Source organism: Amycolatopsis sp. NPDC051716 (assembly GCF_040681595.1).
In the GTDB taxonomy this organism is placed as follows: domain Bacteria; phylum Actinomycetota; class Actinomycetes; order Mycobacteriales; family Pseudonocardiaceae; genus Amycolatopsis.
This window is the reverse complement of sequence record NZ_JBFAZA010000012.1, coordinates 1-114,107: the sequence shown is the minus strand read 5'-3', so window position 1 is coordinate 114,107 and position 114,107 is coordinate 1. Positions and strand designations below refer to the sequence as shown.

Below are 114,107 nucleotides of genomic sequence, written 5' to 3'. Positions count from 1 at the left end.
GGGTCGAGGTCGGGAAGCCGGTGACTCAGTAGGGGTCGTACGGGCTGTCGTGCCCGAGCACCCTCGCCAGCGGCCGCAACCGCAGCCGCAGCAGCACCTTGATCCCGACGTTGCGCGCGAACCACGGCAGCTGCGCCAGCACGCGCAGCCGGTCCGCCGTGGACGGCGGCGCCAGCCGGAACCGCGCCAGCGACGTGGCCCGGTCCAGATAGGTGTACCGCCGTCCGAAGAGGACCTTCGCGATCGTGCCGAGCGTGACGCCGATGGAGGAAAAACAGTCGTGGACCAGGATTTCCGCGCCCGGCGGCAGGTGCGCCGACCAGCGCAGGTCGTCGGTGTAGGTCCAGTAGTCGTGCTTGCCGTCGATGTAAAGCAGCTGTATGGCCCGATCCCAGTCAGGGCGCAGTTTCGTGCTGTAACCGGCGACGAGCTCCACGACGTCGTCCAGCCCGGCCCGCCGGATGTTGCGCTCGAACAGCTGCCGCGTCGGCGATCCGCCGAACAACCGGCCGTCCACGAAGGGGTCGACGGCGATCACCGTGGCCCCGGCCGTGCGGGCGGCGGCGGCCAGGACGATCGTGGATCGGCCCTGGTGGCTGCCGATTTCCAGGATGACGTCACCCTTTTCGAGGCGGCACGCGGCCTGCCACAGCGCTTCGCCTTGCGCGCGCGTCATCCAGCCCTTGACCGGCTCGGCCAGTGCCCACGCGTCGGCGAAGCCGTTCGTGCTCAGTTCGGTAGTGATGGCGCACCTGCCCAGGGAAGTCGGGGGCCGGGGAAAATCGTCGGCACATGGTAGCCAGGTTTCGGCTTAGTATCTACCGGATGGTAACCAGCACCCGCGAACGGACCCGGGACGAGGTCCCGCCCGCGGAGCGCGGCCGGAAGTTCTCGCCCGGCGCGCTCCTCCGCCGCCCGAGCACCTGGATCGTGCTGGCCCTGACCACGTTGTCGTTCCTGCAGATGCCGGGGAAGACGACGTTCGACACGAAGCTGGACCTCGCCGTCGACCCGCTCGCCTTCCTCGGGCGCGCGCTGCACCTGTGGAACCCCCAGGCCACCGCGGGCGAGCTGCAGAACCAGGCGTACGGCTACCTGTTCCCGATGGGCCCGTTCTTCGCGCTGTGCCAGGCCGCCGGCGTGCCCGCGTGGATCGCGCAACGGCTGTGGGGCGCGGTGCTGCTGTCGGCCGCGTTCGGCGGCGCCCTGCTGCTGGCGCGGGCGATGAAGATCGGCACCGAGCGCACGCGGCTGATCGGCGCGCTCGGGTACGCGCTCGCGCCGCGCATGCTGACCGAAATCGGCGGTCTGTCCGCGGAAATGCTGCCCGCGGTGCTGCTGCCGTGGGTGCTGGTGCCGCTGGTGCGGGCCGGGGCGATCGGCTCGCCGCGGCGGGCCGCCGGGCTGTCCGCGCTGGCCGTGCTGTGCATGGGCGGCGTCAACGGCGCGATGGTCGTGATGGCGCTCGTCCTGCCGGGACTGTGGCTGCTGACCCGCCGCTGGACGCGGGCGCACGTCGAGCTGGTGCTGTGGTGGTTCGTGTTCGTCGTCGGCGCGACGCTGTGGTGGATCCTGCCGCTGCTGCTGCTCGGCGAATACAGCCTGCCGTTCCTGGACTACATCGAGTCCGCGACGAACACGACCGCGCCGATGTCGCTGTTCGAGGTGCTGCGCGGGACCAACCAGTGGGTCGCCTACGTCGTGCAGGGCACGCCGTGGTGGCCGGGCGGCTGGTCGCTGATCGACAACCCGGTGCTGATGCTCGCGACCGGGCTCGTCGCCGGCGTCGGCCTGTTCGGGCTGACCCGGCGCGGCCTGCCGGAGCGCCGGTTCCTGGTGCTCGGCGTGGTGACCGGGCTGACGCTGCTGACCATCGGCTACGTCGGCACGCTCGACAGCCCGCTGGCCGAACAGGTCCGGCACCTGCTCGACGGGCCGCTCGCGCCGCTGCGCAACGTGCACAAGTTCGAGCCGGTGCTGCGGCTGCCGCTGATGCTGGCGTTCGCGCACGGCATCGCGAGCCCGGCCCGGGTGACGTCCGCGCGCCGGTTTCTGCGCCCGGCGCTGGGCCTGCTGCTGGTGCTCGTGATGGCGGCGCCGGCGTGGCTGCTGAACCTGCGGTCGGGCCCGGGCTGGGACGCGGTGCCCGGCTACTGGTACGACGCCTTCGCCTACGTCGGCAAGGCCGATCCGAACGCGCGGACGCTGCTGCTGCCGGCCACCGGTTTCGGCGAGTACGACTGGGGCCGCACGGTCGACGAGCCCGCGCAGGCGATCGCGCGAAGTCCGTGGGCGGTCCGCAACCAGGTGCCGCTGGGGTCCGAAGGGAACACGCGGCTGATGGACTCCGTGGACGCGGCGCTCGCCGACGGCCGCGGCGACCCCGGGCTGGCCGCGCTGCTCGCGCGTTCGGGATACCGGTTCTTGCTGCTGCGCAACGACATCGACCGGGAACGGAACACCGCGCCGCCCATCGCTACCCTGCGCGCCGGGCTCGCCGGGTCGCCGGGCATCGCCAAGGCCGCGGAGTTCGGGCCCCTCGAGGTCTACGAAGTGCGGAAGCCGGTACCGCTGGCCACCGCGACGTCCACAACGGACGTCCCCACGGTGAGCGGCGGTCCGGAAAACCTGCTGCCCCTGATCGATTCGGGCCAGCTCGACCCGGCGACGCCCACCGTGCTCACCGGCGACGGCGGGTCGCCCGGCGGCCCTCGGCTGGTGACCGACGGCCTGCGCCGGGCCGAGCGGAACGTCGGCGGCGTCCGCGACAACCTCAGCCAGACCCTGACCGCCGGCGAGGCCTACCGCCAGCAGCGCGCGGCGGGCGACCTGCTGCCGTTCCCGGGCCAGGAGCACCAGACCGTGGCCGCCTACCGGGGGATCCGCTCGGTGACGGCGTCGACGGCGGCGTCGTTCGCCGACGCCTTCGGCGGGTCCGATCCTTCGCACCAGCCGTTCGCCGCGATCGACGGCGATCCGCGCACTGCGTGGCACTCGTCGTCGTTCACCGGGCCGATCGGCCAGTGGCTCGAGGTGGAGCTGGACACCCCGCGGCTGGTGAACTCCGTCGAGCTGCAGATGATCGACGACCTGCGGGTGGGCTGGCCGGCCACCCGGATCCGGATCACCACCGACAACGGCTCGGTCGAGCAGCCGGTGATCCGCGGTGCCGGGCCGCACCAGTACTCCGTCGCCGGCGGCGTCACCCGCACGGTGCGGATCACGCTGCTGTCGCTGGTGGTCGGGCGGCAGGACGGGAACGTCGGCATCGCGGAGCTGAAGATCCCGGACACCGAGCCGCAGCGCGCCCTGGAGGTGCCCGCGGACCTGCCGGCCGGGCCGGCGCCCGGGTTCGCGTTCACGCGCGGCCAGCAGCCCCGGTACGCGTGCCTGCCCCTCGGTGCCGCCGTGCGGTGTGACGCCGCCGCGGCCCGCGACGGCGAGGAACCCGACGGGATCCGGCGGCTGTTCAGCACCCCGGCCGAGGAGACGTACCTGGTCGGCGGCACGGTGCTGCCGGCGGGCGGCGGCCGCAACCCGGTGTCGCTGCCCGGCGTGACCGTGGCGTCGACGTCCCAGCTGGGCGGCGACCCGGCGGCCGCCGGGTTCGCGGCCGTGGACGGCGATCCGGGCACGACGTGGCGCCCGGACGTCACCGATCTGCGGCCGGCGCTGACGCTGGGGTGGCCGTCGCCGAAGCGGATTTCGGGGCTGCACATCGAGGTGTCGCCGTCGAGCGGGGCCAAGGCGCCGCGGCAGGTGGAGCTGGTCGGCCGGTCGGGGACGCGGCCGGTGCAGCTCGACGCGGGCGGGTCCGCGTCCTTCGAACCCCTGGACACCGACCAGCTGCAGATCGTGCTGCCGGGCGACGACGACGATCCCGCGGCGCGCGCGGTGGTCGGCATCGGCAGCCTGACGCTGTCCGGGAGCGAGGGCCTGCTCCCGGCGCCCGACCCGGCGTTCACGGTGCCGTGCGGCTCGGGGCCGAACGTCCACCTCGACGGGCTCGACTACCGGACGTCGGTGCAGGGCAAGCTGTCCGACATCACCGCGCACCGGCCGTTGGCGCTCGGGATGTGCCGGGACTCGGAGGGGGGCATCGCGCTGCCCGCGGGCGGGCACGAGCTGCGGACGGACCGGTCGGAGTCGTTCGTGGTCCAGGACCTGTGGCTGCGCCCGTCCGGCACGGCCGCGCCGCCGGCGCACCGCGCGGTCCAGGTGGGCCGCTGGGACGCGGCGTCGCGGTCGGTGACGGTGGGGCCGGGCGCGGAGGCGGTGCTGGCGGTCCCGGAGAACGCGAACGCGGGCTGGACGGCCACTTTGGACGGTCAGCAGCTGACGCGCACCCGCGTGGACGGCTGGCAGCAGGCGTGGATCGTCCCGGCGGGCGGGGGCGGCGTGGTGTCGCTGGCGTTCACCCCGGACGCGAACTACCGGCTGAGCCTCCTGATCGGCGCGGCGGCGGCGCTGGTGCTGCTGGTGGGCGTGGCGTGGCCGGCGCGTCGGCGCCGGTTCACGATCTCCCCGGGCGGCGCTTGGACACCGGTCGTGCTGATCGGGCTGCTGGTCGCGCTGGGCGGGATGCTGCCGGTGGTGCTGCTGATCGCGTGCCTGCTGGCCCGCCAGTTCTCGGAGCGCGCACCGAGGTTCCTGGCCTTCGGCGGCATGGCGGTGGCGGCGGGCGTCTCGGTGACGGGCCGCGTCCTGGGCCACGGCCAGGACTGGGCGTACGGCCCGGTGACCCAGGCGGCGTTGCTGCTGGCCGCGGCCGCGATGGTGGCCACCTGCGTGGACTGGTTCACCCGCAAGGAAAACCCCACCGAGCCCACCCCCTAGCGCCCCAATGTGGCCTTCGGTGCGTTGAACGCACCGAAGGCCACATTGGGTGCGTTGAACGCAACCAAGGCCACATTGGGGCGCACTTGACGGGCCGGAAGTGTCGGTGCCTGCCGGTAGCGTGGAAAACGGGGGCTGCTCAGGCCGGTTTGCGGGGCCGGAGCTCGAGAAGTGCGCCGGCCGCGGCCAACGCGCCGGCGGTGCACGCCGCCGCCGTGACCACCTGGGTGGGTGAACCGTGCAGCCACGTCGTGATCAGCAGGGCCTCCACACCGACCGCGGACCACATCAAGACCGTCACGCGGCGGTCGCCGTCGGCCAAGCGGGCGTACAGCAGGATCTGGACCAGCGCGAGCATCGAGCCCGCCAGCGCGAACGGCCACACCGGCATCGTGCTCCCCGTGTACTTGGCGCCGCCGATCACCGCGAGCAGCGAAGGCCCCAGCACCAGCGAAACCAGCAGGACCACCGCGTCCAGGCAAGCACAAACCGCCAGCGCCACCGGCAGCACCCGGCGGCGGCGGTCGGACACCGCGAACCGCGGCAGCACCAGCACCCCCACCGCCTGCGGCAGCCAGTACGCGATCTTCGTGACGATCGCGCCCAGCGCGTACTCGCCGACCTCCGACGACGGCAGCGTGTGGCGGGCCAGCACCAGGTCCAGGTTCACCAGCAGCACCAGCGCCAGCATCGCCTGCGCCGTGTGCAGCACCTCGCCGCCGTGGCGGTCGGCCCAGCGGGGACGCGGGCGGCCGCAGATCTGCCAGCCCGCCACGACCACCGCCAGCGACCCGGCCGCGGCGCCGGCCAGCGCCCCCGTCGGGGACCCCGAGATCACCAGCCCCACCAGGGAACCGCCGACCTTGCCCAGGCCCTCCAGCGCGATCAGGCCGGACAGCACCGCGAACCGGTGGCTGCCCTGCAGGAGACCGTGGAACACGCCCAGCAGCGTCAACGGCCCGAGCGCCGCCGTCACCAGCAGCGCGGGGGCCAGCGAACCCAGGTGCAACAGGAGGACCAGCAACGGGCTCAGCGTCAACGCCGTCGTCGCGACGATCGCGCTCGTCACCAGGCCGAGCGCGAACAGCGAACCCTGCGAAAGCCCGGGGGCGCGCGCCACCCGCAGCGCCACCACCGTCTGCAGGCCCATCGCCGGGACGACGCCGATCACCAGCACCGCCAGCAGCGAGCTCAGCTCACCGAACGCGGCGGGCGCGAGGATCCGCGCGGCCGCCAGGCTCAGCACGTAACTGGCCGCGTTGTTGCCCGCGAGCGCGAGCGAGACGAGGATCGCCGCGACCCGGTTGCCGGTCCGGGCCGGGACTTCGGTGTCTACGCTCAACGGCGGGCTCCCATTACCGGCGGGTAATGACCAGGGACCATAACCGCGCGCGCAACGGAAAGGAAGGGCCGTGAACGCACTGAGCAGGCGGCTGGCCCTCCCCATGCTGTCGGCCGCGCTGGCCTTCGCCGTCTGCGCGCCCCTGCTCGGGCGCGGGTTCGTCCTGAGCTACGACATGGTGTTCGCGCCGCGGCAGTACTTCGTGCCGGACGCCTTCGGGGTCGGCAGCACACTGCCCCGGTCCGTCCCGGCGGACGCCGCCGTCGCGCTCGCCACCACCGTGCTGCCGGGGGACGTCGTCCAGAAGATCGTCCTGCTCCTGGCCGTCTTCTTCGCCGCCTTCGGCGCGGGACGGCTCGTCCCCACCGAGCACCTGGGCACCCGGCTCGTCGCGGCGACGGCCTACGCCTGGACGCCGTACTTCGCCGAACGGCTGTTCATCGGGCACTGGCCGCTGCTGCTGACGTACGCGGCCCTGCCGTGGATCGTCAGCGCCGGGCTCGCCGTCCGGGCGCACGAACCGCGTGCCCTGCCGAAGCTGGTGATCGCCTGCGCCCCGGCCGTGCTGACCCCGCCGGGCGGCGTCCTCGCGGCCGCCGTCATGGTCGCGGCCGCCGGTTCGCGGCGGCTCTGGCAGACGATCCCGCTCGCGCTCGTGCTCAACCTGCCCTGGCTGGTCCCGACGTTCCTCAACGCCGGCGGCGCGTTCTCCGACCCGGGCGGCGTCACGGCGTTCAGCGCCCGCGCCGAAAGCTGGGGCCCCGCGCTGCTGAGCGTGCTGGGCCTCGGGGGCATCTGGAACGCCGAAACGGTGCCGGGCAGCCGGGCCGTGCCGCTGGTGCCGGTGCTGACGCTCATCGTCGTCGCCGTGGCGATCGCCGGGCTGTGGCCGCTCGCGCGACGGTGGGGGACGGCGCCGGTCCGCTCCTTGACCGCGCTGGGCGTCCTGGGCGTTCTCCTGGCGTCACTGGCGACGTTGCCGGGCGGGGTCTGGCTGCTCACCACCGCGACGCGGTACGTGCCCGGCGCCGGACTGCTGCGGGACGCCCAGAAATGGGTGGCGTGGTGGGCCGTGCCGCTCGCCGTGGGCTTCGCGCTGGCCGTCGAAGCCGCCGCGGCGAAGCTGAAAACCGCGGGGGGACGCGCCGGGCTGGTGACGGCGGCGGTCGTCTTCCCGCTGCTGACCATGCCGGACCTCGCGTGGGGCGGCTGGGGACGGCTCGGCACCGCGCAGTACCCGGCCGACTGGGCGGCCGTGCCCGAAAAGCTCGGTGACCGGCCCGGTGACGTGCTGGCGCTGCCGCTCTCGGCGTTCCGCGGGTTCGCGTGGAACGACGACCGCACCCAGCTCGACCCAGCGCCGCGCGCGCTGCCGAAACCCGTGCTGATGGACGACACCCTGCAGGTCGGCGCCGAGCGGATCGCCGGTGAGGACCCGAGGATCGGCGACGTCCGCGCCGCGACGTCCGCGCAAGAGCTCACCGACGCGGGCATCGGCTGGATCCTCGTCGAGCACGGGACACCCGGCTACGTCGACCCGCGGTTGCTCGCCGGCGCGACGCGGGAGTGGTCGGGTGAGTGGCTGACGCTGTACCGGACCCCGGGTGAGCCCGCGGTGAAAGCGATCTCGTGGACGCCCGCCTTGCTGGCGAACGGAGTAGCGCTCACATTGCTGTGCGTCGCAGTGTTGTGCCGCATGTTACCCATGCGTACATTGGGCCGCGGCAGGATTCTCCCGCCGCGGAAGGAGTGACTCGTGGGCACGGTCATCGGCGCGATCGTCGCCGTCATCATCGGCGGCGGAGCGGCGACCGCGGGAGGGTTCGCCCTCATCCAGGGCGCGGACCCGGACACCGCCGCTCCGGTGCAGCAGAAGCTCAACGCGCAGGTGAAGTTCAACCCTGCCGACCACCCGCTGAAGCTCTACGGGGACCGCTGAGGCGCGTGACCCGGCTCGCCTCCGACCACGCCCACCGCGTCGTCGGGCTCTACGGCGACCCCACCGTTTCCTGGAGCATCCTCCTCGAAGCGGAACTCGGCGCGGCCGCACCGGAACCGGAGAAGCTCCGCGCCCGGCTGGCGGCCGCGATCCAGCAGCACTCGCACCTCGGTGCGGTGCCCGGAATCGAGCGGATCACCGACCTCGCGGGCGTCCGGGACCGCTTCGCCGCGGCGCCCTACGAACGCGGCGCGCCGCTGGTGCGCGTCGCCGTCGGCGAATCCACTCTCCTCATCGCCGCGCACCACGGTGCCCTCGACGGCTTGGGCCTGCTCGCCATGCTCGGCATCCTCCTCGACGTCCCGGTTTCTTCGGCCGCACGCGGGATCGGCGAACGCACAGGTGGCAAACCCTTTGCCCTTTCGGCCCTCCAGCGGCTCGCTGAGGCGCTTTTCGCGCCGCCGGGCCGGATCGCCCCCGAGCACGGGCAGGCGGCCGTGGGGGACGTCTTCGTGGCCTGCGACGAGCCGGCCCTGCGGCTCGGGGCCGCGGGGTTCGTCGCGGCCGCCGCGAGCGCCACCGAACGCTGGAACCGCGCGCACGGCGTCCGCACCGCCCGCGTCGTGGCCGCACTGGGCGCGTCACGGCGCTCCGGCGCGGCGCCGGAACCGGTGCACGACAGCGCGTTCTTCCGGCTGCGGCTGCCGCGCGGCGCGGACGTCGCCGCGGTGCTGCGGGCCCAGCCGCCGGAGCCGGATTTCCCGGCGCGCAGCAGCCGGCTCGCCCGGCTGGGCACGCGGCTGCTGGCGAGCAGGCTGGGATCGACGTTCCTGGTGTCCAACCTGGGTGTGGTGTCCACCGGGGACACCGTGCGGACGCTGGCGTTCTACCCGGCGGCGAGCGGCCGCTCAGGCGTGGCGTTCGGCGTGGCGACGACCGGTGGCCAGACCACGGTCACCGTGCGGGCTCGCCACAAGGACTTCGACGCGGCCGCGGCCGCCCGGCTCTTGGGTGAGTTCCGGGATGCGGTACGGGACCAGTGTTCGCGGGCGGGGGACGGGCTGCCCGGAGACGTCCCGCACCAGTGACTCGAACTGGGCGGCGCTGACGTCCCAGCTGTACTTCCCGGCCCGTTCGGCGCCCGCCAGGCCCATTTCCGCGCGCCGCAGGCCGTCGGCGAGCAGGCCGTCGACCTGCGCGGTGAAATCGTCGAAGTCGTCGGCCAGCAGGCCGGTCCGGCCTTCCACAATGGACTCCGTCACGCCGCCGGCGGCGCGGTAGGCGACCGAGGGCACGCCGTGCGCCGCGGCCTCCATGATGACGATGCCCCAGCCCTCCTTGACCGACGGGCACAGGTGCAGCCACGAGCGCGCGAGGATCTCGTGCTTGGCCTGCTCGTCGACCCAGCCGTGCAGGACGACCCGGTCGGCGACCCCGCGCGAAGCCGCGTGGGCGCGCAGCACCTCGTCCCACGGCCCCTGGCCCACGACCTCCAGCCGCAGCGACGGCCACCGCCGCGCGAGCCGCGCGACGACATCGATGGCGTGCTCGATCCGCTTGTGCGGCACCAGCCGGCTCACCGCGACCAGCGTCGGCTCGCGGTCGCGTTCGGACGCGCACGGCGGGGGTGTGTCGAGACCGTTCGGGACCACCGTCACGCGCTCGCGCCCGATGCCCAGTTCCGCCAGTTCCGCCTTGGTGACCTCGGAAACCGTGACGTAGCGGCACCGGCGGAACAGCCACGGCGCCAGCCGCGACTCGATCCACCAGCCGACCCGGCCCAGCGTCTCGCCGAGCGCGCTGATCCACTGTTCCTTGTGGACGTGGTGCACGAGCACCAGCACCGGGCAGCCGGCGACCAGCCGGGCGAAGAACGGCATGCCGTTCTGCACGTCCACCACGAGATCGGCGCGGGCCCGGCGGATGGCGCGCAGCGCGTGCGCGTAGACGCCGAACTTGTTGCCGCGCCGCCGGTAGCGGACGCCGTCACGCCACTCGCCCGCCGTCGCACCCGGGTACGCGGCGCACTGGATCTCGACCCGGTACCCCGCTCTGGCCAGGCCTTCGGCCATCCGCTCGACGTACCGCTCCGAGCCGCCGCCTTCGGGGTGGCCGGTGTCGCGCCAGTTGAGGAGGAGCACACGAGGACGTTCCATCGGGTTATCCAAACTGTAGCGACGGTGCTAGGTTACTGGTGCGTACACCCTAGATGAACGTATTCGGGAAAGCGACGGTTCAATGGTGGGTAATCCGGTTCTCGTCGCGACGCCGCAGCCGCATCGCGCCACGCTCCGCCGCTCGGTGACCCTGTTCCGGACATTTCTCACCGAGCAGACCGATCCGGACGGCTTCTATTCCACGCTCGCCGCCGACTCCGTCCGGCAATTGGCGGCACACACTCCGCTGTCCGGACGCACGGTGCTCGACGTCGGCGGTGGTCCCGGCTACTTCTCCGACGCCTTCCGCGCGGCCGGCGCGGTCTACCTCGGCCTGGACCCGGACGTCGGCGAGCTGTCCGCCCGCGGCGAGCCGGGGGAGAACATGATCCGCGCCAGCGGCACGGAACTACCCGTGCGCAGCGGATCCGTGGACGTCTGCTACTCGTCGAACGTGCTGGAGCACGTGTCCGAGCCGTGGGTCATGCTCGCCGAGATGTGCCGGGTGACCAAGCCCGGCGGCACGGTCTTCGCGTCGTTCACGCCGTGGTATTCGCCATGGGGCGGCCACGAGACCGCGCCGTGGCATTTCCTCGGCGGCCACTACGCCCGGCAGCGTTATGCGCGGAAACTCGGGAAGCAGCCGAAGAACAAATTCGGGGAAAGCCTGTTCCCGGTTTCGGTCGGCGCCGCGCTTCGCTGGGCGAAGGCGACGCCGCTCGCCGATTTCGTGGCCGGGTATCCGCGCTACCACCCGAGCTGGGCGACGTGGATCGTGCGGATTCCCGGCCTCCGTGAAATTGCGTCCTGGAACCTGGTGCTGGTCTTGCGCAAGAGTTAGCGGTCGGCGCCGACCGGCACCCGCTGCCGCCGCCGCGGCGGGGCCGGCGGGGCGGCCGGACGCCGGCGGACCAGCAGGTAGATCGCCACGAGGATCAGCACCCCGCCGCCGATGCCGAGCCAGAGCGGGCCGGTGCTCGACAGGAACTCCAGCTTGCCCTTGTTCTCGTCGACCTGGTCGACCATCTGCGCGATCGTCTTGCCGTTGTAGGCGAGCGTCCCGTCGAACACGACGGTCGGGTTGCCGGTGGTGGGCCGCAGTTCCTGGTGCTGCTGTTGCTGCTGCTTCACCTCGACGCCGGTGACCGGCTCCACCCACATCGTGTTGACGCCGCGGTAGTACAGGTCTGCGTCGACGCTCGGGTCGGCGACGCCGACGAGCGAGCCGGGCACCGACTTCGTCTCGAGCTTGGTGTCCGGGATGTTCTGGACGAACTTGTAGGTCTCGATCCCGTTCACCTCCTCGGTGCCGGTGTACCGGGCGGTGACGGCGGTGCCGGTGTTGTCGTCGTAGACCTGGTAGTCCTTCTGCTCGGTGCCGAAGGGGAACTTGAAGTTCAGGCCGGGCTGGGCCTTGTAGATGTTCTGCTCCGGCGGCTTCTCGCCGTCCTTGTCGGCCTTGTCCTTGAGCTGGGTGACGTAGCTGCTTTCCTTGGTGCACTTCGGGTCGGCGTCCCCGCGCGGGTCGTAGCCCTCGGCGGTGTGCCGGTCGAAGCAGACCTGCCGCTTGCTCGCGGTGAGCACCGTGCCGTCTTCGTCGTCCTTGACCTGCACCGCGAGCAGCCAAACCGCGTAGTCGGTGCCCTCGTGCATCTCGGGCCGGGCGAAGTTCGCCTGCACGTGGCCGGTCGCGGTCAGCTTCCGGTTCTCGCGGATCTCGGTGACCGGGCCGGCGCCCTTGTCGGTCACGGCGAGGACCTTGCTCGCGGTGCCTTCCAGCACCGACGTCGAATCCTGGTCGAGCGGCACCTTGGTGAGCTTCGGGTAGACGTAGGTCGGCAACAGTACCGCCCCGGCGACCGCGAAGACCCCCAGCGCCAGCAAGATCAGGCCCAAAGCTCGTCGCAACGGTCCTCCTGGGTCGTACTCCGGACACCCAAATTACCCGGCGGTAATCAGGTGCACGGATAGTGGCCCGCGCCACGTCGCGCGTCAAAGTGTGACCGGCGGTCACAGATGTCCGGTGCGACCGGAAGGCCGCATGGGCACGGCCGTTCGGACCAAGCGACCAAACATGTTTGTTCCCGGGCACAACGGGCAGGGCCTCACCATCGGACGATCCCCCTGCCGCCGCGCCGGACCGCGAAGGAGAACTCCCCTTTTGCCCCAGGACCCATCGATGGTCGCCATCGCGGCGACCGCGCGCTGGCGGGCCCGGATCGTGGCGGCCGCCGCGAGCGCGGGGATCAGCATCGCCGACCCCCAGGCGGGCGTGCCCGGCATCCGGGTGCTGAGGTGCGCCTCGGGCGACCTCGGCGCGATCGTGCCCCGCCTGACCCACGACGACGACCCACCCCGCCCGGCGATCGGCGCCCATTCGGACTCGATCGCCGACCGCGAGCTGCGCGACGCCGTGGCGGACGTCGCGGCCCTGCTTTCGTTGCACGGCAACGTGGTCCTCGACCTCGACGCGGGCGGCAGGCGGCATCGCCCGGCCCGCCCGGACGTGGTGGTTTCGGCCGGTGTGGACCGTCCGCAGTGGACGAAACCGGCGGTGACCCTCCCGGTCGGCCGCGACCGCCGCGGCGGGCCGCTCACGGTGGCGCTGACGGCGGGCCCGGGTTTCGAGGCAACGCTGCTGGAGCTGGCCCGCTTGGTCGACACCGACGCGGCTTAGTCCGGCCCGCCCCTCCACAGCCCGTCACGCCTGGCCCCTGCGCCCCAATGTGGCCTTGGTTGCGTTCAACGCACCGAAGGCCACATTGGGTGCGTTGAGCGCACCGAAGGCCACATTGGGGCGCTTGGGATGGTCATCGCCAAGGTGGGTGTCGGCCCGGGTTAGACCTCGTCTTCGAGCTCGACCCACTCGAGGAGGTCGCCGGGCTGGCAGCCGAGCACCCGGCACATCGCTTCCAGCGTGCTGAAGCGCACCGCCTTGGCGCGGCCGTTCTTCAGCACGGCGACGTTGGCCGGCGTGAGGCCGATCTTCTCGGCGAACTCGCCCACGCTCATCTTGCGCTTGGCCAGTTCGACGTCGATGCGCACGACGATCGGCATCAGATGACCGCTTCCATGTCGGACCGGAGGGTGGTGGCCTGGCGCAGCAGCGCGCGCATGACCACCATCAGCAGGCCGACCACCGTGATCGCCACGGTCACCAGGAACAGCAGCATCGGCATCCCCGGGTCGTCCGCGTTGAAGCCGACGAAGAGCAGCATCCCGGCGATGACCAGCCACGCGGCGGCCACGGCCCAGACGATCGCGTCGACCCACTTCAGGGACGCGGTGGTGAAGATCCGGTCCTTCTTGACCAGCGTCAGCAGTTTCCAGGTCGCGACGACCACCACCTGGACGCACAGCACCAGGAAGACCGCGATGGCGGTCAACGGCCAGCGCAGCGGAGCGTCGTGCGGGTTCTGCTGCGTGTGGTAGGCGATGCCGCCCGGCAGCGAGAACGTCTGGAACACGACGAGGACGCCGAACAGCACCACGAGGAAGACCCTGAGCGCGGCGACGGCCCATTTCTCGGTAACCATATGCCGACTATCGCGCTATTCCTATCGAAAGTCAATCGGTAGTGATCGAAAGACGATCACGCGGGCTCGGGTTCCAGGCGCACTGACTCCAGCGCGACGTACAGCTCGCCGATGTCGACCGGGTCGGTGAGGTCGCGTTTGGTCAGCTCCTGCACGCGGCGCAGCCGGTACCGGACCGTGTTGGGGTGCACGAACAACCGGTCCGCGGCTTCCTTCGCCGAACCGTGGCCGGCGAACCACGCCAGCAGCGTGTCGAGCAGGACCTTGCGCTCCGCGGCCGGCAGCGTGAGCACCCCGGCCAGCGCCGACCGGACGACGTCGCGGGCCATCCCGGGCGCGGCCGCGACCAGCGTCGTCACCGGCGAGTCGCCGAACACCACCACACCCGCCGTCGCCGCCGGCAGTGAGCGGCGGGCGATGCGGGCGCGGTGCAGGGCGTCCGGGACGTCGGGGAACCCGGTGAACGGCTTGCTCATCCCGGCCGCCACGGGCAGGGAACCGAGCACTTCGCGCAGCCGCCGGACGTCCTCGATCCGGTCGATCGCGACCAGGCCGGCCTCGCCGCCGGGCCGCCACGCCGACCGCCAGCGCCGCGCCCGCAGCAGCGCCTCGACGGAGTCGTGCTCGTCCGGCTCGACGCGCTCGGTCACCACGACGACGAACATGCCCGCGGTCGGCAGGCCCAGGTCGCGGGCCGCGGCCTCCATGTCCGCCTGGCCGGCGAGCCGGCCGCGCAGGAGGTCGTCCAGCAGCCGCGCGTTCGCGTGCGACGGCTCGGCCGCGACCTCCTCGTACGCCGTGGTCAGCGCGTCGGAGTAGAGGTCGATCGCCTTCCAGACGTAGGAGTTGATCTCGATCGTCCGGGTCGGGTTGAGGAACTCCGGGCCGGCGAGCTCGAGGAGCCCTTCGTAGACGAAGGTGCCGCCGATCCGGAACGCGCGCAGCACCGCGGGCAGCGGGATGCCCTGACGCGCCTGGGTGAGGCCGGTCTTGCGGGCGGCGTCGAGGGCGAGGCCGTGGCCTTCGGCCAGCGCCGTCAGCGCTCGCTCGAGGTTGGCCCGGCAGACCTGCCGCAGCTCGCCGGGGGCGACGTCCTCGACCTGCCGGTAGAACTCGTCCTGCTCACTGAGCAGCCGGGCCAGGCGATCGGCGAACTCGGGGAGCCTGGCCAGCATCTCGCGCAGCAGCTCGCGGTGTTCGCGAGGTACCGGCCTGGCCAGAGCTTCGATGCCCATTCCTCACTTTAGCCCGGGTCCACCGCACGGCACACGTACGAAGTTGAGCAAAATTCATGTCCGTCGGGTGATCGGCGTCGTGCGGGGGCCGGCTCAGGCCGGTCTGCGGGCGGTCAGGTAGACGTGCGGCTCGGGGCCGGCGTCCGGGTGGTCGGGGACGAACTCGGCCTCGTCCTCCTGGACGATTTCGAGGCCCGCCGCTCGCAGCCGCTCCTTGAGGGGACCGGTGGCGAAACTGTACGCCCGGACCGGGTGGCCCATGAACACGATGTCCACTCCGTCGACGTCGGCGGGCACGGTGGCGAAGACGAGCAGGCCGCCGGGCTTCAGCCAGGTCGCGAGGCGGCCGATCATGGTTTCCTGCTCGGCCCGGGGGAACTGCAGCATCGAGAAGAAGGCCGTGATGGCGTCCCAGGTGCCGTCCGGGAAGGACAGTTCCCGCATGTCCCCGAGTTCGAAGCGGGCGGCGGGCACCTGGCTCCGCGCGATCTCGACCATCTTCGGCGCGACGTCGTAGCCGGTGACGTCGTGGCCGGCGGCGACCAGCAGTTCCGCGGTCGGCCGCCCGGTGCCGGCGCCGAGGTCGAGCACCTGCGCCTCCGGCGGCAGGGCGGCGAGCAGGTCGGTGAGCGCGGCGCGCTGGGCGGTCGCGGTGCGGAAGGCGTGTTCGTAGTCCGTGCCGAGCGCGTCGAAGACCTCGGCGGCGGTTTCGGGGCGGGTCATGCTCGCAAACCCTGCCAGACCTAGGATCTCGCCGTGACGGGTTTGCGGGGAGTCTTCGACGGGTTCGGCAAGAGCCGGGCGTTCGCGGTGCTGGGGCGGGCGCTCGTGCCCGCCGACCGGGTGCTGCTGCGGATCAGCGGCGGCCGGGTCGGCGTCGGCGCGGCGGTCGGGCTGCGGACCCTGCTGCTCACGACGATCGGGCGCCGCAGCGGCGAGCCCCGGCAGGTGCCGCTGCTCTACGTCGAGCGCGCCGGCGGGTACGTCGTGATCGGCTCGAACTGGGGCGGCGAGGCGCATCCGGCCTGGTCGGCGAACCTGCTGGCCCAGCCGAAGGCGACGATCGCCGTGCACGGGCGCACCACCGACGTCACCGGACGGCTCCTGACCGGGGACGAGCGCCGGCAGATGTGGGACGCGGTCGCCGCGTACTGGCCCGCGTACGACCGCTACGCCGTGCGGGCCGAGCACCGCGAAATCCGCGTCTTCCTGCTGGAGCCGGTCAGTCGATGAGGTCGGTGTGCCGGATCCGGTACACCTGCAGCCGAAGGTTGTAGTACTTGTCGGTCTCGCCGACCCAGTTCATCCCGAGCCGCTTGGCGACCGCGATCGCCCGCGTGTTGTTCGGCCGCGCGACGGCGAACAGCTCTTCGGTGTCCTGGGTGAAGGCCCACTCGATCAGCGCGGTGGCCGCCTCGGACGCGTAGCCCCGGCCCCAGACGCCGGGGCTGAGCTGCCAGCTCAGTTCGAGGTCCTCTTCGAACGGCGGCAGCAGCCGGATGCCGAGGCCGCCGATCACCACGCCGTCCTCTTTGCGCTCGATGGCCCACCGGCCCCGCGGCGGCGGCAGGTTCGGCTGGGTTTCCTGCCAAGCGTGCAGGACCGCGCGCATCGCGCCGACGTCGCCGACGCGGTCCATGGCCGGGGTCAGCCAGTGCGTGACGTCTTCCGCGCCGTAGATGTCGAACGCGGCTTCGGCGTCGTCCACCGTCCAGTCCCGGATCACGAGCCGGTCGGTGCTCAACGGGGTCTCCATACCAGGACGCTACGCCGGGAGACCGGTGATTGTTCCCGGGCGAAAGTGCTCAGAAGATGAGCACTTAGGCGCGGACGATGAGGACATGGAGAAGATCGAAGGTATCCCCGTGCTGGAGGTCACATCGGCCGGCGAGTGGCGCACGTGGCTGGCGGCGCCGGGCGGGCCGTCGGTGTGGCTGGTGATCCGGCGCAAGGGGAGTGCGGCGCCGGGGGTCCGGATCCACGAGGCGATGGAGCAGGCGCTGTGCTTCGGGTGGATCGACAGCAAGGCGCTGCGGCGCGACGCCGAGAGCACGTACCTGTGCTTCACGCCGCGGAAGCCGGGGAGCACGTGGAGCCGGGTCAACCGGGAGCGGGTCCTGCGGCTGACCGCGGCGGGGTCGATGACGCCGGCCGGGCAGGCGGCGGTGGACCTGGCCCGGCGGACCGGGACCTGGGACGTGCTGGCCGAGGCTCAGGACGGGGTGGTGCCGGCGGATCTGCGGGGTGCTTTTGCGGGGGAGGATGTGGCTTGGCGGTGTTTCGAGGGGTTTCCGCCTTCGTCGCGGAGGTTGATCTTGGAGTGGATCGCGAAGGCCAAGCGGCCGGAGACCCGCCGTCGCCGCATCGCGTCGACGGTCGAGCTGGCGCGGGAGAACCGCCGGGCCGCTCATCCGAAGGTGGCTTAGCGGGCCGGCACACCCGGGACGGCGCCGGCGGCGATGCCGCGAATGACTCATTCGCGACCTCCGGTGTCCCGAATGAGTCATTCGCGACCTCCGGCGAGGACTCGGCCTACAGTCGGCTCGTGGACGAGATGCATGCCCTCCTGGCCCGCGCCGCCGAGCTTGCCGCCGGCTACCGGGCCACGCTCGCTGAACGGCCCGTCGCTCCGGCCGCCGTCGATTTGGCCGCCCTGCGGTCCTCCTTCGGCGGCCCGCTGCCGAAAGCACCCACCCCACCGTCCGATGTGCTCGAACAGCTCGCCCGGGCCGCCGGGCCCGGGCTCGTCGCCACCGCCGGGCCGCGGTTCTTCGGCTTCGTCATCGGCGGTGCCCTCCCGGCCGCCACCGCGGCCGATGTTCTGGCCGCCGGCTGGGACCAGAACGGCTTCAACGCCGTCCTCTCGCCCGCCGCGGCCGCCGCCGAAGACGTGGCCGGTGCCTGGCTCAAAGAACTGCTCGGCATTCCCGCCGGCGCCTCCACCGGGTTCGTCACCGGCGGCCAAGCCGCGAACACCGCCGGCCTCGCCGCCGCTCGCCACCACGTGCTCGCCGAAGCCGGATGGGACGTCGAACGCGATGGACTCGCCGGTGCCCCGCGCGTCCGGGTCGTCGCGAGCGAAGAACGGCACGCCACCGTCGACCGCGCCCTGCGGCTGCTCGGCTTCGGCACCCGGGCCGTCGAGCCGGTCAAAGCCGGTCCGCAAGGCGCGATCGACGTCGAAGACCTCCGGAAAGTCCGCGAAGCCGGGACCGGGCCGCTGATCGTCTGCCTGCAGGCGGGGAACGTGAACACCGGCGCGTGCGACGACCTGCGCGCCGCCCGGGAAGCCGTGGGCGACGCCTGGATCCACGTCGACGGTGCCTTCGGGCTCTGGGCCGCCGCCAATCCGGGCACCCGCGCCCTCCTCGACGGCGTCGAACTCGCCGATTCCTGGGCCTGCGACGGGCACAAGTGGCTCAACGTGCCCTACGACTCCGGGTTCGTCTTCTGCGCCCGCCCGGAGGTCCACGCCGCGGCGATCGCCTACCGGGCCGCCTACCTCACCGGCGCCGGCGAGGTGAGCGGCATGGGCGACCTGACCTTGGAGTCCTCGCGCCGCGCCCGCGGCTTCGCCGTCTGGGCGGCGGTGCGCGAACTGGGCCGCGACGGCGTCGCCGAGCTCGTCGGCCGCTGCTGCCGGCTGGCTCGCCGCTTCGCCGGGAAGCTCGCCGAAGGCGGTGCCGAGATCGCCAACGACGTCGTCCTCAACCAGGTCCTCGTGTCCTTCGGCGGGGACACCGACGCCCTCATCCGGAAGATCCAGGAGGACGGCACCTGCTGGCTGGGCGGCACCACCTGGCGCGGCCGCCGCTACCTGCGGATCTCGGTGTCCGGCTGGTCGACGACGGAAGCCGACGTAGACCGCAGTGCCGCGGCGATCCTGCGCCTGGCCGGTCAACGCGCCGGTCAGTGACCTTCGCGCACCGAGAGCGAGTCCGTCCGCCAGGCGATTTCCTTCTCGCCGCCGGTCGGCCAGCTCGACGACAGGCGACGGCGGACGCTGCCCAGCGCGCCCAGCTCGGCCAGGTCGATGCGGGCGCCCTGCGCCGACAGCGTGGACACCTCGGCCGTGGTGAGCGGGACGAAGTCGAAGTACTGCGCGTCTTCCCCGCCCGAGGTGTCGACGAACTCGGTGAAGATCGCGGCGAACGACTGGCCGCACTCCGGGCACCGGCGCAGCGAAATGCTGAAGTGCGACCGCTCGACGAGGCGATGGGTCTTGTTCAGCCGGGTCGTGCAGAACGCCAGCGCGGTCAGGGCGTCTTCGCCGGAACAGCGGGCGCAGCCGAACTCGGTCATCGGCCGATCATCGCACGTCCGTGAATCCACGCCCGGCTGGGGGAGCATCGGGAAATCCGTTGACCGTACTGATTTGACCCTGGTCGGCAATGGTCTGGACCTGTTAGCCTCGGCACACCCACCTGGGCCGGATAGGAGAATGCCGTGCTCCGCATGAGAAAACGCATCGCCGTCGTCGCGCTCGCGCTCGCCGGTGCCTCGGTCGTCGCGCCACCCGCGGACGCCGGGCAGGGCCAGGGCAAGGTGATGGCCTACTTCGCCGACTGGGACGTCTACGCTCGCGGCTACCACGTCAAGGACATCGAGACGTCCGGGTCGGCCGCGAAGCTGACCCACCTCAACTACGCGTTCGGCAACGTGACGGGCGGCGGCTGCGCGGTCGGCGACCCGTGGGCCGACCACGACATGCCCTACGACGCCGCCACGAGCGTCAGCGGCCAAGCCGACAGCACCGAACCGGGGGCGCTGCACGGCAGCTTCAACCAGCTCCTCCAGCTCAAGAAGCTGCACCCGAAGCTCAAGGTGCTGTGGTCCTTCGGCGGCTGGACCTGGTCGGCGGGGTTCACCGAGGCGGCGAAGAACCCGGCCGCGTTCGCGGACTCCTGCTACAACCTGGTCAACGACCCGCGCTGGGCGGGCGTCTTCGACGGCATCGACGTCGACTGGGAGTACCCGAACGCCTGCGGCAACACCTGCGACACGAGCGGGCCGAAGGCGTTCACCGGGCTGGTCAAGGCGCTGCGCGCGAAGTTCGGGCACCAGCTGGTCACCGCCGCGATCACCGCGGACGGATCGAAGGACGGCAAGATCGACGCCACCGAGTACGGCGCGGCGAGCCGGTACCTCGACTGGTACAACGTGATGACCTACGACTACTTCGTCGCCGGCGCGAGTCCGAACGGGCCGACCGCGCCGCACTCGCCACTGCGCGCCTACCCGGGCCTCCCGACCGCCGGGTTCTACGCCGACGCGGCCGTCCAGAAGCTGCGCCGCCAGGGCGTGCCGCCGGCGAAGATGTTGCTGGGCCTCGGGTTCTACGGCCGCGGCTGGGACGGCGTCACGCAGAAGCAGCCGGGCGGCACGGCCACCGGTCCGGCGCCCGGCACCTACGAAGCGGGCGTCGAGGACTACAAGGTCCTCAAGACCAAGTGCCCGGCCAACGGCCGCGTCGCGGGCACGGCGTACGCGAAGTGCGGCTCGCAGTGGTGGAGCTACGACACGCCCGAGACGGCGTCGGCCAAGGCCGGTTACGCGAAGTCGCAGGGGCTCGGCGGCGTGTTCGCCTGGGAGCTGTCCGGTGACACGGCGAACGCCGAGCTGCTGCGGGCCATCGCGGGCCGCTGCTGACCCCCCGAACTGGAGGGCCCGGGCGCGAGCCGCGTCCGGGCCCTTCGTCCACTTAGGAGCGAGCGGGGAACCCGTGCCGCCGGGCGCCGAGCACCACGGCGAGCACCGGCAGCAGGAGCGCGAGCAGCGTCCAGGGGAACGCCGCCGGCCCGGCGGCGTCGAGCAGGACCCCGCCGGCCACCCCGCCCGCGGCCATCGCGGCGTTCCACAGCGTGACGAGCATGGCCTGCGCGTTGTCCGCCGCTTCTCCGCCGGCGTTCCCGGCCGCCGTCTGCAGCAGCGTCGGGACGCCGCCCCAGCCGAGTCCCCACAGCGCCACGGCGACGTAGACCAGTACCGGGCTGCCGGCGAACACCGCCAGCAGCGTCGCGGCCACCGCGACGCCGACGGTGCTGAGCACCATCAGCGTCCGCGGCGCGCGGTCGATCCGGGCGCCGACGACGCCGATACCGGCCATCGACGCGATCCCGAAGACCAGCAGGACGACGTCCACCGCGTCGCCCATCCCGGCGTGCCCGAGGAAGGCGGCGACGTAGGTGTAGAGCACGGTGTGCGCCAGCACGAACACGAGCGTCACGGCGAGCACGGGGACGACGCCGGGGACGCCGAGCGTGCGCCGGACCGGCGTCCGGCCGGCCGGACGCCCCGGCTGGTCCGGGACCGCCGCGGCGATCCAGGCGAGCAGCACGGCCGCGATCGCCGACATCACGCCGAACGCCCAGCGCCAGCCGAGCAGGCCGCCGAGGAACGTCCCGGCCGGGATGCCGAGCGAGAGCGCCAGCGGGATGCCGGCCATCACGACCGCGATGGCCTTGCCCTGGTGGTCCGGGACGAGCCGGCGCGCGTAGCCGGCGAGCAGCGCCCAGACGACGCCCGCGGCCACCCCGGCGACGAAGCGCGCCACCATCGTCAGCGCGTAGTCCGGGGACAGCGTCGTGACGGTGTTGGCCACGGCGAACCCGGCGATCCCGGTGAGCAGCAAGCGTTTGCGGGACCGGTTCGCGGTGGCGGCGGACAGCGGGATCGCGGTGAGCGCGGTGCCGAGCGCGTAGATCGTCACGGCCTGGCCGGCCGCGGGCTCGCCGACGCCGAGGCCGGCGCTCATCCCGGGCAGCACCCCGGCGGGCAGCGCCTCGGTGAGCACGGTGACGAACGCGGCGGTGGTCAAGGCGAGCAGGGTGGTCAGGGGCAGCGAGCGGGTGCGGAGGTCCGTCATGCCGCTATGCTCGAACCCTCACATTGGTGTGAAGGTCTACCGCGGCGACTGTGAGGTGGCGCACATGCGGATCGGCGAACTTTCGGAGCGCACGAACACGTCCCGCCGGCTGCTCAGGTACTACGAGGAGCAGGGCCTGATCATCGCGAGCCGCGGCCCGAACGGCTACCGCGATTACGACGAGCCGTCGATCGACCGGGTGATCCAGGTCCGCGGCCTGCTCGACGCCGGCCTGCCGACCCGGATCATCAAGCAGATCCTGCCCTGCCTGGACAAACCCCGGACGATCTACTTCCCGGACGCGACGCCGGAGATGATCGCCACCCTGGAGGCGGAGCGCGACCGGATGACCCGGCGAGCGGACTGCCTGCTGCGCAACCGCGACGCGATCAGCGAGTACCTGGCCGCGGTCCGCGAGTACGACCCGGCCGGCCGCTGACCCGGGGCTACCGCGGGCTCACCAGCGGCGGGACGGGTCGATCACGTGGACGGCCGCTTCCTCCGCCGAGGCCGCGCCGCCGTCGATGCCGGCGTCCGAGGCGTACAGCTCTTCGTCGGAGTCTTCGCCGAAGCCTTCGTCCGTCGCGACCAGGCGCCCCGCGCGGAGGTCGCCGACCTCGTCGTCGACCAGTTCGCCGTCGGTGTCCTCGGTGTCGCCCAGCCCGTCGTCGTCGACGTCGTCGGCCAGGTCGGGAACCTCGCGGGAGAGCCGGCCCGCCCAGCTCTCGCCCTCCGCCGTTTCGCGCGCGGTGGTGCCCCAGCCTTCGGTCGCCTGCGCGCGTTCCGGCGGTGAATAACCCTCCGCCAGCTCGTCGCGGTCGTCCAAAGTGTCCTCGGGGTCGAGGATGCCGTTGTCGGCGTTGTCTTCGATGTCGTCGTCCACGGCCCCATCTTCGCGCAATTCGTTGGCCGCGCCCAGCCCGGGTGATATGACGGTGTCGTGCCGGGGCTTCGCCCCGTGCCCGGTGAAAGGTGATCCCTCATGCCGATGAGACGCAGGGTGCTGGCCGCGGGGCTGGCCGGGGTGTTCGGCGCCGCGCTGTCCGGACGGACCGCCCAGGCCGCCGAAACCGCGCCGCCGGTGCGGCTGGACCAGCTGAACCTGGTCAACCTGTCGCACGTCAACGACCCCGCCACGACCAACGTCTTCCCCGGCGACCCGGCCTTCGAGCTGGAGACCATCGCCACCATCCCCGAAGACGGCTACTACCTGCAGTTCGTCCGCGAGGGCGAGCACACCGGGACGCACTGGGGCGCGCCCGGGCACTTCAACACCGGGGAGCCGCTCGCCGACGACATGGACCCGGCGGACCTGTTCCGGCCCGCCGTGAAGATCGACGTGCGCGCGAAGGCGGCGGCGAACGCGGACTACGCGGTCACGATCGACGACCTCAAGGCGTGGGAGAAGCGCCACGGCCGGATTCCGGACGAGTCCGTCGTGGTGCTGTGGACCGGCTGGGACGCCAAGTGGGGCACCCCCGCCTACCCGAACTCCGGTGCGGACGGCGTCCTGCACCAGCCGGGGTTCTCGATCCCCGCGGTGCGGTGGCTGATCGACACCGGGCGCCTGGGCCGCCGCGGCGGCACCGGCACCGACACGTTCAGCCCGGACGTCGGCACCGACGAGACGTACACCGTGTCCAAGCTGGTCTACCGGCGCCACCGGATCAGCCTGGAAATCCTGGCGAACCTCAAGGCCCTGCCGACGACCGGCGCCTGGGTGCTCGCCGGCGGTCCGATCAACCGCAACGGCGCGGGATCCACGGCCACGATCTTCGGCGTGCTGCCGCCGGGGGTCCAGGCGAGCTAGTCCGGCCCGAACGTCGCCGGTTAGAACAAGAGTGGCGCCGGCGTCGCCCACTAAAGAATAGCACACGCCTGGACACCCGCGGGCGCGGCGGTCTCGTCGCTATTTACTTTTGGGGCCCCTGGTGGGCCCTGATTGTGTTTTTCGCGGCAGCGGTCAGCCGGCGGAGAGCGTCGAGAGCCGCAGCGAACTCAGCGCGGCCGGGTGGCCGAAGCGGTAGCCCTGGGCCGTCGTGCAGCCCGCGCGGGTGACCAGTTCGGCCTGCTCGGCCGTCTCGATGCCCTCCGCGACCACCGCCACCTCGAGGTCCGCGCACAACCCGACCAGCGACCGGCACAGCGCCGCGTCGCGGTCGGGGCGGACGCCCGTCGTCAGCGCGCGGTCCAGCTTGATCAGGTCGACCGGCAGCGCGTGCAGCACCGTCAGCGAGCTGTACCCCGCACCGAAGTCGTCGAGCGCCACCCGCACGCCCAGGTCCTGCAGGCGGCGGATCGCGGCCGCGCCCGCCGCCAGGTCCGGCACCGGCACCGTCTCGGTGATCTCGACGATCAGGCGTTCGGCCGGCAGGCCGTACCGGTCCAGCGCGGCCTCGACGCTCTGTTCCAGCGTGGCGGCACCGAGCCGGCTCGCGCACACGTTGACGTGCACGGTGAGGTCGATCCCGGCCGCGGTGATCTCGCGGCAGGCCAGGTCCAGCACCAGCGCGTCCAGTTCCGCGCCGAGACCGGCGCCTTCCGCGGCGCGGACGAACGTCTCGGGCGACACCGCGGTGCCGTCGCGCGCGGTCCAGCGGGCCAGGGCCTCCACCGCCACCGGCTGCTCGTCGGCCAGCCGGACGATCGGCTGGAACACCAGGGCGAAGCCCTCCGGGAGACCGCCGCCCGCGCGGCGCAGTGCCGACGGGAAGTCGGGCGGCCCGTCCGGCGACGGGTGGTACACGACCGTCGTGTCCTTGCCGAGCCGCTTGCCCGCGTACATCGACGTGTCCGCGCGGCCCAGCAGCACGTCGGCGGTGATCGCCGGCTCGGCCGGGTCCGGCACCACCAGGCCCATGCTCGCGCGGACCGGCACCAGCGTGCCGTGCACCGCGAACGGCCGCCGCAGCGCGCTCTGGATCCGGTCGGCGACCGCCTGCGGCGTGTCGACCTCGCCTTCCAGCAGGATCGCGAACTCGTCGCCGCCCAGCCGCGCGACGGTGTCGCCCGCGCGCACGCAGCTCAGCAGCCGCTGGGCGACCGCGTGCAGCAGGACGTCCCCGCCCGCGTGCCCGAACCGGTCGTTGACCTCCTTGAAGTCGTCGAGGTCGACGAAGATCAGCACGAGCGGCCCCTGCCCGCTCTCCGCGCCCTGCTCGACGGCCCGGTCCAGCCGGTCGGCGAACAGCGCCCGGTTGGCCAGCCCGGTGAGCGGGTCGTGGTAGGCCTGGTGGGTCAGCTGCTGCTGGCCCTCGTACACCCGGCGCAGCAGCAACCGGTTGTCCAGCAAGGAAAGCAGCTGCCGGGCGAGCACCAGGAACACCACGAGCGCGCCGACGAGCACCTCGACGCCGTCCGGGCCCGCGCTGGCCACGATCTGCACGGTGATCAGCAGCGCGACCGCGGTGACCGGCAGGTACGGCAGCGCCACCTGCCACCAGTCGACGCCGACCGGCTGGCCCGCGTCGTCACGCCGCCGCGTACCGGGCGTGACCAGCAGGGCGAAGGCGATGAACAGCGGGCCGAGCACGAACCCCGCGTCCGACCACGGCTTCATGCTCTCCGCGCCGATGCTCACCAGGTAGGCGAACACGCTGTCCGAGCAGGCCAGTGCGACGATCCCGACGGCGGCCAGCAGCAGGTTCGCGCGGTACGGGCGGTCCACCCGGTCGAACACCACCAGCAGCACGGCGACGACCACGACCACCAGGTCCGACAGCGGGTAGGCGATGGCGACGGCCCAGGTCAGCGCGTCCGGCCCGGTGGCCCGGACCACCTGCCCGAGCGCCGCTGTCCAGGTGAGGATGAACAGCGATCCGGTGACGACGAGCCCGTCGAGCACCACCGCGACGCCGAAGTGCGCGGTCCACTGGGCGGGCTGCCAGCGCTCGCGGTCCGGCCGCGCCCGGGCCCGGGCGAGCACGAACAGGGCGGCGAGCGCGAACACGGGGAAGCTCAGGTACCCGACGTCGGCCAGCGACGGCGAAGGCAGGCCGCGGCCGTCGATCAGCTGGTACCAGGACCAGACGCACTGGCCGAGCGACCAGCCGATCATGCCGAGCGCGACCAGCACCCGCCACCACCGCTGGTGCTCGCGGAACCGCCGGGCGACGACAACGCCGCAGACGACCCCGGTGATCCCGGCGCTGAGCTGCATCGCGTCGTCGACCCACAGGGCGAAGGTGTCGCCCCAGAAAGCGAAGCCGTTGACCACGACCAGGGCCGACGTGACGAAGACGAGCACGATGGCCACTGGGTACCGCCGCACTGTCATGGCACCTCACGCGGTCACGCACGCCGGTCGGACCGGCAAACACTACACCGCGCGTGATCACGCACAAGCGCACCGGCACCGCCGCCGGTCACCGCCGGCCGGGCGAGGTCGCGGGTACGGTCGGCGTGGTGATCACGCGCATCCAGGGGTACGCGCTGCCGAGCGGCGAATACGTCGACCTCTACGCGGACGGGGACCGCTGGACGACCGATCCGGTGCCCGGCGCGAACCTGGTGGGCGAAGGCTGGCTGGTACCCGGCCTGGTCGACGCCCACACCCACCCCGGCGCCGCGGAACCGGGGCAGCCGATGGACCCGGACCTGCTCCGGGAGCAGCTGCACCAGCACGTCGACGCCGGGGTCACGCTGATCCGGTCACCCGGGCTGCCGGGCGAGCCGCCGCCGTGGTTCGGCGAGGACCCCGACGTGCCGCGGGCCCGGCACGCGGGACCGTGGCTGGCGCAGCACGGACAGTTCTTCGACGGCTGGGGCCGCCGCGCTGCGCATGACGAGCTGCCCGCACTGGCGGCGGCCCAGGCCGCCCGGACCGGCTGGGCGAAGATCATCGCGGACTGGCGCGTCGGGGATTCCGCCGTGCCGGTCGACGTGCTGCGCGCCGTCGTGCGGGCGGTGCACGCGGCCGGCGGGCGGGTCGCGGTGCACAGCCAGCACCCCGAGGGCGGCGCGGCCGCGGTCGCGGCGGGTGTCGACTCGCTCGAGCACGGGATGTGCCTGGATCCGGAGCTGCTGGCGCGGATGGCCGCCCAGGGCACGGCGTTGACCCCGACGCTGTCGGTGATCACCGGAGGCCTGCGGCGCCGGGAACAGCAGCCGGACAGCCCGGCCCGGGCCTGGTACCTGCGCGGCGCGCGGGTGCACGGCGCGCTGACGGCGGCCGCGGCGGAAGCCGGGGTGCGCGTGCTGGCGGGCACGGATTCCCTGCCGCACGGCGGAATCGTCGCCGAGATCCGGGCGCTGGTGGCCGCGGGCGTGCGCCCCCACGACGCGCTGGCGGCGGCGTCGTGGAGCGCGCGGGAGTACCTGGGGCTGGGTGGTCTGGAGCCGGGAGCGCCGGCGGACGCGGTGGTCTACGACCGGGACCCCCGGGCGGACCCGGCCCAGCTGGCCGATCCGGCGGCGGTGGTGTTGCGCGGCCGGTGCGTGCGGCGCCGCGGGTGAGCACGGCTGTCACAGGTCGCCCCCGGGATTCGTCACCGGGGTGACGAACGCGGACCGAGGGGGATCATGACCGGCACGATCACGGCCGAGCGGCGGCAGCTGACCGGCCTCGCCTACCGGCTCCTGGGCTCGATGAGTGACGCCGAAGACGTCGTCCAGGAGGCGTACGGCCGGTGGTACGCCCTGTCCGGGCCGCAACGGGACGCGATCGAGTCGCCGGGGGCGTGGCTGACGACGGTCGCCGGCCGCCTCTGCCTCGACCTGCTCGGCTCGGCCCGCGTGCGGCGGGAAAGCTACGTCGGCGAGTGGCTCCCGGAGCCACTGCCCGGGGCGGCGGGTTCGCTCGCCGACCCGGCCGACCGCGTCACGCGGGACGAGTCGATCACGATGGCGTTCCTCGTCGTGCTGGAGTCCATGACGCCGGCCGAGCGCGTGGCCTTCGTCCTGCACGACGTCTTCGGCTACCCCTTCGCCGAGGTCGGGGCGGTCCTCGGCCGGACGTCCGCCGCGTGCCGCCAGCTGGCGTCCTCCGCCCGGCGCCGCGTCCGGGCCGCCCGCGCCCCGGCGCCGGTCCGGGGGAGCGCCGAGGTGGTCCGCGCGTTCAAGCTGGCCTGGGAGGCGGGGGACATCGAGCGGCTGGTCGGCATCCTCGATCCGGACGCGACGGTCGTCGCGGACGGCGGCGGGCTCGCCAGTGCGGTCCGCCGCCCGATCGAGGGAGGCGCGCGGGTCGCGCGCTACGCCGTGGACCTGACGGACCGGATCCCGGCGGTGACGCTCGAGGAGACCACCGTCAACGGGCGGCCGGGGCTGCTCGCGCGGCGGGGCGGCGCGGTCGTGGCCGTCATCGCGTTCGAGGTGGCGGGCGACTCGGTCCGGCGGATCTGGGCGGTGCGGAACCCCGAGAAGCTCCACCGGTGGCAGGAAGTGTGAGGGGTCGCTAACCGCCGGGGCCGGCGCGGTCGTCGTGCCGGCTGCGCGGCGCCGGCACGAGGAACGCGATCACGCCCGCCGCCAGCCCGGCGAGCACGGACAGGTGCACGGTGGCCGGCACGGCGCTGATCAGGAACAGCCGCAGCGACCCCGAGATCAGCAGGCGCCACATCCTCGGGCTCATGATCAACAAGTACCCGCGGCGGGCCACCGCCAACCCGCGCCGGTCACGTTCACCCGCGGGAGTGGTGCGCCGCCCGGGTGCACGGAGCCCGGCAGGAAAGCCGCCGGCGCGCGGGGGTCATTTCGACACGTTCGACAGTGGCGGTCGGGTGAGTTTCCGCCGGGAAATCGTTGCGGCGCAATGCGGTCGTTGTCAACACAACGCCAACAAGTATCGGCGATTACCCGAATGGCGGAAAAGGAAACCGCGGGATAACGATCCGTTTGCTTGAGCGTGATCGACTGGACATCGGCGGTGGCGCTGACGAACATTGACCCCCGTGCGTGGAAGGGGAGGGGACGGTGAGCCTCAGTGCGGCGGACGTGGTCGGCGAACTCAAGGCCCTGCGCAAAGGGAGGGCAATTTTCACGACACCGCTCGCGGACCGGATCGGCCCCGCATTGCGTTCCGCTTGCGGCATTGTCGAAGAAGACGGAACCGTGGAGATGCGGCGCAAGCTGACCGATCGATTGCGCCCGCTGGTGGAGTCGTTGCCGGACGATCTGAAGATCGCTTTGCTCGCCGCGTTCGCGCTCGACGAGCGTGCGCGGAAACCGTTCTACCAGGAGCGGGTGCACTGGGCGGCGATCACGCTCGACCGCGACGACCGGACGGTCCGGCGGCGGATCGACGAGGGGATCGAGCAGATCGCCGCGCTGGCCGTCGCGGCGGCCGTGCCGGCGCCCCGGCTGTATCCGGGGCGGGGCTGGCACACCGAAGAACTGCGCGTCACACTGGCCCTCGACCAGCCGGTGCCGGAGGCGTTCGAATTCCGGCGGGTGATCGCCGACGCCGACGAAATCGCCGTGCTCGACCTGGCGCTGACGTTGCCGGTCACCGGTGAATCGGGCGATTCGGCGCGCGCGGCGGATCTCGGCGTCGACGTGTTCCACGGCGGGGTGCTCGCCGGGCGGGTACGGGAATCGAGTGATCGGATCGGGCTCGCGTTGCGGCTGCCGGAGCCGTTGCGCCGGGGCGCGCGGCACGAGGTCGGGCTGAGATTCCGGGCGAACCTGCGAGAAAAGCGTTACGTCTGCGTACCACGGCACCCGTGCGATTTTTTCGATCTGCACGTCCGGTTCGGTGAACGGGTGCCGAAGCGGATCATGCGCCAGGAAAAGGTTTCCCCGGCCGGCGTGGACGATCGGTCGCGAACCGGTACCGCACTGGCGGCCGACGACGCCGGCGAGGTGCACGTCCGGTTCCGGAACCTCGCTCCCGGCTTCGCGTACGGAATCCGCTGGACCTGATTTTCCCGGATCTGTCCACGATTTGTCCGGCCTTCCGCCGGTGCCCGGCGGCCGTTCCGGCCGGGTTGTGAACGGTTAACGGACAATAGCTGGACAACCCACACCACACTGCAACGTTGCTGGTCAGCACCTCGATAACGCCTATGCCGGACCGGGAACGTCGAGGCACCACGCTGTCCGTTGTGGACGGACGTCGGCCCCGGTGGCGGACACGAGGAGGGCCCGTGGAGACCATGATCGCGGAGGCGGCGGCGGCCGTCGACGGCTACACCGTGCCGGCGGATTCGCCGAGGCCGGAGGGCGGCCTGGCGAAGGAACAGCTCGACCCGGTGGTGGCCGCGGCGCGCGACGGCGACCCGGATGCCGTCCAGGCGCTGCTGCGGCTCATCAAGCCGACGGTCGTGCGCTACTGCCGGGCGCGGATCGGCGGCCGGGACCTGTCGTACCTCTCGGCCGACGACGTCGCCCAGGAGGTGTGCCTGGCGGTGCTGAAGGTGCTGCCGACCTACCAGGACCGCGGGGGCTCGTTCCTGTACCTGGTGCGGGCGATCGCGGCGAACAAGGTCGCCGACGCGTTCCGCTCGGTGGCCAGGGACCGGTCGAAGCCGGTGCCGGAGCTGCCGGACCGGCCGCTGGGCGGCAACGAGCCGGAGAACCACGTCCTCGAACTCGACCTCGGCGCCCGCCTGGGCCGGTTGCTGGCGTCGCTGCCGCCGCTGCACCAGGAAATCCTGTCGCTGCGGGTCGTCGCCGGCCTGTCGGCGAACGAGACGGCGGAGGCGCTGGGCATCTCCGCCGGCAACGTCCGCATCACGCAGTACCGCGCGCTGACGAAGCTGCGCGGCATGATCGGGGCCGGTGGTCTCTGAACGTCACTCCAGCCATTCGGTGATGAAGTGGTCGCTTTCGTGGATGTGCACGGCCTCGTAGACCCCCGGGCCGAGCACGGCGAACTTGTGCGGCGTGCCGGCCGGGACGACGAGCACGTCCCCGGCACCGCCGTCGCGCTGTTCGTCGCCGACGGTGAACCGCGCCCGCCCGCGGATGATGACGAACGTCTCGGTGTACGGGTGCCGGTGCAGCCGCGGCCCGGAGCCGACGACGTCCGTGCTTTCGCGGATGACGGAGACTCCGGACCCGACGTCGCGCCCTTCGAAATTCTCGCTGTCGCTCACCTGGCCAGGGTAGCCGTCACGCGCTGGTCACGACCTTGCGCAACTGGCCGAGCGCCCGGTGCTGGGCCACCCGCACCGCCCCCGGCGTCGAGCCCACCGCGGCCGCCGTCTCCTCCGCCGACAGGCCGACGACCACCCGCAGCACCACGATTTCCCGCTGTTTGCGCGGCAGCACCCGCAGCAGTTCCGCCACCCGCTCGCGGAGTTCGCGCCGGAGCGCCTGGTGTTCCGGCCCCAGCGACGAGTCGGGCTCATCGGGCAGTTCGGCAACCGGCTCGTCCTGCCGCGCGGCCGCCTTCCGCGCGGCCGCGACCTTGATGCGGGCGATGCCGCAGACGAAGTCCGGGAAGGGCCGTTCCGGTGGCCGCCGTGGCAGGGCCTTCAGGAGCGCCACGCAGACGTCCTGGGCGACATCGTCGGCCGAGTCCGGGTCCAGCCGGTCGCGGCAGTAGCGCTCCACGAGTGGCCGCGCCGCGGTGAGCAGGTGGTCCGGGGTGGTGCTGGTCGTCATGGCTTCCCTCCGGGCAGGGAACTACCCGCATTCCACCCGGACCGACCTGCCCGCGGCGGATTCCCGGCTATTTCCGGGGAGGAGGTGCGGAGGGCGACGATCCGTTGATCGACGGGGCGGATGACCTAGGCCTGCGCGGCCGGCCGCGGTCCGGATCCGGCTGGACTTGCGCCGGTTCGGGACCAAAGCGCTCGGAATGGGCCGATCGCTACCGCTGCGAAGGCGCGGCCGGGACGGGCAGCTGCCCCGCACCGCCGCCCGATCAAGACTCGCTTCCGCTCGGGCCGCAGATCGTCCGGCTGCGGTGGCGTCATCGGCTCGACCCCGCCCAGAGCGCCGGGTCGGCCTCCATCGGAGTGGCTGTACTCCGCCAATCATCACCGACCCCCCAGCTCGACCGGCGGCAAGCCACCCAGCACCCGGCCGACCAGCCTCCCCGGACACCCCACCTACGCCTGCGCGGGTCGCACGCGGCACCTGCTGTCCGTGGCGCTGGACGGCCTGAAGGCCTAAGGCTCCGGTGTCGACCGGAACGCGTCCAGCACGCGACGCTCCCTTTTGGTCGGCCGGCCCGCGCCGCGGTCGCGGCGGGCGACCGGGATCGCCGCTTCGGGGGGCGGCTTCGGGGTCCGGTCCACGTAGCACGTCGCCGCGTCCGGGGCGCCCACGCGCTTCTGGATCACCCTGACCACGTCGAGGACCTTCGTCGTCCCGCCGACGCGGTAGCGCACTTCGTCGCCCGGGACGACCGTGGTCGCCGGCTTGGCCGGTTTGTCGTTGACGCGCACGTGGCCGCCCCGGCAGGCCGCCGCCGCGTCCGGGCGCGTCTTCGTCAGCCGGACCGCCCAGAGCCAGCGGTCCACTCGGGTGGACTCCACAGTCGTCCATCATGGCCCATTCAGCGGCACTGGCCCGCAACCCCGCCAGGTTACTCGTGAGTACATGTCGACTTGTCTGCACCACGCAGCTATAACTTGTTCTAAAATACCTCAACGGTGAGGAACAACAAATGAGTGACGAACCCGTGTGGAGAACAACTTCTGGCTCCGTATCCCGTCGTCTCTTCATTGCTGGAACTGGTTCTATATTGGCGAGTGCCGCGCTGGCCGGGCGGGCCGCGGCCGCGTCGCCGAGTCAGGCCGCTGTCGCCGACGGCGCCCGCGTGCCCGCGCTGGTGATCGGCTCCGGTTACGGCGGCTCGGTCGCCGCGCTCCGGCTCGCCCAGGCCGGCGTCGACGTGCAGATGATCGAGATGGGCATGGCCTGGGACACCCCGGGCGCGGACGGCAAGATCTTCTGCACCACGCCCAACCCGGACCAGCGGTCGTTCTGGTTGCGCACCCGGACGAAGCAGCCGTTGTCCAACTTCCTCGGGTTCCCGATCGACAAGGACATCCCCCGCTACACGGGCATCCTCGACGCCGAGGAGTTCAGCGGGATCACCGTGTACCAGGGCCGCGGCGTCGGCGGCGGCTCGCTCGTCAACGGCGGTATGGCCGTCACGCCGAAGCGGGAGAACTTCGGCGCAATCCTGCCGACGGTCGACGCGAACGAGATGTACGACGTCTACTACCCGCGTGCCAACGCCGGGCTCGGGGTCGCCAGCATCCGCCCGGCCTGGTTCGAGAGCACCGACTGGTACCAGTTCGCCCGCGTCGGCCGGAAACAGGCCCAGCGGTCGGGTTTCCCGTTCGTGTTCGTGCCGGACGTGTACGACTGGGACTACATGGAGCGGGAGGCGGCGGGCACCGCCACGAAGTCGGCGCTGGGCGGGGAAATCCTGTTCGGCAACAACTACGGCAAGAAGTCGCTGCAGAAGACCTACCTGCCGAAGATCGCCGCGACCGGCCGGGTCACGATCTCGCCGCTGCACCGCGTGACGCAGGTGGTGCCGGCGTCCGGCGGCGGCTACACCGTGACCATCGAGCAGCTCACCACCGCCGGCGCGGTGTCCGCGATCAAAACCGTCACGGCGGACAAGGTGTTCTTCGCCGCGGGCAGCGTCGGCACGAGCAAGCTGCTGGTGAAGCTGAAGGCGACCGGCGCGCTGCCGAACCTCAACGGCGAAGTCGGGAAGGGCTGGGGTGACAACGGGAACGTGATGGTCGGGCGCGCCAACCAGATCTGGGACCCGACCGGGGCCTCCCAGTCGACCATCCCGTGCGGCGGCATCGACAACTGGGCCGCGGGCGGCGCCTTCGCGGAGGTCGCGCCGCTGCCGACCGGGATCGAGACGTGGGCGTCGTTCTACCTGTCGATCACCAAGAACCCGAACCGCGCGCAGTTCACCTGGAACCCGGCGTCGCGCGCGGTGGACCTGAACTGGCAGACGGCGTGGAAGCAGCCGGGGATCGACATGGCGAAGACCATCTTCGACAAGATCAACTCGACCGAGGGCACGATCTACCGGACCGACCTCTTCGGCACGTACAAGGTCTGGGGCGACCATCTCACCTACCACCCGCTCGGCGGCGCGGTGCTCGGCAAGGCGACCGACAACTACGGCAGGCTGGCCGGCTATCAGGGCCTGTACGCGATCGACGGGTCCCTGATCCCGGGCAACACCAGCGTCAACCCGTTCGTCACCATCACGGCACTGGCCGAACGCAACATCGAGAAGATCATCGCGCAGGACTTCTGAGCCCTGCCGCGGCTCGTCGTGAGTGGTAAGGCGGGTTCTAACCCGCTTTACCACTCACGAGCGGTGGGACGGGAGGACGCAGGCGGTGTCGAGGCCGAGGACGTGGTTGAGCCGCCCGAAGGCCAGCCACGCGCCGAGGCTCATGCTGAGCTCGACGACTTCCTGCTGCGTGTAGTGCTCGGCCATCCGCTTCCAGAACTCGTCGTCCAGGTTGTGGTGGTCGGTCGCGTACCGCTCGGCGTACTCCGCCGCCAGCCGCGTGCGGTCGTCGAAGCGGTCGGTCGTGCGCCAGTCGAGGACGGCGTCGGCGAACTCCGCCTCGACCTTCTGCCCGTCGCGTTCGGTGCGCCAGTCGAGGCAGAAGACGCAGCCGTTGAGCTGCGCGATCCGCAGCCGGGCGGCCTCGAACTCCCGCAGCCCCAGCGTCGTGTGCTCGTAGACCGCCAGCGAGAACTTCGACGCGGCGATGCCGATGCCGGGCACCATCTCGCCCCAGACGTACCCGATCGGGTCTTTGCCCGCGGGGATGTCGATGTTCACGGACGGCTCCTTCCGAGCTTGCCGGCTGCCGGGCGCAGCGGGACGTCGAGTGCGTCGTAGAGGCCGGGTTCCGCCGCGGCCAGCCAGTCGATCGCGCCGACCAGGCGGCCGACGGCGGTGGCGTTGCCGCCCGCCGACCGGTTTTCGCCTTCGTCGGTCGCTTCGACGGTGACTTCGATGCGCGGCCGGCCTTCGATGATCACGCGGTGGGCGCCGTCGCCGCTGGGCGGCGTGGGCCAGTCCGGCGCGCACGACGGGTGGATGCGGGTGACGTGTTCGATGACGATCCGCGGCTCGCCGTCGACGATGCCCTGCACCTCGAACCGCACGGCGCCCTGCGTGCCCTGTTCGAACTCGCCCATGGTCCGCGTGGTGACGGTTTGCTCGAGTGGACGGCGATCCAGGGTCTCGCGCAGCTCGGTCACCTCGACGCCGAGGCCGCGCGCGATCAGCCGGACCTGGCCGCCCCAGACCATCGACGGCACGCCGGTCATCAGCATCGGCGCGGCGTAGTCCATCGGCTGGCCCATGCCGACCAGGTACCGGACGGAGTCGGGCTGCTCGTAGGTCGAGTAGTCGAAGATCTCCTGGCAGCGGACCACGTCGACGTCCGTGCCGAGCCCGCTGATCAGCAGCGGCAGCACGTCGTTGCCCCAGCCGGGGTCGACGCCGGAGACGAACAGCGAGCCGCCGCCCTCCTTGATCGCGGCGAGCACCGGGTCACGCAGTTCCGGAGGGGCGTTGCGCTGGTCGTAGAGGGGGTACAGGGCCGGCGTCACGACGACCGCGCCCGCCTGGACGGCCCGCACGATGTCGGCGAGCGCGTCGTCGAACCGGACGTCCCCCGAGGCGGCGTACACGATCGCGCGCGGGCTCGCGGCCAGGACGGCGTCGATGTCGTCCGTCGCGGCGACCCCCAGTGCACCGACTCCGGCCAGCTCCCCGGCGTCCTTGCCCACCTTCGCTCGGTCGTGGACGAGTACGGCGGTGAGCTTCAGCGCGGGATGGGCGTCGACGGCCCGGATGGCCGCGCGGCCGACGTTGCCCGTGCCCCACACCACTGTGGCGATCATGGCCTGAGTTTTCGCCCGCTCGCGCGGGCGCCGATAGAAAATCGTTCCGGCCAGCGGACCGCGCGCCCGTTGGTAACATGACCAGCGCCCGAACGTCGTAATCCGGAGGCCCGTGATGACGATCGACCCGAAGCCCCGCAGCCGCACGGTGACCGACGGGATCGAGGCCGCGCCCGCGCGCGGCATGCTCCGCGCCGTCGGGATGGGCGACGGCGACTGGAAGAAACCGATCATCGGCGTCGCCAGTTCGTGGAACGAGATCACGCCGTGCAACCTGTCCCTGGACCGGCTGGCCCAGGCGGCCAAGGAGGGCGTGCACGCCGGCGGCGGCTACCCGCTGCAGTTCGGCACCATCTCGGTGTCCGACGGCATCTCCATGGGCCACGACGGCATGCACTTCTCGCTGGTCTCCCGCGAGGTCATCGCCGACTCGGTCGAGACGGTGATGCAGGCCGAGCGGCTCGACGGCTCGATCCTGCTGGCCGGCTGCGACAAGTCGCTGCCGGGCATGCTGATGGCCGCCGCGCGCCTCGACCTCGCGTCGGTATTCCTCTACGCGGGCACGATCGCCCCCGGCTGGGTGAAGCTCACCGACGGGACCGAGAAGGACGTCACGCTCATCGACGCCTTCGAGGCGGTCGGCGCGTGCCGGGCGGGCCGGCTCGGGACCGATGACCTGGACCGGATCGAACGCGCGATCTGCCCCGGCGAAGGCGCCTGCGGCGGGATGTACACCGCGAACACGATGGCGTCGGCGGCCGAAGCGATGGGGATGAGCATGCCGGGGTCGGCCGCGCCGCCGTCCGCGGACCGCCGTCGCGACCACTACGCCCACCTGTCCGGGGAAGCCGTCGTCGGCCTGCTGGAAAAGGGCATCACCGCGCGGGACATCCTCACCCGGGAGGCGTTCGAGAACGCCATCACCGTGATCATGGCCCTGGGTGGTTCGACCAACGCCGTGCTGCACCTGCTGGCCATCGCGCACGAGGCCAAGGTCGAGCTGACCCTCGACGACTTCAACACCGTCGGCGACCGTGTCCCGCACCTGGGCGACCTGAAGCCGTTCGGCAAGTACGTCATGAACGACATCGACCGCCACGGCGGCATCCCGGTGCTGATGAAGGCCCTGCTCGACGAGGGGCTGATCCACGGCGACGCGCTCACGGTGACCGGGCGGACGGTGGCCGAGAACCTCGCCGAGCTCGACCCGGACCCGATCGACGGCGAAGTGCTGCGCACCCTGGACAACCCGCTGCACCCGACCGGCGGCATCACCATCCTGCGCGGCTCGCTCGCGCCCGAGGGCGCGGTCGTGAAGTCCGCGGGCTTCGACACGGCCAACTTCGAAGGCCCGGCGCGCGTGTTCGAGCGCGAGCAGGAGGCGATGGCCGCGCTGAACGAGGGCCGGATTTCGGCCGGCGACGTCGTCGTCATCCGCTACGAAGGGCCCAAGGGCGGCCCGGGGATGCGCGAGATGCTCGCGATCACCGCGGCGATCAAGGGCGCTGGGCTGGGTCGCGACGTCCTGCTGCTGACCGACGGCCGGTTCTCCGGCGGCACCACCGGCCTGTGCATCGGCCACGTCGCGCCCGAGGCGGTCGACGGCGGGCCGATCGCGTTCGTCCGCACCGGCGACCGGATCGCCGTCGACATCAAGGCGCGCAGCATCGACCTGCTGGTCGACGCGGCCGAGCTGGCTTCCCGCCGGGCGGGCTGGGAGCCGCTGCCGAACAAGTTCCCGGAAGGCGTGCTCGGCAAGTACGTGAAGCTCGTGAAGTCGTCTTCGGACGGCGCTGTCACGAGCTGAACGCGGCTCGCAGCGCGCGTTTGTCGACCTTCCCGACGCCCGTGAGCGGCAGTGCCGCCACGAAGTCCACCTTCGCCGGGACGTAGTGCTCCTGGCCGAAGGCGCTTCGCGCGTGCTCGCGGACTTCTTCGGGAGTCAGGGATGCCCGGGTGACGACCACGGCGTGCAGCCGCTGGCCGTCCTCGCCCGGGACGCCGAAGACCGCCGCGCTCCGCACCGAGGGGTGCGTGGCGAGGGCGTGTTCGACGGCGGTGGTGGCGACCTTCGTACCGTGCTCGCCGACCACGACGACGTCGTCCGCGCGGTCGAGCAGGTAGAGGTAGCCCTCGTCGTCGAAGCGGCCGAGATCGCCGGTGCGCAGCCAGCCCGCGCCGACCTCGGGGCCGCCGCGGTAACCGTCCATCATGGACAGTCCGCGCACCTCGACCTCGCCGTCGGTGATGCGCGCCTCCATGCCCGGGACGATCCGGCCGACCGAACCCAGCCGCTCCGGCCGGTCGAGCAGCTCGGCGGCGGAGATGCTGGCGATCATCGGCGCCTCGGTGAGGCCGTAGCCCTGGCCGACGACCGGGCCGAAGACGTCGAGAGCCTGCGCGAGCCGGTGCGGCGGCAGCGGCGCGGCGCCGAGGGAGAGCGACCGCACGCTGCCGAGGTCGGTTTCCGGGCGCTTCGGGTGGTCGAGGAGCGCGGCCAGCCGCGGCGGAGTCAGCGAGAGCGTGTCGATCCGGTGCGCCTGGATCGCGTCAAGGACGGCTCCTGCGTCGAAGCCGTCGTGGACCACGACGGTGTCCAGCCGCAGCAGCGCGCCGAGCACGGTGGCGTTGCCGGTCATGTGGGTCATCGGGGCGACCAGCAGCGTGCGGCCCGGGCCGTCCGGTGACGGCGTGAAGATGTACGCCATGCCGTCGTAGATGCCGCTGTGGCGGATCAGCTTCGGGGTGCCGGTGGTGCCGCCGGTGGGGAAGAGCAGGCGGACGGTCTCCGGCGGGTTCAGCGGCTCGGGGACGCCGTCCAGGTCCGCGAGGGTGCGGACGTCGCCCGCGGGCCAGTCGTGCGGGCGGTCGGTGACGACGGTGGCGCCGCTCGCCGCGGCGAGCCGGTCACGGGCCGGCGCCGAGGCCGGGACCATGAGCACGGTCGCGCCGCGCAGGAGGGCCGCCAGCTGGACGAGGACCGTCTCGGGCCGGTTGCGCAGGTCGACGGCGAGCGTTTCGACGTCGCCCAGCCCGCCGTGCAGGCGGCGCAGCCGGTCGCAGGCCTGGTGATAGGTGGTGACCTCGCCGCCGGAGTGGAACAGGACGCGGTCACCGCCGTCGTCGAGCGCGGCGAGGACCTTCGTCAGGAAGAAGCTCACGCTCCGGGACGGTACTCAGTCCTGGTAGGAAAGCTTCGCCAATTCCTCGTCGAAGTCGAACCAGTCGCTCTCGCTGCCGGCCGGGATGACGTCGTAGGTGCGGTCGAGGAAGGCCGCGATCTCCTTGGCGGGCGCTTCGAGGACCGCCGCGCCGTCGGGGGAGCTCAGCTCCACGACGACCAGCGCGGGGTCGCCGGCGGGCCCGATCCGCACGTCGCCGTCGCCGCAGCGGGCGAGCAGGCCGTCGGCGAGCAGGTCGCGGCCGAAGAGCCACCGCACCGCGCTCGGGCCGGCGTGCAGCACCACGGCGACCGCGTACGGGTCGAGGGTGTCGTACTCCAGCTCGGCCGGCACCGGCCGCGGTCCGGCCCCGAAGGTGCGGAGGGCGAAGTCGATGCGGGCGGTGGTCACGGTGTTCGGGTCGGCCATGGTGGCCCCTTTGCTACTCGTCGGTCGGGTTCGCTCTCGTTCCAGGGATAACCCATGGTGAGTTCAACGCCCAGCGATCCGAAAAACTTTCACACGCGAGGGTGATCAAGAAGTGTCCGAGGTCACCTTCCGCGTGGCCGAAAGGGCAGTCCCCTCACGCATGGTGAACGTTCGTCACTGAGCCTCGCTGCTGCGGCTGCCGCGGCTGCTGCGGCTGCTGCGGCTGCCGCGAATGACTCATTCGGGACCTCCGACGTCCCGAATGAGTCATTCGCGACCTTCGGGGCGGGCTTTTCGGAGCCGCGCGCCCGCCGGATGGGTCCCGGCCCCGGAGTTGCGCCGTCCGGGTGGGAAGGGGCACCGCACACCAGTCCGGTGCCCCGTCCGGCCGCGAACCCCGGGTGGGAAATCGGGATGAGGTGGAGGGTTGCCGGGCATGGGTGAGCGTGGGCGGTTGCGGCTGCAACCGGACGAGGCGCCGGCGCTCGCGCCGAGCGCCGAAGAACTGCTCCGGCGGGTGGCGGCGGGCGATGAGACGGCGTTCGCGTCGCTCTACGACCTCGTCGCCGGTCCGGTGCTCGGCCTCGCGACGCGCGTGCTGCGCAGTCACGCGCAGGCCGAGGAAGTGGCGCAGGAGGTGCTGGTGGAGGTGTGGCGCAAGGCCACGAGGTACGAGCCGGAGCGCGGCAGCGCCCTGTCGTGGGTGCTGACCATCGCCCACCGCCGGGCCGTGGACCGCGTGCGCTCGCACCAGGCCGGGGTCGACCGCGAGGAGCGGGCCGGCCTGATGGACGTGCGGCGGCCGTTCGACGAGGTGACCGAGTCCACTTTGGCCGGTCTGGAGCAGCAGCGGGTGCGGCAGTGCCTGGCCGCGCTGACCGACCTGCAGCGCGAGTCGATCGTGCTGGCCTACTACAACGGCTACACCTACCCCGAGGTCGCCGAGGTGCTGAAGGTCGCGCCCGGCACCGTCAAGACCCGTATCCGCGACGGCCTGATCCGCCTGCGCGACTGCTTGGGGGTGGACCGATGACCGCCGAGCTGCACATGCTGACCGGGGCGTACGCCCTGGACGCGGTGTCCGATGTGGACCGCGCCGAATTCGAACGCCACCTCGGCGAATGCGCTGCCTGCCAGGAGGAAGTGGCGGAGCTGCGGGCGACCGGCGCGCGGCTCGCCGTGGCCGCCGCGGTGGACCCGCCGCCACAGCTGAAGCTGCTGGTGCTCGCCGACGTGGCCGGCACCCGCCAGCTGCCGCCGAAGCTGCCGGTCGTCCGCCGGCTGAGCCGGGCCAAGACCTGGCAGCTGCGCATCTCGCTGTTCGGTGCGGCCGCCGCGGCCGTGGTGGCGGTCGCGCTCGGCGTCGGGAGGACGCCCGCGCCCGTCGACTCGGTGCTGAGCGCGCCGGACGCGTCCGCGATCCAGGGGGCCGGCGAGGGGCACGCCACGCTCGTCGTCTCGCGCAGCCGGAACCAGGCCGTGCTGCTCGCATCGGACCTGCCCGCGCTCGACGCCGGCCACGTCTACCAGGTGTGGCTGATCGGCCGTGGCGGCGCGCGGTCGGCCGGGCTGATGACGTCCGAGGCGTCGCAGCGGATGCTCGTGGCCGAGCTGCCGTCCGACGTCGACCGGATCGGGATCACCGTCGAACCCGCGGGCGGCTCGGCCGGCCCGACGACCCCCGCCGTCACCAGGATTTCCCTTGCTTAGCAGGCGCTTTTACGCGTCGGCCACGAAATGGGCGACGCCGATCAAGACGGAATCGCGGATCGACACGCCGAAGGGTTTCGAAACCGTTCCTTCGGGGACGGTCCGCGCCGCCTGCCACCGACGAAAGCGGTTGCACGCAAACCGAAATCCGGGCCGGGACCGTCCCTGGCGGCGCCACAGCATCGCCTTCGCAGCCCGGTGACCCGGATCACCCGAATGGGGGCCAATCCGGTTTCTCCGTAGTTCCGAATCCAGGGTAAGAAGCAGTTCTCAGCCGCTTTATGGGAGTGATTTTTGTGACCAAGCTCCGTGTCGCCGGTATCGGCGTTGCCGCCGTCGCCGCCCTTTCGCTGACCGCGTGCAGCGGTAGCGACACCGCTTCGTCGGGCAGTTCCAGCAGCTCGATGCCGTCGTCCTCGGTGCCGGCGCCGTCGTCCAGCATGGCTTCCGGTGCCGCCAACGGCGTGACCACCAACGCCGACGTCTTCGGCCCGGCGTGTTCGCAGCTGCCGCAGGGGTCCGCGCCCGGTTCGCTGGACTCGATGGGCCCGCAGCCGGTCGCTTCGGCGGCGTCGACGAACCCGCTGCTGACCAAGCTGGTGGCGGCGGTCAAGGCCACCAACCTGGTGGACACGCTCAACAGCCAGGAGGCCATCACGGTCTTCGCGCCGGCCGACCCGGCGTTCGCCGCGCTGGGCGACGCCAAGTTCAACGAGCTGGCCGGCAAGCCCGCCGAGCTGGCGCCGATCCTGCAGTACCACGTCGTCGGCAAGCGCTACGACGCCAAGGGGCTCGCCTCGGCTGGTTCGGTCGACACCTTGAACACCGCCGGTGGCCCGGTGAAGATCGAGGGCTCGGGCGACAACATGACGATCAACGGCGCGAAGATCCTGTGCGGCAACATTCCCACGAAGAACGCCACGGTCTTCGTGATCGACAAGGTGCTGACGCCGGGCACCAACAAGTAATCAGCGTCCCAGCAGCGGGCCGAGGCGTTCCGCGATGTCGGTGAGGATCTGCACGTAGTCTTCGTGTTCGAAGGTGAACGGCAGGGCGAAAGCCACCTCGTCGATCTCGCGGAACGCCTTGTGCGCGTGCAGCCGCTCGGCGATTTCCGCGGACGTGCCGACGAAGTCGGGGGAGAACAGCATCCGCGCGGGCCCCTGGGGTTCCGCGGTGCGGGGCAGCCGTTTTTCGGCGTAGGCCTCGTACTTCGACCGCTGTTCCGGCGTCGCGCTGTCGGTGGGGATCACGACCAGGCCCTGCGAGATTCGGCCGGCGGGGTGGTGCTCGCGGAACGTCCGGATGTGCGAGAGCTGGATCTCGGCGAAGTCGGTGCTTTCGCCTTCGGCCTTGACCACGCTGCTGGTCAGGAAGTTCATCCCGTGCCGGCCGGCCCACTCCGCCGAGCGCACGCTCGCGCCGCCGTACCAGAGGCGGTCGCCGAGCCCGGGCGCCTGCGGCTGGACCCGGTCGGAGAACACCTCGAAGCCCGCGGTGCCGCTGAACTCCGTCGCCGGCTCGCCGCGCACGAAGTCCAGCAGCCGTCGCACGCGGTCGTAGGAGAAGTCCTCGGCGTCGGCGGTGTCCGGGTAGAGGGCGTGCTTGACTTCGTCCCAGCGCATCGGCGGGCCGACGCTGAGGCCCGGGTTGAGCCGGCCGCCGGAGAGCAGGTCGACGGTGGCGAGGTCCTCGGCCAGCCGCAGCGGGTTCTCCCAGCCGAGCGGGATCACCGCGGTGCCGAGCTCGATCCGGCTGGTCCGCTGCGACGCGGCGGCCAGCACGGCGACCGGCGACGAGATGCCGTACTGCAGGTGCCGGTGGCGCACCCAGGCGCTGTCGAACCCGAGCCGTTCGCCCAGCTCGATGATCTCCAGCGTCGACTCGTGGCCCCGGCGCGGGTCGGCCGCGTCGAACAGGCCGATGGTCAGGAAGCCCAGCTTCCGCAGTGGTCGTGACACGCTGCCGATTCTGCCCCCGCGCGCGCCGGGGTCCCACCTGGTGGGCTACTGCGTCCGCAGCCGGTCCAGGCCGTCGAGGATGACGTCGAGGCCGAATTCGAACTCCGCCTGGTCGTCGCACCAGCCCAGCGTCGAATCCGGGTTGTCGTGGGCGATTTCGGCCAGCATCCCGGTCAGGTTCGGCAGCTGGGTGGCGAGGTCCGCCGGTACCTCGGCCGACGCCCCGGCGTTCGGGTCGAACAGCTCCTGGCTGAACCCCAGTGCGCGGCTGCCCAGTGCGTGCAGCGCGTGGTGGATCCGGTCGTGGGAGAACCCGCCCTCGCGCATCAGGCCGACCAGGCTGTCGAAGTACTTCAGCACCGCGACGCTCGTCGACGAGCGCGTGCCGAACAGCCCCGGGGCCCAGCGGTGGCGGAGGAAGACCTGCCGCGCCGCGAGGATGCGCCGCCGGGCCGTCTGCTTCCAGTCCGGGCCGGGTGCCACGCGGGCCACCACGTCGTTGATCTCCTCGGCGACCACCTCGACGATCCCGTCGAGCACGTCTTCCTTCTTGGCCACGTGGTAGTAGAGCGACATCGCCTCGGCGCCGAGGTCCTCGGCGAGCCGACGCATCGTCACCGCGCGCAGGCCGTGCTCGTCGGCGAGCGCGACGGCCGCCCGCAGCACGCGTTCCCGGCTCAGCGGGATCCGGGCTTCGGTGGTCACGGCCAAGATCGTACAACGTAAGGCCTCCTTGACCACGGGTTCGCCGCAGAGCTACCTTACAACGTACGACTTACAACGTAAGGTGGCGGCGATGAAGGCTTTGGTCCAACGTGCGTACGGTCCTCCGGACAGCTTGACCTGGGAGGACGTGACCGATCCCGTGCCCGGGGAGGGCGAGGTGCTGGTCCGGGTGTGCGCGACATCGGTCAACCCGTACGACTGGCACTTCATGAGAGGCGAGCCGTACGTGGCCCGCCTGATGACCGGGGGCTTCGGCCTGCGCCGTCCACCCGTGGGCGTCCTCGGGTGCGACCTGGCGGGCCGGGTCGAGACGGCCGGAACCAGGTTCGCGCCGGGCGACGACGTCTACGCGCTCCTGCCGCGAGGGGCGCACGCCGAGTACGTCTGCGTGCGCGAGGACCTGCTGGCGCCGATGCCGGCGAACCTCACGTACGAGCAGGCGGCGGCGATGCCGATGGCCGCGGTCACCGCGCTGGTGGCCTTGCGAGGGGTCGCAGCCGGGCAGCGCGTGCTGGTCAACGGCGCTTCCGGCGGCGTCGGCACGTTCGCCGTCCAGCTGGCGAAGGCGCTGGGTGCCGAGGTCTACGCGGTGTGCAGCGCGGCCAACGCCGAGGTGGCGCGTTCACTCGGAGCGGCCCACGTCTTCGACTACCGCGCGGAGGACTTCACGCGCAGCGGCCGCCGCTACGACGTCCTGCTGGACATCGCCGGCAGCCGGTCGTTGTTCGCCTGCCGGAGGGTACTGGCGCGCGACGGCACGTTCGTCGCCGTCGGCGGCCCGGCGGGGCGGTGGGTGCAGCCCGCGGGGCACGTCTTCGCCGCTCTGGCCTCCGGTCCGTTGGCGAGAAGACGCGTGGTCCTGACGGACGCCGTGGCCTACCCGGACAAGGCGGCGGCCCTCGTCGAGCTGGCCGGCCTGGTGGAGCGCGGCGCGGTCACGCCGGTGATCGACCGGAGCTACCCGTTCGACGACCTGCGTGAGGCATTCGCCTACCAGGAAGCCGGGCACGCCAAGGGAAAGGTGGTGGTCACCGTCGGCGCGCCTTCCTGAGCGCTGGGGCTGGATCGGTGGGCCCCGACCCAGCTGCCCGGCTCCGTGGCCCGCGACCGGCCCGCACCCCAAGGAGGCCGGTGCGGTTGTCCGATCCGCACCGGCCCCGGAGGCCTCGTTCGTCCTAGCCGTTGTGCGGGCAGTTACCGCGGTAGTCCGAAATGGACAGGTCGGTCCTCGGGATCGGGCAGAGGAACTGTTCGTAGCGGGTGTCGTTGTCGATGAACCGCTTGAGCCACGACAGGGTGTACTTCGCGATCGTCGTGTTCGGCGAGTTCGGGGCGAAGTGGCTGGCCCCGCGCAGCTCCAGGTACGCGCGGTCCAAACCGGACGGGAGGCTGGTGTAGAACGGGATCGAGTGCGACGCCACCGGCGCGACGGTGTCCGATTGCGCCCCGACGACGAGCGTCGGCACCTGCAGCGACGACCAGTTCTTCGTCAGGTTCCAGCCGGTCAGCGGCACCGCGGCCTGCAGCGACGGCCGTGAGCGCGCCGCTTCGAGGGTGCCGCCGCCACCCATGGAGTGCCCGACGACGCCGAGCCGGCTGCTGTCGATGCGCGACCGCACCGAGCTCTGCTGCGTCAGGTAGTCCAGCGAGGCCAGCAGCTGCCGGCCGCGGCTGTCGGGCTGGTCGCTAGTCGTCAGCGTGTCGATGGTGAACACCACGAAGCCCTGCGACGCCAGGCGCGGGCCCAGCCAGGCGATGCTCGACTGGGTCGCGGTGAAGCCGGGCGCGATGGAGAGGGCGCCGAACGTGCCGGCGGTGGTGGTCGTCGGGTAGTAGATGGTGCCGCCGCCGAAGCCGGAGACGGCCAGCCGCGACACCGTCACGGTGCTCGTCGAGAACGAGCCGCGGGTGGCTTCGATGCTGGCGGTGGTGGGGTCGGGACCCCGCTCGTAGGGGTTCGCGGCGGCGGGCGCCGGCGCGGCGAACCCGGTGGTCAGCGCCAGGGCGGCCAGCACCACGCCGGCGGCCTTGGCGCGCCACCCATGGCGGCGGGAAATTTTCTCACTCAAGCCGGACGGCGTCGGCGGGCTGGTGAGTGCGGACATGGATCGCTCTCTTTCCCCGGGCAGGCGAAAGCACGCCCGGACACAGACGGGCGGATCGGCGGACCTGGTGCACGGCAACGAAAACGGGTGCCGCGGGTGGGTGCGGGGTAACCGCTTTCCCGTCGCCTATGAAACACCTTGAGGAAATGTTCCACATCCTCCGAACGGGGGAGTGGTCTGACGAACTGTGCGGTCGCTCAGTGAACGCGGACCGGCTCCAGGGCCCCGCGCACGAGGGTGTCGACCAGGGTGGTCGCGACGGTCAGGTCCACCGAGCGGGCGGCCAGGACGTCGGAGTAGAGGAACGACTCGCCGAGCCGGACGACCGCGAACGCCAGGTCCGGCAGCCCGACGAGCGGAGCCAGCCCGGCGGCGTCGGCGTCGGCCCGGAACAGCTCGACGTGCGCGTCGACCAGCCCGGGCTGCACAGCGCCGCGCGGATCGGTCAGCACCCGCAGGGCGACCGCCGACTCCGCCTCGATCAGCTTGCGCATGCCGTCGCTTCCGGCGACCTCGCGGCGGTACTCCTCCATGACCCACAGGCAGCGCAGCCGGCCATCCGGCGTGCGGACCGCGTCGCCGTGCTCGGCGCGCCAGCCGTCGAGCGCTCGCTGCCAGGTCCGGTCGGAGAGCAGCCGCAGCCCGGCGCCCATGAGGTCGTCGCGATTGCCGACGCGCCGGAAGAAGGTGGTGCGCGAAATCCCGAGCTCGGCCGCCATCCGGCCGAGGTCGAGGCGGGTCCCGGCCATCAGCAGCCGGGCCGCGTGCCGGACGATGTCGTCGGTCGAGACGGTCACCGGCCCACCCTAGCTTCGGGCGCGCCGGAGGTCGTGGTCCGCAGGTGGCCGCCGGTTACCTTGAAGTGCGCGGCGCCTCTTCGGTTAGCGTGGTTTCGTGCGCGTAGACATCTGGTCCGATCTGGTCTGTCCCTGGTGCTATCTCGGCAAACGCCGCTTCGAGCGGGCGGTGGCCGAAACCGGCGTCGACGTCGAGGTGGTGCACCACTCGTTCCAGCTCGACCCGTCGTTCCCCCGCGGCACTTCGCGGCCGACCCGCGAGGTGCTGGCCGAGAAGTACGGCCGGACACTGGAAGAAGCGGACGCGATGGAAGCCCAGATGGAGGAGCGTGCGGCGGCCGACGGCCTCGAGTACCACCTCGACGGCGTCCACATGGGCAACACGGTCGACGGTCACCGCCTGGTCCACCTCGCGGAGGAGCGCGGGGTGGCCGACGCGGTCATCGACCGGTTCTACCGAGCGCACTTCACCGAGCGGCGCTCGTTGTTCGACCACGATTCCCTGGTGGAGCTGGCGGCCGAAGCGGGCCTGGACGCCGACGAGGCGCGAGCCGTGCTCGAGTCCGACGCGTACGAAGCAGAAGTGGCGGCGGACGGCGAGCAGGCCCGCGCCCTCGGCGCGTCCGGAGTGCCGTTCTTCGTGATCGACGAGCGGTACGGCGTGTCGGGAGCCCAGTCGCCGGAGGTGTTCGCGCAGGTGCTGAGGCGAGTCAGCGACGGCGCCGCCGCCGGGTGAACCGCGAGCGGTCGGTGGCCACCCCGGCCAGGTGCAGGGCAACGCACAGCAGCCCGGCGGTGGTGAGGGTCCCGGTGGTGATCACCGGGCCCAGCCCGAACCCGGCCAGCTCCATGAGCAGGGCAAGCCCGAAGAGCACGGCGGCGAGAATGGCGAGCATGACGGCCTCGTTTCCGTGGGTGCGGCCGAATGGTCCACACCACTGCGACGTTCGCGGTACCGGAGATCCCGGCTTGGTGGCCGGTAATTCCCCCGCCCCGCCCGCCTGAAACGACCTTTCGCGCGCATCTCACTGCCGAGCCGTCCGCGCGCCCCGCTCACTGCTCGCTTCGCGCACCCGGCCGGTCGCCTCGCCTGCCTGCCGCTCGTTTCCCGCCCCCGCTCGGCCGCCCCGCCCGTTTGCCGTCACTTCGCGCCCGACGGCCGCCTTGCCCACCTGCCGCTCGTTCGCGGCCCCGGGCCCTGTCTGCTCGCCGCTCGCTCCGCGCAGTGGCTGGTCGCCTCGCCCACTTGCCGCTCGGTTCGCGCCCCCGCTTGCTTTGCGCACTCGGCCGACCGCCTCGCCCGCTTGCCGCTTGTTTCGCGCCCCGCCCGGCCGCCCCGCCACTCGCCGCCGCTTCGCGTCCCATCCGGCCGCCCCGCCACTCGCCGCTCGGTTCGCGCCCTCGGCCGCCCCGCCTGCTTGCCGCTCGCTTCGCCAATAGCCGGGCGCCTCACTCGCTTGCCGCTCGCTTCGCGCTTCCATTCGGCAGCCCCGCCTGCTTACCGCTCGCTTCGCCAATAACCGGGTGCCTCACTCGCTTGCCGCTCGCTTCGCGCTTCCATTCGGCAGCCCCGCCTGCTGCGCCAATAACCGGGTGCCTCACTCGCTTGCCGCTCGGTTCGCGCCCTCGGCAGCCCCGCCTGCTTGCCGCTCGCTGCGCCAATAGCCGGGTGCCTCACTCGCTTGCCGCTCGCTTCGCGCTTCCATTCGGCAGCCCCGCCTGCTTACCGCCTGCTGCGCCTACTAAAGCTGCATCGCCTACCTGCCGCCAGCTTCGCCCACCAGTTGCCTCGCCGGCTCGCGGTCCGTTTCGCACTCCCCACTCCGCCGCTTCGTCTGCTTGCCGGTCGCTTCGCACCCCACCCGGCCGCCCAGCCCGCCCGCCGCTCGCTTTGCGCAGCCACTCCGCCGCTTGGCTCACCTGAACCGCGCGCATCCCTTGCACCGGCCAAGTCAGCTCACCCGCGCGAAGCGGCCCGCGGCCCTCGCCGCGCCGGCCATCCGGCTCGCGTACCCGCCCAATCGGCCCCCTCGAAAAGCCGCCGCGCACGCCCGCTCCTCGTCCCCGACCGTGGTCGCGTACCCACCCGGTCGGCCGGCGTACCCGGAGGGTCGGTCCGCGTACCTGAACGGTCGGTTCGCCCCTCGGACGCGAGCGACGCCCGTCCAGACACGGCAACCGGCAACGGCGACCAACAACCCCGGCCCGCGGGGGCGCCCCCCGTTTTCCACGCTATCAGCGGGCACCGACAATTCCGGCTCAAGCAGGAGGCGGGGCGGTGCTCGACCGGATGACCAGTTCCGTCGGGAGCAGCACCGGCTCCCCGGCTTCCGCGCCGGTCTCGATTTCGGTCAGCAGGGCCTCCACCGCGTGGCGGCCCACCGCCTCGAAGGACTGGCGGATCGTGGTCAGCGGGGGCCAGAAGTGGGCCGACTCCTCCATGTCGTCGAAGCCGACCACGCTCACCTCCGACGGCACCCCGCGACCGGTCTCGTGAAGCGCGCGCAGCAAGCCCAGTGCCATCTGGTCGTTGGCCGCGAACACCGCCGTCACCGCCGGGTCCGCCGCTAGGCGCAAGCCCGCCTGGTAGCCCGACTCCGGGGACCAGTCGCCGACGACGACCGGGGGTACCGGGCGGCCCGCCCGCTCCAAAGTGGCCTGCCACGACTTTCGGCGGCGCTCGGCCGAATAGGACTGCGGTGGGCCCGCGATGTGCCAGACCGTCGAGTGTCCCAGCGAAAGCAGGTGGCTGGTCGCCCTGGCGGCTCCGTCGGCCTGGTCGTTGTCCACCACCGGGTAGTCGTAGCGGGCGCTGGAATCGATCACCACCACCGGGAGCCCGTGCGGCAGTTCGATCTCGCTTTGGTCGAGCTGGTGCTGCTCGATCAAAATGATGACGCCGTCGACGGCCTGCTCGTTCAACGTGCTGAACGCCCCCGTCACCTCGCCCTGCGTCGGGCGCGTCACCGGCATCAAGATGATCGAGAAGCCCTCCGGGACGACCGCGGCCGCGATGGCGTCGAGCGTGCGGCTGTTGCCGAACGTCGGCAGCGCCGAAATGATCACGCCGATGCTGCGGAACTGGCCGTTGCGCAGGGCGCGGGCGGCGCTGTTCGGCCGGTAGCCGACCCGGCGCATGGCGGCCAGGACGCGCTCGCGCGTGGCGTCGTCGACGTTCGTCTTCCCGTTGGCGACCCGGGAAACCGTCTGGCCCGACACACCCGCCTCGCGGGCCACGTCCGCCATCGACGGCCCCCGGCGCCGGGCGGCGTGGCCGGATGCGGACGAGGTCGCTGTCTGGCGCGGCACGGTCACTCCTCGGTGTCCTGGACATGTTTACGTCAACAAGTTACTCTGCGGCCGTCCAATGTTGACGTAAACATCCCGCCGGGTCCAGTGCCCGGCGCAGCGATCACTCGGAGAGACGATGACGTCCACAGCGGCTCCGCCCGCCCCGGTGCCGGCGCGCCGGGCGCCCGCGGCCCGCCGGCCGCGGCGGAAATGGCGGGGCTGGCTCTTCGTCGCCCCGTTCATGCTGGTGTTCGCGCTGACCTTCATCGCGCCGGTCGTGTACGCGTTCGTGCTCAGCCTCTTCCGCGACCAGGCCTTCTTCGGCGGCACCGTGTTCGTCGGCGCCGACAACTACGTCCAGGTCTTCGGCGACCCGAAGTTCTGGGAGGCCTTCCGGCGGGTGCTGGTGTTCCTCGCCGTGCAGGTGCCGATCATGCTGGTGCTCGCGCTGATCGCGGCGCTGGCGATCGACAGCGCCCGGCTGCACGCCGCCGGGTTCTTCCGGATCGTGATCTTCCTGCCGTACGCGGTCCCCGCCGTGGTCGCCGCGCTGATGTGGGGCTTCATCTACGGTGACCACTTCGGACTCGCCGCCGACCTCAACAACCTGCTGGGCACCGAGGTCAAGCCGTTGTCGCCGAGCTGGCTGCTCACCTCGATCGGCAACATCGTCACGTGGGAGTTCGTGGGCTACAACATGCTCATCTTCTACTCCGCGCTGAAGGTTATCCCGAAGGAACTGTTCGAGGCGGCCGCGATCGACGGCGCCGGGACGTTCCGCACGATCGTGTCGGTCAAGCTCCCCGCGATCCGGGGTGCCATCGTGGTCGCGACGATCTTCTCGATCATCGGCAGCTTCCAGCTGTTCAACGAGCCGAACATCATGCGCAACCTGGTGCCGAACACGATCGGCACCTTCTACACGCCGAACATGTACGCCTACAACCTCTCCTTCAACGGGCAGCAGTACAACTACTCCGCCACCGTCGCGATCGTGATGGGCGTGATCACCGCGGTCATCGCCTACGTCGTGCAGCTGCGCGGCTCCCGGAAGGAGATGTGACGTGGCCGCATTCTCGGTGACCAACCCCCGCAAGTCGCGTGTCCTCACCGGCTTCATGGCGCTCTACCTGCTCTACACCCTGGTTCCCCTGGTGTGGCTGGTGATCAACGCGAGCAAGACCCAGCCGGCGCTGTTCTCCACGTCGGGGCTGTCCCTCGGCGGCACGTTCGCGCTCTTCGACAACATCGGCCAGACGTTCACCTACAACGGCGGGATCTTCTTCCGCTGGCTCGGGAACACCCTGCTGTACGTCGTGGTCGGGGCCGGCGGCGCGACGATCCTCGCCACGGCCGCGGGCTACGGGCTGGCCAAGTACCGCTTCCCCGGCCGCCGCTCGGTGTTCGCCGTCGTCCTCGGGGCCGTGGCCGTGCCGCCGACGGCGCTGGCCGTGCCGACGTTCCTGATGTTCAGCAAGCTCGGGCTGACCAACACGCCGTGGGCGGTCCTCATCCCGTCGCTGATCAGCCCGTTCGGGCTGTACCTGATCTGGGTCTACGCCGCCGACGCCATCCCCGACGAGCTGCTGGAAGCGGCGCGGATCGACGGTGCGGGCGAGATCCGGATCTTCCTCACCGTGACGCTGCGCCAGCTGGTCCCCGGGATCATCACCGTCGCGCTGTTCACGATGGTGCAGACGTGGAACAACTACTTCCTGCCGCTGATCATGCTCAGCGAGCCGAAGTGGTACCCGCTGACCGTCGGGCTCAACCAGTGGAGCGCGCAGGCGAACGGCGCCGGCGCCCAGCCGATCTTCAACCTGGTCCTCACCGGGTCGTTGCTCACCATCATCCCCCTAGTCGTCGCTTTCCTGCTCATGCAACGGTTCTGGCAATCGGGCCTGAGCGCCGGCAGCGTCAAGCAATAGCAGCGTCATTGGTAAAACCCGCCGTCACACCGCCGTGAAGGGACACTCGATGTCAAGATTCCGCACCCGCGCCAAGGCGGCCGCCGTCGTGGCGCTGGCCGCCGCACTGGCGGTCGGCTGCTCCTCCGGGGGCACGTCCTCCGCGCCCGCCGCCGCCACCGGCACCCAGGACTCCGTCGACGCCGCGCTGAAGGCCGGCGGCGAGATCACGTACTGGAGCTGGACCCCGTCGGCCAAGGACCAGGTGGCCGCGTTCCAGAAGGAATACCCGAACGTCAAGGTCAACTACGTCAACGCGGGGACCAACAAGGAGGAGTACACCAAGCTCCAGAACGCGATCAAGGCCGGCTCGGGTGCCCCCGACGTCGCCCAGATCGAGTACTACGCCCTCCCGCAGTTCGCGCTGACCGATTCACTGGCCGACCTCAACCAGTTCGGCTTCGGTTCGTTCGAAAAGGACTACAGCGCCTCGACGTGGGCGCAGGTGAAGAACGGCAACGGGATCTACGGCCTCCCGCAGGACTCCGGCCCGATGGCCCTGTTCTACAACAAGGAGGTCTTCGACAAGAACGGCATCACCGTGCCGAAGACCTGGGCCGAGTACCTCGAAGCGGCGAAGAAGCTGCACACCGCCGACCCCACCAAGTACATGACCTCGGACACCGGTGACCCCGGCGCCGTGCTGAGCATGATCTGGCAGGCCGGCGGGCGCCCGTTCGCCGTCGACGGCAAGAACGTGAAGGTCAACTTCGGCGACGCGGGCACCAAGAAGTGGACCGCGATGTGGGACCAGATGATCCAGGGCAAGCTGCTCGCCCCGGTCAAGGAGTGGTCCGATGACTGGTTCCGCGCCCTCGGTGACGGCACCATCTCGTCCTTGGTCACCGGCGCTTGGATGCCGGGCAACTTCATCTCCTCGGTGCCCGGTGCCGCCGGCAAGTGGGCCGTCGCGCCGATGCCGACCTACGACGGCAAGCCGGTGACCTCGGAGAACGGCGGCAGCGCCCAGTCCGTGGTCAAGCAGAGCAAGAACCCGGCCCTGGCCGCCGGCTTCGTGCGCTGGCTCAACCACGCCGGCGGCGTCGCGCCGTTCATCAAGAGCGGCGGCTTCCCGTCCACCACGGCCGACCTGACCTCGCCCGCCTTCGTCGACGAGGCCGTGCCGTACTTCGGCGGCCAGAAGATCAACCAGGTGCTGACCCAGGCGTCGAAGGACGTCGCCCCGGGCTGGACCTACCTGCCGTACCAGACCTACGCCAACAGCGTCTTCAGCGACACCGCCGGCAAGGCCTACCTGAACGCCACCCCGCTCGACGCCGGGCTGGCGGCCTGGCAGCAGGCCATCGTCGACTACGGCAACCAGCAGGGCTTCACGGTCAGCGCGGGATGACCGTCCACATCGAAGGCGACGCGGGCCAGGTCATCGGCCCGGTCCCGCGTCGCCTCTTCGGCTCGTTCGTCGAGCACATGGGCCGGTCCGTCTACACCGGACTGTACGAGCCCGGGCACGCCACGGCCGACGACCGCGGGTTCCGCGGCGACGTGCTGGAGCTGGTCCGGGAACTCGGGCCGACGGTGCTCCGCTACCCCGGTGGCAACTTCGTTTCCAGCTACCGCTGGGAAGACGGTGTCGGACCGGCCGCGACCCGGCCGGTCCGGCTGGACCCCGCGTGGCACAGCGTGGAATCCAACCGCTTCGGCCTGCACGAATTCGTCGCGTGGGCCGAAGCCGCGGGTGCCGAGGTGATGTACGCCGTCAACCTCGGCACCCGCGGCATCCAGGAGGCCGCCGACGTCCTGGAGTACTGCAACCACGCCGGCGGCACGGAACTGAGCGAGCGGCGGCGCACCAACGGCGCCGACCGTCCGTTCGGCTTCAAGCTGTGGTGCCTGGGCAACGAGATGGACGGCCCGTGGCAGATCGGCCACAAGACGGCCGACGAGTACGGCCGCCTGGCCGCCGAGACCGCCCGCCTCATGCGGATGATCGACCCGGGTGTCGAGCTGGTCGTCGCGGGCAGCTCGCACGCCGACATGCCGACGTTCGGCTCGTGGGAGCGCACGGTGCTGCGCCACACCGCGGAACTGGTCGACCACATCTCGCTGCACGCCTACTACCAGGAGCTGCACGGCGACACCGACAGCTACCTGGCCAGCGCGGCCGCGCTGGACAACTACATCGCCACGACGGCCGGGGTCATCGACGAAACCCTCGACGAACTGGGGCTCGACAAGAAGATCGGGATCAGCGTCGACGAGTGGAACGTCTGGGACCTGCGCCGCTGGAACGAGGTCGACCAGGCGGAACTCGCCGCGGGCGGCTGGCGGGAGCACCCGCGGATCATCGAGGACACCTACACCGTCACCGACGCGGTCGTCGTCGGCTCGCTGCTGAGCTCCCTGCTGCGCAACGTCGACCGCGTCACCATGGCGAACCAGGCCCAGCTGGTGAACGTCATCGCGCCGATCCGCTCCGAGCCCGGCGGCCCGGCGTGGCGGCAGACGACGTTCCACCCGTTCCGGCAGGTCGCCGCGCTGGCCGGCGGGGCGAGCCTGCGCCTGACCGTCGAAGGCGAGCGGCTGCGCACCGCGCAGCACGGCGAAGTCGGCCTCGTCGACGCCGCCGCCACGGTCGAGGACTCCGGGCGCGGTGCGGTGTTCCTGACCAACCGCGCCACGGCGTCCCCGACCGAAGTCCGGATCCGCCTGCGCGGCGCCCGGTTCGGCGTCTACGCCGCCGAAACCCTGACCACACCGGACGGCGAGACCCGCCACACCGTGAACACCGCCGACGCACAACCGGTCCGGCCGGTGCCGCTACCCGGCACGGTCGCGACGTCCGATCCCGGGGGGACCACCATCACCGTGACACTGCCACCCTTGTCCTGGACCGTGCTCCAGCTGACCCCGCAGGCGGCGCCGAATGCCTGAGTTCGCCATCGGGGAGCACGACTTCCTGCTCGACGGGCGCCCGTTCCGCATCCTGTCCGGTGCCCTGCACTACTTCCGGGTGCACCCGGACCTGTGGGCCGACCGGATCGACAAGGCCCGGCGGATGGGGCTCAACACCATCGAGACGTACGTGGCGTGGAACGCGCACGCCCCCGAACCCGGCGCGTTCGACCTGTCGGGCGGCCTCGACCTCGACCGCTTCCTGCGGCTCGTCGCCGACGCCGGGATGTACGCGATCGTGCGGCCCGGCCCGTACATCTGCGCCGAGTGGGACAACGGCGGGCTGCCGGCGTGGCTGTTCCGCGACCCGTCGGTCGGGGTGCGCCGGTACGAGCCGAAGTACCTGGACGCCGTCCGCGAGTACCTGACGAAGGTGTACGAGGTCGTCGTCCCGCACCAGATCGACCGCGGCGGCCCGGTGCTGCTGGTCCAGGTGGAGAACGAATACGGGGCGTTCGGGGACGACAAGCGCTACCTGAAAGCGCTTGCCGAGCACACGCGCGACTCCGGTGTCACCGTGCCGCTGACCACAGTGGACCAGCCGACGCCGGAGATGCTGGAAGCGGGCAGCCTCGACGGGCTGCACCGCACCGCGTCGTTCGGCTCCGGCGCCGAGGCGCGGCTGGCGGTCCTGCGCGCGCACCAGCCGACCGGGCCGCTGATGTGCAGCGAGTTCTGGAACGGCTGGTTCGACCACTGGGGCGCGCACCACCACACGACGCCGGCCGCGGACTCGGCGGCGGAGCTCGACGCGCTGCTCGCCGCGGGCGCGTCGGTCAACCTCTACATGTTCCACGGCGGCACCAACTTCGGCCTCACCAACGGCGCCAACGACAAGGGCGTCTACCAGCCGCTGATCACCTCCTACGACTACGACGCGCCGCTGGACGAAGCCGGCGACCCGACGCCGAAGTACCACGCCTTCCGCGACGTGATCGCCCGCTACCACAAAGTGCCGGACACGGTCCCGCCGCCGGCTCGGCCCGCGCCGACGCCCCAGGGCAGCCTGCGCGACCCCGTCCGGCTGCTCGACGCGCCGGACCGCTGGGGCACCTGGGAGTTCCACGAGGACCTGCCCGCGTTCGACGACCTGACACCGATGCCGCAGCTCGCACTGCTGCGCACGACCGTCCAGGGCGAGCGGCCCGGCGTGCTGACCTTCGGCGAGGTCCGCGACCGCGCCACGGTGTTCTTCGACGGCGACCTGGTGGGCACGCTCAGCCGGGACCACCACGAGCGCGCGATCCCGCTGCCGCGCGCCCGCGGCGAGCTGCTGGTGCTGGTCGAAGACCAGGGCCGCGTCGACTACGGCCCGCGCATCGGCGAGGCGAAGGGCATCGTCGGCGGGGCGGCGCTGCACGGCGAGCCGCTGACCGGCTGGGACGTGCTGCCGCTCGACCTGGCCGCGCTGCCGTCGCTGCGCCCTTCGTCGCCGGAGTCCGTGGCGGGCCCGGTGGCCGGGCCGGTGGTGCTGCGCGCCGAGATCGACGTCGACGAGCCCGCCGACCTCTTCCTCGACACGGGCGAGTGGGGCAAGGGCGTCGCGTGGCTCAACGGGTTCGCGCTCGGCCGGTACTGGCGGCGCGGTCCGCAACGGACGTTGTACGTACCGCGCCCGGTGGTCCGGGCCGGCGCCAACGAACTCGTCGTGCTCGAACTCGGCACGATGCTCGACCCCGCGGCCCGGTTCGTGCCGCGGCCGCTGCTCGGCCACACCGAGGCCTAGAACCTTGTTCTGGTTAGGACGGCGCTGCGGGCCGCAGGCGATCCGCCTGAGGTGACTCTCGCGCCGGCCGACGGCTGAACAAGGTTCTAAGAAAAGTCCCCACCCGCACCGAAGGGCAGTTTCGACGATGAACCTGCGGCGTTTGCTCACCGTCCTTTGTGTACCAATCGTGACGACCGGGCTGGCGGTGGCTCCGGCGGAAGCGGCCACCGGGGTGACGGTCAAGCCGGACCCGACCTACCGGCAGCAGCCGTTCGACGGCTGGGGTGCCAGCCTGGCGTGGATGGCCGAGGCGACCGGCGGCTACCCCAACGCCGTCCGGAACAAGCTGGCGGACCTGGTCTTCGGGCCCGACGGGCTGAACCTGAACATCGCCCGGTTCAACGTCGGCGGCGGCAACGCCCCCGACGTCCCGTCGTACCTGCGCGCGGGTGCCGCGGTCCCGGGCTGGTGGAAGGCGCCGGCCGGCACCACCCGCGCCGACAAGGACTGGTGGACGCCGGGCAACGCCGCCGAGTTCGACCCGAAGGCCGACCCGAACCAGCGCTGGTGGGTCGACAAGATCAAGAACCGCGTCACGAAGTGGGAGGCGTTCAGCAACTCGCCGCCGTACTTCCAGACCGTCTCCGGGTACGTCTCGGGTGGCTTCAACGCCACCGACGAGCAGCTGCGGCCCGACAAGATCGGCGACTTCACCGCGTACCTGACGCAGGTCGTGCGGACCCTCGAACGCGCGCACGGCATCAAGTTCGCGTCGGTGAACCCGCTGAACGAGCCCAACACGAACTACTGGAAGACCACGCTCGGCGCCGACGGCAACCCGACGGGCGGGCGGCAGGAAGGCGCGCACATCGGGCCGTCGGTCCAGTCGCAGCTGATCCCGGCGATGGCCGGGGCCCTCAAAGCGGCCGGCTCGCGGGCGATCGTCTCCGCGCCCGACGAGACCAACCCGGACATCTTCGCCGCGGACTGGGCCGGCTGGTCGGCCGAGGCCCGCGCGGCGGCGGGCCGGCTCAACGTGCACACCTACGGCACCGGCAACCGGCCGGTCCCGCGCGACCTGGCCAAGGGCGGGGACAAGCCGCTGTGGATGAGCGAGGTCGGCGGCAGCTGGCTGGACCGGCAGGACTTCACGGACATGGACCCCGGCCTCGGCATGGCCAAGCAGATCACCGACGACCTGCGGCTGCTCGAGCCGAGCGCGTGGGTCAGCTGGCAGCCGATCGAGGACTACAACAACATGAAGCCGGGCGGGGAGTCCGCGGCCGGGATGAACTGGGGCGAGATCCAGGTCCCGTTCGACTGCCCGAAGACCGCCACCTTGCAGACCTGCCAGGTCAAGACCAACACGAAGTTCAACACGATGCGCAACTTCACCCACTACATCCGGCCGGGTGACCGGCTGGTCGGGGTGAACGACACCGCGTCGACGGCCGCGATGCGCGGCGACGACCTGGCGACGGTCGTGCACACCAACGCGGACACCACCGACCAGGACGTCACGCTGGACCTGTCCGGCTTCCGCAACGTCCGGAACGGCGCTTCGGTGACGCCCGTCGTCACCGACGTCACCGGGGCGCTGAAGCGGGGCAAGCCGGTGCGGGTGACCGCGGGCAAGGCGACGCTGCGGGTGCCGGCGCGTTCGGTGACGAGCTTCCTCGTCGACGGCGTCTCCTCGGCGACGCCCGGCACGGGCCTCGGCTCGGGCAAGCCGGTCACCTTCACCGGCGTGCAGAGCGGCAAGTCGCTGTCGGCGGAGAACGGCTCGCTGGTCCAGCGCACGACGGACGCCTCGGCGCCGGCGCAGCGGTGGACGCTCACCGACCGCACGGGCCGCTACGGCAACCGCGACCGGTTCACCATCACCAACGCGGGCACGGGCCAGGTGCTCGCCACGGCGGGCGGCGCGGTGACGCTGGCCGCGGCGGGCACGTGCGACCCGGCGGCGCAGTGGACCCTGTCCACGACGGGTGACGGCACCTGGACGTTCGTCAACGCGGCGAGCGGGCAGCTGCTCGACGTCACGGGCGAGTCGCGTGCGGACGGTGCCCGGATCGGCCTGTACAAGCCGACGAACGGGCCCAACCAGCGCTGGCAGGCCATCGCCGGCTGACCGGGGAACCGCTGGAGGCCACCATCGGCTGCCGATGGTGGCCTTCGGCGCGTCCGGGTCAGGCCGGCTTGAGCGGGTCGTGGCCCAGCGACATCAGGCGGTGGCGCCAGTGGGCCTGGCCGGCGGTGGGCTCCAGGTCGTCGCGGCGCTCGGAGAGCACCCGGTCGACCACCTTGCGCATCACGTCCGCGTCGCGGTCGTCCACGTCGGACCGCCGCTTGCGCAGCACACTCAGCACCTGGTGGCCCGTCGGCGGGCCTGCCTCATCGGGGAGCGGCTCGGCCTCCGGGCCCGCGTCGCGGGTGCGCAGCCAGTCCTCCAGCTCGCGCGAGGTCATGTTCACCACCCGGTGGAACTCCGCCCACAGCTCGCCGTCAACAGCGGGATTGGCCATTCTCCCGGCCTACCCGGCGCGGCCGACGTCAAACCGCCGCCGGTGGCCGGTAGAATTCCTCCGGACCCGTTGAAACGCCAGCGGTGGTCTCTGTTGACGCTGCTGGCGAGCTCATCCCGTGCTCGCCGCTTGACGCATGGGAGGGGTGGGCCTTGCCGACCACTGGCGACGGCATGGCGGAGCGGGTCGACGAGCTGAACGCCGTGCTGGCCGATCTTGTCGGGGTCCTCGAATCGATGTCCGACACGCCCGGGCTGCTCGACGCGGTCTGCGGCGAGGCGGTCCGGGTGGTCCCGGACGCGGACCTGGCCAGCATCCTGGTCGTCCGCGACGGCGTGACCCAGACCGCGGCCTTCACCGACGAGCGAGCCCGGCGCATCGACGACGTCCAGTACGCGGCGGGCGACGGTCCCGGCCTGCTCGCGGCGCTGACGGGCGAAGTCGTCCGGGTGGCGGTCGCGGAGACGGGCGATCAGTGGCCCGAATTCGTGGCGGCGGCCAAGGAACTCGGCGTGGGCAGCTACCTGGCGGTCCCGCTGCGGGTGGACGACACCCTGGTGGGCGCGATCACGCTGTTCGGCTTCGAGACCCACGGCTACCACGAGTTCGACACGAAGGTGTTGCGGCTGTTCACGTTGTGCGTGGAGACGGTCCTGCGGCTGACCCGCCGCTACCGCGAAGCCCGGCGGCTGGCGGACGAGCTGCGCAACGCGATGGAGACGCGCGCGGTGATCGAGCAGGCCAAGGGCATGCTGATGCTGATCCACCGGGTCACCGAGGACGCGGCGATGCACCGCCTGATCGTGGAGTCCCAGCACACGAACATCAAGCTCCGAGACGTCGCGGCCCGCTTCACGAAGCGGATGAGCTCGGCCGACGGGGGTACGGCGCGCCACTGAACAGCGTCCCCAGACCGCTCTGGACGGCGTACTCGATGAGCGCCCGCGCCTGGTCGCGGGCGCTCATCGAGTGCCCACACCGCGGCGGCTTGCGCAGCCCCGGGTCGGGAACGACAGGCCGATACGCATGACTCGGGTTACCCCGAGGGGCGCCGGTGCAGCAGGTCGGCGGCGGCCGGCTGACACCGGAGCTCCTCGGGAGCCCTGGCCGCCGAGCTCGCCGCGCCGAACAGCACGAACCAGCCCACACGTCTCCGGTCGAGGTGCCACTCCATGCCGGTGAGGGCCGTGAGCGTGCCCAGCGGTCGTCCGGTGATCAGCCACACGCAGGCGGCGACCGCGGCCGGTTCGGCGCGCCCGCGACCGACGAGGGTGGTCTCGCCGCGGCGGTCGCCGAGCAGTAGCCCGGCCGAGCGGATCGGGACGGCGGCCAGGGTGAGCCCGGGAAGCCGGTCGAAGAGCCCGGCCACCGCGGCTCGTCCACCGGCTTCGCAGCGACGGGCCGGCGCGATCACCGCGTCGGCGAGGGTGGCCCGGTCGCCGGGAGTGCCGGTGACCAGCGTGCCTTCGCGGTGGCCGCAGGTGTAGTGCCACGTCGTGAGGGTCATGCCGGCACCGGATTCGGCAGCGGCACCGGGGCGACCGGGACGGCGTGCGCCGGTTCGGGAAGGCCCAGCAGCCGGTACAAGGTGCGGCGCAAGATCGAGCCGGCCTCGCCGGGCCGGGACGTCAAGAGGCGGTGGATGGTGCCGGGCAGCCGAGCGGCGTCGCGGGCCGCGGCGGCGGCGCGCAGCTGGGGAACCAGTGGCCGGCCGGGCCGCCAGCGGGGCGCGTGCCGGGCGAGGACCTCGGCCGGGGTGCCGCTCAGGAGCGGCTGGCCGGGGTTGTCGTCTAGCAGGATCGACGCGCCGGTGGCCGCGCCGTAGCCGGTCGCGGATCCGTAGTCCCCGAGCACGTGGTCGGCGGCGACCAAAGCGGCACGCCAGCCTTCTTCGGGCGGCACGAGGACGAGTCCGGCCCGGAGGGCCGCCGCGAGCCAGGAGCGGACCTGCCGGGGCCCGTGGTGGGCCCAGATCGCGGGGTGCAGCGCACCGACGACCCGGTAGCCCTCCCGCGGGAGGGCGGCCAGGACGCGGTCGAACAGATCGGGGTGACGGCCGAACGCCGACCGGGGTGACCAGGTCGAGGTGACCACGACGACCTGCTGGTCGCCGGTGGCGCCGAGGGCGTCCCGGTACCGGTCGCGGAAAGGCAGGCTGGCGGTGATGCGGTCGAGGGCGATGTCGCCCGCGACGACCGCGGCGGGGAGCGCTTGCGGGCAGGCGCGGGCGAGGAGCTCGCGCTCGTGGTCGTGGACCAGGACGATCGCGTCGGCGCGGACCCGGCCTTCGCGCACCAGCTGGCCGGGGCCGAGACCGAGCTCGGGGTGGTGCGGCCGGGTGGTGGCGGGCGAGCGCCACGGCCGGAACTGCCCGAGGCCGCCACCGTGCGGGATCAGCAGGACCGGCGCGGTCAGGTCGTCGAGGCCGCGGGTGCTGCCGGCGAGGACGAGGTCGACGTCGCTGCGGCGAGCTTGGGCCCACGGCAGCACCGGGCCGCCCTGTGCGCGCAGGAAATCGTGCGTGGCCTGCCAGTTTTCGCCGGATTCGGGATCGGTGAACACGATCTGGACGCGGTGGTCGGCTTCGAGCAGGGGGAGCAGGTCCAGCAGCCGCGTGCCGGCGACGACGTGCGGCACGAGCACCAGGACGGATTTCGTTCCGCACCTGGTGGCCCAGTGGGCATCGGCGCGCTCGATGGGGCTGCGTACCCAGGTGGCGGCCATCGCGGTCCTCCTCGTGATTGTCCAGTTGTTGTCACGAAGGTGGAGGACGGGGCTCACAAAAGGCTTTCGGCCTGCGGTTTCGTTGGTTGACAATCGATCAACAATCGTCATTTCCGGGCCGGTGAACCGGCGCTGACGTGGTCTTTTACCGGCAACAATGGAAAACTGTCGGCGGTGGGGCGGTCGGCCGGTGGCCGAAGCCGTGGCGGAGGGGGTCGCATGGAAATCGCGCTCGGAATTCTCGGGCAAACGGCCATGCTGCTGCACGGGAAAGTGGATGTGAAGTGGGCTCACCCGCGCTCGAGGCAGGTGCTCGCCGCCTTGCTGACGTCCCCGAACCAGCGGTTCCCGGTCGACGCGGTCGTGGACTGGGTGTGGGCGGAACACGAGAACGCGCCGCGAGGAGCGCTGGCCACCCTGCACCAGAACGCCGTGCACCTGCGGCAAGCGCTGCAGAAGAGCGGAATCCCGGCCCGCATCGGGGTCGGGAAGCACGGCTGTGTCGTGGAAATCGACGAGGCACTGGTCGATCACCGCCTGTTCTCCCGGTTGATGGCGCGGGCGCGCGAGCTGCGTGATCGCGGCGACCACCGGCGCGCGCAGATCGAGGCGCAAGCGGCGGTGCGGCTGTGGCGGGACGATCCGCTCGCCGACTTGCCGACGCAGCGGGCCGACGACTGGCGGGCGCAGTGGATGCGCGGCCATTGGCTGCCCGCCAACGCTTTCCTGGTCGCCGAGCTGCTCGCCGTCGGTCATGGCGACGTGGCGCTCGGCAGGCTGCTGGAGCTCGAACACGCGCATCCGCTGGAACTCGGCCTGGCGAAACTGCGCTTGCGCGCCCTGGCCGCGACGGACCGCCCGGACGAGGTGACCGAGTTCTACTTCGCCAAGCGCCGCCAGTACCTCGACGTCGGCGAGCTGCGCGCCGCGGACGAGCTGCGGGCGGTGCACGACGAGGTGATCAGCGGCGACGGTGGGTTCCCCCGCCAGGTCGTGCGGATGCGCGCCGTGGACGTCGAAGAGCCGGCCGGCCAGCCGGTCTGGCACGTGCCTCCGGACGGCGACGGGATCGAAGGACGGGCCGAGCTGCTGGCGGAACTCGACGCGTTCACCTCCGATTCGAGCGGCGCCTCCCGGCGCGGGGTGGTCGTGGTGACCGGTGGGCCGGGCGTGGGCAAGTCCACGGCGGTCGTGCGGTGGGTGCACCGGGCCCGGCGCCGGTTTCCGCACGGCGCCGTCCTGCTCGACCTGCGAGGGGATGGTCAAGCGGCCTCCGCGAACAGCGGTGAGGTCGTGGACACGTTGTTGTCCCTGCTGGATTTCCCGGTCGGCCAGGTGGTGAGTCCCGTGGCGAGAGCGGCGAAGCTCTCGGGGCTCCTGCAACGGCGGCCTATGCTGGTGGTCCTCGACAACGTCGACAGCCGCGAGCAGATCGCCCCGCTGCTCGGCGTGCTCGACGCCTGTACGGTTCTGGTGGTTTCGCGGTGGCGGCTGCCTTCGCTGGCTGCGACGGTTTCCCCGCCGGTGGTGACCGTGCCGCCGCTGACCGAGCAGGACGCGACCGCGCTGCTCGACCGCCGGATCGGCCGGCGGGCCCGGGAAGATCGCGACGGCGTGGCCGAACTGGTGCGGGTGTGCCAGGGGAATCCGCTGGCGCTCACGTTGGTGGCCGACCGCGCCGCGGCGCGGACCGGCCTGCTCCTGTCGACCCTGGCCGGGCAGCTGCGGGACGCGGACATGCTGCTGGACCTCGGGTACGAGGGAGATGCCCTCCAGCGGAGCCTGCGTGCGGCGTTCACGGCGTCCTACCAGGTGCTGGGGCCGGGTGAGCGACGCGCGTTCGCGGTGATCGGGGTGCACCCGGGAGCGGAAGTGACGACCGAAGCCGTGGCGGCCGGGGACGGGCGCCCGCTGCCTGCCGTGCGCCGTTCGCTCGACGTCCTGGTGGCGGCGCACCTGCTCGAGCACCCGAGCGATCTGGATCGCTACCGCGTCCACGACCTTTTGCACGCCTACGCCGCCTCGGTCGCCGGGCAATTGGCCGACGTGGCGGAAGTGCGGTGCCGGCTGTTCGATTTCCACCTGCAAATGGCCTATGAGGCGCATCGTCTGGTTTTCCCGTACAAACCGCCGCCGCAGCTGCCGGCGACCCGGACGCGGCCGGGGGCCGGTTTCGGCAGCGCGGCACTGGCTCGGCAGTGGGTGGTCCGGGAAAAGAACGTGCTACTCGAAATCGCTGCTGCCGGTGGTGCTGAAAGCGCTTACTTGCCCGCGTTGTTCGCTGAGTTGATCACGGAAATGGGTTTTTACGCCGACGCGGTCAATTGCCTCACCGTGGCGATCAGCCGTGTCGAAGAGGTGCTCGCCGAAGGGGGTGACTCCGCGCCGCAGCTGCGTCAGGTACTCGGGTCACACCTGAACGACCTCGCGGTCGTGTTGATGCACATGGGCGAGGAGCCGCGGGCGGAGCACCACCTCCGGCGGGCGTTGGCGCTCGCCGAGGCAGACGGGTTTCCGCTGGGCCGGCTCGTCTCGACGCTGAACCTGGCCCGGTGGCACCTGCGGGTCGGCCGGGCGCCGGAGGCGGCGGTGCTGTGCCGGTTGGCGCTGCAGCTGGCCGATGAGCTGAACGAGCCGTCGTTGTGTGCCGCCGCGGCCCATCGGCTGGCGAACGCGCTGGTCGCGGCCGGTGGGTTCGAGCAGGAGGCGCTGGACCTCTACGCCGAGGCGCTGGAACACCTGTGGGAATCCGGCGACCGGACGGCGCGGTTGCAGATCCACACCGCGCTGGGTGCGCTGCTCACCGACCTCGGGCGCCTGAACGAGGCTGATGAGCAGTGCCGGCTCGCCGCGGAGCTGACCCCGGCGTGCCTCAACCTGCCGGCGGTGATGAAGCTGAACACCGTGCTGGCCCGGTTGCGCCACCAGCAGGGCAATGCCCGGGCGGCGTTGTGGTACGCGCACCGCGCGGTCGAGCTGGCCGACCGGACCCGCCACGCGACCGGCCAGGCCAGGGCGTTGTCGACGCTGGCGGTGATCCTCCGCGACCACGGGAACCGGGAAGACGCACGGGCGTTGTGGGTGCAAGCGGCGGAGCTCTACCGTGGGCGGGCGCGGACCAGGCGTGCTGCGGAGATCGAGGAGCTGGTCGCCGAGCTGGATGCCTCCGAGCCGATCATCCCGGCGGCGCGCGACGGTGAGCGGGACACCGTGGCGATGCTGCCACCGCGGTTGCGGCGAAACCGTCAGACGTCACCCGATACGGCATTTCCTTCTCGTGGCCGGAGCGGATCCGCTACAGAAGACGCGTGAAATCGTTGGCAGGTAACGTCTTTCGGCGCACGATCGTCCACAGTGGTTGACGCCTCAGCCGGCCGCACCGGCTGAGCGTTTGTGGGCCCCCGGGGGCGGCAACCATGCTGGGTGCATGCGCCCGATCCGCCCGAGTCGACAGTTCGGCTTTTCGGGCGCTCGTGTAACGACCGTCATAACTGTGCCCACCAACGTCACGATCGTCGGACCAGGTGCTCCACACTCATGGACAGGACACCGCACCGGGGAGCGGAACCAGCCATGAGCGCATGTGACGAACGATGGGCCACTCGGTTGGCGGTGTACCCGCCGACATCGATGTCGTTGGGTGGACGTGGACCGCGTGACACGCGAGTCAGCGACCGGGGCCGCGTTCCCACGCACACGGATCAGCTGGTCGGGGCGGCGATGATCTGGTGAGCGACGATCACAGAGACACGGGTCCTCCCGAGCCGGTTCCCGCCGAGATCCCGGCCGAGCTCGTCCAAGTCCTCGTGGAGCACTACACCGCCGGGGAAACGATCGAAAGCCTGGTCGCGCGGCACCCCTACAGCTATCGCAAGATCCGGGTCGCCCTGCTCGACGCCGGCGTCACCCTGCGCCCACCGCGGATCCCGCTGCCGCCAACCCCGCCCGGGCTGGTCAACGCTTATCTCGACGGGCGTTCGATCCGGCAGCTCGCCACCACCTACGGCATGTCCTACAACCAGACTCGCAACGTCCTCCTCGCGGAGGGTGTCGAACTCCGCCGCCGGGGGCAGCCGTGACGCCGGTCGCGCCGGGTTTCGCGACTTCGGCCGCGAGACCCGGCGCACCTAGCACCCAGTAGGGTGGTTTCAGGCGTTCAGGCCGCCATGATGATCCACCAAAGCGGCATCAGGTGCGTCAACGGCTTCTCCTTCCATCGATCAGGACCAGGAGCCGCATGCTCCGCAGGTGGACGAGGTACCATCTTTGCTCTCCTGCGGAGTGCGGTGGCCAAGGCGTGAACCTCGTTCGGTGGTCATTCGGTCGGGGTGCCAAGACCATAGCCCTGCTGGATTAGGTCCAATCATCGGGGGGTGGTCATTCGACCGTGTCCCACTTTGGAGGAAAACCGCACGGTGGCCTGACCAGGCGAATTCGCTCCGAATTCGACGGGCTGCACCACTTTCCGCAGTCTACTGTAGAGCTTCGGGGAGGCCGGATCTCGTCCACGGCAACGGCATCCGCGGAGCCGTCGCCCGGTTACATCGCTCCTCGGCCTGTAACTCGCGAAAGGAAGAACTGAAGTATTTTCACTCGAACGAGTGGCGCTACCAATTCCGGACCGCCGGCGCGTACCCCGCCGGCTTGTCGCCGATCTTCAACTCCGGGCTGACGATCCAGTTCTGGTACGCCGGGGTGAACATGCGGTACACCGACTCCGGCGGGACCGCGCTCGCCTCGTCGAGCAGGGTGCGCAGCTCGGCCGGGATTTCGAAGTCGAGGGCCGCCATGCTCTTGCCGAGCTGGCCGGCGCTGCTCGCGCCGACGATCGCCGCCGCGATGGCCGGCTGGGTGGCCACCCAGTTGATCGCCACCTGGGCCATCGTGACTCCCAGCTTGCTCGCGACCTCTTCGAGGGGCGCGAGCACCTGAGGGGTGCGCTCGGTCCAGGAGGGCCCGTCGCTGAGCCGCCCCGCGCCGCCGTCGCGGTACTTGCCGGTGAGGACGCCGCCGGCCAGGGGGCTCCACGCCGTGACGCCGAGGCCGAGGTGCTGGGCCATCGGGACGTGCTCGGTCTCGATCTGGCGCTCGACCAGCGAATACGGCAGCTGCAGGTTGACCATCGGCGCCAGCGAGTGCGCCTCGGTGAGGCTCTGCGCCCGCGCCGCGTACCAGCTCGGCACGTCGGACAGGCCGGGGTAGCGGATCTTGCCCGCGCGGACGAGGTCGTCGAACGTGCGCACGACCTCCTCGACCGGGGTGATCCGGTCCCAGGTGTGCAGCAGGTGCACGTCGACGTAGTCGGTGCCCAGCCGGCGCAGCGACGCGTCGAGGGCGCGGATCAGGTGCTTGCGCCCGTTGCCGCCGGCGTTGGGGTCGGCCGGGTCGACGGTGTTGGTGAACTTGGTGGTGAGCACCAGGCGGTCGCGGGAGTTCGTCTCGGCGATGAGCCGGCCGAGGATCGTTTCGCTCTCGCCGGCGGTGTAAAAGTCCGCCGTATCCACGAAGTTGCCGCCCTCTTCGACGTACTTCCGGAAGATCGGGCGGGCTTCGTCCTGGGTTTTGCCGTAGGCGGCGTGGAAACCGCCGGTGCCGAAGTTCATCGTGCCGAGGGCGAGCCGGCTGACGCGCAGCCCGGAACGGCCGAGGAGATAGTACTGGTCGAGTGCCATGACTTCAGCGTGCCGAGCCGTTTTTGGACCCGCAAGTCCAGTCCGCGAGCGCCGCGGTGGGCGCTCGCGGACCGGGCTCAGCGGCAGCGGTAGCTCGACGCCGTGGCCGGGTCGCCGCCGGTGTAGCGCGAAACCCGCGGGTACGGGCACAGGTTGCGCGTCTTCCCGTCCGCGGACGCCGCCGCGAGGGTGGCCGGCGCCTTGCCGTGTTCGACCCAGTCGACGAGCGCGCCCAGCGCGTTCGTCGGCTCCGGGCCGCCACCGCCGAAGCAGTGCTCGACACCCGGCGCGAGGAACAACCGGTAGAAGTCGTTCACCCGCTGCGGGCCGCCCATCGCGCGTTCCACCTGGGTGCGGTAGGACAGCGTGCCGCCCGGTGGGATGAGCTGGTCGTTCGCGCCGACGAACGTGATCAGCTTGCCGCCGGCGCGGCGGAACGCCGACAGGTCGGGGTCGGACGTGCCGATGACGTCGTCGTACTCGCGCACCGACTGGCGGAACAAGGCGGTGAACTGCGCGTAGGTGAGCTTCGAGGTGTCGAAGCCGGCCTGCTTCTCCAGGAACGACTGCACCCACTTGACGGCGACCGGGAAGCCCGGCGCGGTCAGCGTGCCGTCGGGGCCCGGCTGGGTGCCGGCCAGCCACGTGAAGTCCGCGCCCTTCGGCAGCCCCGCCCACAGCTTGCGGCCGCGCTCGTCCGTGGGGCCGGCCCAGATCTTGCGCACGACCTCGGCGTCCGCGGCCGTGACGGTGACCTCGTGGCCGTCGCAGACCACCTTCGTCCCGACGAGGCCGCGCGGGTCGTAGCCGCACTCGTCCGGCCGGTCGACGATGCCGTTGGTCACGCCGTCCTGCGCGTCGCAGGCCTGGACCGCGGCCGTGCGGAACGCCGAAAGCACGCAGGGGCTGGGGAAGTCGTGGCTTTGGTTCATCACGACCTGCGGCCAGAGGGTCGCGACCGCGAACTGCGTCCAGTCGACGGCGGGGGCGTTGGCCAGGACGCCGTCGAAGTCCTCGGGGTGGTTCTGGGCTTCGGAGTAGCCCTGGCGGCCGCCGGTCGAGCAGCCGGTCCAGTAGGAGTACGAGATCGGCCGCTGGTAGTACCGCTGCGTGACGGCCTTGCCGACGACGGCTTCTTCGTGCACCGAGCGGGTGGCGAAGTTGGTCAGGAGCGTCTGGTCGACCCGGCCGTCTTTGAGCGCCCAGGACGTGTCGAGGCCGTCCAGGGACACGCCCGCGTCGGTCGTCACGGCGCTGTAGCCGTCCTTGACCGCTTGCGGGAGCGCGTCGAAGTTGCCGGCGGCGTAGGCGCTGCCGCCGAGGGCCTGGAGCCGGCCGTTCCACCCGGTGTCCGGCAGGGCCACGGCGACCTTGACGTGGTCCGCGCCGGTGTGGGTGAGCGTGACGGTGATCAGGCAGTACGCCGGCTGGGGCGCGGCCCGCACCGACTCGATCTTCGCCCCGGGCGGGGCGGGCACCGCGACGGCGGCGCACGGGGTCGGGGTTGCTGCCGAGGCGGCCGGCTGCGTGACGGTGGTCAGCAGGAGCGGCACGGCGGCGGCGAGAAGGAGGCGTTTCATCGGTCTCTCCGGTCGCTTGCGTCCGATGTGGACATTTCGGGGGGAACGGTAGGCGCGGGGCCGGCGACCCCGCGCCCGTCGGATGACGCTGCTGCCGTACGTCACTCGGCCGTGAGCTGCGGAAACAGGGGTTGGGTAAGGTCGTTTCCATGGCGCTGAGCGGACGGGACACCGAGCTGAAGGAGCTGGGCGAGCTCGTCGACGGCCCGGAGGACCGCAGCGGCGTCCTCCTGCGCGGGGAAGCCGGCATCGGGAAGTCCGCCCTGGTGGCTTCGACGGCCGCGGCGGCCTCGGTCGCGGGGTTGCGGGTGCTGCGCACGACCGGGGCGGAGGCCGAGCGGAACCTGGCTTATGCCGGGCTGCACCAGCTGCTGTACCCGGTGCGGGCCGGGGTGGCGGAGCTGCCCGCCCCGCAGCGCGACGCCCTGCGGACGGCGCTGGGGCTGGCCGACGGCCCTTCGCCGAGTGCGTACCTGGTCGGGCTGGCGGCGCTGACGCTGCTGGCCGAGGAGGCGGCGGCCAAGCCGTTGCTACTGGTCGCGGAGGACGTGCACTGGCTGGACCGGGCGAGCGCGGACGTCCTGGCGTTCGTGGCGCGGCGGATCGAGACCGAGCCGATCGTGCTGCTGGCGACCCTGCGGGACGGCGCGGAGTCCCCGCTGCTCGACGCGGGCTTGGCGTCGATGGTGCTGGACCGCCTCCCGGCCGACGCGGCGGCCGAGCTCCTGGATTCGGTGGCGCCGCGGCTGGCGCCGGCGGTCCGGACACGGCTGCTGGCGGAGGCGGCGGGGTTGCCGCTGGCGTTGACGGAGCTGCCCTTGGCGGTGGGTGAGCTCGACGGGCTGGATCCGGTGCTGCCGCTGACGGAGCGCTTGGAACGCACGTTCACGGCCCGCGTGGCGGCGCTGCCGGAGCTGACCCGCACGGCGTTGCTGGTGGCGGCGCTGAACGAGACGACCTCGCTGGCGGAGACGCTGGCGGCGACGGCCGCGCTGCTTGCGGCGGGCGCCGAGGTGGCTGCCGGGGCGGGGGCTGGGCCGGGCGAGGGCGCGAGTGTGGCTGCGGCGGGTGCCGAGGTGGCTGCGCGGGCTGGGCTGGACGGTGGTGTGCGTGGGGCCGCGGTGAGCGGAGCTGGCGTGCTTGGGACGGGTGCGGGGGCTGGGCTGGGCGAGGGCGCGCGGGGGGCCGCGGCGGGCGGAGTCGGTGTGCTCGGTGCGAGTGCGGAAGCTGAGCTGGGCGAAGTGCCTGAGTCCAGCGCCGAAGCACTTCCCCCGACCGGTGCCGAAGCGCCCGGGGCCAGCGCCGACCCCGGCATCCTCGCCCCCGCCGTCGAGGCTCGGCTGATCGAGCTGTCCGCCGGGGCCGTCACCTTCCGGCACCCGCTCATGCGGTCCGCCATCCCCGCCTCCGCGACCCCGCTCGACCGCCGGCACGCTCACCTCGCCCTCGTCGAAGCCCTCCGCGACCAGCCCGATCGCCGCGCCTGGCATCAGGCCGCCGCCACCGCCGGGCCCGATGAAACCGTCGCCGCCCAACTCGAACACACCGCCGAACGAGCTCGCTTCCGGGGCGGTGCGGCCGCGGCCATCGCCGCTCTCGAACAGGCCGCGCGGCTGAGCCCGGACGCCGAGGACCGGGCCGACCGGCTCCTCAAGGCCGCCGAACTGGCCGTCGAGTCCGGGCGGCGGGAGACCGCCGAACGCCTGGTGCACGCCGCCGACCCCGCCGACCCCCGCCGCCGGGCCACCGCCGGGCGGCTGCTCAGCGAGTTCGAAGACGGCGTCCGCGAAGACCCCGCCCGCGTCGCGGAACTCGCCCGCACCGCCGCCTCCGTCGCCGCCGACGGGCAGCACGACGCCGCCATGCGGATCCTCTGGAGCGCCGCCATGCGGTGCTTCTGGACCGAACCCGGTCCGGAAGCGAGACAAGACCTCCTGGACGTCGCCGATCGGCTGCCCGTCCCGGAAAACGACCCGCGGATCGTCGCCGTCACCGCGTACGTCGCGCCCTTCGAACGCGGCCGAGCCGTCCTGGCGCACCTGCGGGAGCTGGTCGCCAAGACCGGCGCCGATCCCGAGGTCGACCGGTACCTGGGCAGCGCCGCGCTGCAGGTCGGGGCCTTCGACCTCGCCGCCCGGTTCTCGGCCGCCGCCGCTCCCGGCCTGCGGGCCCAGGGCCGGCTCGGCCTGTTGCCGCGGGCGCTGGCCGTCCAGGCGTGGAGCCGCGTCCGGCTCGGTGACCTGGCCGGGGCCGTGCCGGCCGCGGCGGAGGCGGCCCGGTTCGCGCGGGAGACCGGCCAGCCGTTCATGGCCGGGCTCGCCACCGCGGTCCAGGCCGAAATCGCCGCCCTGCGCGGCGAGCACAAGCAGGCGAAGACGCTGGCCGACGAGGCCGAACGCGCCGGGCTCGCGGCCGGCGCCCGGCCCGTGCTGGCCACCGTGCAGCTCACCCGCGGGCTGACCGGCCTGAGCGAGGGCCGGTTCGAGGACGCGTTCGCCGACCTCCGCCGGCTGCTCGACCCGGCCGACCCCGCCTACCAGCTGGCCTTGCGCACGTACTGCGTCGCGGAACTCACCGAGGCCGCGGTGCGGGCCGGGCGGACGGACGCGCTGCGGGACGTCCTCGCCGAGCTCGAGCCGCTCGCGGCGAAGACGCCGTCACCCGCGCTGCACATCGGCCTCCGGTACGCGCGAGCCGTGCTCGACCCGGACGACGAGCGGTTCGCCGAGGCGCTGCGAGCCGACCTGACCGGCTGGCCCGCCGAACGCGGCCGCGTCCACCTGGCCTTCGGGGAGTGGCTGCGGCGGCAGCGGCGGGTCGTCGAATCGCGGACGCACCTGCGCACCGCCCGCAAGACCTTCGACGCGCTCGGCATGGCCGCCTGGGCCGACCGGGCCCGCCGCGAGCTGCGCAGCGCGGGCGAGTCGAGCCCGAACCGCGGCCCGGACGCCCGGGACAAGCTGACCCCGCACGAGCTGAGCATCGCGCAGCTGGCCGCCGAGGGGCTGACGAACCGGGAGATCGGGCAGCGGCTGTACCTTTCGCACCGGACCGTCGGCACCCACCTGCACCGGATCTTCCCCAAGCTGGGCGTGAGCTCCCGCGCCGACCTCGCCGGGAAGCTGAAGACCCTCGGCGGATGACGTACACCGGCTGCGTCATCTGACGGGCGCGCGGTTCACCGGACAGCTCCTAACGTGGTGAAAGTCCCACGGTCTTTTCGCACAGGAGCAGCAGATGATCAGCAGGAGAAGGTTCGGGCAGGCGTTCGCGGCCGGGCTCGCGGCGACGTCCTTGGCGGCCTGCTCGTCGGGCACTCCCGCCGTCGCCCCCGCTCCGGCACCCGACCTGCGGGCGGGGTCGGGGGAGCACACCTCGCTCGGGCCGGTCAAGCAGGCCGACGCCGGGGTGCTCACCATGGCCTACCACGAGTTCGGGCCGGCGAGCGGGCAGCCGGTGGTGCTGCTGCACGGCTGGCCCTACGACCCGTACAGCTACGTCGACGTCGCGCCGATCCTGGCCGGCGCCGGCTACCGGGTGATCGTCCCTTACCTGCGTGGCTACGGCCCGACGGCGTTCAAGTCCGCGGAGACCGTCCGCAACGGCCAGCAGACGGCCGTGGCGTTGGACGTCATCGCGCTGCTGGACGCGCTGAAGATCGACAAGGCCGTCTTCGGCGGCTACGACTGGGGCGGCCGGACCGTCGACATCATCGCGGCGCTGTGGCCGCAGCGCTGCAAGGCGATCGTCGCGGTCAGCGGGTACATCGTCACGAACCTCAAGGCGAACCAGCAGCCGCTGGCGCCCCAAGCCGAGCTCGGCTGGTGGTACCAGTACTACTTCGCGACCGAGCGCGGCCGCGCCGGCTACGCGGCGAACCGCCACGACTTCAACAAGCTGATCTGGAAGACCGCGTCCCCGGCCTGGCACTTCGACGACGCGACCTACGACCGCAGCGCGGCGGCGTTCGGCAATCCCGACCACGTCGCCATCGTCATCCACAACTACCGCTGGCGCCTGAGCCTCGCCCCGGGCGAGCCGCAGTACGAGGCGTACGAAGAAAAGCTGGCCGCCGGCGCGACCATCGGCGTCCCGTCGATCACGATCGGCAGCGACTTCGACGGCGCGGCCAAGGACGGCCAGGCCTACCGCGCGAAGTTCACCGGCAAGTACGAGCACCGGATCTTCGACGGCATCGGCCACGACGTGCCCCAAGAAGCGCCGCGGCCGTTCGCCCAGGCGATCGTGGACGCCGACCGGATGTGAGAAAGGGGCCCGGTCTCCCGGGCCCCTTTCAGCGCGTCGCCCGGTGGATGACGTCGACGACGGCGTCCGGAGCCGCCGAGGCGATCGCGTGCGGCGAGTCCACCTCGGTGATCGACGCGTGGGCGCGCCGGGCCTCGAACCGTTCCGCCGCCGGGGGAATCGCCTGGTCGCGGGTCGCGACCAGGGCGTACTTCCGGATCCTCGCCGGTGCGGTGGCGGTGATCTTCTCGTCGAAGGCCGCCGCCAGGATCGGGCGCTGGCCCGCCGCCGCGACGGCGGTGTCGAGAGCCGGGAGACCCGCGGCGAACAGCGAGGGGTAGCTCGCCGCGTTCACGAACAGCTCCGGGCCCACCGCTTGCGTCGTCGACGGGCCGATGAGCGACCCCGGGAACTGCGCGTTCAGCTGCCCGGCCGTCTCACCCGCTTCCGGGAGGAACGCCGCCGCGTAGACCAGCGCCCGCACGTCGGCCGTCCGGCCCGCCAGCTCGCTGATCAGCAGGCCGCCGTACGAATGCCCGACCAGGATCTTCGGTCCCTTGACCGCGTCGAGCACCCCCTGCAGCGAAGCGACGTCCGCGGCGACCCCGCGCAGCGGAACCGCGGGCGCGATGACCGGGTAGTGCTCGGCCAGCAGCCGCCGGGTGACCGGCGCCCACGCGGACGCGTCCTCGAACGCGCCGTGCACCAGGACGACCGTCGGTTTCGCGGGAGCGGGCACGCCGGCGGCGCCGGGGGAGGCGGCGGTGACCACGCCCGCCCCGGCGACCGCCACGGCCGCCAGCGCCGTGATGGCCCGCTTCATCAGGCGACCGTCGCGTCGAGGGTGACCTCGATGTTGCCGCGCGTGGCCTTCGAGTACGGGCAGACCTGGTGCGCACCCTGGACGAGCTCGTCGGCCGTGGCCTGGTCGATGCCCGTCGCCTCCAGGTGCAGCACGGCGCTGAGCCCGAACTCGCCGGCCTCGACGTCGTGGTGCAGGGTCACCTCGGCGACCACGGCGAGGTCGTTCAGCGGCACCTTCTTCGCGCCCGCGACCCGGCGCACGGCCCCGACGAAGCAGGACGCCCAGCCCGCCGCGAACAGCTGCTCCGGGTTGGTGCCGTCGCCGGCGCCGCCGAAGGCCTTGGGCACGGCGAGGGTGACGTCGAGCGCGCCGTCGTCGGAGGTCGCGCGGCCGCCGTTGCGGCCCTCCGCGGTGGAGGTGGCGACGGCGGTGTAGGTCACTTCGGACATGGGGTTCCTTTCAGCGGGTGACTTCATCACGCTAGGAATCCCGGCCGGCCCGCGGCGACCGTCGCCCGACGTCACCCGTGTACGTCACCGCAGCCGGCCGTCCGCGAGCCGCAGCCACCGGTCGATCCCGATCTCGGCGAGGAAGCGCTCGTCGTGGCTGACGACGACGAACGCGCCGCGGAACGCCGTCAGCGCGCTCACCAGCTGCCCGGTGCCGACCAGGTCCAGGTTGTTCGTCGGCTCGTCCAGCAACAGCAGCTGGGGCGCCGGTTCGGCGAACAGGACGCAGGCGAGCGTGGCGCGCAGCCGCTCCCCGCCGGAGAGCACCCCGGCCGGCAGGTGCACCCGCGAGCCGCGGAACAGGAAGCGCGCCAGCAGGTTCATCCGCTGCGCGGAGGGCAGCGCCGGGGCGGCCGCCGCCAGGTTCTCGGCGACGCTGCGGTCGTCGTCCAGCAGGTCCAGGCGCTGGGACAGGAAGGCGATCCGGCCGTCGGTGCGGGTGAGGGTGCCGCCGTCAAGCTCGAGGTCGCCCTGCACCAGCCGCAGCAGCGTCGACTTCCCGGCACCGTTGGGGCCGGTGAGCGCGATCCGCTCGGGACCGCGGATGGCCAGGTCGGCGCCGTCGCCGAAGAGGCCCCGAACCCGCAGGCCCTCGCCGAGGAAGAGCGTCCGGCCCGCCGGAACCTCCGTCTGAGGCAGCTGCAGGCTGAGCTTCTGCTCGGGCCGCAGTTCGCGTTCCGCTTGGTCCAGCTTGGCTTTCGCGGCGCCGACGCGGGCGGCGTGCGTGCCGTCCGCCTTGGCCGCCGACTCCTGCGCGTTGCGCTTCATCGTGCCGGCGAAGATCTTGGGCAGCCCGGCGTTGCCGAGGTTGCGCGACGCGGTGCTCGCGCGGCGGGCGGCGCGCTCGCGGGCCTGCTGCATCTCCCGCTTCTCGCGCTTGACCTCCTGTTCGGCGCTGCGAACGTGCTTCTCGGCGACTTCGCGGGCGGCCCGGACCGCTTCTTCGTAGGCGGTGAAGTTGCCGCCGTGGAACCGGATTTCACCGCCGTGGAGCTCGGCGATCCGGTCCATCCGGTCGAGCAGCGCCCGGTCGTGGCTGACCACGAGCAGGCAGCCGGACCAGTCGTCGAGCACGGCGTGGAGCTTGCGGCGCGCCTCGGCGTCCAGGTTGTTGGTGGGTTCGTCGAGCAGCAGCACGTCCGGGCGCTTCAGCAGTTGCGCGGCGAGGCCCAGCGAAACGATCTGGCCGCCGCTGAGGGTGCTCAGCGTGCGGTCGAGGCCGATGCCGGCGAGGCCGAGCCGGTCGAGCTGGGCGCGGGTGCGTTCTTCGACGTCCCAATCGGTGCCGATGGTGGTGAAGTGCTCCTCGCCGACGTCCCCGGATTCGACGGCGGCGAGCGCGCGCAGAACCGGGGCGACACCGAGGATTTCGGCGACCGACGGCTCGCCGCTCAGCGGCAGGTCCTGCGGGAGGTAGCCGAGCGTGCCGTCGGTGGTGACACTGCCGGTGGTGGGCTTCAGGGCACCGGCGACGAGCTTCAGCAGCGTCGTCTTGCCGGACCCGTTCGGGGCGACGAGACCGGTGCGGCCGCCCGGGAAGGTGGCGGACAGGTGGTCGAAGACGGGGGTGTCGTCCGGCCAGGAAAAGGACAGGCCGGACAGCACGATTTCGGACATGGCGAAGACCTCGAGGGGTGAGCGGAAAGGGGGACGTCGACGGCGGCCCGCACCGGCACTGCCGGGGGCCTGCACACTCCGGAGCTACCCGGAGATGTCGACGTCACCTGCCACGACTGGTCTCCTCAAGAAGGGATCTTCCCTTCGAAGATAGCAGGGTTGTCCGCCCGGACCCCGGGTAACCGGCCCGGATGCGCATCGTGGTGACCGGAGCGACCGGCAACATCGGAACCGGGGTCGTGCGCGCGCTGGGCGCGGACCCGCAGGTCGAGACCATCGTCAAGCTCGCCCGGCGGCCGGCCGATGGGGTCGTCACGGCGGACGTCGAACGCGACGACCTCGTGCCGCACTTGCGCGGCGCCGACGCGGTCGTGCACCTGGCGTGGCTGTTCCAGCCCACCCGGCGTCCCGAACGGACTTGGCGCGCGAACGTCCTCGGCTCGATGCGGGTGTTCGAGGCGGCGGCGACGGCTGGCGTGCCCAAGCTCGTCTACACGTCGTCGATCGGGGCCTACTCACCAAGGCAGGACGACGAGCCGGTGACCGAGGACTGGCCGACGCACGGCTGGCCCGGGGCCGCCTACACGCGCGAAAAGGCTTATCTGGAGCGGTACCTCGACGCGTTCGAGGGCCGGCACCCGGAGCTCGACGTCGTCCGGATGCGGCCGGGGTTCGTCTTCCAGCGCAGTGCCGCGACGGAGCAGCGCCGCCTGTTCGCCGGGCCGTTCGTGCCGGGTTCGCTGGTGCGGCCGGGCCTGATCCCGGTGGTGCCGGACGTCCGCGGGCTGCGGTTCCAGATCGTGCACACGGACGACCTCGCCGACGCCGTCCGCCGCGCGGTGACGCGCCCGGTGCGCGGGGCGTTCAACATCGCGACCGGCCCGGTGGTGGACCCGCGGTTCGCGGCGGACCTGCTGGGCGCGCGCACGATCGGTGTCCCGGCGGCGGTGGTCCGCGCGGCGGTGGACGCGGCCTGGCGCCTGCACGCGATCCCGGCGTCACCGGGCTTGTTCGACGCGGTCATGCGGCTGCCGGTCATGGACACTAGCCGCGCGGAGTCCGAATTGGACTGGCGGCCGGGCCGGGACGCGGCGGCCACGCTGAAGGAGTTCCTCGCGGGACTGCGGGAAGGCGCCGGCGCGGACACGGCACCGCTGGCGCCGGACCGGCACCGGCTGCACGAGATCTCGACGGGCATGGGGCGCCGGCCCTGAAGTCAGTGGCCCTGCTTCTCCGGCTCGGGGTACTGGCCACGGGCCCGGTCGGCGGCCGTCGTCGCGATGCCCGCGGCGATCATCGCCAGGCCGAGGCCGAGGTGCAGCCAGTCGTCGGCGTTGTCCAGCGGGAGGAAGTTGGCCGCGCTGTCGCGGTCCATCGCGAGGCCGAACACCCACAGCAGCACGTAGATCCCGCCGCCGATCATCAGGAAGGCCCGCGAACTGCCGTTGGCGCGCGCGGCCAGCACGCCGAGCACGCCGAACAGCAGGTGGACCAGGTTGTGCAGCACCGAAACGGTGAACACGCCGAACAGCTGGGCGCCGGACTCGTGCCCGGCGAACTTCAGCGCGTCGTAGTCCGCGGTGATGCCCGGGACGAAGCCCAGCACGCCGACGAGCAGGAACGCGATCCCGAACAGGAGGGCGGCGCCCCGGGCGGTGCTCCGCCGAGTTTCGACTTCGGTCATGGCGCCGGACTACCCGGCGCCGGACCGGACAAACGGCTCGTCTTGGCTCGTCTCGGCTCGGTTAGGCGAGTTCGGCTGAGACGACCGACGGCAGCTCGCGCAGCCGGTCGAGCAGGGGGCCGGTCTCGTCGGCCGCCAGCAGGACGGCGCAGACCATGCTGCTCTCGCGGACACCGTCCTTGATGTCGACGGACAGTTCGTGCACCGGCCGGCCTTCGAGGGCACCGACCAGCGCGGAGATCTGGTCGGCCCCGCCGACGAAGTAGGTGGCGATCCGGCGGCGCAGCAGCATGGCCGAGCGCGGCGCGGGAACGGCGAAGGAGGTGGACATGGCGGATCTCCCTTGTGGAGGGCGGAATGAGATCGGGGCCAGGTCCCGGAAGAAAAGGGCGATCGCCGACGCAGCGCACCGGCGACCTGGGTTCAGCCGGCGCGCCGGGTTACGAGTCGCGTGGACAACGTGAGGCGCAGCACGGCGACAGGCTAACACGACCCCGGAACGCCGCGCACGGGCTCGGAGGTGAGGGCGAAGTTGGGCCGGTTCGGCCGTGGGTTGTGCGACTGGGCCGGGTTGGCGGTAGGGCTGGGCGAGGTTGGGCTGATTCGCGGCGAGTTCGGGCTGAGTTGGCGGTGGAGTTGCGCAACCGGGCCGGCTCGGCGGCGGGGACAGGTGTTGCTGCTGGTCGGCCGGGACTGCGGTTGCGGCGGGTGGGTGTCGTGGCTGGTCGGTCGGGGCGATGGCTTCCCACCTCTCCGCGGCTCGGGGCGCGAATGCGGCCTCCCGCACCATCGCCGCCAGCCCGCCAGCCCGCCAGCCCGCCAGCCCGCCAGCCCGCCAGCCCGCCAGCCCGCCAGCCCGCCAGCCCGCCAGCCCGCCAGCCCGCCAGCCGCGGCCTCCGGCCGCCTCTCGCCCGCAGCCGCCAGCCGCCCGCCAGCCGTCAGTCGGTGGCCACCCACCGCCCGCAGCCCCTGCCGCCCGCAGTCGCCAGCCGCTCGTAGTCGCCTGCCGACCGCAACCCGCCAGCCGACCGAAGCCCCCCGCCGACCGAAGCCGCCAGTGGCCCGCCGCCGACTGCCCGTCGCCCGCAGCTACCCGGCCTCAACTCGCCCGGATGATCCCCAGGCCGAGCGGCGTGATCTCGTGGATCTGCGACTTCCCGGACCGGTTGCTGCTGATCAGCCCGCTGGCCCGCAGCACCGACGCGTGCTGGCTGGCCGTGGCCGGGGAAATGCCCGTCAGGTCCGCCAGCTCGCTCGTGTTGCACCTGGTCGTCGCGATCGTCACCAGGACCTTGGCCCTCGTCTGGCCCAGCAGCGCCGCCAGGGAGGGGCCCGGCTCCGCGTCGCTGTCGAACCTCGGGTGGCTGATCGAATAGACCAGCGCCGGGGGGAGGAGCGGGTCCTTGTACGTCGTCGGCATGCCGTGGGCGAAGAACGCCGGGATCAGCCTCAGCCCGCGGCCGTTGAGGTGGAGCTCCTGGTCGATCGGGAAGCGCACCCGCAGCACCGGCGGGGACCACGTCACCTCCGGGTGCAACGTCGAAAGCAGCAGCTGCGGGCCGCCGCGGTCCAGGTTGGCCTGCAGCCGGTGGCGGTCGCGGGCGACCGCGCGGCGCACCGTCGCCCAGTCCGGCGCGACGCACTGGCGGTAGTAGTCGTGCAGGGCCGCGCCCAGCCGGCGCAGCTCCTGCGGCTCGCCGTCGCCGATGCGGCGCAGCCACGCCGGGACGTGGGTGCCCTGCGCCGCCAGCTCGCCGACGTCCGCGGCCAGCACCGGTGCGGGGGTCTCGAGCACCGCCGAGATCCCGTCGCCGATCGTGCGGGCGCCGGCCGGGGTGAGGAAGTCCGGGCAGTAGCCGTACGGCGGGACGGCCGACATCAGCAGCCGGCCGGACTGCGGGACCGCGGAGCGTGAGCCCCGCCGCCAGCGGCCGAAGAACGGCTCACCTTCCGGCCGCCGGATGCGGTAACTGCTCATCAGCAGCTCCCACATCGGGTCGGCGTCCTCGGCGAGGGTCACCTTCGCCAAGTCCGCTTCGGTGAAGTGAATTTTCAACATCGACGCCGACACCCCTTTCCCGGCCGAGGGTAACGGGCACCGCCGGGGCTTCCGCCGGGGGTCGCGCGGCCGCCGGAAATTCACGCACCCGCCCCCGAATTCCGCACGGTCTGACGAGCGACCTTCACCCTCCGCAAGGGTAAAAAGCCGCGCCGTGGCAGTTCACGCTGTGTGATTGGTGCGTACGGGGGAAACGACCGGCATTCCTTGACAACACCACCGTGTGCGGAGTTACGTCACCGGCTGAATTCCGCGGAAAAGGAACCGGAAATCGTTCTCGGGCCACCGGTACGAATCGAGCCACGCCACCGATGAAAGAAGATGAACCCTCGTCCCGCCGTTCCGTCGCCTCCTGGAATCCCGGTAGCTGGCGGTTGCGCACCAAGATCTCCGTAGTCCTGTTGCTGCCCGTCCTGGTCGCCCTCCTGCTGGCGGGTGGCCGGGTGCAGGCCGAACTCGCCCGGGCGGGCGGCCTCAGCGCGGTTCGCGACCAAATGCCGGTCGTGCAAGGGATTTCCGAACTCGCCGGGCTGGTCGACGACGAGATGATCCAGGACGGCGCGGCCGCCCGGACCGCGGCGGTCGACGAGAAAGCCGCCGCCGTCCGCCACGACGCCGCCTTTTCCCAGCTCAGCCCGGAGCTGTCGCGGTCATTGGAAGATCAGCTGGGTAAATTGGCCGACCTGCGGCAGCAGACCGGTTCGCCGGCCGCGAAAACCGCGGCTTACCACGACTTCACGGTCGCGCTCAGCGAACTGATCGCCGGGATCGTCGAGCAGGCCGGGAATGGTGATCTCGGCGCTTTGGCCGCCGTCGCCGAATCGTTGGTGCAGCTGAGGACCAGTCTCGCCGATCAACAGGCGCTGGCCGGCCGGTCCGAAGGCACTTCGGCGGCCGCCGCCGAGCGGGCCGCGGCCGAGGAAACCGTACTCACCGGACAGATCCGGCGCGCGCTGCCCGCCGGGGCCGCCGCCGCCCGGTTCGCCGCGGCGACCAGTGCCGGTGCGGGGGGCGCCGAGGCGAAGCGCACGGTGCTCGGCACCATCCTCGCCGAGCAGGTGAAAACGCTTTCGGATGCGGTCGGCGCGCAGACCAACACCGCGCGGTCCGACGCGCTGCGCGACGCCGCGCTGGTGATCGCCTCGCTCCTCGGCGCCCTCGCCATCGCCCTCGCCGTGGCCCGGTCGGTGGTCGCCCCGATCCGGCGGCTGCACGCCGCCGCGCTCGACACCGCGCAACGCCGCCTGCCCGGCACCATCGAACGCATCCGCGGAGGCGAGGAGGTCGACTGGCGGCGGACCGCGCCGATCCCGGTCGACTCCGAGGAGGAGATCGGGCAGCTCGCCCGGGCTTTCGACGACATGCACCGGCAGGCGGTCCGCCTGGCCGTCGGCGAGCAGGCCGAGATGCGGATCCAGGTCAGCGAAATGTTCATGACGCTGTCCCGGCGCAGCCAGTCGCTGGTGGAGCTGCAGCTTTCGGTGATCGAGGACCTCGAAGCCGACGAACAGGACCCGCAGCGGCTGGCCGAGCTGTTCCAGATCGACCACATCGCCACCCGGCTGCGGCGCAACGGCGAGAACCTGCAGGTCCTCGCGGGCGGCAAGCCGGTGCGCCGCGACATCGGGCCGGTCGCGACGGTCGAGCTGCTGCGGGCCGCGACGTCGGAGGTCAAGGACTACCAGCGCGTCTCGCTCGGCAACGCGCCCCGCGGCTCGGTGCAGTCCGAGGCCGCGGCGGACGTCGTGCACATCCTCGCCGAGCTGCTGGAGAACGCCATCCGGTCGTCCCCGCCGGAGGAGCAGGTCGTGCTCACCGCCGACCGCGGCTTCGACGGCGGCCTGCTGATCGAGGTCGTCGACGTCGGGCTCGGCATGACCCGCGAAGACCTCGAAGCGGCGAACGCCCGGCTGGCCGCCGGGGCCGCGGTCAGCCCGGAGACCACCCGCCGGATGGGCCTGTTCGTGGTGAGCAGGCTGGCCGCGTCGCACGGGATCACCGTCCGGCTGCGGCCCACGACCACGCGGACCGCGAGCGCCGGCATCACCGCCAGCGTGCACGTCCCGGGCGTGCTGATCCTGGTCGACCTGCCACCCCGGGCCGTCCCGCCCATGCTCACCCCCGCGGTCAACGGTTCGGTCAACGGCGCGGTCAACGGCACCTCCCGGCACGAGCTCGAACCGCGGTGGCCCGCCGAAGAACCGCCGCCGGTGGCGGACCCGCCGACGCCGATCTTCGACCAGATGCTGTCGCACTGGTTCGCCGAAGCCCCGGCGACGCCGGCCCGGCCCGGCACCTGGGCGACACCGGCCGACCAGGTCCGCCAGGCCGCGGAAGCGGCGGTCGGCACCCTCGACGACAGCGAGTTCACCGACTCGGGGCTGCCCGCCCGGACGCCGGGGGCGCAGCTCGCGCCGGGCTCGGTGACCCCGCGCGCGCCGCAGCCGCCGGACCCGGCCTTCCGCGACCCGGCCGCGGTGCGGAACAACCTTTCCCGGCACTACAGCGGCATGCGCGCGGCCCGGCACCGGGTCGCGGGCGAGCCCGAGGCGGAGCAGCGATGAGCACCCGGCAGGAAGGAGCGGAAGTGGCCGAGCGGTCCCGGAACTGGCTGGTGTCGGCGTTCACCCAGGAGGTGCCCGGCGTCGCGCACGCCGCACTGGTCTCGGCGGACGGGCTGCTCGTGGCGGCGGACGAAGCCCTGCCGCGTGACCGCGCCGACCAGCTCTCGGCGATCGCGTCCGGCCTCTCCAGCCTCGCGCTCGGCACCGCCGACCTGTTCACCGCGGGGCGGGTGGTGCAGTCGGTGATCGAGATGGAGCAGGGCTTCCTGCTGCTGATGAACGTCGGCGACGGCTCGAACCTGGTGGTGCTGGCCAACCCGGGCTGCGACATCGGGCTGGTGGGCTACGAGATGACGTTGCTGGTGGACCGGGTCGGGAAGGTGGTCGAGACCCCGGCTCGGCCCGCGGCCGCGCCGGGAGCGGCCCGGTGACCGAAGGCCGGCGACGCGAGGGTGGGCGGCACGCGGCGTCGCTGGCCCGCCCGTATGCGTGGACCGCCGGTCGCACCCGGCCGACGGTCGACCTGGCGGTGGAAGCCCTCGTGGAGACGACGGCGGAGGGCCGCGCGGCGCCCTTCAGCCCGACCAACCCCCTGGCCGTGGTGACGCAGCTGTGCCTGCAGCAGCGGTCGGTGGCCGAGGTCGCCGCCCACCTGGGCGTGCCGCTCGGCGTGGCCAGGGTGCTCATCGGCGATCTGCTCATCGCCGGCCAGGTGTCGATCCGCGACACGCTCACCGCGGACGCCTCCTGGGACGAACGGAACGACCTGCTCGAAAGGGTCCTCAGTGGACTACGTGCGCTCTGACAGTGTTACGCAAAGCGGTGTTTCCCCGCGCGGTGCGTCCCGAAGCAGCCGGATCACCTCGGCGAAGATCGTCGTGGCCGGCGGGTTCGGGGCCGGCAAGACGACGTTCGTCGGTGCCGTCTCGGAGATCGACCCGCTGCGGACCGAAGCCCTGATGACGTCCGCGGCCGTCGGCGTCGACCGGACCGAAGCGGTGCCGGGGAAGTTCGCCACCACGGTCGCGATGGACTTCGGCCGGCTCACCCTGGCCGACGACCTGGTGCTCTACGTCTTCGGCACGCCCGGCCAGCACCGGTTCTGGTTCATGTGGGACGACCTCGTCTGCGGCGCGGTGGCGGCGATCGTCCTGGTGGACACGCGCCGGCTGGCGGACTGCTTCGCCTCGATCGACTTCTTCGAGTCGCGTGGCTTGCCGTTCCTGGTCGCCATCAACCAGTTCCAGGACACCCGCCAGCACGGGCCCGAGCAGGTGCGCGAGGCCCTCAAGATCCCGGCCGCGGTGGAGGTCGTCACCTGCGACGCGCGCTCGCCGGAGTCGACGAAGAAGACCCTCATCGCCGCGGCCGAGCACGCGCTCGCCGAGCACCACGCCCCCCGATCACGGAAAGCTTGAAGGAGCCCGGAAAATGCCCATGGACCACGAAGACTTCGCGATGGGCAACTGGCTCGTCGTGCTCGCGTACCTCACCTCGGTGGTGGGCTGCGCCCTCGGCCTGGCCTGCACGCTGCAGGCGCGCTCCACCGACAGCCCGCGCACCCGGCTGATCTGGCTGGTGCTCGCGGCGGTGTCCATCGGCGGGGTCGGCATCTGGGTCATGCACTTCATCGCGATGCTCGGCTTTTCCACACCCGGCATGCCGGTGCGCTACGACATCCTGCGCACGGCGCTGTCGGCGATCCTGTCGGTGGCGGCGGTGTTCTGCGGGCTGCTCGTGTTCGGCGTCCGCAACCGGTTCGCGTGGAAGCGGCTGCTGCTCGGCGGGCTGCTGACCGGGCTCGCGGTGGCCGTCATGCACTACACCGGGATGTGGGCGGTGCAGGTCAAGGGCGTGATCGGCTACGACCCGACGCTGGTCGCGCTCTCGGTGATCATCGCGGTGGTCGCGGCCACGGCGGCGCTGTGGTTCACGGTCGGGCTGGACAAGCTCCTGCCCCGGCTGGCGGCGGGCCTGGTGATGGGCGCGGCGGTCACCGGCATGCACTACACCGGCATGGCGGCGGTGCGCCTGCACCTGGACCCGGGTGCGCCCGACCCGTCCGGCACGGAGGTGTTCTCGTTCCTGTTCCCGGTGTTCGTCCTGGCGGCGCTGGCGATGGCGGTCCCGATCTGCGCGGTCCTGATGGCGACGTCGAGTTCGGAGGCGCCGCGGCACACGACGGTCGCGCAGTCGGAGCTGTCTTCGAAGTAGGCGGGGGCCGGAAGCGTTCGACGAGGTGCGGCGCCGGTAGCAGCGCGGTCGAAAGCCGGGGGCGTCCACCGGCCCGGCCGATGGCATGATCATCTGGCTTGCTGTGCCCGCCGCGCGTCGCGGTTTCCCCTGTGTGGGGCCGCAACGGCTCGATCGCTTGCCACTGCTCATCAGCCTGCTCATGCCTGCGCACTACGACCCCAGAGCAAAGCAGGTCGTCCTCACCCGCTTCGAGGACCGGCCCTAGTCCTGTTCGGACCTCGTGGCGGTGGTGGGCACCGGGAACCGATCGGCGTTGAAGTGGACCAGGATCGCCGTCGCGGTGGCGCAGACGACGTCGCCCGCTCTGAGTTCGCCCGCTGCGTGGAGCTTGCGGCCGTCGCGGCGGACGAGGCGTCCTTCGGCGGTGAGCGGCACCGCGTACGGCGTCCCGCGGTGGTAGTCGACGGTCAGGGACGCCGTCATGCCCGGGAAGCCGGCCGCGGCGGTGGCGCGGCCCAGGACGTGGTCCAGCACGGCCGCGACCCAGCCGCCGTGCACGCGGCCGGGCGGCCCTTCGTGCGCGGCGCCGAGGAGGACGTCGGCGCACACCGACTCCGGGCCCACGCGCACCCACGACAGCGGTGGCGCCAGCGGGTTCCCCGGCCCTTCCAGGGGGTTGTTGATGCTCAGGTGACCCCCGCCGTCGAGGGCGGTGAGCAGCAGCGGCTGCGCGCCGCCGGCCGCGCGCAGCGCCTCGGTGACGGCTTCGATCCGGTGGGCCGCGGCGGCGAGGTCGGCTTCGTCGTCGCGCACCCGGACGGAGGCCTCGATCAGCTCGCGGATCCGGGAGCCGAGCAGCGCCCGCCCGGGCGGTACGCCGTCGACGATCGGAAACGGGTTTTCGGACATCGCGCTCCCCGGGCCCGGAACTAGAACACGTTTCACTCTAGCAGGGGGAAACCGCCATCGTCAGAGCTTCCCGCCCGCCACCGGCGGCATGTCCGGGGCGTCCGCGGGCTCCGTGGCCGCTTCGCGGAACAGGTGGTTCTCGACCTCGAACAGGTTGCCGCCGGCCCGCTCGACGACGGTGAGCAGCGTGGACATCTCCGCCACCTCCTCCACCTGTTCCTTCAGGAACCAGTGCACGAACTGCTCGCCGAGGTAGTCCTCCTCCAGCCGCGCGGCCTTCGCCATCGCCTCGATGTCGGCGGTGACCGCGCGTTCCTGGGTCACGGCGAGCTCGATCGCTTCGTGCACGGTCGAGAAGTCGTTCCGCACTTCGTCGCTGCCCGGGATGGCGACCGGCTCGTCGCGGTCGAGCAGGTAGCGCACCATCGCCAGCGCGTGGTTGCGCTCCTCGATCGACTGCCGGTAGAAGCGCTTGGCCAGCCGAGGCAGGTCGCGGGCGTCGAACCAGACGGCCAGGGCGATGTACTGCTGGGCGGCGGTGAACTCGTGGCGGATCTGCGTCTGCAGCAGTTCGGCGAACTTCCGGGTTTTGGCCATGTCCGACAACCTACGACGGATCCGGGGTGCGCAGCTACGATCGGCCGGTGCCTCCCGCGCCCGGCCTGCCCGACCTGTCCGGCACGATCGCCTGCGTCACCGGCGCCTCCGGGGTGATCGGCCGCGGGATCGCGCTCCGGTTCGCCGAAGCGGGCGCGGCCGTGGCGGTGCACCACCGCCGTCCCGGGGCGGCCGGCGACGTCGTCGCGGCGATCGAAGCCGCCGGTGGGCGGGCCCGCGCGTTCGCCGCCGAACTCACCGAAGACCACACCCTGCTCGACGCCGTCGCGGAGTGGGGCGGCCGGCTCGACGCGCTGGTGAACAACGCCGGCATCCAGCCCGTCGAAGCCCTCGGCGGGATGCCGGTCCAGCGCTGGCGGGCCATGCTGGAGGCCACCTTGACCAGCGCGTTCTCCTGCACCCAGGCCGCGGCCCGGCTGATGGGCGACGGCGGGAGCGTCACGCACATCGCGTCGATCGAGGCCCGGCAGCCGGCGCCCGGCCACGTCCACTACAGCGCGGCCAAGGCGGCGCTGGTCATGCACGCCCGCGGCGCGGCGCTGGAGTACGGGCCGCGCGGGATCCGCGTCAACACGGTGTCGCCCGGGCTGATCGCGCGGCCGGGGCTGGCCGAGGACTGGCCGGAGGGGGTCGAGCGGTGGCACCGCGCGGCACCGCTGGGCCGGCTGGGCACGCCCGCCGACGTCGGCAACGCGTGCGTGTTCCTGGCCTCCCCGCTGGCGTCCTGGATCACCGGCCACGACCTCGTCGTCGACGGCGGCGTCACCACGCACCCGAACTGGTGATCCGACCGCTATTGCGCGGCGTAGCCGACCGTTGTCACAAGGTGCCGTGCGGGTTTAAGCTGTCGCCAACAATCAAATGTTATCGCTAACAGATAAAGCGAAAGTTTCGAGAATTCGTCGAATTTCGGATCCACTGGCGAAAGTTTCGGCCGCCACCGTCCGGTGCCACGCAGCGACATTTCCCAAGCAGGCGGCCGGATCGCGCCGAAGAAATTGTTGAGGAGGAGGACGATGAAAAGGTTCCTGGCCGCCGTGGCGGCCCTGACGATCGCGTTCACCGGCCTGACCGGAGTCGCGAACGCGGAATCGAACGGCGGTGTGCGGATCATGCCGCTGGGCGACTCGATCACCTACGGCACCGGTGTGCCGGGTGGGTACCGGATCGGCCTGTGGCAGCGCCTGGCCGCGGGCCGCTACACCAACGACTTCGTCGGTTCGCAGTTCAACGGGCCCGCCAGCCTGTGGGACCACGACCACGAAGGGCACCCCGGCTGGCGCATCGACCAGATCGACGCGAACGCCACCGGCTGGATGCGGACCTACAACCCGCGCTCGGTGCTGCTGCACATCGGCACCAACGACGTGCTGCAGAACTACAACGTCGCCGGCGCGCCCGGCCGGCTGTCCACGCTCATCGACCACATCACCGCCGCCGCGCCGAACGCCGACGTCTTCGTCGCGCAGCTCATCCCGATCGGGTGGGCGAGCGGGGACGCCGCCGTGCGGACGTTCAACAACGCGCTGCCCGGGATCGTGCAGGGCAAGGTGAACGCCGGCAAGCGCGTGCACCTGGTGAACATGCACAGCGCGGTGGCCACCACCGAGCTCCCCGACGGCGTCCACCCGAACGCCACCGGCTACGACAAGATGGCGGCCGTCTGGTACGCCGCCCTGCGGTCGGTCCCCGGCAGCATCGGCAACCCGCATGCCGCCGCGGCGTAAAGGAGCTCAGTGATGAAACGCATGCTCGGTGTCTTCCTGGCCCTGATGGTCATGGTCACCGGCCTGGCCTCGCCCGCCCAGGCGGCCGCGCTGACCAGGGTGACGAACTTCGGCAACAACCCGACGAACCTGAACATGTACGTCTACGTCCCCGACCGGGTGGCGGCCAAGCCCGCCATGCTGGTGCTGGTGCACTACTGCGGCGGCTCGGCGAGCTCGATCTTCGGCTGGAACGGCAAGGACTACGTCACCGCGGCCGACCGGTACGGGTACGTCATCGTGCTGCCGGAGGCGACCCGGAGCGAAAAGTGCTTCGACGTCTCGACGCCGAACGCGTTGCGGCGCAACGGCGGCGGGGACTCGACCGGGATCATGTCGATGGTCGCCTACGCCAAGTCCCGCTACAACGTCGATCCGGCGCGGGTCGTCGTCAGCGGGTTCTCCTCCGGGGCGATGATGACGAACGTGCTGGCCGCCCAGTACCCGGACGTGTTCTCGGCGGCTTCGGCGTTCTCCGGCGTGCCCGCCGGGTGTTTCGCCACCACGAACGGCTCGCTGTGGAACAGCACCTGCTCGGGCGGGAAGTCGATCAAGACCGCGCAGCAGTGGGGCGACCTGGCCCGGTCGATGTACCCGGGCTACACCGGCCGCTACCCGCGGATGCAGCTGTGGCACGGCACCACCGACACGACGCTGTCGTACCCGAACTTCGGTGAAGAGATCAAGCAGTGGACCAACCTGAACGGGTTGAGCCAGACACCGGCGTTCACCGACCACCCGCAGTCGTCGTGGACGCGCACCCGGTACGGCAACACGAGTACCCAGGCCACGGTGGAGGGGGTCAGCGTCGCCGGCGTCGGGCACCAGCTGCCGCTGACCGGCCAGCTGGCGTACGCGATCTCGTTCCTCGGCCTCGACCACTGAAAGACGGCGGAAGACGGCGGAAGCGGCACCCCCAGTGCCGCTTCCGCCGTGTCCCCCTCAGTGGCAGAACGTGACTTCCGGATAGCCCGGCTGGTCGAGCACCGGCCGCGCCTCGCCCCGCAGGTGCTGGTCGAAGAAGGCGTTCACGTACGTCCGGGCGATCTCCTGGGTCCGCGGCGCGGTCGTCGTCGCGCCGTAGTCGACGCCCAGCTCGTCGCCGACGAGACCCACGTCGGTGAACGACGCGTGCTGGGCGCCGTGCACGTCGGCCCAGCGCCGCCAGCCGGTCAGCTGCGCCCAGTCCCGTTCCCACGTCGGGTCGCCCGGCACGCAGGCGGTGGCCCCGAGCTGGTGGCCCAGGAACATGAACGGCCGCGACAGCCCGGGCGGGGTCAGCGGGACGTGGGTCGTGCCGTCGATGTCCATCCCGGCCTTGATCCGGCTGTCGGCGACCATCGCCGGAAGCGTGCTCGCGCCGCCGATGGAGTGCCCGGCCATGCCGATCCGGGTCGTGTCGATCAACGGCGCCCACTTCGACCGGGTCAGCGAGTTCAGCACGAACGACACGTCGGCGGCCCGGCCGAGTTCCAGCTTCTCCCAGAACGCCTCGTCGTGCGGGACGTCGCAGGACGCGCACCCGGCGAAGCGGCCGTCCGGGAAGCTCTGCCCGGCGTTCTCGTAGGTGTGGCCGACCAGCGCGACGGCGTACCCGTGGCTCGCCAGGTCCTCGGCCAGCGCGGTCAGCGTGGCGCGGGGTTTCGTGTAGCCGGGTGAAAGCACGATCAGCGGCAGCCCGTGGCCCTCCGGCCGGGCGTCGGCGACGGAGTTCGTCACCATCCCCGTGAGCAGGTCCGGTGCCACGTCCAGGCCGCTGTCCTTCAGCAACGCCGCGGACTCCGCCGAGGTCAGGTACGGCGTCTTGGGCCCCTTGGCCGAAGCGGCCGGGTAGAAGAGCGAGACCATCAGTTCGCGGTAGGGCACCGAAGGCACCCACGGATCGGGGCGCGAAGTGTCCTTCAGGTACACGGCCGTGCTGCCCACCGGCCGGTCGCCGGTCGGGGCGGGCAGGTACGGCGTCGACGTCCGGGCGAAGGCGACCTCCGGGTACCGCGGGGACGGCTGGTCCAGCAGCGGCTGCGGCGTGCCGCGCAGGTGCTGGTCGAAGAACGCCCGGACGTACGCCGCGGTGATCGCCTGGCCGCGCACCGCCGGGGTGGTCGCGCCGAAGTCGAGGCCCAGCTGCTCACCCACCAGGCCGAGGTCGGTGAACGACGGGTGCTGCATCCCGGCCACGGTGAGCCAGCGCTTCCAGCCCTTCAGCTGCTTCCAGTCGGCGTCCCAGGTGCCGGATTCGACGCCGGTGCCGGGGGCGTACAGGCTCTGCCTGCCCAAGAACAGGAACGGCCGGTCGAGACCCGGGGCGAGCAGGGGATCGCTCTGCGTGCCGTCCATGTCGATCCCGGCCTTGATCCGCGTGTCGGTCACCATCGCGTTCACCGTGCTCGTGCCGCCGACGGAGTGCCCGGCCATGCCGATCCGGGCGGTGTCGAGCAGCGGCGCCCATTTCGAGTGCGCCAGCGAGTCCAGCACGAACGACACGTCCTTCGCCCGGCCGCGCTGCAGCTTCTGCCAGAACTCGATGTCGTAGCTGCCGCAGGCCGCGCAGCCGGTGACCCGGCCGTCCGGGAAGGTGGTGGCCACGTTCTCGTAGGTGTGGTCGACCAGGACCACCAGGTAACCGTGGCTCGCCAGGTCTTCGGACAACGACGTCAGCTCGGCGCGCGGCCGCTTGAAGCCCGGGGACAGGACGACGGCGGGCAGGCTGCGCCCGGCGGGGCGGGCGTCGACGACGGCGTCGGTGCGGACCGTCGTCAGCACCGACGGCGGGATGCCGGTGATGCCGGCTTCGTCGAAGACGGCCTTCGCCTCGGCCTCGGACATGAACTGCTTCTTCGGCCCGCCGGCCGGAGCCGCCGGGTAGAAGAGGGAAACCATCAGCTCCCGGTAGGGGACGGACGGCACCCACGGATCGGGCCGGGACGTGTCCTTGAGGTACAGGGCGGTCGTGCCGACGGGCCGGTCGCCGGTCGGTTTCGCCAGCGTGAGCGCCGGGTCCGCCGATGCGGAGGGCGACGCCAACGCGAAGGTGAGCGCGGTGATGACCATGATGCTCTTGATTCTCATCCGATGAACGTCACTTCCGGGTAAGCGGGCGAGGGAGCGGCCAGCAGCGGCTGCGGGCGGCAGCGCAGGTTCAGGTCGAAGAAAGCGCTTACGTACGTCCGCGTGATGGCCAGCGCGCGGTAGGGGTCGATCGAGTCGCCGATGTCGACACCCAGCTGGTCGGCGAGCACGCCGAGGTCGGTGAACGACGAGTGCACCGTCCCGGACACCATGAGCCAGCGCTTCCAGCCGGTCAGGTGGGTCCAGTCGGTTTCCCAGTCGTCGTAGGGACCCTCCGCGCCCGGGGTGTAGTCGTCCGTGCGGCCCACGAACATGAACGGCCGGGACAGCCCGGACGCCGGGATCGGGACGTGGACGCTGCCGTCCAGGTCCGCGCCGGCGCGGATGCGCGGGTCGGCCAGCATCGCCTGGGTGGTGACCGCGCCGCCCGCGGAGTGGCCGGTCATGCCGATCCGCTGCGGGTCGATCAGCGCGCCCCACTTCGAGCGCAGCAGCTCGTCCAGCACGAACGACGTGTCCTTCGTGCGGACCTGCGCGAACTTCTCCCAGAACCCGGGTTGTTCGTCGACTTCGCAGGCGGCGCAGCCGGTGACGTGGCCGTCGGGGAAGGTCGTGGCGCGGTTCTCGTAGGTGTGGTCGATCGCCGCCACGGCGTACCCGCGGCCGGCCAGCTCCTCGGCCAGCGCGGTGAGCGTCGCCCGCGGCTGGGTCCAGCCCGGGGACAGCACGACCAGCGGCAGGCTGTGCCACCGCCCGGCCGGCTTCGCGTCGACGACGGCGTTCGTCCGGACCGTGCTCAGGATGTCGAGGGGCAGGCCCGGGATGTTCTCCCGTTCGAGGTTGCGTTCCGACTCGAGCGGGGTCATGTACTGCTTCTTCGGCCCGTTCGCCGAGGTGGCCGGGTAGAAGACGGAGACCATCAGTTCCCGGTAAGGCACCGTCGGCACCCACGGGTCGGGCCGCGAACTGTCCTTAAGGGACAGTGTGGTGACGCCGACGGGCCGGTGCCCGGTCGGGGCGGGCAGGTAGGGCGTCGTGGCCGCCGAGGCGGGCGACGCGGACAACGTGAGGGTGAGTGCGGTGGCTACCGCGAGAGTGCGCATGATTCCCCCAGCCGGAATTCGTCAGGACAGGTGGCGGAGACGGCGGAAGCAGAACCAGGTGAGCAGGGCGGTCATGGCGAGGTAGAGCGCCAGTTCGAGCCACTGCAGCGGCCAGAACCGGTAGCCCGGCTGGAAGGTCACGCGCTGCTGGTAGCCGTGGGTGCCCAGCTGTGCCATGCACGCTTCCATGGAGCCGTGCTCCGGCGGCCCCGCACCCGGCCGCGGCGCGCAGACCTGCACGAAGTCCGGCAGCGGGTCGGCCACGTTGCCGGCCGAGTCCAGGGTTTCGTTCGCCAGCTCCCACGCGCCGGCCGGCTTGCGCACCCCGATCTCGAGGATCCCGTGCGTGTCGTCGCCGGTGATGTTCGTGATGTTCTCCCCGGTGATCGCGACCACCTGGGTCTGCGGCGGCAGCAGGTACGGCCGCACGAAGTTCGGCACCAGGAGCAGCACGGCGGTGAGCGTGGCGAGCGTGACGGCCATGGCGGCGACGGTCCGCTTCAGCAGCATCCCGACCGTGACACCGAGCGCGAGGGCGAAGGCCGCGTAACCGATCGGGACGATCCCGCGCGCGCCGAACACCACGGGAGTCATGCGCGAGAACATCCCGCGATCGGTCTTCAGCGCGGCGAGCGCGTCGATCGGGCTCGCCCACCACGACACCGCCCAGCCGAGCAGGCCGGCCGCCACCATCGCGGCGAGCAGGCCGAAGCCGAGCTTGGTGGTGAGCCACCGCTTGCGCGTCACGGTCTGGTTCCACACCAGGCTGTGCGTGCCGCTCTCCAGCTCGCGCGTGATCATCGGGACGCCCCAGAACACGCCGATCAACGCGGGCAGCAGGTACAGCACGAGGGTGGTGCCGACGTACAGCACGTCGTTGTCGGAGAAGTCCGTGCGGCCCACCAGCTCGGGGCCGGTGATCGCGAGCACGACGGCGATCGCGATCAGGCCGGCGAACACCGACAGCGCGGGCATGCGGAACTGGCGCCAGGTCAGCCAGGTCATCGGAGGACCTCCAGGGCGGGGCGGGCGGCGGTGGGGTTGCTCATGTACTCGAGGACCAGGTCCTCGAGGCCGAGCTGCGCGACCGTCCACGCGGGATCGAGGATCGGCGCTTCGGTGCGGACGAGGACGGTGGTCTGGCGGTCGGTGTGCTTCGCCGAGACGACGTGCTGGTCCGCCGGCAGCGTCTCGACGTCGCGGCGCGGCCCGGAGAGCCGGTGGTGCGTGGCGAGCAGCGTCTCCACCTCGCCGATCACCCGGACCTGGGAATCCACCAGCACGACGAGGTGGTCGCAGACCCGCTCGAGGTCGTTGACCAGGTGCGAGGACATCACGACCGACAGCCCGTGCTCGGCGACGGCTTCCATGAGGTCCTGCAGGAACTCCCGGCGCGCCAGCGGGTCCAGCGCCGCGACCGGCTCGTCGAGCAGCAGCAGTTCGGGACGCTTGGCGATGCCGATCGTGAGCGCCAGCTGGGCGCGCTGGCCGCCGGAGAGCTTGCCGGCGGGCTGCTTCGGGTCCAGCCTGAGCCGATCGATGCGCTTCTCGGCGAGCGAGGTGTCCCAGCCCGGGTTGAGGTGGGCGCCGAGCCGCAGGTGCTCTTCGATGGTCAGTCCACTGTAGACAGGGGTGTTCTGGGCGACGTACCCGACCTTGGCCAGCTGCTCCGGGCCGCTGCCCGGCCGCCCGCCGCACACCTCGATCGTGCCGCTCGTCGGCTCCAGCATGCCGGCCGCGATGTTCAGCAGCGTCGACTTGCCGGCGCCGTTGGGGCCGACGAGCCCGGTGACGTGGCCGGCTTCGATCTCCAGCGTGCAGCCGGTCAGCGCCTGCTTGCGCCCGTACTTCTTGCCCAGTCCCTGGGCTTTCAGGACAGTCACGCTATGTCCTCTCTGGCGGAGTCGCGAAACGTGGACATCAACAAGGCTTCGATGCTCTCCTCGTCGAGACCCGCCTTGCGGGCCTGGGAAAGCCAGCGGCGCAGGTCGCTCCGCAGCGGTCCGAGCACGGCGAAGGACGCTCCGCCGTTCAACGTCGCCGTCACGAACGTGCCGACGCCGGGACGGGCCGCGACCAGACCGTCGTGCTCCAGCTCGCGGTAGGCCTTCAGCACGGTGTTCGGGTTGATCGCGAGGCTCGCGACCACGTCCTTGACCTTCGGGAGCTGGTCTCCCTTGGTCAACAGGCCGAGGCGCAGCGCGTGCCGCACCTGCTGGACCAGCTGCTGGTACGGCGACAGGCCGGACCTCGCGTCCAGGTTGAACTCGATCATGGGCAACTCCATTTATCTAGTTACCTAGCACTATAGCTAAGTGGCACCAGTGAGGCCAGTGATCTTTTTGGGCCGCCGGAGTCAACCTCGCCGCCGATGCGGCGTCTGTGGAGGCGAAGTGATCGTTTTCCTCTCCGAAGGGACTTTTCGTGCGTCGACTTTCTGGGGGAGGCATCGTGCGCGGCGTCGTCGTCGCGCTCGGTGTCTCGATGGCCGTCTCGGCGGGACCGGCGGTCGCGTCCGCGGCACCGGCCTCGATCGACAAGGTGCCGACGCCGCAGCTGAGCTGGACGGACTGCGCGGACGGATTCCAGTGCGGCAAGGCATCCGTGCCGCTGGACTACGACCGGCCGGCCGGCACGAAGATCGACCTGGCGCTGATCAAGCTGCCCGCCACCGATCCCACGCACCGGATCGGCACGCTGTTCGTCAACTTCGGCGGGCCCGGCGCGTCCGGCCTGCAGCGGCTGCGGGAGCGCGGCAAGTGGTCGTGGCTGTTCTCCGACGAACTGCGCGCGCGGTTCGACCTGGTTTCGTGGGACCCGCGCGGGATCGCCAACAGCACGGCGGTCCGGTGCTTCGACACCCTGGCCGAGCAGCAGGACTTCTTCGGCTCGTTCCCGGAGATGCCGGGCGACCCGAGCGGCAACGCGGCCTTCTACGCCAAGTCGAAGGAGCTCGCCGACCGCTGCTCGGCGAAGGCGGGCCCGATCCTGGAGCACGTCTCCACCGCCAACACCGCCCGTGACCTGGAACTGCTGCGCCGCGCGGTCGGCGACCCGAAGCTGAACTACCACGGCATTTCCTACGGAACGCAGCTCGGCGCGACCTACGCGAACCTGTTCCCGAACCGGATCCGGGCGATGGTGTTCGACGGCACCATGGACTTCGCCGGCAACTCGACCGGGCAGAACGGCAACGGCAAGAGCGTCCCGCTGGACACCCGCCAGGACGTCGCGACCGGCATCGCGCAGACCTTCGAGCAGTTCCTGCGGCTGTGCACGGAAGCGGGCCCGAAGTGCGCGTTCTCCTCGGGTGACCCGAAGGCGAAGTGGGCGGCGCTCACAGCGCGCGCCAAGCAGGCCCCGATCGTCAGCGACGGCGAGACCTGGACCTACTCGGGCATCATCAACGCGGCGGCCGACCTGTCCGACTCGCGGGGCTGGCCGGACATCGCCGCGCTGCTGCAGCGCCTGTACGACGCCCCTGCCACGCCGGCTCTGCGTTCGGCGGCTGTCAAGGGTGAGCAGTACGTTTCGAACCGGACCGAAGCGTTCAACGCCATCCAGTGCTCCGACAGCGATGTCCCCACCGACCCGGCGATCTACAGCCGCTACGCCGAGTCCGAGGACCAGCGCGTGCCGTACTTCGGGCGGATCGCCGTGCTGGACATGATGAGCTGCGCGTACTGGAAGGCGAAGGACACCGACCGCTACACGGGCCCGTGGAACCGCCCGACGTCGGCGGAGATCCTGGTGCTGAACAACCACTACGACCCGTCCACCCCGCTGCCCGGCGCTCGCGACGGCGCCGCGGAACTGGCGCGGGCGCGGGTGTTCGTGACCGAGGGCTACGGGCACTCGTCGATGTACGTGCCGAGCACGTGCACCGAGAAGGTCAAGCGGGACTACCTGATCTCGGGCACCTTCCCCGCGGCGGGCAAGACCTGCACGATCGACGCCAGCCCGTTCGCGGGCTGATCTTGAATGGGGCGGGCCGCACCGGCGACGGTGCGGCCCGCCGCCACGAAGGCTTCTCGCGGGTGCTGCACCGACGCCAGGCTGAGGATGTCGCGGCCGAACAGCGCCTGCGTCAGCCACACCGCGAGCACCCTGACCTTGCGTTCCCAGGTGGGCACGGCGAGCACGTGGTAGCCGCGGTGCACCAGCCACGCCGGAAGTCCTTTGAGGACCAGGCGCTTGTACTGGAAGATCCCGCGGCCCAGGCCGAGCGTCGCGATGGCGCCCAGGCTGTGGTGCGCGTACGGCTTCGGTTCCCGGCCGCGCAGCGTCGCGATGATGTTGCGGGCCAGCAGCTTTCCCTGCCGGTAGGCGTGCTGGGCGTTGGGCACGGTCCGCGTGCCCGGGACCGGCGAAGTGAGGTCGGGCACCGCGGCGTCGTCCCCGGCGGCCCAGGCGTCGGCCACACCTTCGACGCGCAAATCCGGCCGCACGACGACGAAGCCGCGTTCGTCGACCGGGAGGTCGGTGTGCCGGCCGATGACGGGGTTGGCGCCGTTGCCCGCGGTCCAGACGATCAGCTCGGAGTCGAACCCCTCGCCGGTCGAGAGCGTCACGTGACCGTTTTTCGCCGACGTCACCAAGGTGTCCAGGTGGATGTGGCCGCCCCGGCGTTCCAGCTCCCGCACGACCCAGCGGCCCGGCCGGTCGGTGACCTCGGGCAGGATCCGGGCCGACGCCTCGACGAGGTGGAACCGGAGTTCGTCGCGGTGCAGTTCCGGGTAGTGCTCGAGCAGCGCGGTCGCGAGCGACAGGAGTTCGCCGAAGCCCTCGACGCCCGAGAAACCGCCGCCGACGAAGGTGACGGTGAGCAGCTTCCGCCGCTGCGGGCCGTCGGGCAGCGCGGCGGCCCGGTCGAAGGCGGTGAGCAGCCGGTCCCGGATCGCGACGGCCTCTTCGACGTGCTTGAGGCCGATGGCCTGCTCGGCGATGCCCGGCACCGGCAGCGTCCGGGTGACCGCACCGGCGGTGACGGCGATCAGGTCGTAGCGTCGTTCGAAAGCTGCACCGTCGGCCGGCTGCACGGTGACGACGCGGTGGGCGTGGTCGATGGCGGTGACCTTCCCGGCGACGACGCGGGTGCGGCGCAGGTGCCGCCGCAGCGACACGGCGGCGTGCCGCGCCTCGACCGACCCGGCGACGACCTCGGGCAGGAACGGCTGGTAGGTGAGGTAGGGCCGCGGGTCGACGAGGGTGACTTCGGCCTCCTCGCGACGCAGCTTCTTCTCGAGCTTCCAGGCGGCGTAGAAGCCCGCGTAACCACCGCCGACGATCAGGATCTGGCGCATTCGGTCCTCTTTTCTCGCTTCACCTCCTGGACGAGGCAGCGGACGAGGGTGTGACCGCGACGCGCGTCACAGCGGATCGGGCAGAATCACGTGGATGGCGCACACCGTCCGGCCCCTCGGCACCTCGACGTGGGCTGCGTTCGCGGAGCTCGTCGAACGGAACGACGGGGTCTTCGGCGGCTGCTGGTGCCTCGGGTTCCACCCGGAACGCGGGCAGCGGGGCCCGGTCCGCCGCACGCTCAAGGAGGCGATCCCGGTGAGCTGCCCGGGATCAAGCACCGGCGGGCCTACGACAAGGACGCGCCGCCGCGGCCGGACTGGCGGATCACTTGCTTCTTCGTCGACAAGAAGCACCGGGGCCGTGGCGTCGCGCGCACGGCACTGGCCGGGGCGCTCGACCTGATCGCGGAGGCCGGCGGCGGGCTAGTCGAGGCCGTCTCCGAGGTGACCGCCGGCCGGGACGCGCCGGGGAGATTCCTGTTCACCGGCACCGTGGAGCTGTTCGAAGAGTTCGGGTTCGCCCGGGGGCGGCAGCTCGGCACGCACGCGTGGATCATGAGCCGGGTGGTCGGGCCGCGGCCACCGGAAGACGGGGGAGCGCATGGCTTCGAGCAGGCATGACGGCGACACCTGGGACCTGGCCTCCAGCGTCGGCGCGACCGCCACGATGGCCGCCGCGGCGCGGGCGATGGCGACCCGCGCGGATCCGGCGCTCATCGACGACCGGTTCGCCGAACCGCTCGTCCGGGCGGTCGGCGTCGACCTCCTCACCCGGCTGGCGAGCGGCGAAGCGGCGCCCGGCGACCTGGTCGAGCCGGTGTGGATCGACGTCGCCAAGGTGCGGACGAAGTTCTACGACGAGTTCTTCCGCGCGGCGGGTCTCCCGCAGGCCGTGATCCTGGCCTCGGGCCTGGATTCGCGGGCCTACCGGCTGCCGTGGCCCGCCGGGACCGTCGTGTACGAGGTCGACCGGCCGGAGGTCCTCGAATTCAAGACCCGCACCCTGGCCGGGCTGGGGGCCGAGCCCACCGCCGACCGGCGGGTGGTGGCGGCCGACCTGCGCGAGGACTGGCCCGCCGCCCTGCGCGCCGCCGGCTTCGACTCGGCGCGGCCGACCGCGTGGAGCGCCGAAGGCCTGCTCGGCTACCTGCCGCCCGAGGCGCAGGACCGGCTGCTCGACACCATCACCGGACTCAGCGCGCCGGGCAGCCGGGTGGCCACCGAGAACCGGCCCAACCCGCGACCGGGCGACGAGGCCAAAACGAAGGCCGGCCTGGACCGGCTCTCCGGACGCTGGCGCGAGCACAGCTTCGACACGGACATGGCCAAGCTGCGCTATTTCGGTGAACGCAACGAAGCGGCGCCCTACCTGGCCGCCCGTGGCTGGGAGCTGACCGGGAGCACCGTGCGGGAGCTGCTCGCGGCCCACGGTCTCGCCCCCCTGGAGGACGACGACCTGCGCATGGGCGACATGCGGTACGTCAGTGGCGTCCTCCCCCCGATGCCGCGCCCGGCTTGACAGCGGGGCTGCTCGTCTCGCACTATGCGAACAAGTGTTCGATGATTGTTCTGGGTTCGCCTGTGGCTTCCTGACGCGGGTGTCTCCGGTACGAGTACGTGGTGCTGGAGGTGAGCGGTGGCGGTGCCGGAGGCGCTCACGGCCATCCCCGGGGTGCGCACGGCCGCGCAGCTGCGTGAGCCGGACGCGGGGCCGGGTGAGCTGCTGACGGTGCTGCCCGAGCTGGCCCGCCTGCTCCCCGGCGGCGGCCTGCGGCGCGGCAGCACGGTCGCGGTGCGCGGAGGGACATCGCTGGTACTGGCCCTCCTCGCGGCGGCCACCCGCGACGGCTCCTGGGCGGCGGTGACCGGCCTGCCGGAGCTGGGCCTGGCCGCGGCCGCGGAACTCGGCGTCGACCTGGAGCGCCTCGCGCTGGTGCCGGACCCGGGCGCGGAGCTGGTGGCGGTGTTGTCGGCGCTGGTCGACGGGTTCGATCTGGTGGTCCTCGGCCCGGCACCGGTGTCGGACCAGACGGCCCGCCGGCTGGCGGGCCGGGTCCGCAGCCGGGGAGCGGTCCTGCTGACGGCGGGCGCCTGGCCGGGAGCCGACCTGGAGCTGAGGGTGTCGGGCCGCCGCTGGCACGGCTTGACGCAGGACGGCCACGGCCACTTGCGCGCCCGCGACGTAGTGGCGACCAGCCGCGGCCGAGGCGCGGCGGCGCGGCCGTCGTCGGTGGGGTTGCTGCTGCCGGGCCCGGAGGGAGCGGTGGCCGGCGGCGACTTACGGGGGCGGCGGCTGGTCGAGGTGGCCGGGTGACCTCGGCTGAGCGGGTGTGGGTGCCGGGGGTTTCGGGCTGGGGTTTTCGGCCGGGTTTGGGCTGGCTCGGGTGCGGGATGAGTGCGGTGCCGAGGCTGCTCGCGCCGGCTGGGTCGGTGCTCGGCCGGGGGTGCCGGGTGTCGGCGGCCGGTCGAGGCGCGGGATGAGCGCGGTGCCGAGGCTGCTCGGGCTGGCCGGGTCGGTGGTCGGCCGGGGGCGCCGGGTGAGGTTGGTGGCGGTGGCCGGTCGAGGCGCGGTGGCGAGGCTGCTCGTGTCCGGCTGGTGGCGGTGGCCGGTCGGGTGTGGGATGCGCGCGGTGGCGAGGCTGCTCGCGCCGGCTGGGTCGGTGGTCGGCTGGGGTGGCCGGCTGGGATCGGCAGCGGTGGCCGGTCGAGGCGCGGGATGAGCGCGGGGGCGAGGCTGCTCGCGCCGGCTGGGTCGGTGCTCGGCCGGGGGCGCCGGATGAGGTCGGTGGCCGGCCGGTCGAGGCGCGGGATCAGTGCCGCGCCGAAGCCCCTTGGCCGGTGTGGTGGTGGGCGGGCTCGCTGCCCGAGCGCGGCGTCGGGGACCGGGCCCGGAGGGAGCGGTGGCCGGCGGCGGCTTACGGGGGCGGCGGCTGGTCGAGGTGGCCGGGTGACCTCGGCTGAGCGGGTGTGGGTGCCGGGGGTTTCGGGCTGGGGTTTTCGGCCGGGTTTGGGCTGGCTCGGGTGCGGGATGAGTGCGGTGCCGAGGCTGCTCGCGCCGGCTGGGTCGGTGCTCGGCCGGGGGCGCCGGATGAGGTCGGTGGCCGGCCGGTCGAGGCGCGGGATCAGTGCCGCGCCGAAGCCGCTTGGCCGGTGCGGTGGTGGGCGGGCTCGCTGCCCGAGCGCGGTGGCGAAGTCGCTCGTGTCGGCTGGATCGGCGCCGGTGGCCGGTCGCGGGGTGAGCGGTTCACCGAGATTGCTCGTCGCGCTGGTTGCCGGATGAGCGATGCGCCACGGTTGCTCGTGCTGTGGTGCCCGGACTGGCCGGTCGTCGCCGCCGGGGCTGCTGCCGGGACCGCTCCCACCGCCGCCGCCGCCGTTTTCTCCGGCAATCGCGTGGTGGCCTGCTCCGCTTCCGCGCGGCACCAGGGCGTCGGGCGGGGGATGCGGCGGCGGGATGCGCAGTCGCGGTGTCCCGGGCTCGTGGTGCACCAGCACGATCCCGATCGTGATGCGCGGCTGTTCGAACCCGTGGCCGCCGCCGTCGAAGCGCAGGCCGTCGGGGTCGAAGTCGTGCGGCCCGGGCTGGTCGCCGTGCCCGTCGACGGGGCCGCCGGGTACTTCGGCGGGGAGGCCGCCCTCGCCGAGCTGCTCATCGACGAAGTCGCCGCCCGGGCCGGGGTCGAATGCCAGGTCGGGATCGCCGACGGGCTGTTCGCCGCCACCCTCGCCGCCCGCCGATCGGCGCTCGTTCCGCGTGGGCGGGCGCCCGAATTCCTCGCGCCGCTCTCGATCGCCGAGCTGAACCAGCCCGGTGACGACCGCGGGGAGCTCGTCGACCTGCTCAAGCGGCTCGGCCTGCGCACCCTCGGTGCGTTCGGCGCGCTGACCGAACGCGACGTCGCCGGCCGCTTCCCGAAGGACGCCATCACCGCCCACCGCCTCGCGCGGGGCCTCTCCGAACGCCCGCCGCTGCGCCGCGCCCTCCCGCCGGACCTCGCGGTCACCGAAACCTTCGACGAACCCCTGCGAAGAATCGACGAAGCCGCCTTCGTCGCGAAAACCCTCGGCGAGCGCTTCTTCGCCGGGCTCGCGAACCACGGCCTCGCCTGCACGCGCCTGGCCATCGTCGCCGTCACCGAAGCCGGCGAAGAACGCGTACGCGTCTGGCGCTGCGCCGAGCCTCTCACCGCCCGCGCGACGGCCGATCGCGTGCGGTGGCAGTGCGAAGGCTGGCTCACCGCCCGGGACCGGCCCACCGCCGGCATCGTCCGGCTGCGCCTCGACCCCGAAGAGGTCGTCGGCGGCCAAGCGCTGCAGCTGCAGCTCGGCTCGGTGGGCCGCGACGCCGACGCCGCCGAACGCGCCGGCCGCGCCCTGGTCCGCATCCAGGGCCTGCTGGGCCCGGACGCGGTCGTCACCCCGCTGCTGGACGGCGGCCGCGGCCCGGCCGAACGCGTCCGGCTCATCCCGTGGGGCGAGCCGCGCCGGCCCCTGGCCGCGGACCGGCCGTGGCCGGGACGGCTGCCCGCGCCCTCGCCGACGGTGGTGCCGCCCCGCCCGGTGCCGGCCGAGGTCCTCGACGCGGTCGGCGACGTCGTCCGCTGCACCACGCGCGGCGAACTCGGCTACCCGCCGTCGACGGTCGCCGTCGCCGGGGGCGCGCCGCGCCGGGTCATCGGCTCGGCGGGCCCCTGGGTCGTGCACCCGGCCCTGCCCGGCCGCCGCGGCGAGCGGCCCCTCGCCCGCATCCAGGTGGTGCTGGAGGGCGACACCGCGGAAGACGGGGACATCGCGCTCCTGCTCCGGGCCACCGTCGGAGACGATCCACAGTGGACGGTCGAAGGCTGCTACGACTAATCCCGAAAGGGTGACGAGACGCTACCGAAAGCCACCATTCGGCGGCGAATTCCCCGAAAGAGAAAGAAGTGTCAGACTTCCGGCCGATCGACGTACTCCCGGATCAACGTCTATAACCGAAAGGATCTCCGGAAAGGACATCGACGTGGCCGGTTCGACGGTTCTGCTGGCGTTGACCGGAATTCCGCCGGGGTCGGTGCCCGATGACCAGTTGACGCGGATCTGCGAGCACCTCGCCGAAGGCGGCCACGACGTCGTGCGCGCCGGCACCGGCGACGACGCGCTGGCCCTCGTGCAGAGCCGGGCCGATCTCACCGCCGCCCTCGTCAGCTGGGACCTGGGTGACAGCGACGCGGCCGCCGAAGCCGTGCTGAAAGCGCTGGTCGGGCGGTTCACCCGGCTGCCGGTGTTCCTGGTGACCACTTCGACGGCGGTGGACGACCTGCCGCTGTGGGTGTCCGAAGTGATCTGCGGGTACGTGTGGCTGCTCGAGGACACGCCGGGGTTCATCGCCGGCCGGATCGGCGTGGCCGCCCGCCGGTACCGGGACGAAATACTGCCGCCGTTCTTCCGGGAACTCCGCCGGTTCGACGACACCCACGAATACTCCTGGCACACGCCGGCCCACGCCGGCGGGGTGGCTTTCCTGAAATCGCCGGTCGGGCGGGCGCTGTTCGACTACTACGGCGAACGGCTGTTCCGCACCGACCTCTCGATTTCCGTGGCGGAGCTCGGCTCGCTGTTCGAGCACACCGGGCCGATCGGCGACGCCGAGCGCAACGCCGCCCGGATCTTCGGCGCGGATCTGACGTACTTCGTGCTGCACGGCGATTCCACCGGTGACCGCATCGCCCTGCACGCCAGCATCGCCACCGACGAGCTGGTGCTCGTCGACCGCAACTGCCACAAGGCGATCTACCACGGGCTGACGCTGACCGGCGGCCGCCCGGTCTACCTCGTGCCCACGCGCAACGGCTACGGGCTGATGGGCCCGATCCCGCCCGCCGCGCTCACCCGCGAAGCGGTCGCCGGACTCGTGCCGAGCAGCCCGCTCGCGGCCGAGGCCGCCGCGCCGGAGCCGGTGTACGCGGTCATCACCAACTCGACCTACGACGGCCTGTGCTACGACGCCGTCCGCGTCGCCGAGCTGCTGGGGGCCAGCGTGCCGCGGCTGCACCTGGACGAGGCGTGGTTCGCCTACGCCCGGTTCCACCCGCTCTACGCCCGCCGCTACGGCATGGCCGTCGACAGCGACGCGGTGCCCGACACCCTCCGGCCCACCGTGTTCAGCACCCAGTCCACCCACAAGCTGCTCGCCGCGATGTCGCAGAGCGCGATGCTGCACGTCAAGAACGCGCCCCGGTCGCCGGTCGAGCACCGGCAGTTCAACGAGACGTTCATGATGCACGCGACCACGTCCCCGCTGTACCCGATGATCGCCGGGCTCGACGTCGCCGCCGGCATGATGGACGGGCCTGGCGGCCGGTGGCTGGTCGACGAGGCCGTCACCGAAGCCATCCGGTTCCGGCAGGCGGTGGCCCGCATCGGCCGCCGGATCGCCGCCGCCGGCGACCGGCCCGCCTGGTTCTTCGGCACGTGGCAGCCGGACGAGGTCGGTGACCCGGAAACCGGGCAGCGGTACCCGTTCGCGGACGCCCCGCTGGACCTGCTGCGCACCGAGCCCGCCTGCTGGAGCCTCGAACCGGGGGCGGCCTGGCACGGCTTCCCCGGCCTGGAGGAGGGGTACTGCCTGCTCGACCCGGTCAAGGTCAGCGTCACCTGCCCGGGCACCGACGCCGCGGGCACCGTGGCGGAGCAGGGCATCCCGGCGCGGATCCTCACCGCCTACCTCGAGACCCGGCGCATCGTCGTCGAGAAGACCGACGCGTACACCTGCTTGATCCTCTTCTCGATGGGCATCACCAAGGGCAAGTGGGGCACGCTCGTCGACGGCCTCCTCGACTTCAAGGCGCTCTACGACACCGGCGCGCGCCTCGCCGACGTCCTGCCCGCCCTGGTCGCGGCCCACCCGGCCGCCTACGGCGAGCTGACCCTGCGTGACCTGTGCGACCGGATGCACGCTCACCTGCGCGAGAGCGACCTCATCCCGCTGCTCGACGCGGCGTTCACCCACCCACCGCGCCCGGAGCTCACCCCGGCGCAGACCTACCAGCGCCTGCTGCGCGGCGGCACCGAGCCGGTCCGCCTCGCCGAGCTCGCCCACCGGACGGTCGCCACCCAGGTCGTCACCACCCCGCCGGGCATCCCGGTCCTCATGCCGGGCGAGAACGCCGGTGCTCACGACGAGCCGACGCTGCGGTACCTGCGGGCGCTGGAGGACTTCGACCGGCACTTCCCGGGTTTCCCGAGCGAAACCCACGGTGTCGCGCGGGACACCGACGGCGACTACTGGATCACCTGCCTCCGCACCTGGTGACGGTCTCCCCGGATTTTTTTCCCCGGCGCGTGTCGAGAATGCGCGGCCGGCTCCGACTGGGGGTATCGGCGGCCGAACGGGCCGCCCCCACGAGTGGAGCACGAACGATGACCAAGGTGACCGCCCAGATGTCGGTGTCCCTCGACGGCTTTTACACCGGCCCGCGGGATCCGCGGGGCAACCAGGACATGCGTGGCTGGATGCGGGGGCCCGAAGCGCCCGGCTTCTTCCGGGTCACCCGCTGGGCCGTCGACGCCACGGCCTGGCGCGAGCGGCAGGGCTTCGCCGGCGGCGAGCAGTCGATCGACTCGCAGATCATCGAGGAGACGTTCGCCGCGGCCGGGGCCTACGTCATGGGCCGGCGCATGTTCGACGCCGGCGAGGTCCCGTGGGGCGACGAGCCGCCGTTCCGCGCGCCGGTGTTCGTCGTCACCCACCGGCCCCGGGAGGTCCTCGAGCGGCAGGGTGGCACGTCCTTCACCTTCGTCACCGAAGGACCCGGGCGGGCCGTCGAGCTGGCCCGGGCCGCCGCCGGCGGCAAGGACGTGGCGGTGGCCGGTGGCGGGGAGCTGCTGCGCCAGGTGCTCGCCGCCGGGCTGCTCGACCAGCTCGAGCTGCACATCGCGCCGGTGCTGCTGGGGGAGGGCCAGCGCCTGTTCGGCCCCGGGCTCGGCCTCGGCCCGGACGACGGCATCGAGCTGGTCCCGGCCCGGGTCGTCGACGCGCCCGGCGTCACCCACCTCCGCTATACCGTCACCGGGCGGTCGAAACTGGTGCTGGACGACCGTGGGGCCAGCGGCGACCTGGTCGGACCGGCCAAGACCGGGCAGTGAGAGAGGACCGCGCCATGAAGTACATGCTGCTGATCTACGGCAACGAGGAAGCTTTCACGTCGATCGGCGCGGAGGCCCTCGCCGAGCTCATCCGCGAGACCGACGCGCTCAACCAGGAGCTGTTCGAGTCGGGCGAGCTGGTCGGCGCCTACGGCGTCGCCGACGAGGAGAACACCAAGATGGTCCGGGTCACCGGCGGGACGCCGGTGGTGACCGACGGTCCCTACGCCGAAGCCAAGGAGTTCCTGGGCAGCTTCATGATCGTCGACTGCGACGGCCTGGACCGGGCCTTGGAGATCGCGGCCCGCGCCCCGTCGGCGCGCTACTGGGGGGTCGAGGTGCGGCCGCTGATGCACGAGGCGAACGTCGGGCCGTGACCGGCTGGCAGGCCGTCCGGCGGCTGGTCCCGGAGGTGCTCGGCGTGCTGGTGCGCCGCTACGGGCTGTTCGACGCCTGCGAGGACGCCGTCCAGGAAGCGCTGGCGGCGGCCGCGGCCCAGTGGCCGGTGGCGGGGTGGCCGGAGAACCCGCGGGCCTGGCTGGTGACGGTGGCGTCGCGCCGCCTCGCCGACCAGGTGCGCGGCGACGCCGCCCGCCGCCGGCGGGAGGAGGCGGACGCCCTCCGCACGCCTCCTCCCGCCGGCGATGTCGAGGCCGATGACGACACCCTCACGCTGCTGTTCCTGTGCTGCCACCCGGCGCTCACGCCGTCTTCGCAGGTCGCGCTGACCCTGCGGGCCGTCGGCGGCCTGTCGACCGCCGAGATCGCCCGGGCCTTCCTGGTGCCCGAGGCGACCATGGCCCAGCGCATCAGCCGGGCCAAGCACCGCATCAAGGCGGCCGGAGCCGGCTTCGAGCTGCCGCCGCCCGCCGAACAGGCGGCTCGGCTCGGCGTCGTGCTCCACGTCGTCTACCTCGTCTTCAACGAGGGCTACACGGCCACGTCGGGGGCGCGGCTGGTGCGGGCCGAGCTGACGGCCGAGGCCATCCGGCTGGCCCGCGAGCTACACCGGCTCGTCCCCGGCGACGGCGAGGTGGCCGGGCTCCTGGCCCTGCTGCTGCTGACCGACGCCCGCCGCCCGGCCCGCACCGCCCCGGACGGGTCGCTCGTGCCGCTGAGCGAGCAGGACCGGACGCTCTGGGACACCGGGGCCATCGCCGAGGGCGTGGCCCTCGTGACCGGGGCCCTGTCGAGTGGCCCGATCGGCCCGTACCAGCTCCAGGCCGCGATCGCCGCCGTCCACGACGAGGCACCCACCGCCGGAGCCACCGACTGGCGGCAGATCCTGGCCCTCTACACGGTGCTGGAGCGCGTGGCCCCCAACCCGGCGGTGACGCTCAACCGGGCGGTGGCGGTGGCCGAGGTCCACGGACCCGAGGCCGGGCTGGCCCTGCTCGACGCCCTCTCCGCGGACGAGCGACTCTCCGCATCCCACCACCTTCTGTCCGTGCGGGCCCACCTGCTGGATATGGCGGGCGACCACGAAGCGGCGCGCGCCGGCTACCGAGCGGCGGCCCGGCGCACCACCAGCGAACCCGAACGGCGCCACCTGCTGACCCGCGCCGCACGGCTGGGGTGACGACTGTCGCTTGTGGCCGGTCCCGGTTGACATCGGCGGCGTGCGCGTCGCAGGATCGGTCCACAGTAGTCGATCGTGTGTTCGAACAGTAGTCGCTGGCTTCCCCACAGCGAACGTGGTGGGAGCTGGTGTTGGCGTTCAACAATCCGAGCGTGCCGTGGTCCGAAGTGGAGCGGATCGCCTCCGGGCGGCCGCCCGTTCCCGGGGACGGCAACGACGCCCCGGCGTGGTCGCGCAAACGCGAAGGCTATGCCGGCGCGCCCGAAGACCTCCGGAACCGGCGCGGGCGGGACGACGGCGGGGACCGGATCCGCGCGCCCTACGCCGAGCTGCACGTCCACTCCAACTTCAGCTTCCTCGACGGCGCCAGCCACCCCGAGACCCTCGTCGAGGAGGCCGCGCGGCTCGAGCTCGACGCGCTCGTCCTCACCGACCACGACGGCATGTACGGTGCCGTGCGGTTCAACGACGCCGCGCGGGAGCTCGGGGTGCGGGTCGGGTTCGGGGCCGAGCTCTCGCTCGGGCTGCCCGCGCCACAGGCCGGGGTGCCCGATCCGGCCGGGTCGCACCTCCTGGTGATCGCCCGGCAGCAGACCGGTTACCACCGGCTGTGCCGCGTCATCTCCCGCGCCCAGCTCGCCGGCGGGGAAAAGGGGCGGCCCGTCTACGACTTCGACGAGCTGGCCGACGAGCTGGCCGGGCACGTCGTCGTGCTCACCGGCTGCCGCAAGGGCGGGGTGCGGCGGGCGCTGGCCGAGCGCGGCCCGGCCGCCGCGCACGCCGAGCTCGCGCGGCTCGTGGACCGCTTCGGGCGGTCGCACGTCGCCGTCGAGCTGATCGACCACCGGCAGCCCCGCGACGACGCCGCCAACGACCTCCTCGCCGCGCTGGCCAAGGACCTCCGGCTGCCGACGGTCGTGTCCGGCAACGTGCACTACGCCCGCCCCGAAGACGCCGTCGTGGCGGACGCGGTGGCCGCCGTCCGGGCCCGGCGGTCGGCCGAGGACCTCGAAGGGTGGCGGCCGCCGTCGGGGCAGGCGTTCCTGCGGTCCGGGATGGAGCAGCGGCGCCGCTTCGAACGCCGCTACCCGGGCGCCGTCGGCCGGGCCGCCGTCCTGGGTGTCGAAGTGGCCTTCGACCTGAACCTCGTCGCGCCGGACCTGCCGCCGTTCCCCGTTCCCGCCGGGCACGACGAGATGTCGTTCCTGACCGAGCTGACCCGGCGGGGCGCGGCGAAGCGCTACGGGCCGCGGGACGAGAACCCGAAGGCCTACGCCCAGCTCGACCACGAACTCGCCGTCATCGAGAAGCTCGGTTTCCCCGGCTACTTCCTCGTCGTCTGGGACATCGTCCGGTTCTGCCGGGAAGCCGGCATCCTCTGCCAGGGCCGTGGTTCGGCCGCGAACTCCGCGGTCTGCTACGCGCTGGAGATCTGCCACGCCGACCCGGTGAAGTGGAACCTGCTGTTCGAACGGTTCCTCGCGCCGGAGCGGGACGGGCCGCCCGACATCGACGTCGACATCGAGTCCGGCCGCCGCGAGGAAGCCATCCAGTACGTCTACGAAAAGCACGGCCGGTTCCACGCCGCCCAGGTCGCCAACGTCATCACCTACCGGGCGCCCTCGGCGATCCGCGACGCCGCGAAGGCGCTCGGCCACAGCCCCGGGCAGCAGGACGCCTACGGCAAGCTCGTGGATCGCTGGGGCGGGGTCGCCGCCACGAAGCAGCAGGCGGCCGGCGCGATCCCGGACGACGTCCTCGAGCTGGCGGCGCGGATCGAGGACTTCCCGCGCCACCTCGGCATCCACTCCGGCGGCATGGTGCTCTCGAAGCAGCCGGTGTCCGAAGTGGTCCCGGTCGAGTGGGCGTCCATGAAGGACCGCAGTGTCCTGCAGTGGGACAAGGACGACTGCGCCGCCGTCGGGCTGGTCAAGTTCGACCTGCTCGGCCTCGGCATGCTTTCGGCGCTGCACCACATGATCGACCTCGTCGCCGACCACCATGGATCCACTGTAGACATCGGCAGGCTGGACCTCGCCGACCCGGCGGTGTACGACATGCTCTGCGCGGCGGACGCGGTCGGCGTGTTCCAGGTGGAATCGCGCGCCCAGCTGGCGACGCTGCCGCGGCTGCGGCCCCGGAAGTTCTACGACCTCGTCGTCGAAGTCGCCCTGATCCGCCCCGGCCCGATCCAGGGCGGCTCGGTGCACCCCTACATCCGCCGTCGCCGCGGTGACGAGGAATGGGAACACGCCCACCCGCTGCTGGCCGCGTCCCTGGACCGCACCCTCGGGGTGCCGCTGTTCCAGGAGCAAGTGATGCAGATGGCGGTCGACATCGCCTCGTTCACCGCCGCCGAGGCCGACCAGCTGCGGCGCGCCATGGGCGCGAAGCGGTCGAGCGCCAAGATGAAGGCCTTGATGACGCGGTTCTTCGCCGGCTGCGCCGCGAACGGACTCGACCGCGAGCTCGCCACCCGGATCTTCGAACAGATCCACGCCTTTTCCGGGTACGGCTTCCCCGAAGCGCACTCGATGTCCTTCGCGCTGCTGGTGTACGCGTCGGCGTGGTTCAAGCGCTACTACCCGGCCGCGTTCTGCGCCGGGCTGCTGCGCGCCCAGCCGATGGGCTTCTACAGCCCGCAGTCCCTGGTCGCCGACGCCCGCCGACACGGCGTGCACATCCGCGAGCCCGACATCAACGCGAGCCTCGCCGGCGCCACCCTCGAGCCGGACGCCGGGAGCACCGGCGGCGTCGCGCTCCGGCTCGGCCTCGCCGCGGTTCGCCACCTCGGCGACGACGTCGCCGATCTCCTTGTCGCCGAACGGGATGCGCACGGCCCGTACACGAGCATCGGCGACCTGACCCGCCGGGTGCCGCTGAAGAAGAACGTCGCCGAGGCCCTGGCGACGGCGGGCGCGTTCAGCGGATTCGGCGGCGACCGGCGGCAGGACCTGTGGGCCGCCGGTGCGGCCGCGGCGACCCGGCCCGGGCACCTGCCCGGCCTCGCCCCGGGCCTCGACGCGCCCGCGCTGCCGGGGATGACCCGGCTGGAGGTGACGGCGGCGGACCTGTGGGCCACGAGCGTCTCCCCGGACAGCCACCCGGTGGAGTACCTGCGCTCGCTCCTGGACCGCCGCGGCGCGATCACGGTCGCCGAGCTCATGCGGACGGAGGACGGAACGCGCGTGTGGGTCGGCGGCGCGGTCACCCACCGGCAACGCCCCGCGACGGCCGGTGGGATCACCTTCCTCAACCTCGAAGACGAGACGGGCATGGCCAACGTCCTCGTCTCGCCGGGCCTCTGGCAGCGGCAGCGGCTGGTCGCCCGCACGAGCGCCGCCCTGCTCGTCCGCGGGCAGGTGCAAGCCGCCGAAGGCGTCGTCACGCTCGTAGCCGACCGCATCGAAAACCTCGATCTTTCGATGCGAACCGGCCCCTCACGCGACTTCCGTTGACTTCGGGCTTTCCCGGTGGTTCTCTCCTGAGAGCGCTCCCAGTCATCCGTTCGTGCCCGACGAGTGAGGATGGACCTTCATGACAGCTCGACGTCTGCGCTGGGCAGCGTGGCCGGTGATCGCCGTGCTCGCCGCGGCGGTGCCGGCAGCCGGGACCGCCGGGGCGGCGACCACGCCCGCGGCGACCGTCACCGTCAACGCCCGAGCCGGGCTGGCCACCGTGCCGGACACCGGGATCGGCATCAACCACGCGGTCTGGGACAGCCAGCTGGGCACCGACCAGGTGGCCGACCTGTTCGGCGCCGCCGGTGTCCGGACGATGCGGTACCCCGGTGGTTCCTACGGGGACATCTACCACTGGAAGGACAACACCGCGCCGGGCGGGTACGTGGCGCCGAACACCGATTTCGACACCTTCATGGGCGGCGTGCACAGAGCCGGGGCCCAGCCGATCATCATCGCCAACTACGGCACCGGCACGCCGGCGGAAGCCGCGGACTGGGTGCGGTACGCCAACGTGACCAAGGGTTACGGCGTCAAGTACTGGGAAATCGGCAACGAGCTCTACGGGAACGGGCACTACGGGGCGAACTGGGAAGCCGACAACCACGCGGACAAGAGCCCCACCGCCTACGCCAACGGGGTGGTCGCCTACGCCGACGCGATGAAGGCCGCCGACCCGGGCGTCAAGATCGGGGCCGTGCTGACGACCCCGGCGAACTGGCCGGACGGCATCGTCGGCGCCGGGGACACGGCCACCTGGAACCAGACCGTGCTGTCGATCGCGGGCCCGCACATCGACTTCGTCATCCTGCACTGGTATCCCACCGGTTCGACGGCGGCGGAAGCCCTCACCAAGCCGGAGCAGATCACCGACATGATCTACCTGGCGCGCGAGCAGATCACGCGGTACGCGGGCGCGAACTCCGGCCGGATCGGCATCTCGATGACCGAAACCAACACGCCGGTCGGCATGGACACCCAGCCCGGCGCCCTGTTCGCCGCCGACACCTACAGCTCGCTGCTGGAGAACGGCGTGTTCACCGTCGACTGGTGGGACACGCACAACGGCGGGACGAAACTGTCCACTGTGGCCGGTTATCCGGACTACGGCGACTCCGGCCTGCTCTCCAGCGCGACCTGCCTCGAGGACGGCGCCTGCGAGCCCGCGCTCAACACCCCGTTCGCGCCCTACTACGGGCTGAAGATGCTGAGCACCTTCGCACGCCCGGGTGACCAGTACGTCCGGGCCGCCGCGGACGACCCGCTCGTCGGCGCCCACGCCGTCCGGCGGCCGAACGGCGACCTCGCCGTGCTGCTGCTCAACAAGGACCCCGACCAGGCCAGGACGGTGACCCTGGACTACGCGGGCTACACCCCGGCGGCCGCCGCGCCGCAGGTGTTCACCTTCACCAACGGCGCGACGGCGATCAGCAGCGCCACGACCGGCACGAGCACTTCCCAGACGTTGCCGCCGTATTCGCTCACCACGGTGGTGCTGCACCCCGCGGCCACCGCGGCCGGCGGGCCCGGCACACCCGGGCAGCCGGCCGGCACGGCGACCGACCGGACCGCGACGATCAGCTGGCCCGCGGCCGCGCCCGGCGCGCACCCGATCGCGAAGTACGAGGTCTACCGGCAGGTGGGCGCGGTGAGTGAGCAGTGGGGCGAGACGACCGGGACGTCGCTCGACGTCGCGAACCTCGTGCCGGGCAGCCGGTACACGGTCAACGTGCTGGCGCGGGACACGGCCGGGAACGTGTCCGCGGCCTCCCCGCCGTTGACGTTCACGACCGGCGCGCCGGCGGCGAGCAGCTGCACGGTCCGGCTGACCGACACCACCGACTGGGCGAGCGGCTTCGTCGGCGCCATCCACGTCACCGGCACCGGGGTGGTGGGGGACTGGACCCTGACGTTCGGCTGGCCGACCGCGCGGCAGCGGCTCACCGGCGGCTGGAACGGCACCTGGGCGCAGAACGGCACGACGGTGACGGTCTCGTCGTCGGCCCCGCCGGCGGCGGGGGTGGACGTCGGGTTCACGGCCGACTACAGCGGGCCGAACATCCTGCCGACGGCGTTCACCCTCAACGGCGTCCTCTGCGCGGCGGGCTAGCGCCCGGACTCGACGCGATCGCGTACAGCCCGCAGTTCTTCCCCGACGACCACCATCTGCGCGTCGACCGCCGCCGGGTCGGTGCCGTCGGGGAAGAACAGGCTGAAGATCAGTTCGGCGCCGGTCAGGTTCGGCACCACACGGGTGAACAGGCCGAGGTGCGGGGCGTCGGCGCTGACGACGTCGACGACACCGTGGTCGGCCGCGACCCGCACGGCGACCCGCTGTGGACCGCCTTCGGTTTGGACGCGCCAGATGTCGTCGTGGTCGTGGTCGACCGCGCTGGCGAACCCCGGCGCCCACTCGGGGATGTGCCGCGGATCGGCCAGGTATTCGACGACCCGCGCGGGCGGGGCGGCGACGGAGATGGTGCGGGTTTCGGCCCGTCCTGGTGTAGTCAGTGTCATGCTAAAAACGATACGCAGCTGCGTACGATCTGTCCACGCGTAAAATTCTGCGGGTGAACGAGGACGACGATCTCGGAGCCCTCTGCGCCGGCGCGGGCCGCGTCCTGGCCGAGGCCGAGCGGCCGGTGCTGGAGCGGCACGGTCTCTCGATGTGGCAGTACGTCGTGCTGTCGGCGCTGGCCGCCGGAGCGGCGCCGAGCCAGCTGGTGCTGGCCCAGCAGATCCGCTACGACAAGACCCGCTTGATCGCGTTGTTGGACGCACTCGAAGTGGAGGGCCTGGTGGCCCGCGACCCGGACCCGGCCGACCGCCGCGCCCGTGTGGTCCGCCTGACACCGGAGGGAACCCGTCGGCACGCGGCGGTCCGGGCCGCGATCCGCGAGGTGGAGGAGCGCAAACTGGCGGGGCTGCCGCCTGAGGCCCGGCAGCTGCTGCGGGTGGCCTTGGCCCACTTGGCCAACTCGGACTGACCGCGGCCGGCCGACCACGAGGCAAGGTTCGTGCGAGGGCGAGCTGAGCAGCCCCCGATTTCCACGCTAGCGGAGGGCACCGACAAATCGGCGGCCTTCCAGGCGCTGTCCACAGTCCCTGTCCACAGTCCCTGCCCGGCCGCCAGCCGGCAACGCAAGCCGGCCAACGACGTCACCAGACCTCCCCCGCCCCTCATCCCAGCCTTCCCTTCAGCCGACGATCGGGTTTGTCAAGGCACGCTTTCCCGCCTTGACAAACGCGGGCGGCGGCTGAGACTCCTACCGGAGGGGCGGGGGAGGTCGGACCCGCCCTGCCGCGGCAGAGTCTTTCTGCCGCGGCAAAAGAGCAAAAGCTGTCCTCGCCGGACGGGCAGGCTCCGGGATGACCGAGAACCGCGGCCGTCTCACCTTCTCGAGGTGGGCCGCTGGGTGGTCATCCCGTCGCCTGATTGAGGCCTATCACTTTGAGCCGGGCCCGCAAGCTTGCGCTGTCTTCTCGCGCTGCGCTCTGTGTTGCGGGCCCGGCTC

The 114,107-nt window shown here is 72.0% G+C and carries 102 protein-coding genes (1 of these 102 running past the window's edge); 55 read left to right on the top strand and 47 right to left on the bottom strand.

Annotated features, from left to right (window positions below):
- On the top strand, positions 1–32 hold the 3' end of the coding sequence (locus AB0M30_RS18635; protein ID WP_364585243.1) for a hypothetical protein. The gene continues 1,708 nt to the left of window position 1, outside the view; only the last 32 of its 1,740 coding nucleotides appear in the window; its start codon lies beyond the left edge, outside the window; the stop codon is at positions 30–32.
- Here the strand turns inward: AB0M30_RS18635 and AB0M30_RS18630 are convergent.
- On the bottom strand, positions 26–676 hold the full coding sequence (locus AB0M30_RS18630) for a class I SAM-dependent methyltransferase (RefSeq protein ID WP_364585242.1): 651 nt from the start codon (positions 674–676) through the stop codon (positions 26–28). The genes AB0M30_RS18635 and AB0M30_RS18630 overlap by 7 nt on opposite strands.
- A 149-nt stretch (positions 677–825) precedes the next feature.
- On the opposite strand from AB0M30_RS18630, the gene AB0M30_RS18625 reads away from it, so the two are divergent.
- Positions 826–4,836, top strand: a complete 4,011-nt coding sequence (locus tag AB0M30_RS18625) for an alpha-(1->3)-arabinofuranosyltransferase (protein ID WP_364585241.1) — start codon at positions 826–828, stop codon at positions 4,834–4,836.
- Between the two features lie 139 nt (positions 4,837–4,975).
- On the opposite strand, the gene AB0M30_RS18620 is transcribed toward AB0M30_RS18625, so the two are convergent.
- A complete protein-coding gene (locus AB0M30_RS18620) occupies positions 4,976–6,178 on the bottom strand; it encodes a polysaccharide biosynthesis protein (RefSeq protein WP_364585240.1) in 1,203 nt (400 codons plus the stop codon).
- 70 nt (positions 6,179–6,248) lie between these two features.
- Here AB0M30_RS18620 and AB0M30_RS18615 point away from each other — a divergent pair, with 70 nt between their 5' ends.
- A complete protein-coding gene (locus tag AB0M30_RS18615; protein ID WP_364585239.1) occupies positions 6,249–7,931 on the top strand; it encodes a hypothetical protein in 1,683 nt (560 codons plus the stop codon).
- 3 nt (positions 7,932–7,934) lie between these two features.
- The gene (locus AB0M30_RS18610) at positions 7,935–8,117 is read left to right on the top strand and encodes a hypothetical protein (RefSeq protein ID WP_013229289.1); all 183 of its coding nucleotides are present in this window, start codon (positions 7,935–7,937) and stop codon (positions 8,115–8,117) included.
- 908 nt (positions 8,118–9,025) lie between these two features.
- Here AB0M30_RS18610 and AB0M30_RS18605 read toward each other — a convergent pair.
- A complete protein-coding gene (locus AB0M30_RS18605; protein ID WP_364585348.1) occupies positions 9,026–10,258 on the bottom strand; it encodes a glycosyltransferase family 4 protein in 1,233 nt (410 codons plus the stop codon).
- A gap of 160 nt (positions 10,259–10,418) precedes the next feature.
- Between AB0M30_RS18605 and AB0M30_RS18600 the strand changes: the two genes are divergently transcribed.
- Positions 10,419–11,114 (top strand): class I SAM-dependent methyltransferase, encoded by a 696-nt coding sequence (locus tag AB0M30_RS18600; protein WP_364585347.1) that lies wholly within the window; start codon positions 10,419–10,421, stop codon positions 11,112–11,114.
- Here AB0M30_RS18600 and AB0M30_RS18595 read toward each other — a convergent pair.
- Positions 11,111–12,181, bottom strand: coding sequence for a DUF3068 domain-containing protein (locus tag AB0M30_RS18595; RefSeq protein WP_364585238.1), 1,071 nt, complete (start codon positions 12,179–12,181; stop codon positions 11,111–11,113). The genes AB0M30_RS18600 and AB0M30_RS18595 overlap by 4 nt on opposite strands.
- A gap of 271 nt (positions 12,182–12,452) precedes the next feature.
- Between AB0M30_RS18595 and AB0M30_RS18590 the strand changes: the two genes are divergently transcribed.
- Positions 12,453–12,950 (top strand): hypothetical protein, encoded by a 498-nt coding sequence (locus AB0M30_RS18590; RefSeq protein WP_364585237.1) that lies wholly within the window; start codon positions 12,453–12,455, stop codon positions 12,948–12,950.
- 161 nt (positions 12,951–13,111) lie between these two features.
- Here AB0M30_RS18590 and AB0M30_RS18585 read toward each other — a convergent pair whose 3' ends face one another.
- The 4 genes from AB0M30_RS18585 to AB0M30_RS18570 all read right to left on the bottom strand — a co-directional run bounded on the left by AB0M30_RS18585 (position 13,112) and on the right by AB0M30_RS18570 (position 15,767).
- Positions 13,112–13,330, bottom strand: a complete 219-nt coding sequence (locus tag AB0M30_RS18585) for a helix-turn-helix transcriptional regulator (protein ID WP_013229283.1) — start codon at positions 13,328–13,330, stop codon at positions 13,112–13,114.
- The gene (locus AB0M30_RS18580; RefSeq protein WP_364585236.1) at positions 13,330–13,809 is read right to left on the bottom strand and encodes a DUF2975 domain-containing protein; all 480 of its coding nucleotides are present in this window, start codon (positions 13,807–13,809) and stop codon (positions 13,330–13,332) included. Before AB0M30_RS18580 ends, AB0M30_RS18585 begins: the two co-directional genes overlap by 1 nt.
- A gap of 56 nt (positions 13,810–13,865) precedes the next feature.
- Positions 13,866–15,044 (bottom strand): helix-turn-helix domain-containing protein, encoded by a 1,179-nt coding sequence (locus tag AB0M30_RS18575; protein ID WP_364585235.1) that lies wholly within the window; start codon positions 15,042–15,044, stop codon positions 13,866–13,868.
- A gap of 93 nt (positions 15,045–15,137) precedes the next feature.
- Complete coding sequence (locus AB0M30_RS18570; protein WP_364585234.1) at positions 15,138–15,767, bottom strand: class I SAM-dependent methyltransferase; 630 nt, start codon at positions 15,765–15,767, stop codon at positions 15,138–15,140.
- Between the two features lie 42 nt (positions 15,768–15,809).
- Between AB0M30_RS18570 and AB0M30_RS18565 the strand changes: the two genes are divergently transcribed.
- Entirely contained in the window at positions 15,810–16,277 is a 468-nt protein-coding gene (locus AB0M30_RS18565; RefSeq protein WP_364585346.1) for a nitroreductase family deazaflavin-dependent oxidoreductase, read from the top strand.
- On the opposite strand, the gene AB0M30_RS18560 is transcribed toward AB0M30_RS18565, so the two are convergent.
- Positions 16,267–16,800, bottom strand: a complete 534-nt coding sequence (locus AB0M30_RS18560; RefSeq protein ID WP_364585233.1) for a GNAT family N-acetyltransferase — start codon at positions 16,798–16,800, stop codon at positions 16,267–16,269. The genes AB0M30_RS18565 and AB0M30_RS18560 overlap by 11 nt on opposite strands.
- An 85-nt stretch (positions 16,801–16,885) precedes the next feature.
- Between AB0M30_RS18560 and AB0M30_RS18555 the strand changes: the two genes are divergently transcribed.
- Both AB0M30_RS18555 and AB0M30_RS18550 read left to right on the top strand, forming a co-directional pair.
- Entirely contained in the window at positions 16,886–17,470 is a 585-nt protein-coding gene (locus AB0M30_RS18555) for a YdeI/OmpD-associated family protein (RefSeq protein ID WP_364585232.1), read from the top strand.
- A gap of 128 nt (positions 17,471–17,598) precedes the next feature.
- Positions 17,599–18,960, top strand: a complete 1,362-nt coding sequence (locus tag AB0M30_RS18550) for a pyridoxal-dependent decarboxylase (RefSeq protein ID WP_364585345.1) — start codon at positions 17,599–17,601, stop codon at positions 18,958–18,960.
- On the opposite strand, the gene AB0M30_RS18545 is transcribed toward AB0M30_RS18550, so the two are convergent.
- Positions 18,954–19,346, bottom strand: a complete 393-nt coding sequence (locus AB0M30_RS18545; protein WP_360179010.1) for a hypothetical protein — start codon at positions 19,344–19,346, stop codon at positions 18,954–18,956. The genes AB0M30_RS18550 and AB0M30_RS18545 overlap by 7 nt on opposite strands.
- A 153-nt stretch (positions 19,347–19,499) precedes the next feature.
- Between AB0M30_RS18545 and AB0M30_RS18540 the strand changes: the two genes are divergently transcribed.
- The gene (locus AB0M30_RS18540) at positions 19,500–20,693 is read left to right on the top strand and encodes a glycoside hydrolase family 18 protein (RefSeq protein WP_364585231.1); all 1,194 of its coding nucleotides are present in this window, start codon (positions 19,500–19,502) and stop codon (positions 20,691–20,693) included.
- A 52-nt stretch (positions 20,694–20,745) separates the two neighbouring features.
- On the opposite strand, the gene AB0M30_RS18535 is transcribed toward AB0M30_RS18540, so the two are convergent.
- A complete protein-coding gene (locus tag AB0M30_RS18535; protein ID WP_364585230.1) occupies positions 20,746–21,909 on the bottom strand; it encodes an MFS transporter in 1,164 nt (387 codons plus the stop codon).
- Positions 21,910–21,973: 64 nt separating this feature from the next.
- On the opposite strand from AB0M30_RS18535, the gene AB0M30_RS18530 reads away from it, so the two are divergent.
- Positions 21,974–22,348: a MerR family transcriptional regulator gene (locus AB0M30_RS18530; protein ID WP_364585229.1), complete on the top strand. Its 375-nt coding sequence runs from the start codon at positions 21,974–21,976 to the stop codon at positions 22,346–22,348.
- A gap of 18 nt (positions 22,349–22,366) precedes the next feature.
- Here the strand turns inward: AB0M30_RS18530 and AB0M30_RS18525 are convergent, their stop codons facing one another.
- Entirely contained in the window at positions 22,367–22,792 is a 426-nt protein-coding gene (locus tag AB0M30_RS18525) for a DUF5709 domain-containing protein (RefSeq protein WP_364585228.1), read from the bottom strand.
- 99 nt (positions 22,793–22,891) lie between these two features.
- Here AB0M30_RS18525 and AB0M30_RS18520 point away from each other — a divergent pair, with 99 nt between their 5' ends.
- Complete coding sequence (locus AB0M30_RS18520; RefSeq protein WP_364585227.1) at positions 22,892–23,719, top strand: cyclase family protein; 828 nt, start codon at positions 22,892–22,894, stop codon at positions 23,717–23,719.
- 153 nt (positions 23,720–23,872) lie between these two features.
- Here AB0M30_RS18520 and AB0M30_RS18515 read toward each other — a convergent pair whose 3' ends face one another.
- Complete coding sequence (locus tag AB0M30_RS18515; RefSeq protein WP_364585226.1) at positions 23,873–26,185, bottom strand: EAL domain-containing protein; 2,313 nt, start codon at positions 26,183–26,185, stop codon at positions 23,873–23,875.
- Between the two features lie 53 nt (positions 26,186–26,238).
- Between AB0M30_RS18515 and AB0M30_RS18510 the strand changes: the two genes are divergently transcribed.
- Together AB0M30_RS18510 and sigJ are read left to right on the top strand one after the other, a co-directional pair.
- Entirely contained in the window at positions 26,239–27,363 is a 1,125-nt protein-coding gene (locus AB0M30_RS18510; RefSeq protein ID WP_364585225.1) for an amidohydrolase family protein, read from the top strand.
- Positions 27,364–27,429: 66 nt separating this feature from the next.
- Positions 27,430–28,296 carry an RNA polymerase sigma factor SigJ gene (sigJ, locus tag AB0M30_RS18505; RefSeq protein WP_364585224.1) on the top strand — a complete coding sequence of 289 codons (867 nt, stop codon included), beginning with the start codon at positions 27,430–27,432 and terminating at the stop codon, positions 28,294–28,296.
- Positions 28,297–28,303: 7 nt separating this feature from the next.
- Here the strand turns inward: sigJ and AB0M30_RS18500 are convergent, their stop codons facing one another.
- The gene (locus AB0M30_RS18500; protein WP_158264122.1) at positions 28,304–28,480 is read right to left on the bottom strand and encodes a hypothetical protein; all 177 of its coding nucleotides are present in this window, start codon (positions 28,478–28,480) and stop codon (positions 28,304–28,306) included.
- Positions 28,481–28,821: 341 nt separating this feature from the next.
- Here AB0M30_RS18500 and AB0M30_RS18495 point away from each other — a divergent pair, with 341 nt between their 5' ends.
- Together AB0M30_RS18495 and shbA are read left to right on the top strand one after the other, a co-directional pair.
- A complete protein-coding gene (locus AB0M30_RS18495; RefSeq protein ID WP_364585223.1) occupies positions 28,822–29,769 on the top strand; it encodes a hypothetical protein in 948 nt (315 codons plus the stop codon).
- A gap of 233 nt (positions 29,770–30,002) precedes the next feature.
- Positions 30,003–30,638, top strand: coding sequence for an RNA polymerase sigma factor ShbA (gene shbA / locus AB0M30_RS18490; protein ID WP_364585344.1), 636 nt, complete (start codon positions 30,003–30,005; stop codon positions 30,636–30,638).
- A gap of 3 nt (positions 30,639–30,641) precedes the next feature.
- Here the strand turns inward: shbA and AB0M30_RS18485 are convergent, their stop codons facing one another.
- The 3 genes from AB0M30_RS18485 to AB0M30_RS18475 form a co-directional block, all read right to left on the bottom strand.
- Positions 30,642–30,944 carry a cupin domain-containing protein gene (locus AB0M30_RS18485; RefSeq protein WP_013229266.1) on the bottom strand — a complete coding sequence of 101 codons (303 nt, stop codon included), beginning with the start codon at positions 30,942–30,944 and terminating at the stop codon, positions 30,642–30,644.
- A 16-nt stretch (positions 30,945–30,960) separates the two neighbouring features.
- A complete protein-coding gene (locus tag AB0M30_RS18480; RefSeq protein WP_364585222.1) occupies positions 30,961–31,455 on the bottom strand; it encodes a sigma-70 family RNA polymerase sigma factor in 495 nt (164 codons plus the stop codon).
- A 509-nt stretch (positions 31,456–31,964) separates the two neighbouring features.
- The gene (locus tag AB0M30_RS18475; RefSeq protein WP_364585221.1) at positions 31,965–32,333 is read right to left on the bottom strand and encodes an RNA-binding S4 domain-containing protein; all 369 of its coding nucleotides are present in this window, start codon (positions 32,331–32,333) and stop codon (positions 31,965–31,967) included.
- Between the two features lie 209 nt (positions 32,334–32,542).
- Here AB0M30_RS18475 and AB0M30_RS18470 point away from each other — a divergent pair, with 209 nt between their 5' ends.
- The gene (locus AB0M30_RS18470; protein ID WP_364585220.1) at positions 32,543–34,096 is read left to right on the top strand and encodes a GMC oxidoreductase; all 1,554 of its coding nucleotides are present in this window, start codon (positions 32,543–32,545) and stop codon (positions 34,094–34,096) included.
- A gap of 54 nt (positions 34,097–34,150) precedes the next feature.
- On the opposite strand, the gene AB0M30_RS18465 is transcribed toward AB0M30_RS18470, so the two are convergent.
- Both AB0M30_RS18465 and AB0M30_RS18460 read right to left on the bottom strand, forming a co-directional pair.
- Positions 34,151–34,636: a carboxymuconolactone decarboxylase family protein gene (locus AB0M30_RS18465; protein ID WP_364585219.1), complete on the bottom strand. Its 486-nt coding sequence runs from the start codon at positions 34,634–34,636 to the stop codon at positions 34,151–34,153.
- Positions 34,633–35,709 (bottom strand): dihydrodipicolinate reductase, encoded by a 1,077-nt coding sequence (locus tag AB0M30_RS18460; protein WP_364585218.1) that lies wholly within the window; start codon positions 35,707–35,709, stop codon positions 34,633–34,635. The genes AB0M30_RS18465 and AB0M30_RS18460 overlap by 4 nt, the downstream gene beginning before the upstream one ends.
- 115 nt (positions 35,710–35,824) lie before the next feature.
- On the opposite strand from AB0M30_RS18460, the gene ilvD reads away from it, so the two are divergent.
- Positions 35,825–37,516, top strand: a complete 1,692-nt coding sequence (ilvD, locus tag AB0M30_RS18455) for a dihydroxy-acid dehydratase (protein WP_364585217.1) — start codon at positions 35,825–35,827, stop codon at positions 37,514–37,516.
- Here ilvD and AB0M30_RS18450 read toward each other — a convergent pair.
- Together AB0M30_RS18450 and AB0M30_RS18445 are read right to left on the bottom strand one after the other, a co-directional pair.
- Entirely contained in the window at positions 37,506–38,870 is a 1,365-nt protein-coding gene (locus tag AB0M30_RS18450; protein ID WP_364585216.1) for a fatty acid--CoA ligase family protein, read from the bottom strand. The two genes, ilvD and AB0M30_RS18450, sit on opposite strands and share 11 nt — an antisense overlap.
- 15 nt (positions 38,871–38,885) lie before the next feature.
- Positions 38,886–39,299 (bottom strand): SsgA family sporulation/cell division regulator, encoded by a 414-nt coding sequence (locus AB0M30_RS18445; protein WP_103338315.1) that lies wholly within the window; start codon positions 39,297–39,299, stop codon positions 38,886–38,888.
- A 436-nt stretch (positions 39,300–39,735) separates the two neighbouring features.
- On the opposite strand from AB0M30_RS18445, the gene sigK reads away from it, so the two are divergent.
- The 3 genes from sigK (at position 39,736) to AB0M30_RS18430 (ending at position 41,977) form a co-directional block, all read left to right on the top strand.
- Complete coding sequence (gene sigK / locus AB0M30_RS18440; protein WP_103338314.1) at positions 39,736–40,332, top strand: ECF RNA polymerase sigma factor SigK; 597 nt, start codon at positions 39,736–39,738, stop codon at positions 40,330–40,332.
- Positions 40,329–41,009 (top strand): anti-sigma factor, encoded by a 681-nt coding sequence (locus tag AB0M30_RS18435; protein WP_364585215.1) that lies wholly within the window; start codon positions 40,329–40,331, stop codon positions 41,007–41,009. The genes sigK and AB0M30_RS18435 overlap by 4 nt, the downstream gene beginning before the upstream one ends.
- A gap of 296 nt (positions 41,010–41,305) precedes the next feature.
- Positions 41,306–41,977: a fasciclin domain-containing protein gene (locus tag AB0M30_RS18430; RefSeq protein WP_364585214.1), complete on the top strand. Its 672-nt coding sequence runs from the start codon at positions 41,306–41,308 to the stop codon at positions 41,975–41,977.
- Here the strand turns inward: AB0M30_RS18430 and AB0M30_RS18425 are convergent, their stop codons facing one another.
- Positions 41,978–42,970 (bottom strand): LLM class flavin-dependent oxidoreductase, encoded by a 993-nt coding sequence (locus AB0M30_RS18425; protein WP_364585213.1) that lies wholly within the window; start codon positions 42,968–42,970, stop codon positions 41,978–41,980.
- 45 nt (positions 42,971–43,015) lie between these two features.
- Positions 43,016–43,675 carry a TetR/AcrR family transcriptional regulator C-terminal domain-containing protein gene (locus tag AB0M30_RS18420; protein ID WP_364585212.1) on the bottom strand — a complete coding sequence of 220 codons (660 nt, stop codon included), beginning with the start codon at positions 43,673–43,675 and terminating at the stop codon, positions 43,016–43,018.
- 91 nt (positions 43,676–43,766) lie between these two features.
- On the opposite strand from AB0M30_RS18420, the gene AB0M30_RS18415 reads away from it, so the two are divergent.
- Positions 43,767–44,747, top strand: a complete 981-nt coding sequence (locus AB0M30_RS18415; RefSeq protein ID WP_364585211.1) for an NAD(P)-dependent alcohol dehydrogenase — start codon at positions 43,767–43,769, stop codon at positions 44,745–44,747.
- 124 nt (positions 44,748–44,871) lie between these two features.
- Here the strand turns inward: AB0M30_RS18415 and AB0M30_RS18410 are convergent, their stop codons facing one another.
- Positions 44,872–45,801: a dienelactone hydrolase family protein gene (locus tag AB0M30_RS18410; RefSeq protein WP_364585210.1), complete on the bottom strand. Its 930-nt coding sequence runs from the start codon at positions 45,799–45,801 to the stop codon at positions 44,872–44,874.
- Positions 45,802–45,998: 197 nt separating this feature from the next.
- Positions 45,999–46,598, bottom strand: a complete 600-nt coding sequence (locus AB0M30_RS18405; RefSeq protein ID WP_364585209.1) for a QsdR family transcriptional regulator — start codon at positions 46,596–46,598, stop codon at positions 45,999–46,001.
- A gap of 109 nt (positions 46,599–46,707) precedes the next feature.
- On the opposite strand from AB0M30_RS18405, the gene AB0M30_RS18400 reads away from it, so the two are divergent.
- Positions 46,708–47,334, top strand: a complete 627-nt coding sequence (locus AB0M30_RS18400) for a DsbA family oxidoreductase (RefSeq protein ID WP_360175014.1) — start codon at positions 46,708–46,710, stop codon at positions 47,332–47,334.
- Here the strand turns inward: AB0M30_RS18400 and AB0M30_RS18395 are convergent.
- Positions 47,309–47,494 carry a hypothetical protein gene (locus AB0M30_RS18395; protein WP_013229246.1) on the bottom strand — a complete coding sequence of 62 codons (186 nt, stop codon included), beginning with the start codon at positions 47,492–47,494 and terminating at the stop codon, positions 47,309–47,311. The genes AB0M30_RS18400 and AB0M30_RS18395 overlap by 26 nt on opposite strands.
- A gap of 1,363 nt (positions 47,495–48,857) precedes the next feature.
- On the bottom strand, positions 48,858–49,913 hold the full coding sequence (locus tag AB0M30_RS18390; RefSeq protein ID WP_364585208.1) for a LacI family DNA-binding transcriptional regulator: 1,056 nt from the start codon (positions 49,911–49,913) through the stop codon (positions 48,858–48,860).
- A gap of 112 nt (positions 49,914–50,025) precedes the next feature.
- Here AB0M30_RS18390 and AB0M30_RS18385 point away from each other — a divergent pair, with 112 nt between their 5' ends.
- The 6 genes from AB0M30_RS18385 to AB0M30_RS18360 all read left to right on the top strand — a co-directional run bounded on the left by AB0M30_RS18385 (position 50,026) and on the right by AB0M30_RS18360 (position 58,608).
- Positions 50,026–50,952, top strand: a complete 927-nt coding sequence (locus AB0M30_RS18385) for a sugar ABC transporter permease (protein WP_364585207.1) — start codon at positions 50,026–50,028, stop codon at positions 50,950–50,952.
- Position 50,953: 1 nt separating this feature from the next.
- Entirely contained in the window at positions 50,954–51,817 is an 864-nt protein-coding gene (locus AB0M30_RS18380; protein WP_364585206.1) for a carbohydrate ABC transporter permease, read from the top strand.
- Between the two features lie 49 nt (positions 51,818–51,866).
- The gene (locus AB0M30_RS18375) at positions 51,867–53,207 is read left to right on the top strand and encodes a sugar ABC transporter substrate-binding protein (RefSeq protein ID WP_364585205.1); all 1,341 of its coding nucleotides are present in this window, start codon (positions 51,867–51,869) and stop codon (positions 53,205–53,207) included.
- A complete protein-coding gene (locus AB0M30_RS18370) occupies positions 53,204–54,748 on the top strand; it encodes an alpha-L-arabinofuranosidase C-terminal domain-containing protein (protein WP_364585204.1) in 1,545 nt (514 codons plus the stop codon). Before AB0M30_RS18375 ends, AB0M30_RS18370 begins: the two co-directional genes overlap by 4 nt.
- On the top strand, positions 54,741–56,495 hold the full coding sequence (locus AB0M30_RS18365; protein WP_364585203.1) for a beta-galactosidase family protein: 1,755 nt from the start codon (positions 54,741–54,743) through the stop codon (positions 56,493–56,495). Before AB0M30_RS18370 ends, AB0M30_RS18365 begins: the two co-directional genes overlap by 8 nt.
- Before the next feature lie 169 nt (positions 56,496–56,664).
- Positions 56,665–58,608 (top strand): RICIN domain-containing protein, encoded by a 1,944-nt coding sequence (locus AB0M30_RS18360; protein ID WP_364585202.1) that lies wholly within the window; start codon positions 56,665–56,667, stop codon positions 58,606–58,608.
- A 58-nt stretch (positions 58,609–58,666) separates the two neighbouring features.
- Here AB0M30_RS18360 and AB0M30_RS18355 read toward each other — a convergent pair whose 3' ends face one another.
- Entirely contained in the window at positions 58,667–59,002 is a 336-nt protein-coding gene (locus AB0M30_RS18355; protein WP_364585201.1) for a DUF3140 domain-containing protein, read from the bottom strand.
- A 173-nt stretch (positions 59,003–59,175) separates the two neighbouring features.
- On the opposite strand from AB0M30_RS18355, the gene AB0M30_RS18350 reads away from it, so the two are divergent.
- Complete coding sequence (locus AB0M30_RS18350) at positions 59,176–59,901, top strand: GAF and ANTAR domain-containing protein (protein ID WP_199191529.1); 726 nt, start codon at positions 59,176–59,178, stop codon at positions 59,899–59,901.
- Positions 59,902–60,038: 137 nt separating this feature from the next.
- Here AB0M30_RS18350 and AB0M30_RS18345 read toward each other — a convergent pair whose 3' ends face one another.
- Complete coding sequence (locus AB0M30_RS18345; protein WP_364585200.1) at positions 60,039–60,509, bottom strand: hypothetical protein; 471 nt, start codon at positions 60,507–60,509, stop codon at positions 60,039–60,041.
- Positions 60,506–61,726: a hypothetical protein gene (locus AB0M30_RS18340; RefSeq protein WP_364585199.1), complete on the bottom strand. Its 1,221-nt coding sequence runs from the start codon at positions 61,724–61,726 to the stop codon at positions 60,506–60,508. The genes AB0M30_RS18345 and AB0M30_RS18340 overlap by 4 nt, the downstream gene beginning before the upstream one ends.
- A gap of 219 nt (positions 61,727–61,945) precedes the next feature.
- Between AB0M30_RS18340 and AB0M30_RS18335 the strand changes: the two genes are divergently transcribed.
- Positions 61,946–65,038, top strand: a complete 3,093-nt coding sequence (locus AB0M30_RS18335) for a BTAD domain-containing putative transcriptional regulator (protein ID WP_364585198.1) — start codon at positions 61,946–61,948, stop codon at positions 65,036–65,038.
- A 416-nt stretch (positions 65,039–65,454) separates the two neighbouring features.
- A complete protein-coding gene (locus AB0M30_RS18330) occupies positions 65,455–65,805 on the top strand; it encodes a hypothetical protein (RefSeq protein ID WP_364585197.1) in 351 nt (116 codons plus the stop codon).
- Positions 65,806–66,333: 528 nt separating this feature from the next.
- Here AB0M30_RS18330 and AB0M30_RS18325 read toward each other — a convergent pair.
- Both AB0M30_RS18325 and AB0M30_RS18320 read right to left on the bottom strand, forming a co-directional pair.
- On the bottom strand, positions 66,334–67,398 hold the full coding sequence (locus AB0M30_RS18325; RefSeq protein WP_364585196.1) for an aldo/keto reductase: 1,065 nt from the start codon (positions 67,396–67,398) through the stop codon (positions 66,334–66,336).
- A 77-nt stretch (positions 67,399–67,475) separates the two neighbouring features.
- Entirely contained in the window at positions 67,476–68,978 is a 1,503-nt protein-coding gene (locus AB0M30_RS18320; protein WP_364585195.1) for a tannase/feruloyl esterase family alpha/beta hydrolase, read from the bottom strand.
- Positions 68,979–69,127: 149 nt separating this feature from the next.
- On the opposite strand from AB0M30_RS18320, the gene AB0M30_RS18315 reads away from it, so the two are divergent.
- Entirely contained in the window at positions 69,128–72,121 is a 2,994-nt protein-coding gene (locus tag AB0M30_RS18315; protein WP_364585194.1) for an AAA family ATPase, read from the top strand.
- 94 nt (positions 72,122–72,215) lie between these two features.
- On the top strand, positions 72,216–73,244 hold the full coding sequence (locus AB0M30_RS18310; RefSeq protein WP_364585193.1) for an alpha/beta hydrolase: 1,029 nt from the start codon (positions 72,216–72,218) through the stop codon (positions 73,242–73,244).
- Between the two features lie 28 nt (positions 73,245–73,272).
- Here the strand turns inward: AB0M30_RS18310 and AB0M30_RS18305 are convergent, their stop codons facing one another.
- The 3 genes from AB0M30_RS18305 to AB0M30_RS18295 all read right to left on the bottom strand — a co-directional run bounded on the left by AB0M30_RS18305 (position 73,273) and on the right by AB0M30_RS18295 (position 76,154).
- Entirely contained in the window at positions 73,273–74,046 is a 774-nt protein-coding gene (locus AB0M30_RS18305) for an alpha/beta hydrolase (RefSeq protein WP_364585192.1), read from the bottom strand.
- Positions 74,046–74,477 (bottom strand): organic hydroperoxide resistance protein, encoded by a 432-nt coding sequence (locus tag AB0M30_RS18300; protein WP_364585191.1) that lies wholly within the window; start codon positions 74,475–74,477, stop codon positions 74,046–74,048. Before AB0M30_RS18300 ends, AB0M30_RS18305 begins: the two co-directional genes overlap by 1 nt.
- 84 nt (positions 74,478–74,561) lie before the next feature.
- Complete coding sequence (locus AB0M30_RS18295) at positions 74,562–76,154, bottom strand: ABC-F family ATP-binding cassette domain-containing protein (RefSeq protein WP_364585190.1); 1,593 nt, start codon at positions 76,152–76,154, stop codon at positions 74,562–74,564.
- 191 nt (positions 76,155–76,345) lie between these two features.
- Between AB0M30_RS18295 and AB0M30_RS18290 the strand changes: the two genes are divergently transcribed.
- The gene (locus AB0M30_RS18290; RefSeq protein WP_364585189.1) at positions 76,346–77,368 is read left to right on the top strand and encodes an NAD-dependent epimerase/dehydratase family protein; all 1,023 of its coding nucleotides are present in this window, start codon (positions 76,346–76,348) and stop codon (positions 77,366–77,368) included.
- Positions 77,369–77,370: 2 nt separating this feature from the next.
- Here the strand turns inward: AB0M30_RS18290 and AB0M30_RS18285 are convergent, their stop codons facing one another.
- The 3 genes from AB0M30_RS18285 to AB0M30_RS18275 all read right to left on the bottom strand — a co-directional run bounded on the left by AB0M30_RS18285 (position 77,371) and on the right by AB0M30_RS18275 (position 79,897).
- Positions 77,371–77,838: a DUF4383 domain-containing protein gene (locus AB0M30_RS18285; RefSeq protein ID WP_364585188.1), complete on the bottom strand. Its 468-nt coding sequence runs from the start codon at positions 77,836–77,838 to the stop codon at positions 77,371–77,373.
- Positions 77,839–77,899: 61 nt separating this feature from the next.
- The gene (locus tag AB0M30_RS18280) at positions 77,900–78,169 is read right to left on the bottom strand and encodes a hypothetical protein (protein WP_364585187.1); all 270 of its coding nucleotides are present in this window, start codon (positions 78,167–78,169) and stop codon (positions 77,900–77,902) included.
- Between the two features lie 768 nt (positions 78,170–78,937).
- The gene (locus AB0M30_RS18275) at positions 78,938–79,897 is read right to left on the bottom strand and encodes a winged helix-turn-helix domain-containing protein (RefSeq protein ID WP_364585186.1); all 960 of its coding nucleotides are present in this window, start codon (positions 79,895–79,897) and stop codon (positions 78,938–78,940) included.
- A gap of 374 nt (positions 79,898–80,271) precedes the next feature.
- Between AB0M30_RS18275 and AB0M30_RS18270 the strand changes: the two genes are divergently transcribed.
- From AB0M30_RS18270 to AB0M30_RS18250, 5 genes are all read left to right on the top strand, one after another.
- Complete coding sequence (locus AB0M30_RS18270; protein ID WP_364585185.1) at positions 80,272–82,461, top strand: ATP-binding protein; 2,190 nt, start codon at positions 80,272–80,274, stop codon at positions 82,459–82,461.
- Positions 82,458–82,892: a roadblock/LC7 domain-containing protein gene (locus AB0M30_RS18265; protein ID WP_014467633.1), complete on the top strand. Its 435-nt coding sequence runs from the start codon at positions 82,458–82,460 to the stop codon at positions 82,890–82,892. The genes AB0M30_RS18270 and AB0M30_RS18265 overlap by 4 nt, the downstream gene beginning before the upstream one ends.
- Complete coding sequence (locus AB0M30_RS18260) at positions 82,889–83,266, top strand: DUF742 domain-containing protein (protein WP_364585184.1); 378 nt, start codon at positions 82,889–82,891, stop codon at positions 83,264–83,266. The genes AB0M30_RS18265 and AB0M30_RS18260 overlap by 4 nt, the downstream gene beginning before the upstream one ends.
- Positions 83,267–83,339: 73 nt before the next feature.
- A complete protein-coding gene (locus AB0M30_RS18255; RefSeq protein WP_103341166.1) occupies positions 83,340–83,879 on the top strand; it encodes an ATP/GTP-binding protein in 540 nt (179 codons plus the stop codon).
- A 19-nt stretch (positions 83,880–83,898) separates the two neighbouring features.
- The gene (locus AB0M30_RS18250) at positions 83,899–84,675 is read left to right on the top strand and encodes an MHYT domain-containing protein (protein WP_364585343.1); all 777 of its coding nucleotides are present in this window, start codon (positions 83,899–83,901) and stop codon (positions 84,673–84,675) included.
- 243 nt (positions 84,676–84,918) lie between these two features.
- Here the strand turns inward: AB0M30_RS18250 and AB0M30_RS18245 are convergent, their stop codons facing one another.
- On the bottom strand, positions 84,919–85,566 hold the full coding sequence (locus AB0M30_RS18245) for a PaaI family thioesterase (protein WP_364585183.1): 648 nt from the start codon (positions 85,564–85,566) through the stop codon (positions 84,919–84,921).
- Positions 85,567–85,626: 60 nt separating this feature from the next.
- The gene (locus AB0M30_RS18240; RefSeq protein ID WP_364585182.1) at positions 85,627–86,163 is read right to left on the bottom strand and encodes a ferritin; all 537 of its coding nucleotides are present in this window, start codon (positions 86,161–86,163) and stop codon (positions 85,627–85,629) included.
- Between the two features lie 47 nt (positions 86,164–86,210).
- Between AB0M30_RS18240 and AB0M30_RS18235 the strand changes: the two genes are divergently transcribed.
- The 3 genes from AB0M30_RS18235 (at position 86,211) to AB0M30_RS18225 (ending at position 88,835) form a co-directional block, all read left to right on the top strand.
- Complete coding sequence (locus AB0M30_RS18235; protein ID WP_364585181.1) at positions 86,211–86,969, top strand: SDR family oxidoreductase; 759 nt, start codon at positions 86,211–86,213, stop codon at positions 86,967–86,969.
- Positions 86,970–87,200: 231 nt separating this feature from the next.
- Positions 87,201–87,911, top strand: coding sequence for an SGNH/GDSL hydrolase family protein (locus tag AB0M30_RS18230; protein WP_364585180.1), 711 nt, complete (start codon positions 87,201–87,203; stop codon positions 87,909–87,911).
- 12 nt (positions 87,912–87,923) lie between these two features.
- On the top strand, positions 87,924–88,835 hold the full coding sequence (locus tag AB0M30_RS18225) for a PHB depolymerase family esterase (protein WP_364585179.1): 912 nt from the start codon (positions 87,924–87,926) through the stop codon (positions 88,833–88,835).
- Between the two features lie 57 nt (positions 88,836–88,892).
- Here the strand turns inward: AB0M30_RS18225 and AB0M30_RS18220 are convergent, their stop codons facing one another.
- Genes AB0M30_RS18220 through AB0M30_RS18200 form a run of 5 tightly spaced genes read right to left on the bottom strand, consistent with a single transcriptional unit; the run spans position 88,893 to position 94,397 of the window.
- Positions 88,893–91,019, bottom strand: coding sequence for an esterase (locus tag AB0M30_RS18220; RefSeq protein WP_364585178.1), 2,127 nt, complete (start codon positions 91,017–91,019; stop codon positions 88,893–88,895).
- A complete protein-coding gene (locus AB0M30_RS18215) occupies positions 91,016–92,122 on the bottom strand; it encodes an alpha/beta hydrolase (protein ID WP_364585177.1) in 1,107 nt (368 codons plus the stop codon). The genes AB0M30_RS18220 and AB0M30_RS18215 overlap by 4 nt, the downstream gene beginning before the upstream one ends.
- Positions 92,123–92,143: 21 nt before the next feature.
- The gene (locus AB0M30_RS18210) at positions 92,144–93,127 is read right to left on the bottom strand and encodes a transporter (RefSeq protein ID WP_364585176.1); all 984 of its coding nucleotides are present in this window, start codon (positions 93,125–93,127) and stop codon (positions 92,144–92,146) included.
- On the bottom strand, positions 93,124–94,005 hold the full coding sequence (locus tag AB0M30_RS18205; RefSeq protein ID WP_364585175.1) for an ABC transporter ATP-binding protein: 882 nt from the start codon (positions 94,003–94,005) through the stop codon (positions 93,124–93,126). The genes AB0M30_RS18210 and AB0M30_RS18205 overlap by 4 nt, the downstream gene beginning before the upstream one ends.
- A complete protein-coding gene (locus AB0M30_RS18200; protein ID WP_364585174.1) occupies positions 94,002–94,397 on the bottom strand; it encodes a GntR family transcriptional regulator in 396 nt (131 codons plus the stop codon). The genes AB0M30_RS18205 and AB0M30_RS18200 overlap by 4 nt, the downstream gene beginning before the upstream one ends.
- Positions 94,398–94,573: 176 nt before the next feature.
- On the opposite strand from AB0M30_RS18200, the gene AB0M30_RS18195 reads away from it, so the two are divergent.
- Positions 94,574–96,097, top strand: a complete 1,524-nt coding sequence (locus tag AB0M30_RS18195; RefSeq protein ID WP_364585342.1) for an alpha/beta fold hydrolase — start codon at positions 94,574–94,576, stop codon at positions 96,095–96,097.
- Here AB0M30_RS18195 and AB0M30_RS18190 read toward each other — a convergent pair.
- Positions 96,025–97,425 (bottom strand): FAD-dependent oxidoreductase, encoded by a 1,401-nt coding sequence (locus tag AB0M30_RS18190; RefSeq protein ID WP_364585173.1) that lies wholly within the window; start codon positions 97,423–97,425, stop codon positions 96,025–96,027. The genes AB0M30_RS18195 and AB0M30_RS18190 overlap by 73 nt on opposite strands.
- A gap of 186 nt (positions 97,426–97,611) precedes the next feature.
- On the opposite strand from AB0M30_RS18190, the gene AB0M30_RS18185 reads away from it, so the two are divergent.
- From AB0M30_RS18185 to AB0M30_RS18140, 10 genes are all read left to right on the top strand, one after another.
- On the top strand, positions 97,612–98,046 hold the full coding sequence (locus tag AB0M30_RS18185) for a GNAT family N-acetyltransferase (RefSeq protein ID WP_364585172.1): 435 nt from the start codon (positions 97,612–97,614) through the stop codon (positions 98,044–98,046).
- Positions 98,027–98,944 (top strand): class I SAM-dependent methyltransferase, encoded by a 918-nt coding sequence (locus tag AB0M30_RS18180; protein ID WP_364585171.1) that lies wholly within the window; start codon positions 98,027–98,029, stop codon positions 98,942–98,944. The genes AB0M30_RS18185 and AB0M30_RS18180 overlap by 20 nt, the downstream gene beginning before the upstream one ends.
- Positions 98,945–99,061: 117 nt before the next feature.
- Complete coding sequence (locus AB0M30_RS18175; RefSeq protein WP_364585170.1) at positions 99,062–99,739, top strand: hypothetical protein; 678 nt, start codon at positions 99,062–99,064, stop codon at positions 99,737–99,739.
- A gap of 962 nt (positions 99,740–100,701) precedes the next feature.
- Entirely contained in the window at positions 100,702–102,282 is a 1,581-nt protein-coding gene (locus AB0M30_RS18170) for a DNA polymerase Y family protein (RefSeq protein WP_364585169.1), read from the top strand.
- 145 nt (positions 102,283–102,427) lie between these two features.
- Entirely contained in the window at positions 102,428–104,719 is a 2,292-nt protein-coding gene (locus AB0M30_RS18165) for an Orn/Lys/Arg decarboxylase N-terminal domain-containing protein (protein ID WP_364585168.1), read from the top strand.
- Positions 104,720–104,826: 107 nt separating this feature from the next.
- Positions 104,827–105,552: a dihydrofolate reductase family protein gene (locus tag AB0M30_RS18160; RefSeq protein WP_364585167.1), complete on the top strand. Its 726-nt coding sequence runs from the start codon at positions 104,827–104,829 to the stop codon at positions 105,550–105,552.
- Between the two features lie 14 nt (positions 105,553–105,566).
- Positions 105,567–105,929 (top strand): YciI family protein, encoded by a 363-nt coding sequence (locus tag AB0M30_RS18155; protein WP_103341150.1) that lies wholly within the window; start codon positions 105,567–105,569, stop codon positions 105,927–105,929.
- Positions 105,926–107,131 (top strand): DUF6596 domain-containing protein, encoded by a 1,206-nt coding sequence (locus AB0M30_RS18150; protein ID WP_364585166.1) that lies wholly within the window; start codon positions 105,926–105,928, stop codon positions 107,129–107,131. The genes AB0M30_RS18155 and AB0M30_RS18150 overlap by 4 nt, the downstream gene beginning before the upstream one ends.
- 131 nt (positions 107,132–107,262) lie before the next feature.
- Positions 107,263–110,589, top strand: coding sequence for an error-prone DNA polymerase (locus AB0M30_RS18145; RefSeq protein WP_364585165.1), 3,327 nt, complete (start codon positions 107,263–107,265; stop codon positions 110,587–110,589).
- A 79-nt stretch (positions 110,590–110,668) separates the two neighbouring features.
- Entirely contained in the window at positions 110,669–112,702 is a 2,034-nt protein-coding gene (locus AB0M30_RS18140; RefSeq protein WP_364585164.1) for a cellulose binding domain-containing protein, read from the top strand.
- Here AB0M30_RS18140 and AB0M30_RS18135 read toward each other — a convergent pair.
- The gene (locus AB0M30_RS18135; protein WP_364585163.1) at positions 112,699–113,109 is read right to left on the bottom strand and encodes an SRPBCC family protein; all 411 of its coding nucleotides are present in this window, start codon (positions 113,107–113,109) and stop codon (positions 112,699–112,701) included. The genes AB0M30_RS18140 and AB0M30_RS18135 overlap by 4 nt on opposite strands.
- A 53-nt stretch (positions 113,110–113,162) precedes the next feature.
- Here AB0M30_RS18135 and AB0M30_RS18130 point away from each other — a divergent pair, with 53 nt between their 5' ends.
- A complete protein-coding gene (locus tag AB0M30_RS18130) occupies positions 113,163–113,579 on the top strand; it encodes a MarR family transcriptional regulator (RefSeq protein WP_364585162.1) in 417 nt (138 codons plus the stop codon).
- Positions 113,580–114,107 lie beyond the last annotated feature (528 nt).

Bases quoted from the DNA above. Each gene is read 5' to 3' on its own strand.
- ilvD (WP_364585217.1), top strand. From the start codon at position 35,825: ATGACGATCGACCCGAAGCCCCGCAGCCGCACGGTGACCGACGGGATC.
- AB0M30_RS18285 (WP_364585188.1), bottom strand. From the start codon at position 77,838: ATGACCGAAGTCGAAACTCGGCGGAGCACCGCCCGGGGCGCCGCCCTC.
- AB0M30_RS18515 (WP_364585226.1), bottom strand. From the start codon at position 26,185: ATGACAGTGCGGCGGTACCCAGTGGCCATCGTGCTCGTCTTCGTCACG.
- AB0M30_RS18180 (WP_364585171.1), top strand. From the start codon at position 98,027: ATGGCTTCGAGCAGGCATGACGGCGACACCTGGGACCTGGCCTCCAGC.
- AB0M30_RS18460 (WP_364585218.1), bottom strand. From the start codon at position 35,709: ATGATCGCCACAGTGGTGTGGGGCACGGGCAACGTCGGCCGCGCGGCC.
- AB0M30_RS18210 (WP_364585176.1), bottom strand. From the start codon at position 93,127: ATGACCTGGCTGACCTGGCGCCAGTTCCGCATGCCCGCGCTGTCGGTG.
- AB0M30_RS18265 (WP_014467633.1), top strand. From the start codon at position 82,458: ATGAGCACCCGGCAGGAAGGAGCGGAAGTGGCCGAGCGGTCCCGGAAC.
- AB0M30_RS18535 (WP_364585230.1), bottom strand. From the start codon at position 21,909: ATGACGGACCTCCGCACCCGCTCGCTGCCCCTGACCACCCTGCTCGCC.
- AB0M30_RS18190 (WP_364585173.1), bottom strand. From the start codon at position 97,425: ATGCGCCAGATCCTGATCGTCGGCGGTGGTTACGCGGGCTTCTACGCC.
- AB0M30_RS18415 (WP_364585211.1), top strand. From the start codon at position 43,767: ATGAAGGCTTTGGTCCAACGTGCGTACGGTCCTCCGGACAGCTTGACC.
- AB0M30_RS18305 (WP_364585192.1), bottom strand. From the start codon at position 74,046: ATGAAGCGGGCCATCACGGCGCTGGCGGCCGTGGCGGTCGCCGGGGCG.
- sigJ (WP_364585224.1), top strand. From the start codon at position 27,430: ATGACCGGCACGATCACGGCCGAGCGGCGGCAGCTGACCGGCCTCGCC.
- AB0M30_RS18395 (WP_013229246.1), bottom strand. From the start codon at position 47,494: ATGCTCGCCATTCTCGCCGCCGTGCTCTTCGGGCTTGCCCTGCTCATG.
- AB0M30_RS18280 (WP_364585187.1), bottom strand. From the start codon at position 78,169: ATGTCCACCTCCTTCGCCGTTCCCGCGCCGCGCTCGGCCATGCTGCTG.
- AB0M30_RS18225 (WP_364585179.1), top strand. From the start codon at position 87,924: ATGAAACGCATGCTCGGTGTCTTCCTGGCCCTGATGGTCATGGTCACC.
- AB0M30_RS18295 (WP_364585190.1), bottom strand. From the start codon at position 76,154: ATGTCCGAAATCGTGCTGTCCGGCCTGTCCTTTTCCTGGCCGGACGAC.
- AB0M30_RS18555 (WP_364585232.1), top strand. From the start codon at position 16,886: ATGGAGAAGATCGAAGGTATCCCCGTGCTGGAGGTCACATCGGCCGGC.
- shbA (WP_364585344.1), top strand. From the start codon at position 30,003: ATGATCGCGGAGGCGGCGGCGGCCGTCGACGGCTACACCGTGCCGGCG.
- AB0M30_RS18350 (WP_199191529.1), top strand. From the start codon at position 59,176: ATGGCGGAGCGGGTCGACGAGCTGAACGCCGTGCTGGCCGATCTTGTC.
- AB0M30_RS18325 (WP_364585196.1), bottom strand. From the start codon at position 67,398: ATGGCACTCGACCAGTACTATCTCCTCGGCCGTTCCGGGCTGCGCGTC.
- AB0M30_RS18240 (WP_364585182.1), bottom strand. From the start codon at position 86,163: ATGGCCAAAACCCGGAAGTTCGCCGAACTGCTGCAGACGCAGATCCGC.
- AB0M30_RS18545 (WP_360179010.1), bottom strand. From the start codon at position 19,346: ATGACCGAGTTCGGCTGCGCCCGCTGTTCCGGCGAAGACGCCCTGACC.
- AB0M30_RS18550 (WP_364585345.1), top strand. From the start codon at position 17,599: ATGCATGCCCTCCTGGCCCGCGCCGCCGAGCTTGCCGCCGGCTACCGG.
- AB0M30_RS18590 (WP_364585237.1), top strand. From the start codon at position 12,453: ATGGTCGCCATCGCGGCGACCGCGCGCTGGCGGGCCCGGATCGTGGCG.
- AB0M30_RS18290 (WP_364585189.1), top strand. From the start codon at position 76,346: ATGCGCATCGTGGTGACCGGAGCGACCGGCAACATCGGAACCGGGGTC.
- AB0M30_RS18245 (WP_364585183.1), bottom strand. From the start codon at position 85,566: ATGTCCGAAAACCCGTTTCCGATCGTCGACGGCGTACCGCCCGGGCGG.
- AB0M30_RS18570 (WP_364585234.1), bottom strand. From the start codon at position 15,767: ATGACCCGCCCCGAAACCGCCGCCGAGGTCTTCGACGCGCTCGGCACG.
- AB0M30_RS18335 (WP_364585198.1), top strand. From the start codon at position 61,946: ATGGAAATCGCGCTCGGAATTCTCGGGCAAACGGCCATGCTGCTGCAC.
- AB0M30_RS18410 (WP_364585210.1), bottom strand. From the start codon at position 45,801: ATGTCCGCACTCACCAGCCCGCCGACGCCGTCCGGCTTGAGTGAGAAA.
- AB0M30_RS18140 (WP_364585164.1), top strand. From the start codon at position 110,669: ATGACAGCTCGACGTCTGCGCTGGGCAGCGTGGCCGGTGATCGCCGTG.
- AB0M30_RS18340 (WP_364585199.1), bottom strand. From the start codon at position 61,726: ATGGCCGCCACCTGGGTACGCAGCCCCATCGAGCGCGCCGATGCCCAC.
- AB0M30_RS18200 (WP_364585174.1), bottom strand. From the start codon at position 94,397: ATGATCGAGTTCAACCTGGACGCGAGGTCCGGCCTGTCGCCGTACCAG.
- AB0M30_RS18580 (WP_364585236.1), bottom strand. From the start codon at position 13,809: ATGGTTACCGAGAAATGGGCCGTCGCCGCGCTCAGGGTCTTCCTCGTG.
- AB0M30_RS18445 (WP_103338315.1), bottom strand. From the start codon at position 39,299: ATGGCCGACCCGAACACCGTGACCACCGCCCGCATCGACTTCGCCCTC.
- AB0M30_RS18300 (WP_364585191.1), bottom strand. From the start codon at position 74,477: ATGTCCGAAGTGACCTACACCGCCGTCGCCACCTCCACCGCGGAGGGC.
- AB0M30_RS18585 (WP_013229283.1), bottom strand. From the start codon at position 13,330: ATGCCGATCGTCGTGCGCATCGACGTCGAACTGGCCAAGCGCAAGATG.
- AB0M30_RS18500 (WP_158264122.1), bottom strand. From the start codon at position 28,480: ATGAGCCCGAGGATGTGGCGCCTGCTGATCTCGGGGTCGCTGCGGCTG.
- AB0M30_RS18385 (WP_364585207.1), top strand. From the start codon at position 50,026: ATGACGTCCACAGCGGCTCCGCCCGCCCCGGTGCCGGCGCGCCGGGCG.
- AB0M30_RS18530 (WP_364585229.1), top strand. From the start codon at position 21,974: ATGCGGATCGGCGAACTTTCGGAGCGCACGAACACGTCCCGCCGGCTG.
- AB0M30_RS18220 (WP_364585178.1), bottom strand. From the start codon at position 91,019: ATGAGAATCAAGAGCATCATGGTCATCACCGCGCTCACCTTCGCGTTG.
- AB0M30_RS18520 (WP_364585227.1), top strand. From the start codon at position 22,892: ATGCCGATGAGACGCAGGGTGCTGGCCGCGGGGCTGGCCGGGGTGTTC.
- AB0M30_RS18315 (WP_364585194.1), top strand. From the start codon at position 69,128: ATGGCGCTGAGCGGACGGGACACCGAGCTGAAGGAGCTGGGCGAGCTC.
- AB0M30_RS18435 (WP_364585215.1), top strand. From the start codon at position 40,329: ATGACCGCCGAGCTGCACATGCTGACCGGGGCGTACGCCCTGGACGCG.
- AB0M30_RS18310 (WP_364585193.1), top strand. From the start codon at position 72,216: ATGATCAGCAGGAGAAGGTTCGGGCAGGCGTTCGCGGCCGGGCTCGCG.
- AB0M30_RS18160 (WP_364585167.1), top strand. From the start codon at position 104,827: ATGACCAAGGTGACCGCCCAGATGTCGGTGTCCCTCGACGGCTTTTAC.
- AB0M30_RS18560 (WP_364585233.1), bottom strand. From the start codon at position 16,800: ATGGAGACCCCGTTGAGCACCGACCGGCTCGTGATCCGGGACTGGACG.
- AB0M30_RS18170 (WP_364585169.1), top strand. From the start codon at position 100,702: ATGAGCGATGCGCCACGGTTGCTCGTGCTGTGGTGCCCGGACTGGCCG.
- AB0M30_RS18320 (WP_364585195.1), bottom strand. From the start codon at position 68,978: ATGAAACGCCTCCTTCTCGCCGCCGCCGTGCCGCTCCTGCTGACCACC.
- AB0M30_RS18480 (WP_364585222.1), bottom strand. From the start codon at position 31,455: ATGACGACCAGCACCACCCCGGACCACCTGCTCACCGCGGCGCGGCCA.
- AB0M30_RS18575 (WP_364585235.1), bottom strand. From the start codon at position 15,044: ATGGGCATCGAAGCTCTGGCCAGGCCGGTACCTCGCGAACACCGCGAG.
- AB0M30_RS18355 (WP_364585201.1), bottom strand. From the start codon at position 59,002: ATGGCCAATCCCGCTGTTGACGGCGAGCTGTGGGCGGAGTTCCACCGG.
- AB0M30_RS18540 (WP_364585231.1), top strand. From the start codon at position 19,500: ATGAGAAAACGCATCGCCGTCGTCGCGCTCGCGCTCGCCGGTGCCTCG.
- AB0M30_RS18230 (WP_364585180.1), top strand. From the start codon at position 87,201: ATGAAAAGGTTCCTGGCCGCCGTGGCGGCCCTGACGATCGCGTTCACC.
- sigK (WP_103338314.1), top strand. From the start codon at position 39,736: ATGGGTGAGCGTGGGCGGTTGCGGCTGCAACCGGACGAGGCGCCGGCG.
- AB0M30_RS18250 (WP_364585343.1), top strand. From the start codon at position 83,899: ATGGACCACGAAGACTTCGCGATGGGCAACTGGCTCGTCGTGCTCGCG.
- AB0M30_RS18375 (WP_364585205.1), top strand. From the start codon at position 51,867: ATGTCAAGATTCCGCACCCGCGCCAAGGCGGCCGCCGTCGTGGCGCTG.
- AB0M30_RS18215 (WP_364585177.1), bottom strand. From the start codon at position 92,122: ATGCGCACTCTCGCGGTAGCCACCGCACTCACCCTCACGTTGTCCGCG.
- AB0M30_RS18370 (WP_364585204.1), top strand. From the start codon at position 53,204: ATGACCGTCCACATCGAAGGCGACGCGGGCCAGGTCATCGGCCCGGTC.
- AB0M30_RS18135 (WP_364585163.1), bottom strand. From the start codon at position 113,109: ATGACACTGACTACACCAGGACGGGCCGAAACCCGCACCATCTCCGTC.
- AB0M30_RS18275 (WP_364585186.1), bottom strand. From the start codon at position 79,897: ATGTTGAAAATTCACTTCACCGAAGCGGACTTGGCGAAGGTGACCCTC.
- AB0M30_RS18630 (WP_364585242.1), bottom strand. From the start codon at position 676: ATGACGCGCGCGCAAGGCGAAGCGCTGTGGCAGGCCGCGTGCCGCCTC.
- AB0M30_RS18155 (WP_103341150.1), top strand. From the start codon at position 105,567: ATGAAGTACATGCTGCTGATCTACGGCAACGAGGAAGCTTTCACGTCG.
- AB0M30_RS18625 (WP_364585241.1), top strand. From the start codon at position 826: ATGGTAACCAGCACCCGCGAACGGACCCGGGACGAGGTCCCGCCCGCG.
- AB0M30_RS18345 (WP_364585200.1), bottom strand. From the start codon at position 60,509: ATGACCCTCACGACGTGGCACTACACCTGCGGCCACCGCGAAGGCACG.
- AB0M30_RS18365 (WP_364585203.1), top strand. From the start codon at position 54,741: ATGCCTGAGTTCGCCATCGGGGAGCACGACTTCCTGCTCGACGGGCGC.